This is a genomic window from Thalassotalea coralli (genome assembly GCF_055786205.1).
In genome coordinates this window covers 57,672-173,014 of the sequence record NZ_JBVVBK010000006.1, presented here as the reverse complement: position 1 = coordinate 173,014, position 115,343 = coordinate 57,672, and the positions used below count along the sequence as shown (strand labels likewise).

The window sequence follows — 115,343 nt, the reverse complement described above, 5'->3', positions numbered from 1 at the left end:
ATCGCCTAAGCTAACGCCAAAAGTTTTCACCATCTCTCTATCTATGACTAAGTTGAGCATAGGAATATCTGACGATAAAGTGGTATTAACAGCTTCTAATTCTGGTAATTTGTTGGCTTCAACGACAAAGTTTTTTACAACTTCTCTGAGCCCTAAGCTATTGTTACCAGAGCGATCTTGAATCTCCAAAGAAAAACCACTTTTTTCACCCATGCCCGGTAATGATGGGGGCTGAAATACGCGAGAGACAATTTCTGGATGAGTGACCAAAATATCTCTAATGTCGTCTCGGACTTGGTCAATAGTAAAGTCAGGTCGTAATTCATAATCCTTCAACATAAATTGAAAGTAGGCATTTTCTTCGCCCGAGCCTGAAGACAAATTTTCCCCTGTTAAGGTAATAATTTGATCTATGGCAGGGTGCTCCATTAAATCTCGTTCAATACGCTTTACGACGTCAAAGGTTCGGTTAACTGATGTGCCAGGCTGTAGCTGTATATCAGCATAGAGCATGCCTTGATCTTCTTGAGGAATGAATCCGCTGGGTAAGTTTTTTAAGATACCGTAACCAAGTAAACAAATGGCAGCGAATATTGTTAAGCTGCGACCGCTGCGTTTTATTGAACTAGAAACATAAATACCGTATCGGTTAGTGATCTTGTCTATGAAGTTATTGAATTTAGTAAAAAATGAGTTGAGCTTCTTTTCTGGCCTCATTAATAAAGCACACAAAGCAGGGCTTAATGTTAGTGCCACAAACGTTGAAATCAGAACCGCAACGGTTAGTGCAATAGCAAACTCGCGATAAAGCTTACCTGAAATACCGCCTAAAAATGCCACAGGCAAAAATACCGCCGCCAGTACTAATGAAGTTGCCACTAACGCACCTGTTAGCTCATGCATCGCTTTTGCGGTTGCCATTGGCGCATTCACTTTCTCTTCTTCCATGATCCGCTCAACGTTTTCAACGACGACTATGGCATCGTCAACCACAAGACCTATGGCAAGCACCATAGCTAACAAGCTAATGGTATTAATGGAAAAACCAAACAGTGATAAGAAAATAAAAGTACCAATAATCGAAACAGGGGCGGCAACAATAGGAATTGTCGCTGAGCGCCAATCTTGTAGAAATAAGTACACAACAATAGAGACTAAAATGAGGGCTTCAATTAACGTCACCACCACTTCATTGATGGATTGCTCAATAAATGTAGAAGCATCAAAAGCAACTTCATAAGTAATGCCCGATGGGAATTGTTTGGACAATTCAGTCATTGTCGTTTTTACTTCGCTGGCAACTTTGAGCGCGTTTGAACCTGGCAGTAACATAATGCCGGCGATAGCCGCACTTTGACCATTATGCTGAGATTGAAGTTTGTAAGCGCTCGCTCCTAACTCTATACGAGCTAAGTCTTTTAACCTTATTAACGCACCGTTGTCGGTTGCTTGTACGATAATTTCGCCAAATGACTCTGCATCATCTAATTTACCCGATGCATTAATGGTTAAAGATAGGTTGATGTCATCATCGTTCGGTTGAGTACCTACAGAGCCAGCAGCTGCATTGGCATTTTGCTCTTTAATCGCACTAATAACATCTGATGGGGTTAGTTTGTATGCTGCTAGTGCTTGTGGGTCTAACCACACCCGCATTGAATACGTTCTAGCGCCCATATTTCTTACTTTAGCAACACCTGGTATCCGCTTTAACGCTTGTTGAATTTGCAAAGTAACGAAATTACTTAGGTATAAATCGTCATATTTTGGGTCATCTGACCGCAAAACGATGTTCATCAATAAGATAGAAGAGGTTTTCTCTACTGAAACACCATCAGTAATAACGTCTGCTGGTAGGTCGCCGGTAGCGCTATCTACTTTATTAGAGACATCAATGGCGGCAAAGTCTGGGTTGGTGCCTACTTCAAAAGTAATTTTTACTTTCGAACTACCGCCATTATTACTGCTAGACGACAAGTACAGCATATTAGGCACACCATTAATTTTTTGCTCTAACGGAATAGTGACAGATTCAGATGTAACACTCGCTGTCGCTCCACCATAGGAGCCTGAAACGGTAACGGTTGGCGGTGCTAGATCTGGATATTGATCAATAGGCATGTTGATAATAGAGATAAAGCCTATCAATACTATTAGAATTGAAAGAACAGATGCAAAGACTGGTCGTTTGATACAAAACTGAGAAATCATGAACTTTGCTCCTCCTCGGTTTTGGCTTGCTCAGTTTCTTTAATTTTTTCTGTTTCTTTTATTTTTTCTTTGTCTTTTTGCTTCTGTTTTTCTTGGTGTTCTTGTTCTGAAAGGGCGTTAACGAGGTAGCCGTGTTGTAACTTATGAGTACCAGAGACAACGACTTTTTCACCATCAGATAAACCGCGTTCAACCAGGAAATCACCATTGATATTACGACCAAGTACAACAAATCTTCTTTCGGCAATGTTACTTGGCAAAACGACATAAACATAAGAGCCGCTTTGTTCAAACATCACTGCTTCTTCAGGTAACAATAGCGCATTATTGATTTCATCAAGCTCTATTTTGGCGCGCGTGTATTGCCCTGGTAGTAGTTCTCTTTCAGGGTTTATTACTTCGGCGCGAGCGGTGAAAGTACCAGTATCTGAATTAATTCTAGGCTCGGTAAACTTAACTTGTGCAGGGTACTTATATGGCGTGCCATCAGGGAGGGTAATGCTCACTAAGCCTTCAACTGATTTGCCTTCGGCATCTGCTTTGGATTTTTCATAGTAGCTTTTTAGACGACGGCGCGACTGCAGGTAATCTAATGTCGTCATTTGAAATTCAACAAATATAGGGTTTACCTGTTGAATATTGGTTAACAGGGAGGTGCCTCCATCTCCCACATAAGCACCAATGTCAACGGACGAATCACCTGCCACTCCTGAAATTGGTGCGGTAATGTGCGTGTAACTTAAATTAAGTTCGGCAGTTTGCAGTGCCGCTTCGGCGGCTTTTAAATCGGCTTTTGCACTGTCTAAGGCAGCATATGCGTTGTCTAAATCAAGCTGACTCGCTGCATCTGCTTCAAATAGTGGCTCTAGGCGCTTAATGTCTCTTTCTGATTTTTTTAATGCGTTTTGAGCCTTGATATGGGTTGCTTCAGCACTTGCAAGGGCTGCTTTGTAAGGCGCTGAATCTACTGTATAAAGCAGTTGTCCTTTGTTGACAAAGCTACCATCTGGGAAATGTTGCTCTTCTAAATAACCACTTACTCTCGCTCTTACTTCAACGTCTAAAGAAGCCTGTGTTCTTGCAATATAACTGCCATAAATCGGCAGATTTTTGCTGGTGATATCTGTTGCAATCACTTCTACCGTTGGCAAAGTTTTTGGTTTTGGCTCCTCACAAGAAGAAATGAGAAAAATTAGTACCAATGAACAAAAAGTAGCTTTAAGAAAATCCATGACTTTATCATTTTGACGTCGTTAAATTATTATATTAATAGAGTGTATATCAAGATGTTAATTTTTCATGAAAATTTTAAAAAAAATTAGAATAAACAAAAATTTGCTTGATCTAGATAAAGGTTTTTTAAGTGGGGTTGATTCAGGGAAAATTGGGGTTAGGAAGCATATAACTTGTCCGTCCATTATTGCTTTGGAAATAAAAAAGCCTCTAGTTTTGTAGAGGCTTTTCGCAATACATTTTATGCCAAGATAAATGGTTATTTGGTTGCTACGGTAATTTTCTTAGCTAAAGACATCGCCAAGTTATTATCATAGTACGCGGCTTCGTTAATAAAATGTGGGTAAGCCTCGTAGTCACCTTGGTACGTAATTTCACTACCATCAAATAGTTTAAAGATTGGATCGCCTTTTACTAGCGGCTTAAAATCATTGTCTTGAACATTTTTGTGAACCATACCTATTCGCTCTCCGTTGTCATCGAGAGGCAAACTAAGAGTTTCTTCATAGGCATATGCTTCATAAGATTCAGGCAAACTAGGCACATTATCGTTGTTGTATAAAACAACAAAATCGAGAATGGCTTGTGTCATAGTTTCCATCCAATCGAGTACATCTTGACGAATAACTGACTGTGGTTGTGGGCCGATTTCGACGATAACGCCTTGCTCGGCAATAGATGCCAGAAAATAATGCTCTTCCATCGAGGTTTGATCTTCAAAAACAACGACAGCGTCTGGCATGACAGACAAAACGTAAGCGCCCATTTTTCGGTTAAAGTCGTCAGATTTTAATAAGATTAACGTAGGGCCCATGTTACTGGTGGTGTTATGCAAATCGATAATAAAGTCAGTTTTAGCGTCACCTTTAGGGCCTAACTGAGCATTTATCGCTTTAGCTCGAGACTGTTCATAGTTCGCTAGTTCATTATTAGCTAAATCGCCAAGACTAAATTGACGATTTAAGTCACAATCAAGGTAGCGTTTGTTTTCTTCAAAGCCTCTTGGGTTAGCAAATACTGTTTCAATGGTTAATCCATCTCTTGCGAGAAGTTGCTTATCCTTTTGCCACTTTTTAAGTAAATAAATTCCGCTGAATTCATTTCCATGAGTACCACCAACTACGGCAACCTTGTTAATTTTATTCATTGATAGACGTGTCTCTAATCCAGATAGTTAATGCCATTTATCTTACTTGAGTGAAATAAAAATAGCATGGGTTGATTTGTTATTGTTTTCTGTAAGTCAAATGTTTCTGTTTTACTCGGACAAAGGTTCACAATTACCCAGCCAAGTGCAATTTTGTATTTTTCGTAATTTTGCAAGCCATTGAGTGCGTTGAGTTTCACTTTCTAATAGCTTGGTAAAAACGGTAATTGAAAACATACTGTCGTTGTAATCAGGAAGCCAACCAGAAGCCAGTAGTTGCTCTAATTGCTGGTAAGCGGCAGCCGAATTTTCATTTAATGCTGCCCAGAAAATTTCTTGCTGAATGGGAAACTGTTCAACTTCACCTTTATAAAACAATAGCTTTTCATGGGCTTGTTCAAATTGCTTGGTTTCCCCATTCTTCTTATATAGTGCAGCTAATAATAGATACTGTCCTAAATCTTGATCTGTTACTTGCTCAAGTGATACCAGATGTGGAAAGTGCTGCTTAAATAAATTCAGGGCTTGTTTAGCTTTGTCAGTATGTAGCAGTGCAATTAAATAAGGCACAACATAGTGATTTTTCTCAGGCGCAATTTGATATCTTTGCTTTAATAGTGTTTGTGCTTTGGCCTGTTGGCCTTTGTGCCAAGCAAGCGCTGCTTGCGTGTACAATAAGAAATGGTGGTTTTCGTTATCAAAACCCGCAACGGCATCAAACTCTTGTTGTGCTAATTCAGTTTGGTTAAGGCTAAGTAAAAGAATGACATAGCTTAATCGATGCAGTGGGTTTTTCTTTGAGTAACTTTCTTGGTATTTGTCACGCCATTGAAGAAAGTTTTGCGCTCTTTCTTGTGTTAGCGGGTAAAAATCGAGCGCATAAAGCGGATTGTTTCTAACATTAGGCGCAATTAACACACTGCGTTCAAAGTATTTTCGCGCATTGCTTAAGTCACGGTTATTTAAATGAGCATAGGCAAGGCCACGCAATATTTTGGGATCATTAGGCGCAAGTTTGAACGCTGCTTGATGTGCACTTAACGCTGCATCAATTTGATTTTGCATACGCTTTAACTGTCCGAACCAATGCCAAATAGTTGCGTCTCCATGGGTAATATTTAATGCTTTTGCGAACAGCTTTTCGGCTTCGTCTATTTTTCCAAACTCAAATGACTGCTTTGCCATAGAGGCTAATACTCGTGGATTGGTCGGGTCTAGTTCCAGTGCTTTTTCGAGTAATGGCTGGCAGAGAGAATCTCTTTCGAGTTCTGTTAGAGTGCCATAGATAGAAAGCAATCTATAGCTGGCACATAGGCCTCTTAGAGCTTCGACATTTTCACTATCTTGCTTGAGTACTTCTAAATAAAGTTGCTTAGCTTGTTCTATATTCTCTGCACTACTTTGTTTCACCAAATGGCTTGCTAACGATAATTGCTCGAAATAGGGATCTTCAACTGTGCTTGCAAGATTGTCAGCGTCTTTTAACCATATAAAGTAAACGACTATTGCGACAAGAAAAGCTGACGCGATGAAGGTTACCGCTTTTCTGGGGTGTTGCTCAGCTTGGTTGCTAACGTTGTGGTTACTAACACTGTGGTTACTTGCAGTCTGGGTATTTATCGCTTGAGTTGTATTTTCTGTGTTGTGTCCAGCGCTGCTTTCCAATTCTTGATAAGAGCAGCTAAGAGAGTCAGTTTTAAATTCAGATACAACAACTGCTGGTGCGATACGGTAGCCTTGCCCCGAAATACGCTCAATATAAACATCATGTGTATTATCTTGTCCTAGAACTTTTCTCAATTGCGCAATCGCTTGATAAACTGAACTATCGGCAACGACACGTCCAGACCAAACTGAATTGATAAGTTGCTCAACACTTAAAGGTGATGTTCGATTGTTTGCCAAGGTTAATAAAAGCTGCATTAACTTAGGGGTAATCGTTACCTTCTTTTCATCTGTGGTTAAGGTAAGCTGGTTCAATTTTGGAAAAACTTGCCAGTTACCTAGTTGAAAATGTTCCATGTTTTACTTTTATTAACTACCTGATAATTATTGTTTTAATCGTAATTTTAGAAAAATTTTAGATTAATATTATAGAGAATTCAGGAAGATAAATCTTTCCTTTATTACTGTGTGAGCTTTTAAAGGAGTGAGCAATGAAATCAAATCTATTTTCCCAACAAATAAGTACAGCCAGGTTACTACTGGCAGTATCATTAACGACATTAGTTTCTTGGCAATCGTTTGCCAAACAGCCGGTTCAAGCTCCGGTGGAATTACTGATAAAAAATACCACAGTATTGTCGGCGTTAGACAAGTATCAAGTGGGCATCAGGGCCAATCATTGGGTAGCAATAAATGAAGGGCGAATTGTCGAAGTTAGTAACAATGCCGATATGCCAAACGCTAAGCAGGTGGTAGATGGTACAGGGAAGTTCCTGATGCCCGGCTTGATGGATAGCCATACTCATTTAACAAAAATGCCAGGAATTAATCGTCGAGATAAAGATGCGGATAAAATGCAAAAAGCCTTTTTAGAAAGGCAAGGCAGAAACTACCTATACTACGGCGTAACGCAAATCGTAGATGCAGCTAATGGTCCTGATTTTATTAATTGGTTTAATGCCGATGAATTTAGTCCTAAAGCTTTCTTTTGTGGCGGTATGAATATTTATCAAGGCTATGGCATGCGTGGTATCCCTTATCACAAATTGCATGAAAGAAGGCCTTACTATATCGCCTTGCCCTCAGATCCAGATGCTTCCGATGCAATTAAGTCAGCCCATCAAATTGATAATGTTGTTAGAAGAATGGCCGACGATGGTGCTACGTGTGCGAAGCTATTTATCGAAGATGGCTTTGATACGCAAAGCCATTGGCCCATATTAAGTACGGAAAACTTTCTCAAAATATCTGAGTTGTCAAAAGGGGCTGGCCTACCGGTAATGGCACACGCTAATGCAACCGACATGTATGAAATCGCGATTGACGCCAAGGTATCAATTTTGGCTCATGGCCTTTGGAATTGGTTAGAGGAACAAAATATTGCTGATGAAAAGCAACTACCACCCAACGTGATAAAAGTATTAGATAAGGTGGTGGCAAATGATATCGCTTATCAGCCGACACTCAATGTTATTCGTTCTCTTAAAGAATTGATGATCAAAGAAACGCTGCACCAAGAAGAATACAAAACAATACTCCCGCAATGGCAAATAGAGTGGTATTTATCAGAAAGGGGGCAATGGTTCGCCAAGGAAATGCAAAAGGATTGGGATAACGCCAGCGTCGAGTTTATTGTTAATCGTTTCGCGCAGAAGGAAGTTAATGGTCAACGTGTGCTGAACTATCTATACAAAAAGGGAGCGACAGTGTTGCTTGCCTCTGACACTCCGCCAGCACTAACATTTGCGTCACAGCCTGGGGTAGCGACGTTTAATGAGTTAAAAACCATGCATAAGGCTGGAGTAGATTTACCTGGATTGTTCGCTGCGGCTACCTTAAACAATGTCAAAGCGTATAAGCTAGACAATGACTATGGCACTGTCTCTAAGGGGAAAATCGCGAACCTATTGCTACTAGAGTCTAATCCTTTAATGACGGTTGAAGCTTACAATCATATTCATTCGGTTATTCTCAATGGACAGGCAATAGAGCGCCCAATGCTACATATCGATAGGCTCGATAACAACTAATCTGTACACACTTTGTTTATTGAGCCAAGAGTATCAATTATGCCAAGTACATCATATTGATCTGCATCCGACAATCGAACGGCGATTGCACCGCTTGGAAAGATACCGACCAAGTTGCCGCCGTTTCCTTTCATAAAGGGGACATAGACATCGCAGTTATCCTTGATAAAAGGAGTGCCCCAGTATGAGCGGTGATATTTTCCACCACCAAACTCACTATCAGCTGAATGTGCTGGCAAGCCAACATCGCTTTGGCGAAATAGCATGTTGTCAGTAAACATGGCGTTAAGGATTTGCTGTCCTTGGTAACGACCATGATTATGTAAAAGTATCGAAATTTTAACGATTTCATCTACCGTTGGGTAAAGGCCAATACCGAAAACAGGAACGCCAGTAGAGCCGTCACTTTCCGTGGTATGCATCATAGGTAAATGTGCGATGCCTATCGGATGAAAAACCTCTTCTAACATAAGTTGCCAAAGGCCTTTATTGTCATTTTGACGAGCGATTTGATCCATCATTGCAGCCGCTAAGAAGGTGTGAGTTGTGTTGTAGCGAAAAACTTCTCCTGGCTGCCATGGATAATTACCATATTGTTGAATAGCGATTCGAGTTTTACTTTTCGCCGATTTAGCTCTGGTCCAGTCGCCCATGGGCGGCGCACTTTCATCGGGTTGATTGTTAGGTGAATCTGGATTGTCATCGTTATTTCCGATACCTGCCGCCATATTCAGCAAGTCAATAAGTGTTACGTCGTTCCAGCCTTCATGGGTAACCTCAGTATCTAGAACATCTAGCAATTGTGATGCAGACACACCTTCGCCATATTTCTCTACAATAAATGCTAAGGCGACAGACGCAGCAGCTGATTTAGTCGCCGAATAAATACCGTGCCTCATAAATTGGCAGTAGGGATAATCACCAAACTTAGTTGCGCACGCTTGCTGGTAAATGACACCGTCTAGATAAATTGCTCCAGCACTGACATCTTGTTGAGCAAGGCCACTGTTAAATTGCGAAAAGTCACCGTCTGGGAAAGATTCTGTTAGTGTTTGCCACGATTTAACTGGAATTAAATTAGCAAGCTCGGTATCAAAAGAGTGTGAAATTTCATCTTTGTTAGTGATAGGCGTGTTGTCATAACTAGCATTTAATAGTGCTGCTCCTTCATGGATAAATCCTGAAGAGGTGTGCTGGACGATTTGAATTCGTATTTTAGATATTTGGTTATCGTCGTAAACAAAGGTCGCAAGGCCGTTGAGCGCATTGTTCCAAGAACGTTCTACTAAGGTGAATGGAAAAGAGCCACGGGAAAAACCATTGTCGCTAGACTCTGACCAAACCTTGCCTGGAGAAAATATTATTCGCCATTGTTTGTCATTGTTACTGTTGACGTCTGTGGAGAGAAGAATGTCTCTTTCAGCAGGCACTAAGTACCCATGATGAGAAATAAAGTCGATAGAAACAGCTGGAAACTTGTTCGCGTTGAAGTTGTCGTCAAATTGGCTCGGAAAACCTGCAATAGTTCCTTCTTCAATGGAAATTGTACCGTTAAGTGTGTGTAAGGCTTGATCCACTTCACCTAAAGGCGAAAAGTAGCCATTGTGATAGGGAGAGCTGTTGGGTGTCGTTGTGCCCTGTAATTCATCTACCGTTAGCCATTTCCGTTCTGCGTTCGCATTTGGAGAGGTCAAGTAGCTGGTATCAATAATAGGATCAGAAGCAGTACTTTTACTGGTACTGCTTCCACCACCTCCTCCACAAGATACCAAAAGCACTAGGCATAATGTGAGCAGTAAAAACAGGCTAAAGCTTTGAAAATATGATTTAGACATGACACCTCCCTGTAAACGTTTTTTAGTTTAATACATTAATAATGTGCTGTTCAAATATTGAACGTTCGTTTGGGTAAACTCAGCAAGAATTATGAAAATAATAAGGAATCTAATCTCGATAGATTCCTGTTGTATTAAAATGACGTTATGATGTGACCTATACCAATCTAATTTATGCTGAGTAAGGAATACGCAGCCCTTTTGGGGACCTTATGACAGACACGCAAAAAGTGCTTATTGTCGAAGACGACAACGACATTGCCGAAAGCCTCGTACTCTTTTTTCGTCACCATCAATTTGATACCAAACTGGTCAGTGATGGGGCTGAAGTAATCGAACGGGTACGCCAATACCAGCCAGATTTAATTATTCTAGATGTGATGATCCCCAATAAAACAGGGGTAGAGTGCTGTCAGGAAATTCGTAGTTTTAGTAATGTGCCTATCATTATGTTAACTGCCAAGGTGGAACAAACCGATAAATATGTTGGTTTAGAGGCTGGGGCAGACGATTATGTGTGTAAGCCCTTCGACGTTAATGAGCTTATTTTACGGGCCAAAGGTTTGTTAAAGCGTACCCAAGGGAGTGTTAGCTTTTCCGAGTTAAACGTTTCTAAGGAACAAGCAAAGCTTGAATACAAAGGCGTTAATATTGATTTGTCAGTGCTTGAATTTAACTTGTTTTATCTACTGTATTCGAGTCCAGACAGAATTTACTCTCGTGAACAAATTCTCCATTTAGCTTACCCAGAATATCGTTATATTACTGATAGGACGATAGATAGCCACGTTAAAAAAATTCGCAACAAATTTAAAGACGCAGGCATTAAAAACAACCCCATAGAATCTGTTTATGGTGCAGGTTATCGCTTTGGCCTTAATTAGTAAGCTGATGCTCAATTTTTCTGCTCTTTTTCTCATCTTCTTTTTAGGAGGAAGTCACGCTGTTTCTGCGTCTCAAAATGCTGAAGCAGAAACAGTTAAGGTACAAACTACAGCAGAACAAAGCACAGAAAAAACAAGTGAAAAGGCGCAAACGGTCGCAGCCCAACTAAAAGCCATTCGAACTGCCTCTAAAGAAGATGAAAATAAGGTAAAAACCATCTTAGCTAGCGCATCAGGTGACGATGTCGTGCGCGCACAAATTAAGTTAATCAGTATTTACCGGCGCAGTGGTCAATCAGATCTAGCTAAATCTCTGTTAGATCAAATCTTGCTTAAGCGAGAACAATATCAAGGGAAGTTGAAGCTAGAGGTAGTGGTCAGTTGGGCGCTATATGAACGAAGCTTAAACAACTACGGGCAAGCCGCCAACATTATGGAGCAATACGGTTTACCGGCTGCTCAAGACAATAAAAAGTCTATAGCGCGAGTCCATAATTTTCTGGGATCTTTTCATCGTTTAGATAAAAAATTAGATGTCGCTGAACATCACTATATGACGGCGCTAGGGATACTGCGTGAGCTTGGCGATGAAGAAGGCGAAGCGAAAATGTACGGTAGTCTCGGCGTTTTATATGAGTCGTTAGACAATTTAGTGCTTGCCGCTGAATATCAAATTAAGGCAATGAAGTATTTTGAAAAGTCTAATGATATCGGCGAGTTAGCGGGAAATTATTTTAATTTAGGCGAGTTGTATTATCGCTCAAAAGATTATGACAAATCGCTCACATTCTATTTTAAAGCGCTTGAATACGATAAAAAGTTAAACTCCATCGAATTTATCGGTTACGACTATCATCGCATCGGCACCCTTTATTTAGCGAAAAATCAATTGGTAAAAGCGTTTGATTACACCCAAAAAGCCATCGATATTTTCAAAAACGGCAACTATTTTCAGGTGTTGGCACGTTCTTATGTGCAGCAGGCTGAAATCGATCAAGCCATGCAGAACGAAGAAGCGCGAATTGAGCACTTGTTACTGGCCGAAGAAGCCGCTGTAACAGCAAACGTTGATCACCAATTACGAGCTGTTTGGCATGCACTAGGGGTTTATTATCGCGATCATGGTGACTTTTTAACGGCAAAACAATATGTTGAAAAATCATTGTTAATATCTAATAGGCTAGGTTTACTCTTGCAAAGACTAAGTGATAACAAGCTGCTAAGTGAGCTGCACCTTGAGTTAGGTGAACATAAGCCGGCACTAGATTATTTGCAGATTGCTTTTGAACTAAATGAGCAACTCAACGATGAGCAACGCATTAAAGAAGTAGAAAAGCACAAAAGAGATATCAACCTGCTAGAAGAGCAAGTGAAAGTGGCTAAGTTAGAGGAGGCCAGTAAAGAAGCTCAGTTAGAGGTTGTCGCGCATAAAGAAGTGACTGAAAGAGTTGTGTTGGCAATTATCGCACTTGCCATTGTTTCATTGTTTGTATTTTACGTGCTTTATCAACGTAGAAAAATTGCGGTCATTTCGGCTAACTTGTACGAAGACGCCTTAAAGCAAAAGAATCAGCTGCTGGCAGACGTGTCGCACGAACTAAGAACGCCACTTACCGCACTTAAATTGCAAGTTGATGCCTTGCGTTACCAGTTGGTAGAAGATGTCGACCTGAGTTATCAAAAGCTCAGTAGTAAGATAACCGATTTAAGTAACTTAATTGGCGATATATACGAGTTGGCAGTGTCTGATGTTTATGGTCTTTCATTTAACGCCAAACAAACTAATCTCATTCCGTTACTGGATACTTGGTGTAAAGAGTTCGAGCTTTATACGGGTAATGAAGGCTTTGACTGGCGACATAAACTTTACATTGAACAAGCCAATGTTGATATCGACACTGACCGAATTAAGCAAGTACTTGCTAACCTTGTATCAAACAGCGTTAAGTACACAGATAAACCGGGTCGAATTGAATTCATTGCTAAGCTAAATCACAATAAGCTCATTATGCGCGTTCAAGATACGTCTCCAAGTGTACCAGAGCAGGAGTTAGATAAAATATTTGAACGCTTGTATCGCGTCGAAAAATCTAGAAATAGAAATACCGGCGGCTCTGGGCTCGGGCTCGCTATTTGTCAAAATATTATCCACGCCCACCAAGGTGAAATATACGCAAAGCCGAGCTCTATCGGTGGTATCGCTATTTATATTGAATTGCCTCTAATACCAACCTAATGCAATTGGTATTTACCTAATGCCACGGCAGAACAAAAATCACTCAATCGATTAGATTAAAAAGAAATTCTCTTATTCTCACTCAAATTTGGTGTTATTTTAGCTTTGCCTTAGCCCCGAGTATCCATTGACATGTTGTATGAGTTTTTTGTCAAAGCAATTTCTTTATCGAGTGACGAGCAAGAAAAATTTCTCCAAGAAGTAAAAGTTAATCATGCCGACATTTACCAAGAGTTGTTGGAAATGTTAACTGATGACCAAACCTCAAACGAGCAAGCAACCCAATATTGGGGAGAGCTGATATCTGAGCACAGTTCGCAAGTGTTAAATCCAGAACGGAGTTTGGTGGGCGAAACTTTTGGGGTATTCACGCTTACTGAGCTTATCGCAAATGGTGGAATGGGTAGCGTTTACAAAGCTAACCGAACTGACGGTCAGTTTGAACAAGTCGTTGCAATTAAGGTGATTTATTCAGCTTTGGAAGAGGTTATCGGCGAGCAAGCGCTAATTCGTGAAGCGGGTTTTATGGCGAAACTCACCCACCCAAATATTGGTAAAGTATTTGATGCTGGTCTTAGCGAACAAGGTATGCGTTTTATTGTCATGGAATTCATTGAAGGCGTGACAATTGATCAGTATTTCCAAGATAAACAGATTAGCTTAAAGAAAAAATTAGCATTATTTACAGATATTTGTGACGCGATAAATCACGCTCATCAATTACAAGTTGTGCACGCCGATTTAAAGCCGTCAAATATCCTTGTCGACAAAGAAAGCCAAGTAAAAATTCTCGATTTTGGTATTGCGAGAATGTTTAATACGAGAGAGAGCGACAACACCTCTATTTATGCAACCTATCTAAATGCGATGACCGCTGATTATGCTAGCCCAGAGTTGCTAGCTGGAGAGCGTCCTTCCATGTATAGCGATATTTTTGCTTTAGGGAAAATATTGGCTGGTTTGGTTGAACAAGCGGGCGCACCTTCACTATATAGGGCTGAGCTTGAAAGTGTTGCTGCCAAGGCTACCGCTGAAGCCAATACAGCTCGTTATCCTTCGGTCTTAGACTTAAAACGAGAAGTGGAAAGGTTTATCCATAAGAAAGTGGTCGAGGCTTACTCTGCAACGCCATGGTATCGTTTGCGAAAATTTGTGTTACTTCGTCACCCCATTGCTTCGATTAGCGCAATGGCTACATCCACTGTAATTGGTGCACTTCTGTTAAGTTTAATGTGGCAAAACGATAACCTGTTAGTGGCAAATGAACAGTCTGATTTAATGACAAAAAAATTAACGCAGGTGCTGGAGCTAATCGATCGTAGAAAAAACAATGGGGCTGAAGTAACGACAGATTTATTGCTATCGGAGAGTTCGAAAATTCTTGATGACAAAGCCTTGAGCCCTGACTCCGTTGCTAAGCTAAAATTAACGATTGCCGCGAACTACAGTAGTAGCGGTTATACGGCAGAAGCGAGAGTCTTATATAAATCGATAATTGACTCTTTTTCGGCTCTTGGAGATAAAGGCAGTGCTTTTCTCGCTGGTACTTACTTAGCAAAAATGCATACCGGTCAATACGATTTAGACCTTATTCACCCCGATACAGAACTGTTATTAAATAACCTTTCTTTTGATAAAAGTAATCCATCTCTGCCAAATACTAAAGAGCAGGCTGTGTTTTATCATAGATATCTAGACGGTGTTAAATACATTAAAAAAGATCGACAATCTAGAGTGGATGTCGCTGAAAAACACGCTGCACTACTCAGAGCCATTATCGAAAACTACTGGCAAGAGTTAACCCTTGCTGAACAAGCCGAAGTTACCGGGTTTCTCGGGAGAGGGTTAATGACTCATAATAGTTTCGTGACTAATTCAATCTATCCTTTTGAGCAAGTCGCCACCGAAGAGTTTATTGAGATTCACCAACCTAGGCTTTTAGAATCGATTGCCCTCGTTAATCAGTCAATTGAGTTACATTATCAAAATGGTGGTTTAGATGATGTTGCCAGAGGTGAGCTTATTTTGGCGAAGGATAAAAATGTCTTAAACCCAGCTGAAGCCTCCTATGTTAATGCTGAAAAAGGATTGGCTTTAAGTACACAGGTATTAGGCACTGGTCATCCTCATTTAATTAACCGTTATGGTGAATTATCAAAGTCATTTTTATATTCAGACCCACTAAAAAGCGTAGAGTTGGGATTGAAAAGTGTTGAATTAAGCAATGGTTTTAAAGGTATAAGCAGCTCACAGTATTTGTTAACACGTGACACATTACTTGATGCATTATTTTTTTCTGGAGATTTCCAACAGTATCAAGAAATTGCTCAAGAATACTTCGAGTATTACTTGTCGCTAGATAGATCAAATCAGCAGCAGGTGGCCAACTTAGTCGTGAACGCGATCAAAGAATACTATAAGAGCTTTGGCATACTTCCGAGCAATTACCAAACGCTTCTACATTCACTAGAAAAGGATGCAAAAGAGCTTCTTAGCGATAATATTGGTAGCAACGTGGAATATGGAACGCTTGCGTCTTCAGGCTTACTTGAAGACTTACAGACCATTGCAGATTCACCATTAATAGGAAGTGCTTCGGCTACTTACCTCAGCGCGTTTAAACAAGATTACCAAGATAAGTCAGCGCTATATGTTACACGTGAAAAAATTGATTCAATTTGGCGCAGGTATTTGTTTGAAAAAAATGTGTCAACTGACGATGTAATCGCTTTAATGAAATCGATTACTTGGCATCAATATGAGTTGGAGCTATCGGCATATAAAGTTGAATCCAATGTAAAGTTAGGTGTGATTTTAGCTGAGAACAACGAACTTGAGTTAGCGAATAACTTACTTATCGAAGCCGAATCGATATTAAAGACTAACAACTTTAGTACAAATAACGCGTGGCAAGTTAAGACTAGATTGCTGGAAGCCTTTATTGCCATTCAAAGTAAAGAGTACAACACCGCGTCACAATTATTGGCGCAGATTAGCGCTCCTCTTAGTCAACATTTTCCACAAAATGCTGTGTTTCAGCAGTTATTTGAATCGTTAAATAAAAAAGTATTAATCTATAATGTGGAAAAAAGTTAGTTTTACGTAAATGGTGTAAAACCCCAGTTTTAATGTACGTTGAATGTCTTTCAATTAAAAATAGAGCTAGATATGTTATTGGAAAAGGTTAAACCTCATATTGTGCTTGAGCCAAATAAAGAAGGAAGGGACTTTTTCGTCGGTGACATTCACGGCAACAAGAAAGAACTCATCGAGCATTTAGTATTAATGGAGTTTGACTTTTTACGAGATAGATTGATCTGTGCTGGCGATATTATCGATCGTGGACAAGAGTCGGAAGCTTGCATAGAAATGCTGATGGAGCCTTGGTTCTATAGCACTTTGGGTAATCATGAAGCGATGTTTTTGCTTGGTTTCAATAATGCTGATTATTGGGGGCTACTGGTTCACAACGGTGGCGCTTGGCTCGAAAAACTGAAACATGACCCTAAAAAACTCTATGCCTTAGGCCAACTCATTCGCATTAAAATGCCCATCGCTTTTTCCGTTAATAGCTCAGGCGGCACAATTGGTGTTATTCATGCCAATGCACCGTCAAACTGGCTCACATTGCACTCTTTTGAGGTTAATGAAACGTCTATTTATCCCTACCTTTGGCAACGGGTGTCGTTAGATAGTAACAAGATGCAAGCAATTGAAAATGTAGATGCCGTGGTGCATGGCCACATAACCTTGAGTGATTATAGGCAGGTTAATAATCAGTTTTGGATAGATACTAAAAGGAAGTCGGGAGCATTTACCGTCATTGAAGATAAAGAATTATTAGACCGAGTAAACAAAGACCGAGTAAACAAAGACCGAGTAAACAAGAAGAATTAAGAGTAATAAACGCGTGAGTGAATTAGAAGTACTAAAGCTAATAAAGGGCTGGCAATCAGGCGAGGCAAAGGCTACCCAATTGTTGATGAATTTTGCGTACCTAAAAATTAAAGAATACGCCCAAAGCAACCAAGAGAAGTTACCTGAGGATGCCAATACCGCGATCATGGCCATGTCGGCAACGGATATTGCGCACGATGCTTATATCAAGCTCTCACAGGCAGAATCTCAAATTTCCATAGAAACGCAACGACAATTCTATAGCTATGTAAATTCAGCGGTGAGAAATGTGTTTATCGATCACTACCGAAAACAAGTAAAGTCTCAGGCTCGAAATCCTGACAAAACACGTTTAACGTCTGCAAGCGCACTAAACAAAGCAGCCGACGACACGTTGCAAAACACCGCTATTATCGCTATGAGCAATGAAATTGAATTGTTAAGTAAAGAGTTTCCTCGCCAAGCGGAAGTACTCGAACTTAGATATTTTGCTCAGCGAAGTAATAAAGAAATTGCTCGACTACTCAATGTGTCCGTTCGCACAATTGAAAACGATCTCAGATTTGCTAAGGCTTGGTTAAGAAATAAATTAAAAGATTGAATAAACAAATTAGAGTGCTGGCCGAGAATAAGCCAGCCCCAAACCTCTTCCTGCCAAAAAGATAAAAATCATTGTGGTTTTTTGCCGTTAATACGTCTCTCAATATCTTAAGTGCTTGAAGATAACCTTGAGACTGAATTTAATCAGTTTCAAGGTTGTAATATGAATCGACGATTGAAAAAGCTTTGTTTAACTCAGTTTGTTTTGCTGTCACTGGTGGCATGTGGTGGTGGCGAAGACGAAGGCAATAATGCTGAAAATTTTATCCCCCCTATTAATATCGTAGTAAATGGAAAAATTCAGCATTCAGCGGATACTGGAAAATATTTTTCTTACGGCGATGACCATTTTGGTGGGTATGGCCACAATGCTTATCACTGTGCTGAAAATTACAATGATTATTATTATGAAACTGATAATTTCATGATTTTTGGTAACCCAGCTCTACCTCTAAGTGATTTTGAAAGTGCAGCTAAGTGGGTTGAAAGTAATCTCTCAAGCGCGTTGACCTCGTTCGGTATGAGTCAATCTGGTTACTTTGACGCGAGAGGGCGAGCTAGAATTAGCGCATTAAATCATATCCGTTTCGGCTTAGAGAGCCAGTATTATTCAAATGTCGAATACCCCGCTGATTTTGACAACATGAGCTACGAAGACCAAGTAATGTGGGCGACGACGAAAACAAAACAATTGAGTGATGAAGAAGTACTCACTTTGGTTCGTGAATATCCCTATGATGAAAGTAAGCTTGAATCAGAAGTTTTTTTAGAAGAGAAAATATACGTTTGCTTGCATGAAAACCAAGGCGCTTATGGATGGGGTGAAGGCACACCTATGGGGATCACCATAGGCGCGGAGTCGGTGAGCACATTGCCATACAATGTTAACAAAGTTGTCCAACATGAATTGATTCACACCTTTCAACATGCTTTATCTTCTAGTTATGAAGGTTCAAAACTACCTCGCTGGTTTGCTGAAGGACAGGCTGTTTACCTCAGTGGTATGAACATAGCCGAAAAACAGAACTATGGGGATTATCACCCGACTTCGGTTATAGATTTTACTGACGAGTACGGCGATGTAAGTGAAGCATATGAACATTATGGCCTAGCGTATCAATACCTTGCTGAAGCCAATAGCAAATCTGTCATTAATGAAATGCTTAAACACGTTGGCGAGCTTAGCCATAGTTGGATGGTGCAAGGCGATGCTGATTACAAAGAAAATCACAATTATGTTGAAGCCTTTGAACAGCACATTAAGCAACAAAATGGTTCGCCCCTTTCCGTTCACCAGTTTCGCGAAGATTATCAGCAAATAATGAGTGCCTATGCCAACTAATGGCAGGCATTAACGCCTAAATAAAGAAAAGGGGTGATAAAGCCACCACCGTGTTTAGGCGTTATCAAAGGAAATACGATAAGAAAACTAAACAAGTGGAAGCCACGATTATTAAGTGAATCATTAAGTGCCGTTATGAGCGAGTAGCGGGCGTTAAATATTTTCTTTTGATACTGTTTTTATTTCCAGAATTTACAACTTTCCCCCATATTCAGGAAAATGCGCAAGTTGCGCACTTTCATCTTTATCAAAAAGTTAACAACATTTATTTTTAATAGTGATAGCAATGAGTTATCAACTTTGTTAAAAATAACACATTCAGAAAAGTGCGCGATTGCAAATCAGAAATATGCGCGATTTGCGCACTATTAAATTGTTATGCAGCAAGGAGAATTCAGCATGGAGAGCAAGCCTCCAGCTTTAATAGAACAAATAGAGTGGCTTAGAGTAAATTTTTCGAAATACATACTGCATATTGCTTTAGCTGGTTCGTTGTATTTTGGCTTTGTAACTAAGAATGAATTATCCAAGTTAGAAATTTCATCTAAAGAAGAAATAGAAACCTTGAAAAGTAGGCTCATAGATTATCAAGGGTGTAGAACGGTATCTCCTTTTGGAGATAAACCCTTAAAAGTTAAGTTTTTAGATGGGCACATTGCTTACGTAAACAGCTACTCGGCTGCAATGCCATCCGAAAACGCAGACTATAGAAGTCCAGAGTACCTATCTACATATTTCTTAAGGCAGCAGCAATACTTAAATTATCTTCAGTCAATCATTTTTTCTGAGTTGGAAACTATGAACAGTGATTACGTCCGCAGGAATAGAGAATTAGTTTCGGAAAAAATAAAACATGAAGTTAATATTAAAATTGCTCCTTTAGAACTTGAAATGATTCAGTTCGAATTGTTGGAAATTTGTTCTATAGAGTAGTTTTGCTGCATAACAAGGCCATCATGGCAATTGGACGCATAACGCTTGGCTTGCGTTCCTTCGTCACTAAATTTAGCCAAGCATTTATGCGCCTCATATGGCGGCGTTATATTTACAAGCGAGGCTTCGAATATCTCATGGACGACATTTTTAATATTGCCGCAGCTGTTATAGCTTCCATAGGTGTAAGTGCAACTATAATTTTTGCTTTATCATCATGGCTTGGAAAGGTATGGGCAAGTAGAATTCTAGAAGATGAAAAGCATAAATTAGGTGTTCAACTTGAAAAAACAAAGAAAGAATTGGAGATTGTCAAAGAAAAAACACTACGCTTTCAAAATGATAAACTCATAATTTATCGTTCTGTAATAGATATTATTTCTAGCCTATTAGCTTCAATGGATGCTCACCAGATGGGGAAGCTTTCACCTGAAGAAGCGGATATAGCATTTCATTCCTTTAACGAAAAACGAATTCAAGTATATGGCTATTTGGCAATGCTTTCACCTCAAAGTGTTATGGACGCCCAAGACGATCTAATAGATTATTTATTATTAATTACTAGTGGTTCATCTACATACGACTGGAATACAGTAAGAGAAAAAGCATTACATTTATTAAACACTGTACGTAAAGATATTGGAATTGATTCTTCTGAAATATCTTACAACGGTCAACTGTAAATATAACAAGCCATTAAACAAGGACTTAAAACTGTTTGCTGTTTTTCGATCCTCAAATATTTTAGCAAACAATTTTAAGCCCATTAATGGGGCGTTAGCAGTAATACGGAGAGTTGGTGAATAAGCAGGATATTAAGATCTATTTCGGTACTGAAATGGCAAACCTATATGATTTGGGCTACATCACAACAGACTTATACCAAATATTCGCTTTTTCTGACTTGTTAGAGCAAAAAGAATCTGAAAAGGTAGAAAAATATTTTGGTGAAAAATCCAGACCATTCAATCGATATTTAACGGTACTTGATAAGTATAAAAAAGATTCATCAATTGTAGATGTAAAGAAAGGCTCTATTGAGCTTTTGGTAGCAAATGCCCCATTAATCGCGGCAATTGTAATGCCACTGGTCGCTATTAAAGTTCAAGGATACTTCGCTGAAAAAGGTAGACAAATTCAATTTGAATTAAGTCCTACTGACCCAGCCCTTAAAAGAATTATGGATTCTTATGAAGCAGGTGATTTCGGTGATGGACGAGATGGTTTAGAAACGCTTTTTAGTATTTTACAGCAGAGAAATTACTCGGTTAGCTTAACAGGTCAAGATGCTTATAGTATTGAGCATGTTGTAGATAAATATGCTAAAAGAATAGTAAAAACAATTGATAAGCATATGCTCAATTAAATTACTGCTAACAAGCTGTTCAAGCGGGACTGCTAAAGTTTGGCTCGGTTTCGCTTCGCTACACATTTTAGCCAAACATTACCAGCCCCTTAACAGGGCGTTATATGCAATAAGAGAAAAGGAAATGAATCCACTAAAAAAATCAAAAAGGAATCTCAAGCGTAAAATTGCCAAAACAACTCGTATACCAACAACGAAATCAGGCAGAAAACGAAAAGCCAATAAAATTCAAAACCAAGCTATGGGTTGGTTAATACTTATTGGTGTAATACTTTATGTCATTGGTGGCGAGTCAAACGCTGCAAGCATTATTGGTTTAAATTAAAGTGAGCATTTATAAATTTCAGCATATAACAAACTGCTCAATGATCGGCCAAGGGAACCTTGGCCTGGACAGCCACTGCTTCGCAGCGTCTGCCCATTAGCAGGGCGTTAGGGTTACCTGAAGTAAGGAGTTTAATTCATGGGACGAAAAATTTATAAATATATTGGTCCAGATATACTAGATATATCTTTCAGCAGAGAAAACTTCTGTAGTCTCAAGTGCTCTTACCCTAAAGATTATAATGACCCTTATGAGCTATTTTTAACGGTGGATTTTGAAGATGATCCTCAACTTTTAGCTTTTTACAATGATGTAATCATCGAAATACCTCAAAATCCAACTACGTGTTTTTCTAACTCGCCTTGCGTTACACCTATGTGGGCTCACTACGCCCACAATTCAAAAGGGTTTGTTTTAGAAATTGACGAAGAACTTTTACTGCGAGAGCTTGAACCTATTGCCATAGATGACGTTGAGTATAGGGACACCCCAAAACCTGAACTATCGGGAATGTTGCAACAAGCATGTTATATCGGTAAACCTAGATATTCTATGTTCCTCAGAAATGGTGTATTAAAATCTGCATATTTTTCCAAAAACACTTGTTGGAGTTACGAGTTAGAAAGGCGTTTAGTTATTTCTGATGATCTAACTGAGACTATTGATGAAAATATGTTGTTATTTATTCCAACTTCTTGCGTCACATCAATTATTTCAGGACCCAGAGTAAAAGAAGAGTTTAAGCTAAAAGCTAAAGAACTTAGCATTAATATCGGTGCCAATTACTTTGATACTGTAATTGGAAAAACCACATCCAATCCATATTTTATTGGGAGTGATTCAAAAACCTATTTATACGAATCAAACCAAATTGAATTAGCTGAAAATTCATGTGTAAGCTGTAAAGAAGTTTTATCCTCAAATAAAGAAAAATGCTCATGGTGCAGCATTACTGAGCAAGACCAAGAAAATGCAGCAATGACCAATCCACTTCGTATATTCCATGAAGCAGGAATACTAGGACAGTATATTGATTCATTTAACAGTATAGGTAAAAAGTAACCCCAACAAACTGTTCAAGTGGGACTGCTAAAGTTTGGCTCGGTTCCGCTTCGCTTCACAAGTTTAGCCAAGCGTTTATCAGCCCCTTATTGGGGCGTTATGTTTAAAGGCATGATTCGATATTTAATTCTAAGTTTAGGTTTATTTGTTTCTGGTTGTTCTCTATTCATCATTGGAGATAATGTAGCGATTGCAACAGGTGAAGTTGATGGTAAATGTACTCTTACGTTTGAACCAGTAAACCTAGTTAAACCTCAAGATTATTATTATCGTGAAGTTAATGGCAATTTTTCAGAAAGTTTTACTATTTCACCTAAAGCAGAAAAATACAATTTATCCGTAACCTGTCAGGGTAAATTAATTCTATCAACTTTGGTTAAATATCCTGAAGAAGCTGGTAAGCTCCAATTAGGTAAGTTAGTAATTTAAACATAACAAGCCAATTAAGTGCGGGACTGCTAAAGCTTGGCTCAGTTCCGCTTCGCTACACAAGTTTAGCCAAGCTTTATCCGCCCCATAACAGGGCGTTATGTTTCAATGTTATGAATTTTAGAATTGTGAGTTTATCAACTATATTAATTTCTTTTTCGTCATTAACATGTGACAAAGAAGCGGCTTTTAATATAGGTTTTGAAAAAATACATAGTAAATATTCTGAGTTTAAGAATAAGCGAAATATATTCACAATTGAGAATCGAGGAGACATTTGGTTAGTGTTACGCAAAGACGAAATGTTTGTTAATAAGCCTGGCGAGTATCCAAGAGTAAGTATTAAAAAAACAACATGTAAGGCTAGTTCTGTATTTTGGTCAAAATAGAAACATAACAAGCCAATTAAGTGCGGGACTGCTAAAGCTTGGCTCGGTTCCGCTTCGCTACACAGTTTAGCCAAGCATTTACCAGCCCCTTATTGGGGCGTTATGTTTACCTCTATGACGGATAGAACTGAGTTAATAAAAGGAATAGCTCAAATTGGAGCTAATTACATCGACTATAAGAACGAAATTCAGCAATATCCTTGGGATTGCGATTCTGAATTGTATTTTCTTACTAAACAAGATTTGATGTCTGTTTTTAGACGCTTCTTATCTGGTGAGTTAGATAGTACCGCCATTGATGATTGGGCAAACTTTCTAGAGTGTAGAGATGATCTTGGTTATCAATTTGAATACGAAGAAGAATTGAAGGAAATGATTTTTCTTTTAGCCAATTCAGAAATCAATTTCAGCATTGATACCGATTTGATTACTCGACTTTTATGGCAGGTTCAAGCATTGTAAACATAACAAGCCAATAAAGTGCGGGACTGCTAAAGCTTGGCTCAGTTCCGCTCCGCTTCACAGTTTAGCCAAGCATTATCAGCCCCTTATTGGGGCGTTATGTTTACAGGAGGTAGCTTTGGCATTTGACATGTATTCAGGTACGAAAAATGAATCAATTGCTCACTATGAAGAATTCATCTTTTCTTATGTAAATCAATCTAATGAATTTCCTGAATTAAAATTGATATGTGAAAGTTATTATCGTGATCCTAAATTAACTCCGGCGCAATCAAATAAAATCGTACACGAGTTAATCCATTTAAAGACGCTATTACAAAATAATCAAGAACAGAAAGTAGTTGATCGTTTATTACTGTTCTTTAGTTATTCATACCTTCATAATGAAAATGTTCGTTGTGAGAGTGACTAGTAAACATAACAAGCTGTTTAAGGCATGGACGTCAAACGCATGGCTGATGTTCGTTCCTCACAATTATAGCCATGCATTTTCGGCCCCTTAACAGGGCGTTAGGCAAAAAGCGTAATGAACCAATGATTATTACTGAACAAGATATTCACGCTGTAGAAAATGTTCTAGAAGAAATTGAAGAACATCGAAAATTAGATGACGATGAAAGTGATGAACACCCTGTGCCACAGGACCCTGTGCTTTTCGCAGAGCGACCTCATTTACTAATGGCTTCTGGTTACGATGAATTTAGGGCGTTTAATATTGATGCAATAGATTTGATGGAGCGCAATAATTTTTCGCAATCAATAGAAAATCAGTACGGCTTTACAAACTTTCATGCAGCATATGATCTTGAAAGTATTTATAGAGACGGACAGAGTGGAGCTTGGTATTGGTATGAGGGAATTATGGAAAAGGGGCTTCATCTTGTGGGGCCCGAAAATGATAAGCACAGATATATTTCAATAGATCAATGGCTTAAGAATCTAAAGAAGTTAAAAGAAAATCCAGATTCAAACGGAAGGTCTCTATGGCTTCCTGAAATATGGACCCCAAGTAACCAGCTTAAACAAAAAGATGCGCTTGATTTAACTACGAGAAGTTTGGTCCATGAGATTCATCGTCAAGAAAAAGACCTTCGGGATATTCATTGGAGGCAACTTGAGGAGCTAGTTGCTGAGTTGCTTAAATCGAAGGGCCTTGAAATCCATGTGACACCAAGGTCTTCAGATGGAGGTAGAGATATTATTGCCCGTGGAGAACTTATTCCTGGTGAACCTACAGTTCTTGCTGTTGAAGTTAAGCAAAAACCTGTTGTTGGGCTATCAGATGTTCAGCGTGCCCTCCGAGCAAATGAGGACTTTCCGCTCATAATGATGGCAACAGCAGGTCGATTTTCTGCAGGCGTAGTCAAAGAGCGCAATCGAAATAGGAATCAAATGCGCCTTTTCTTAAAAGACGGGGTGGCATTAACTCAATGGATTGAATCTTACATGAGGGGAATTGCCTAACAAGCAAAGGCAACGGATGCTGCGCACCGCTGCTTTGGGCGTTAGCTATAGGGAGTAATAATGAGAGTTTTGCTCTACTTTATATTGATTTGTCTGATATCGTGTAGCGAAAATTATCAAATGACTACTGTAAGTTATGAGAACTTAACAAAGCATCAAAATTTTATATTAGCGAGCAAATGTGGAGATCAAGTTGTAGCTATAAAGATAGAAGGCTATGGAAACTCTGCGGGATCATCGGTTGTACATCTGATGCTAAACGATGAAGAGTATAAATCTGAAACCCTAGATGGTGAGTTTGATTTTAAATGGTCTGGCGACTGGTACAGTGAACAGGCTATTATTAAATACACAGGAAATTCTGATAGCGTAACTAATTTAACTTTGAGCTACAGAATGGAGTGTATATAACTAACAAGCCAATTAAGTCCGGGACTGCTAAAGCTTGGCTCAGTTCCACTGCGTTACACAATTCAGCTAACTATTAAAAGCCTGAATGGGGCTTGTCGTTTGTATTTGTGAGTTAACATGGTTTATATGTTTTCTACTAACGTCTTGCTCAAAGCCAAACTAACTAAGATAGATTTAGTTCCGCCAACAGAAATTGATTAAATAACTGCAATCTTTTAGGCAGTAATTGATCAGCTGGCCTAAGTGAGTACAAGTTTAACTCTTTAGTAGAATATTCAGGCAATAAGGGGGTTAGCTCCCCAGCTTCTATATGTTGTCCGACAACAAAGTCTGGAACAACAGCGATACCAACATGCGACAACAAAGTGTCTTTTAATAGCATACTGTTGTTAGATTTAAGGTGCGCATTAACATGGACGTTAGTCGTTTTGCTATTCTTTGAAAATATCCATTGGGTACTACCACCATCTTGAGAAAAAACTAGGCATTTATGGTTAATTAAATCTTCAGGAGTTTTTGGTACTGAATGAGCTTCGAGATAGGTGGGGGACGCACAAACGACAAATCTGTAACTTTTTAATTTCTTGCATAAAAGGGAGCTATCTTCAAGTCGACTTGCTAACCGTAATACCAAATCATATTCACCTTCAAAGACATTCACATACTCATCGGTCATATGAACATTAAGTGTAATATCAGGGTATTGGCTCATAAACTTCGCTGAGATCGCGGAAAAAACACCTAACCCCCAGCTCATAGGTACGCCTATTTTAATATTACCTTGCGCCTTAAACTGAGCATCGGTTACTTCATCTGATAACAATTCCCATTGCTCTAGCATTTTCAGCGCATACTGATAGCATCGTTTTCCGTTATCTGTTACTTGTAAATGCCTTGTGCTTCTTACAAATAGTTTTGTTTTTAATTCTGTCTCTAAACGGTCAATTGATTTCGATACTCTGGCAACAGATAAATTGAGTTGCTTAGCGGCGGCAGTAAAGTTACCAAACTCAACAACCTTCTTTAAAACTCTTAGGCTTTCTAGCTGATTAATTTTGCTCAAAATAGTGGTTACGCTGATTAAGTGATTTACCTTTTATAATTAACAAAAAGTTAATAATCATTCAATTTAAATGGCTATTATCCTCGCCAATGCTTTGTGAAAAAATGCCGTTGTATTCAACTTAATGAGGTTTTTATGATGAAAAACGATACATCAGCGCTATTTACATCGTTAAACATTGGCAACTTAGCGCTAAAAAATAGGTTAGTAGTCGCACCGATGACTCGCGTTAGTGGTAACGAAAATGGAACGGTTGGCTCCCTAATGAAAGATTACTATCAGTCATTTGCCACAGGAGGATTTTCACTAATCATCACTGAAGGGATATACACTGACAAATACTATAGTCAGGCCTATAAATACCAACCTGGCTTAACTGACGAAGCTCAAATGAATAGCTGGAAAGAGTTAACAGCTGCTGTTCATGGCAAAGGTGGCAAGATTGTTGCCCAGTTAATGCACGCTGGTGCATTGTCACAACACAATAAATATACAGGCGAAAGCGCGGGCCCTTCAGCGGTAAAGCCCCTAGGTGAAGAAATGACCTTTTATTACGGAAAAGGTGAATATAAAACACCGAAAGAAATGCGCCAAGAAGATATTGAAAACGTAATTAGTGGCTACGTGCAAGCTGCTTTATATGCGAAACAAGCAGGGTTTGATGGCGTGGAAATTCATGGCGCAAACGGTTATTTACTAGACCAGTTTTTAACTAGCTATACTAATAAAAGAAATGATAGGTTTGGCGGTAATCTTGCCAACAGGTTAAACATTTATAAAGAAATTATCACATCTGTTCGTCATGCGGTAGGTTCAGAATTTGTGGTTGGTGTTCGCTTTTCTCAAGGCAAAGTTAACGACTTTGAATATAAGTGGCCAGAAAAATCAAAAGATGCCCAGTATACCTTTGAATATATTAGTGGCTTGGGCATAGATTATATCCATACTACGGAATTTGTCGCGAGTGCCCCTGCATTCAATGAAGGGTTATCTCTTTCAGAATTCGCAAAAAAATATGGAAATGTACCAGTCATTGCTAATGGGGGTATAAATAATGAAAAAGATGGTGTTGAGTTATTATGTTCAAATAAAGCCGACCTCGTGTCTATTGGCAAGGCAGCTCTTGCTAATCCAAGCTGGCCAGTTTTAGTTGCAAGTAACCAACCACTAAAGGCGTTTAGTTTTGAGATGTTTAATCCAATTGCCGACTTAAAGACAGCAAGTGACTATTTTAAAAGTAGCGCTGTTTAAAGTATTGCTCTATTAACTTCAAATGTCTGCCATGGTACATAACTGTCAGGTTTTAATGAGTTCTAATCATCGATCCTGACAGTTCAAGTTAACGCTGATCCTCTTGCACACATATTTCGATAACTCTACGTGAAATTAGCCTTATTCAATTCGTTTATCCCTTTCTCTGAAAGTCACTAAAATCTCAATTTATCCATAATTCTTCCTTATTCAATTGTTAATTTTGTCCGCATAAAGAAATCTATACGGAAAATTTCAATGTCTTTACTTGTCACCGGAATAATCATCGCTTTGGTTATTGTTGCGTTAGCTTTACCTTTTTGTCGCGGCGTTGGCAGAAAGAGCAAGGCGTCGTCGTTTGGCCGACCTTCATCGGCAAATGCCCACAGTAAAGAGAAGTTGCTTAACGCAACCCTTGAAAACACATTAGAAAATCGAGTGGCAAGAGAAGTGACTCAGGAACTGATTAAAATCAATAAATATCGCGGTGAAAAAAAAGCAAATTACAGCAAGATATTAAATGGTGAAATCACTAAGGTTTCTCAGCTATACAACCAATTGCAAATTTGCCAGGGGATTGGCGATCAGTTTATTCCTGATGCTGTTATCGACAAAATGCTAAATATAGCTGTGGGCGATCACAGTACAAACAGTACTGAAGTGCTCTTTATATTTGAATACTTGCACGAACGTATCTTACCTAAGCATATTCGCTATTTAAAACAGCTGTTTATTCGCCATGGCTCTAATAACAACTTGTTTGATGTTGAGCTTTATAAAATAGTACTGGCTTGCGCTAATTGCCAAGAAAGAGATGACTTCCTCACGCTAATTCAATCGGTGAGTTTTTTCACGCCAGATTTAATCTCGTTAAAGTTAGAGAGTGACGCAAACCAAGCAAACAAAGCGCAGCGACCACCTGCAATGGCAAAAGCTGAGTAGGTATTTCTGATGATGACGAATCTCGCTTTGCTCACATGGATAAAGGTATTAACTAAGTTTTTACCTAATTACGCCTATACATTATTAAAAAGACACTTATTTTCCGCTCCTTCGTGTCAAGAAAATAGATGGCCGAGAACCACGAAACGCATTTCGTATAAAACTAAATACGGTAAAGCACGCGTTTATACGGTTGGTGCAGGAGAGTGCGTTTGGATAGTCTGTGGTAGAGAAAACGCGCATCATTCAAAATCATTGGTAGAAAAATTAGTGAATTACGGCTATTCATGTCAAGTGATTGAGTTTGTACATCAGGAAAGCCCAGAAAATAAAAGTAACAGGCGAGAGTTTTCTTATAAAGACAGATTTATTTCTCTCCCGCAATGGACCAATGTTTTTGATGTGCTCGTAAATCATATAGAAGAGCCAAGCCATGTTATCACGGTAGGCATTGGTAGCTCTGTGATAGGCAACAGCCGCTGGATTGCCAAATACACCAAAGACTTAACCTTAGTGTCTCCTATCTTAGATTTATACGCAGGACTTGAACACTTCTTTAGGCAACACACCTTGCCCATTTATTTATTAAAACGGCTCGCTCACGAAGTCTACTTTACTGATAAAGTTCACTTAAGAAGCTTAAAAGTCACCGAGGTTTTTGAACAGTTTAAAGGGAGCCTAGCCGTTTACTATAGCCGCAAAGACAGTACGTCATCAGTAAAAGCTATTGAGTCACTGACGCAAAACAACAATCGAAAAGTGGTGGAGTTTAAAGGCGCGTCGATAGAAAAAATTATTAGCAGTCGTTCGTTATTTCATGTTGTGCAACGCAACAATGCCACCCTAGATGTTGCGGTGTAAAACATAGAGCCATTACTAAGACCAATTTACTGTCATTGGTGTAACACTCCAACAAGAATATTTGCAATTCACGCATAGGCGTGCTTAACATAGTGGACTAATTGTCTAGGGAAGGGTGTAGAAAAAACGTGGAAGAAAAACCTAAACTTTCCGACATATTTTTAAGCTATAGTAAGCAGATTCGACAAATTATCGGGCGTATTGTTAAGCGTGATGATATTGATGACATTGTTCAAGAAACCTACTTGAAAACATATCAGGCTGATCTTAAACAAGAAATCAAATATGTTCGCAGCTATATGTTAACGACAGCTAAGAACTTAGCATTAAACCACAGCGCCAAGTGGGATAATAAATTTAATGATTCCTTAGAGGATTTTACTCAGCTACCTGTCGAATTAAATAGCCAGTCATTTGAAGATCAGTTTGAGAGCAAAGAACGTTTTTTATTGTTTTGTCAGGCGATTGAGCAATTGCCGAGTTCTGTTAGAAAGTGCTTCGTGTTAAAGAAAGTGTATGGCTTAAGTCAAAAAGAAATAGCACAATACATGCAGTTAAGTGAAAGCACTGTTGAAAAGCATGTTGCGAAAGGCTTGTTGAAAAGCGCGCAATTTATGGAGAAAGTTGAGCGTGCAGGTACTCAAGTTTCAATTAGCGAAGAAAAAGTCGCACCCAAAACCAGAAACAGTCTAAATAAGAAAAGAGTTTAAAGTTTAATGAGTAATGTCAGTCAGTTTTACAGTAAAGAAGACATTCAAGATCAAGCGTGCTTATGGATCAGCCGCATCGATCGCGGCTTAAACTCGCAAGAAAAACAAGACTTGGCTGTTTGGTGCCAATTGAGTAAAGCTCATCATAACACCTTGTTAGAGATGGCATCTTTTTGGGATGAATTGTCTGTAGTAAAAGAGCTTAGTGGTATTTTTCCATTAGAAAGTACAAAAGCGTCTGTTAGGTTTGATAGTGTAGCTGCAGTAGCAAAAGCTGCATGTTTTGCCTTTGTTTCACTGTTGAGTTTGAACACCTTACTGGATGAATCTTTTATTCCTAATGTGCCTTCTTATCATGAGTGGCAGCTCACACAAACTCAACATTTTCACACCGATATTGGTGAGCAAAGGCGTGTAACCTTGCCCGATGGCAGTGAAGTTTCGCTGAATACAAATAGCAAAATTGAGTTGGTTTTTAATCCGAAACAACGGCATATTCGGTTACTCCAAGGTGAAGCGCAGTTTGACGTTGCCAAAGATCCCGAGCGTCCGTTTACAGTGGAGGCGGGCACTAAGTCATTTACGGCATTAGGTACCATCTTTAATATTCAAAAGAATGATTCACAGTCACTTGAGTTAGTGGTTACCGAAGGTAGAGTCCTAATCGCGAAAGCTGACGAAGAATTAGGCGCGATAAAAGCGGCGTTTAATCAAGAATCAAATACGCTTCTGTCTGGCGTAATTGTTACAGCGGGTCAAAAGGCTGATGTTATTTCGCAACATTTAGCTTCTATTCATTCGGTGTCGGAAGAAGAGGTACAACGCGCTCTTGCCTGGCAAAACGGCATGTTAATTTTTGATGGTGAATCATTAAAGTACGTTTTAGGCGATATCAGTCGCTATACCGAAAGTGAATTTGAAATTGTTGACGAACACATTGCCGATGTAAAAGTCGCCGGTTTTTTCAAAGCGGGCGATATCGAAGGGCTTCTTGCTTCTTTAGAAGCGAACTTTAATATTGTTGCCACCCAATCAAAAGAAAACCATTTTTCTTTGTCTTCAAACGGCAATACACCCTAATTTTCTTTCCTAACCATAGTTAATTTTTTAATTATTCGCTCCGTTTTTGCGCATGTTAGAAGCAATGTCTTGATTTAGATGTTGTTTCCTTGTGCAAAAAAAATGAAAAAAAATAGCGGAAAAATGATTTTCGTTTGTTTATTAGTATTGCACGGTTAATTCTGAGCGTTTTGTTAACTTGTTAATTAGGGGTGTTATTAACAAGCAAGTTATTGGCGTTTAGTTAAATTAAATGACTAAGAGATGGAAATCATCAGGTTGTACTTAGCATTGTTTTCGTTAGCTGTGTAAATAAAAAATACATAAAACGAGAGTCTAACAACCATGAAACACAAAACATTAAAAGCGGCATTAGTACCTATGGTGCCTATGCTATTAGGTAGTGCTAGTTATACTGCAATGGCGCAGGAAGTAGCGAAAGAGGAAGAAGTTGAAAAAATTTCAGTTGTAGGTAGTCGTGTATCAGGCCGCTCGGCTGAAGATATGCCAGTACCTGTAGACATTCTATCGGCAGAAGCACTTGCAGCAACAGGGCAAACAGAAGTTGGCCGTATGCTACAGGCTGTAGCACCTTCATTTAACTTCTCAAGTTCCTCCATTAGTGATGGTACAGATGCTTTAAGACCAGCGACGTTACGTGGCTTAGGCCCAGACCAAACCTTGGTTCTAGTCAATGGTAAGCGTCGCCACCAAGCGAGTTTAATTCACATTAATACGTCAGTAGGCCGTGGTACGGCAGGCACCGACATGAACGCGATTCCTGCGGCGTCGATAAAACGAATCGAAGTATTACGTGATGGCGCGGCGGCACAATATGGCTCTGATGCGATTGCAGGTGTTATTAACATTGTGCTCAACGACGCTGGCGACGGCGGTAAAGTTGGTGTTTCTTACGGTGAATACTCTGAAGGTGACGGTGAAACGGTTAACTTCGATTTATCGAAAGGCTTTTTGTTAGGCGATAATGGTTATTTAAATACCACGTTAAATTTTAGGGATCGTGGTGCAACAAATCGCGCAGGTTTACACGGCTCATGTCAATTTCCTGGCTGTACTGAATTAGATAATGGTAACTACTTAGCGGGTGATCCGAGAGAGCTTACTGCACCTAGAACAACTTTTAGAATTGGTGATGCTGACTCTGAGCAAATGGCGTTAACCATTAACACTGGTTATCAATTGGGAGACGGCGAGCTATACGGTTTTATTACCTACTCTAAGCGAGATAACGAATCTGCAGCTTTTTTCCGCCACAATGGTAACTCAGGTGGTAATGCGCCACTACAAGATGGTGATGCGACGATTCCTGCGGGTTTCTTACCAAAAATTAATTCAGATATTAAAGATGTCTCTTATAACTTTGGCTATGAAGTAGAGTTCTCAAATAGCGCTACGTTAGATTTATCATACACTTATGGTGAAAACACCATAGATTACGTGACTAGCGATACTATTAACTCTTCTTACGCTAACTCATTGCAATACACCACGGATATGACGGCTGATGAAATTCGTCAGTCAGTACCACGTGAAGCTGCTGCCTATGGTTTAGAGCTAACCCTGCAAACTATTAATCTAGATTACACTCAAGAGTTTGATTTGTTCTCATTGGCTATGGGTGCAGAGTTGCGAACTGACGAGTATAGAGTAACGCCAGGCGACGTATATTCTTACTCTGATTACGATACGCTTAATGGTGAAAGCTTATTTGCTACAGATAGAAGTGCTGGCACCCAAGGTTTTGGTGGTATTAGCCCTGTTTCTGCGGTAGATGAAAGCCGTGACGTCATGTCGTTTTATGTTGATGTAGAAACTGAGCTAAATGAAGATTTTATCATTAGTGCTGCGGCTCGTTACGATGATTACGATGGTTTTGGTGATAGCACTAACTTCAAGTTAGCTGCTAACTGGTCAATTACCGATGAATTTGCTTTACGTGGTGCGATGAGTACTGGTTTTAGAGCACCGTCAATGCAGCAACTTTATTTTAATAACATCAGTACGCAGTTTATTACAAACCCGGATGATCCAACGGGTGACCAAATTGCTGTTCAAGTAGGTACCTTTAGAAACGATAGTGAGTTGGCACAAGCCATTGGTATTCCGCAATTAAAAGAGGAAGAAGCGACTAACTTCAGTTTAGGTGCGGTATTTACTTTAGCGGAAGATATTAACATTACTATTGATTGGTACTCGATTGATATTGACGACCGTATTGTGATCAGTAACAAGCTTGGTAATGGTTTATCACCAGCGTTAGATGCTGCGTTGAAAGCAGCTGGTGCTGGCGCCGGTCAATTCTTCTTAAATGGTGCTGACACTGAAACTTCTGGTATCGATGTTATCGCAACGTGGAATACGAGTTTTGCAGGTGGCGATTTAGATTTAACCTTTGCTGCGAACTTTACTGAAACAGATGTGGTTGATCTATTTACACCAAAAGACAGTGGTTTAGGAGATATCCCGCCAGAAGAGATTTTCTCTGAGCAAGATATTTCTATTATCGAAGAGTGGCAACCGCAAGATCGCATTAGCTTGAGCGGTTTATATCGTATTGATGATTTTACCATTAACTTGGCATTCAACCGTTACGGCGAGTACACCATTACCGATGGTGGCACACAAACTATGGGTGCTGAGGTGTTAACTGACTTACGTGTTAATTACCAATTGAACGACAACTTATCTTTTAACATCGGTAGCAATAATTTGTTTGATGTTTACCCAGATAAGAATGAAATTGGTAACTCACGTACGGGCACAATTGTTGATGCAAACGGTAATGTAGTGGTTAGCAGCCCAGGTGTATTTACTTATTCTCGCCGCTCAGCGCCATTTGGCTTTAATGGTGCGTATTACTACGCAGGTATGGAATATAAGTTCTAAGGCCACATAAGCGCGTATTGAGCTAAGTGGTTAGTACGCGCCTAAATGAATAATGCTCACAGGCAATTGGCTTTAATTAGTCAGCGGAGATGTTAGTTTTATTGTTGCCGTAAAGTTGTTAAGTATATGGGAGAGCGCTGGAGCGATAGGGGCGAGGCGTTAATATACTTAACAAGCTAACATCTCTTTTTTATTCGTTTTATTCTTTAGATTAATAGTTAACTCAGTTTATCTAACAACGACGGATTCGACAGGTGTTTATAAACATCAAACGGATCACACTTACCGCCATCTTCATTGAAATCGATTGGGCCTATTTTTTTAGCTAAAGCAGCAGCCTGCTTATTTAGTGCCTTATTGCGCTTTCCTATTCCTAATAATGCGCCACCCATTGATAAACGCACATTTTTCGCTTCGTTTGGCATAAAAACACGCTGCTCTATGTAGTCAATCACCGAAAAGAAATATTCGTCGGTAAGTGCTTTGTTACGTTTGTTTTTAGACAGTTCGTAGATTAACCCTAGTGCACAGCGACGACGAACATCATCATCATTTTTTAGCCACTTATTCGCTGTATCAAAGGCGATGGGGGACTTCGCTAGCGTTGCGTCACAGGAGCTAAAAACATGTACTAACATACCACCACTGAGTTGCTCTACTTGCTGCTCCGCTTGTTGTTCTGTAATTTGCTTAGGGTCGTCGATGAGTAGCGCGATAACTTTAGCATCGTAAATAGAGGTGAGCCAAAGTTGCTGTGACAAATCACGATTTCGGCCGATAATTTTTGCTAACTTTCGTAATTGCGTTAAACCAATACCATAAGAGCTAAGCCCACCTTGATTTTTAAGCTTTTGCCAATTGGCAATGCCTCTTTCGTTCTGGTGTTCTTCAAGTAAGTTATTTACATCTTCAACAGTAAAAATGGTTTGTTGTTTGGCCATTGGTATAGCTCACCTTTTTATTGAGTCGCTAACGCTTATTATTCATTATAGAAGTTTCGCCATGTAAACCGACGATTATTTCATTCGTTTTCTTACTTTGCTTGAATGCCACGCAGATGGCACAACGACAAAGATGAAAATGACGGCCAGAATCCACTCAAGATAATGACTGATAAAGGCAAAGTGAACCGCTTCTGCGGCTACTTCATTATTTACGTGCTCGGCAAGTGCGATAGTGCCAACCGCTGCTTCTTTGGCAATAGCAAACCCGCCACTGCCTGCACTTTCCCAACCTAAAGCAGACAAACCACCATACGCTTTGTAAGCAATTGCGGAACTGCCAAAACCAATTATTCCGATAGCGACTGTACCCATTGAAAACAAACCTACACCAACAGCGCCAATAGTAATCACCCCTACCGATAATATGCCGACACTAATTGGCGCAACGGCAACTGCGCCCCACGCAAATAACAAGCCTCGTGCTCGGTTACCGCCAGCTATCCAACCAAAAGCAGCTGCATCATCTTGTTCGTAAGTGCCAAACTGAATATGAACTAGTGGCACGCCTGCTAGGGTCAGTTTACTTTTGTATTCTCGCTGCTTTGCATTTGGCTTATCGACTTCGCGTTGAAAAGCATCTGGATTAAATATCCGCTCTTGAATACGGGTTTCACGCATGACTTTTGCCATACGAAATACCAGAAACAAAAAAATGAAAACAAACGCAAATACGATAACTTGTGAGATAACGGCATAACTAGCAGCACTTTCTGGCGAAGCAATAGCAAGTTGTCGTAAAGCAAAAACCCCCCCAACATATAAAACTGCCACGGTAATAAATCTAGCAGCGACTTGTATCGCAAGCTTTCGCTCTCGCTCAGTTCTTGATTGATCTAAGCTGGCGCGAATACCAAAAAAAGAGCTGATCAAACCAGAAATGGAGGCCAAAAAAGCAAATACCGCGGTACTTCCAACAACGGAGCTTGTTTTAGCAGCACTAGCACCTATAGTTGCTGCTTTGGCGGCAGGAGGCGCGATACTGCTAATCAGGGTCATCACTCCAGCTGTAAAGGCAACGCCTGGCTTAGTGGAGGTTAGCGCCTCTTCGACAAATGAAGACATTGCCTGTTGAAGAAGCTTTCTACCACGTGATAAGCGCTGTTTTACTGTGTCTTTACTTAAGTCTAATTCTTCAGCAACGCGCTCAATGGATTGTTGTTCTCGATAAAAAAGGATGAGAGGTTCTCGATAAGTGTCGTCAATTTGATCGAGCACTTTCCATAATAAGGCTTGGTGTTGTTCGTCGATAGCTTTCGCTTCAGTATTCGTATGCTCTTCAGGTAATAGCTCAGAGCTGTCAATGTCTTGTGCACTTTGAATAGGCTGAGTTTTTTCTTTGCGACGAAAGTGGCTAATTTTGAATTTAAGAATACCGCATAGCCAAGCTTTTAGTTTTTCTGGATCTTGCAGTGTATCTAATTTTTTCCATGCTTCTACAAAAGTATCTTGGGCAATATCTTCACTGTACTTAATATCGCCTACCGACGAATAGGCCAAGGAACATAATAAGTTTTGATATCGAGTGACTATCTGGCAAAAAGCATCTCTGTCACCACCTAATGAATACATCACTAAGTTAGAGTCAGTTGCATTTAATAGTGGTACACGCTTTTTAAATAGGTTCATTTTATCTGCTTATTAAGAGGCTTTGATACTAAGTGCCTCGCTTTTATAAAAGGTGACAAAATTTTAGTAAGAAAAAAAGTTTACACTTTTTTTGTCACCTTTTTTTTCCTCAAGGTACTTATTGGTAAACCTTCAGTCATTGTGGCGTTAAACACGCCGTATGACAACTTATTCAATTATTAGGCTTTAGGAGAGTAATGATGAACTTAAACAATACAAAAACTTCAACAAATAAATTTTTATCAACCCTTATTGGTGTTTCTGCAATCGCATTTTCTGCGCTAGCGATGAGCGCTTCTTTAGACAAAAAGGTGGATGATTTTAGCCATGAAAAAACCAATAGCTTAGGTATCGACAGAATCTTCTTAAGTGATACAACAGCAGGCGGTAAAACTTCAGCAGATCTTAGCGTTAAAGACGGCGTGTTAACGGTAAAAGGAAAGATCGTACCACCACGTGGTCAACCTGGCTGGGCAAGTTCGGTACTTCCGCTAGGGCCAATGAATCAGCCACAAGATGCCAGTAAATATCAAGGGGTTAAGTTATTGGTTAAAGTAAATAGTGGTATGTTATCTGTCTCAGCTAACAGCACCAAAGTGGTTAATTTTGACTATCATGCAGCCCCTATTATGGTGGCAGCCGATGGTAAGTTTCACGAAGTTAAAGTGCCATTTAACTCAATGAAACGCGCATGGTCTGAGCAAACGAAATTGGACCCTGCAACCTTAGCCAGCTTAAGTATTGTCGCTTTTGATTTAAAGCCAAGTGAGTTTAGCTATGAAATTGACGAAGTAAGTTTCTACTAAATTTCAACACTTAGTTTCCAACACTCAGTTTTTACATTCACTTTTCAATAGAGAGTGAAGGGCTATCCCTTCACTCACATCATATTCCTATGCAGGAGCCACATTATGTCCTCATCAGCAGCCAGTAGATTAGATTATTTAGATGCAGTTCGCGCGTTCGCCTTGATACTCGGTATTATTTTTCATGCGAGCTTATCCTTTGTGCCTATTTTTATTGGCTGGGCAGTGATGGATGTCACCACCAGTGAAGCAGTGTTACCGTTTATCACGGTAAGTCACTCTTTTCGAATGGAACTCTTCTTCCTGATCGCAGGCTTTTTTAGTCATATGGTATTTCACCAAAAAGGTGCTCAAGCCTTTGTTAAGTCGCGCTTTATTCGCATTGTTATTCCATTTGTTATCGGTTGGATTATTCTGCGTCCACTCGTCGTTTCCGGTTGGATAATGGGCGCAGAGAGTATGCAGGGCGATGTGAATATATTCGCCGGAATTGTAGCGGGTATTGTCAGTCTAGCTGAACTACCAAAAGATTTATTGGTGGGAACACACTTATGGTTCCTGTATTACTTAGTTATTATTTCCGCTACCGTACTTGTGATTCGCAGTATTATTGGTATCAATGATTCGATGAGTCAGCGCTTATTAAAACTGAGCGATAGCGTTATCTCATGGTGCAGTCGCTCTTCTTTAGCCATATTGCTATTGGCGGTGCCTGCGGCTGTTTGTATGTGGTACATGAGTCGTTGGGGAGTAGATACACCAGATAAGTCATTAGTGCCTATGCTACCTGTTTATCTTTTATATACTGGCTTTTTTACTTTTGGCTGGCTTTTACATAGAAACAGTGAATGGATGGATAATTTTGCCAACCTGAGCAAGGTAAAAGTATGCCTTGGTGTAGTATCTGTCGTAGCAACCATAGTCTTATCGGGTTATGAATCGCAATATAACCATTCAAACTATACGCAGTTTAAAGGTGCTTATGCATTCAGCTACGCTGTGATGATGTGGTCGTTAGTGGTATTAACTCTGGGGTTGTTTAAGCGTTTTGCCAATGGTTCTAACAAGATAACGCGCTACATTGCAGATTCTTCATACTGGTTATATCTGGTTCATTTACCGCTAGTTATATGGCTGCAAATTGCTTTTGCTGAACTAGGCTTACCTTGGCTTGTTAAGCTTACTCTGATCGTGGTTGCTACTTTAGTCATTGCAATCTTGATGTACGATTTATTTGTCCGCTCAACCATTATCGGCCAAGTACTCAATGGTAAAAAACAAACTAGATGTATTTTTACCCGCTTAGGCTCTCTTCATTCCGTAAAAGAATCGTAATTACCTTTCTTCTTTCTTGCCTCCCTGTTGTGTTGGTATCGACACACTTAAAAAAATAAGGTGTGTCGATATCGGCACACCCTAACACGTTCCAAAACTTTAGCTGTTCTTGAAATCTAAAAATAGTAAATAAATTCAATGGATTAGTCTTTATCTTTTTGTTGGCACTAATCTTGGTATATATCCCATAGTGAATTATTTTCGCGAGTCGAATTTATTGAGGTTTCTATGGATATTAAAAGACAAGTTCAACAAAAGGCAGCATGGCGTAAATGGCTATTGGCATTACCGTTAGCGGCAGTGGCTATGGGCGCTTACTCGTTTAAAGAATACTTTGGAGAGGCATCGTATTTTATTGAGCGTGAAAAGTTGGTGATTGCCAAAGTGGAGCGCGGCAGCTTTCAAGTCAATGTTAGAGCGACTGGGTTATTAAAGCCTGCAGAAATTCGCTGGGTTGCTGCGCAAGTAGCTGGCCGTGTTGAGCAAGTGCTTGTCAAGCCTGGAGCTCATGTTGAGCAAGGGCAGTTACTTTTAGAGCTTTCAAACCCTGAATTGTTGCGCGAATTAGAAAAAGCAAAATGGGAACTGGCAGCGAGCAAAGCTGATAACCACGCTGCTTATGTCAGTATGGAATCGCAATTAGTAGATTTAGAAAACTTGGTTTTGGCGGCTGAATATGATTACCAATCTGCGAAGTTGAAACTAGATGCAGAAACCCAGCTAGTTAAACAAGGTAACGCGACCGTCTCGCAATTAGATTATCAAAAAAGCCAATTGGCAGTGAAGCAACAGTTGCAGTTTTGGCGAGGCCAACAGAAAAAGCTTGAACAAATGCAATCGAAACTTGCTGCAACGAAAACTGCGCAACAAGCAAGAATAGGCTTATTAGAAAATAATTATCAACGTATCCAAGAGCAAGTGGATTTGTTAAACGTTAGAGCGTTACAAACGGGCGTTGTCCAGCAAGTGTCACTAGAGTTAGGCGAACAGGCTTCAATTGGGGCGAGTGTTGCGTTAATAGCAGATCAGCGCAAACTTTTCGCAGAATTGCAGGTTCCTGAAGTGCGTATACAAGACATAGTACTAGGTCAAAAGGTGACTTTAGATACGCGCAATAATGAAATAACAGGAGAGATTTCTCGCATTGATCCTGCTGTTGTTGCTGGCATGGTGAAAGTGGATGTAAAACTAGCCAACAATTTACCATCAGATGCTCGTCCGGAATTAACTGTTGATGCGCTTATTGAAATTAGCCATATCGAAGAGACCTTGTATGTTAAGCGTCCTATGTTTGCTCCTAAGCACTCCACTGCAGGCTTATACAAGATAGATGAGCAAGGAAGCCTAGCTAAGCGCACGTCAGTGAAATTAGGGCAAAGCTCAGTAAACCAAATTCAAGTGAAGTCAGGGCTTAATCAAGGTGACGAAATCATTATTTCCGACACCAGCAATTGGCAAGATCACGACACGATTTTAATCAACTAACCAAGTCATTTTATCTAACGAAAACATTAAATTAAGTATGGCTTATCGATGTGGGTTTAAGTCATACTAAAAAAAGGAATCAATCATGAAGTCACTAATTAAATTAAACAATATCGGTAAAAGCTTTTTAACGGAAGAAATTGAAACGCGAGCGCTACAACAAATTAATTTAGATATTTATCAAGGGGAATATTTGTCGCTAACGGGGCAATCAGGTTGTGGTAAGTCAACGTTATTGTCGATTTTAGGTTTGCTTGATTCTCCAAGTGAAGGGCAGTATGTACTTGATGGACATGATGTTTCAACGCTTTCTCGAAATGAACGTGCTGCCATTCGAAGCAAACAAATTGGTTTTGTCTTTCAGTCCTTTAACTTAATTTCAGACCTGACCGTTGCTGAAAATGTGATGCTGCCGCTGACCTACCAATCGGGTTTATCTAAAAAATATATCGAAGATAAGGTGACAGAAGTACTATCTAAAGTAGAAATGGCTCACCGTATGAGTCATTATCCATCTCAGTTATCAGGTGGTCAGCAACAGCGTGTCGCTGTGGCAAGAGCGCTGGTTAATAACCCTGCCATTATCTTAGCTGATGAACCAACAGGTAATTTAGACTCTAAAAATGCAGAAGCGGTGATGACTTTGTTTGACACGCTTCATAGAGACGGCGCCACTATTTGTATGGTAACGCACGATCCAGCATCGGCAAAAAGAGCACAGCGCAGTGTTGAAATGTTTGATGGACAATTAGTTGGAGACAGTAAAGTGTCGAACCAAGAAAATGTTGCTCCAGTAGTTAGTGCAGTGGTGGGAGAATAGTCATGTTAATGTTTATTGATATTAAACAGGCTGTCAGGCAGCTTTTTAAAGCGCCGAAGTTTACTGCGATGACATTAGCAGTGCTTATTGGTGGCTTATCTATTAGTTTGTTCACCTTCTCATTTTTCTATTCAACTGTGTATAAACCATTGCCTTTACCAGAAGGACAAACGGCTAAAATTGTATCGCTTTGGGAAAACGGTGAATATGAGCGCTTGACCGCTTACGACGTTAAAGAAATGGAAAAAGTGCTGGATTCGGTTGACGAGTTTGGCGTGTTTAATGAAGACACTACTCGTTTAAGTATTGAGCAGGCGGGTAAGAGTTTTAACAGTGCCCAAGTACGTGCTGGCTTTTTTGAATTTGGTCGAATCAAACCTATTAAAGGACGAGGTATAAGAGCTGAAGATACCATTGTCGGGGCAACACCTGTCGCTTTAGTGAGTGAAGGTATCTGGCGTAATGAGCTTAATGCTATCGATGATGTTATCGGCAGTACCGTGATGCTTGATGGTGTAAAAACTGAAATTATTGGTGTTATGCCTGAAGGTTACCGTTTCCCAAACATTGCTAGGATTTGGAAACCTTTACCTGACGAAGTATTCAAAGCGCAAGCGGATCAAAGCCCTACTTTTCGAACTTATACGCGATTAAAAGAAGGCGTTTCTATCGGTGAAGCAGAACAAGAAATGACACAAGCCGTTCGTCAGCTACACCAAGAAAAAGTGGCGCTATATCACATAGAGCCCGCTGATTTACAAATTAAGTTATTAACTTTTCAAATGGCTCAAACTGGTGGTGAAGGTGGAGTGATCTTTGCTTTTATTAACGGTGTGACTTGGGTCATATTAATGTTGGCTTGTATCAATGTTGGTAACTTACTGTTGTCTCGAATTTTAGAAAAGCAAAAAGAAACGTCTATTCGCTCAGCACTTGGTGCGCCTACTCGTCGTTTGATCAGTCAGTTAATGTGGGAAGGGGTCATTATCTCCGTTGTGGGTGGCTTGCTTGCATTATTATTAGTTGGTGGTGCGCTTGACTACACCAATAAGCTTTTACAGTCATGGATACCAAGTGGTGGCTCTTTTTGGTGGCGCTATGGTATGGACACCGAAACAGTTGTTATGGCGATTGTTTATACAATCGTAACCATTGTTTTCTCGACTTTTATTCCTGCTTGGCGCAGTGTTAACCAAGATATTAACTCTACGCTTAGAGATGGTACACGTGGTGCACAAGGTAAAAAAGCCGGTCGCTTATCTCGCATATTAGTAACGACTCAGGTGTTTTTAGTAGCGCTACTGATGTTAATTGGTTCAATATCTGCTTTTATCGCTCATAGTTTTATCAATATGGAGCTTGGTGATGATTATTCAAATGTAGTTTCAGCTCGATTCCAAATCCCAGAAGACAAATACCCTGAAGATAATCAGCTACTTAACTTAACTATGAATTTGATGGCAGAAGTAAATCAGCACCCTAACGTTGAAGGTGTGGTAATTAACAACTGGTGGAGACCACAGTCGTTCTACTTAAATGGCGTTGAATATCACAATGAGAACGAAGTGCCGAGTGCCGATGTGATAAGTGCGATTGGTCCACTAAGCACTATTGGTATCAACCTTAAAGCGGGACGAGAATTTACGCAAAGTGATACGCTTAATACCCGTAAAGTGGTGGTTATCAGTGAATCAATGGCTAAGCGCTATTGGCCAAATGAATCGCCGTTAGAAAAGTCTTTTAGCTTGAAAGTTGAAGATAAAAAGCACCAGGTGTTTGTGGTTGGTGTTGTTTCTAATCGCATGAACCCAAGCAGTTTGTTTGGTAGTTTAGACAGTGCGGATGAAATTTATGTATCGGGAACTCAATTTATTCATAGCTATCAACTGTTTTATTATCGTATAAGACCAAACACGGAAAACGCGGATGAAATTTTTTATCGCGCGATGTTTAATACCGACCGCAATATTGAATTAACTTATGCTGTAGAGCCTGCTGAGAAAAACCGTAACAAGATGCGCGAATCTATGGGAGTATTGTCTGATGTTACTTTTGGTACAGGCTTTTTTGCCTTGCTTTTAGCATTGGTGGGTATTTATGGCTTAACAGCCAATGCCGTTACTCAGCGTACGCACGAAGTAGGTATTCGCCGAGCTGTTGGAGCGACAGATCGCAGTATTACTTTCATGTTTATGAAACAAGGCGGCAAACAGCTAGCGATTGGCTTAGGATTATCGCTAGTATTATTTGCGATATTGGCTGTTGGTTTTCACCGCTTTACCGAAGAACTATTTCCAGTAATGTCTTACTATGTATTAGCCATAGCTGTTACTTTAGGTTTGAGTGTCGTAGTGCTGTTCGCTATTTATATTCCAACTAAACGCGCCATTGCCATGGAGCCAAGTACTGCACTACGTTATGAATAGTGAGTAAACAGATAAGAGAAGGGAAACCTTCTCTTATCACGTTGAATATTTGATTTTAAAAGTTGGTATAAATAGCGTGATTTATCGCTAAATCAGCCGTTTGATTAGAGAATTAGATGACCAATAAAAAACGAATACTGGTAGCCGATGATGACGTTAGTATTGTCGCTAGCTTGCAGTTTATTTTAGAAGATGAAGGCTTTGACGTTGTTTGCGTTACCACACCTGATGCTGCCCGAGCACAGGTTTCAGAAAACGCCTTAGATTGCGTGTTGCTCGACATGAATTTTACGCAAGATACCACTTCAGGTGCAGAAGGCGTGGCTTTAGTTGAGCAAATAAAACACTTAGACGCAAGCCTGCCCATTATTGTCATGACAGGCTGGGCAACAATAGATATCGCCGTTGAAGCCATGCAAGCAGGCGCTAAAGACTTCATCCAAAAGCCGTGGGCAAATGAGCGCTTACTGAGTGCCATTAAGTTGCAATTAGCGCTAGCAACAACCAGTAAACAAGCGAAAAGTTTAAGTGAGCAAAACAAGCTGTTGTTAAAAGCTGAGCATCCATCATCTCGCCAGGGCATTATTGCCCAATCCCCTGCCATGGTAGAGTTATTGTCTACGTTGGAAGATTTGGCCAAAAGCGACATGAGCATATTGCTTACTGGTGATAACGGCACTGGAAAAAGCATGCTTGCCGCTTATGTGCATCAAGTGTCGGCACGTGCTAAACAATCTTTTGTACCGGTGAATATGGGCGCGATTCCTGAGTCCCTGTTTGAAAGCGAAATGTTCGGCCACATCAAGGGGGCGTTTACAGACGCTAAAGAAACGCGAATTGGACGTTTTGAAATGGCAGAAGGCGGCACTTTGTTCATGGACGAACTGGCTAATATTCCTATCGCTCAACAAGCTAAGTTATTAAGAGTACTTGAAGAGCGTAAATTCGAAGCTGTGGGAAGCAGCAAGTCGCAACATGCTGATATACGTGTTATTTCTGCCACAAACAGTGATTTAGAAAAAGATATCGCTGAAGGGCGTTTTCGCCAAGATTTGTTTTATCGACTAAATACTATTGAATTACGCATCCCATCGTTAAAAGAGCGAGTTGAAGATATTCCATTGCTTGCCGAGTTTTTTCTCAATAAATTTGGACAAAAATATCAGCGCCAAGTGCCAAGTCTTTCGCAAGAGGCGGTTGATAGCCTAGTGAGTTACGATTGGCCGGGAAATATTCGAGAACTTAGTCATTTAATGGAACGCTTGATATTTACCTGCAAAAATGAACAAATTACTGCACAGGACTTATCGCTTAGAATATCAGAGCCGATAGATTCTACACTCGAAAATCCCAATTTGACCTTGGAAGAAATTGAGCAACTGGTTATGACTAAACGTCTCAAATACCATAAAGGTAATGCGAGCGATACCGCAAAGTCTTTAGGGCTTAGCCGCAGTGGGTATTATCGACGAGTCACGAAATATGAGACGGATAGTTAGCTTGGCGTCGTTTGCTTGGAAACAATAATTTGAATATTAAAACACTTCTGAAAAAGGCTTTGTCGTATTTAGATAAGCAACAAAAGTTGATTTTGGCTTTTGGTATCCCTTGTGTTTTCTTGATCTATTTTAGCTTACAACTTACTGAAATATCCGGATACTTCGTTGCGTTTATAACATTGGTTATGAGCTTATGGTTGGTGTTTGTTGTGTGCGCTTGTCGTGCTGAAACGCAATATCAAATTAATACGCTGTCAAATCTACTTAGTGCCATGATTGAAGGCGACTACAGTATGCGAAGTCGCTTGCAGGACAACCAAGTGCTAAACGATGTTTCTAGGTTGCTTAATGAATTGGCGGAAACTTTGTCAAAGCACAAAATGGTGGCAAAGGAATCTCGACTTTTACTTGAGCGAATGATTGAACAAATGGATGCCATGATTGTCGCTACCGATGAACAAGGGCAAATTGTTTTAGCAAATAAATCGGCGCAACAATTCATGGGCTTATCAGAAGACAGTGTTATTGCTGTGCACTTTCCCTCTCTTGCCATAGGACAAGCTATAATAGAATGTGATGGCGAAATATTATCGTTAGAACATGACGGAGTCATTGGGCAGTTTTTGTTGTTAAAAGAAACATTTTTTAGTCGTGGAAAGGCCCATCAACTGTATGTGATTCGCGATGCTAATCGGTTATTGATGCAGAAAGAACGAAAGGCATGGCAAGGATTGGTTCGCGTATTAAGTCACGAAATGAACAATTCGTTAACGCCGATAATTGCCATTTCGCAACAAGTTCAAAAGAAGTTAGATGGCCCTGAACCAGAAAACTCCATCGCAAGTTTACATAAAGGGATTGGTATCATCTCTGAACGAGCAAGTTCATTGAGTAGTTTTATTTCCGCATACGGCGAACTTACGCACTTACCCGAACCGCAAAAGTCACTTTGCTCAATTAAACAACTTATTCTGGATACTTTGCAGCTGTATTCCGCCTTTGACTATTCATTAGATATAGATGAAAACTTGCAGCTTCATGTGGATAAAAAGCAAATAGAACAGGTGTTTGTCAATGTGATTAAAAATGCTCAAGAGGCGATGGAACACAGCGACATTAAAAAGCTCACCATATTGGCAGTAAAAGAGCGTAACGGAATTAAAATACGTTTTATCGATACGGGCGCAGGTATCGGTAATAGTGACAACCTTTTTGTTCCTTTCTACAGCACTAAGCCACAAGGCAGTGGTATAGGCTTAGCCTTGTGTCGTCAAATATTATTTAACCACGATGGCACGATAAATCTGCAAAGCAATGACTCTGGTAATGGAGCCTGTGTTGAAATCGTGTTTAATGGACAACTAGGGTAGGGCGATAGAGTTTTGTTGCACCTTTATGCAACCACTTGTCGCAACTGACTGTTTATCCACCGATAAAGCTCGATATTAATTTGATAAATGTTACATTATAACAGTCAATAAAAATAACATGAGGAAGCCCATGAGAGCCTTAACGTCTTGTCTGGTGGTACTGAGTCTAGTGTTTGCTAGTGTAAGTGCTACAGCGGCTGAGAAAAAAGCCAACCCTCGCGCCGATTACATTCGCGCAAATTACACTAAATACGAATATCAAATTCCAATGCGTGATGGCATTAAGCTATTCACGTCTGTATATGTGCCAAATGATACATCGAAGGCTTACCCTATGATGTTTCAACGCACACCATATCGAGTCGCCCCTTATGGCGCGAGCAAGTATAAAACCCGCTTAGGGCCAAGTGCGTCATTTGAAAAAGACGGTTTTATTTTTGTTTTCCAAGATGTGCGCGGTAAGTTTATGTCAGAAGGCGAATTCGTCAACATGCGCCCGCAAGACGCCTATAAAAGAGGAAAAAATGCCACTGACGATGCAACCGATACTTATGACACTATCGATTGGTTAGTAAAAAACATTCCTAACAATAATGGCAAAGTAGGTATGTGGGGTACGTCTTACCCTGGTTATTACACTTCGGTTGCTGCGATTAATAGTCATCCAGCGTTAAAAGCTATTTCACCACAAGCGCCTATTGCTGACTGGTTCTTTGATGACTTTCATCGTAACGGGGCTTTCGTGACACCTATGGCGTTTATCTTCTTTGATACATTCGATAAGCAGCGCAAAGATGTACACGCTCACTGGCCAAAAGGCATGGATTCTGTCACCCCAGATGGTTATCAATTTTTCAAAGAGCTAGGTCCTTTATCTAATGTGAACAAAAACTACTTTCACGGTGAACGACCTTTCTGGAATGAGTTAACAGAACACCCAAATTACGATGACTACTGGAAAGCACGCGATGTTCTTCAACATCTAGGTGATACTAAGCCTGCAACTCTAGTTGTTGGCGGCTGGTACGATACAGAAGATTTATATGGTCCGTTATACACCTACAAAACGATGTCAGACAGCAATAAAAAAGAGCACATCAAAATGGTGATGGGGCCTTGGTCGCATGGTCAATGGAATAGCTCAGCTGGCGGTAAGAAATTAGGTGAAGCACAATTTGGTTTTGATACTAGTAAGTGGTTTCAAAATGAAATTCAATTGCCTTTCTTTAAGCAGCACCTAAAAGATGGTAGCGACGCAAAATTAGCGACGGCGACTATGTTCGAAACAGGTGCTAATCGTTGGAGAACTTTTGATACGTGGCCACCGAAAAAAGGCACAGAACAGACGTGGTACTTAACCAGTAAAGAAGCGTTTAGTGAGAAGAAGGTTAACACTGGCGCTAGTGAATATATCAGCGACCCTAATAAACCAGTGCCACATTCAGCTAAAGTAAGCCGTGGTTGGGATAAGCCTTATATGGTGGAAGATCAACGCTTTGCCGCGCGCCGCCCTGATGTGTTGATTTTTGAAACAGACCCTCTCGAGCATGACCTAACGGTTGCTGGCGCGATTGATTTAGATCTTTGGTTCTCAACTAGCCAAACTGCAGCAGACATTGTTGTTAAACTAGTGGATGTTTTCCCTGGAAAAGATGTAAACAACGACAAAGTTGACCGTGCTACAGGTAACCGCCATGAATTAGTGCGTTGGAGTGTTATCCGTGGTCGTTTCCGTGACAGCATGAGTGAGCCTAAGCCGTTTGTTGCTAATAAGCCAACTCAGGTTAAGTTTGATTTATATGACGTGCTACATACGTTTAAGAAAGGTCATAAACTTCAAATTCAAATTCAAAGTTCAATGTTCCCGTTTATCGACATTAACCCGCAAAAATATGTTGATAATATATTTGAAGCAAAAGAAGAAGACTTTGTGCGTGCATTCCATAAAATTCACCACAGTAGTAAACACCCAAGTAGCATTCGTTTTAAAACGATTAACTAGATTTTTTCTGGGTTAAAAAAACAAAAGCCAGCAATTACGCTGGCTTTTTATTGTCAGCTTTAAACCTCCTCCTATGGAGGTGGTGATCGTTCAGCCGGGGCTATGCCCGTAAAGGGCCTAACTCCAAAAGAAATCCTTAAAGTTCTGGGAAGAGCCAGTTTATTTCTTCTCAATTGGTATGACGAATACCTGTTCCCGTTGAAGCGATAACAGCAAATATTTTTTAAGACCGTCATGCCTGTCAGCCATGGATGGCTGACACTGACGCGCGGTTGGACGAGCATTCGTCAGGTAGGCATGACGGTTAAAATATTTGCTGTTTGATTTCGCTGAGTCGGGCGATGAGGGCGCCTACATGGACGTAGGTGGTAGAGCAACGCAGGAGCAGTTGCCGAAAAGTTAGAGGGAAACAATCAATTTTTCCCTCTAACGTGCTGTCGGCACACCGACAATATAGTGTGAAGTTAAAAAGAAGCTTCAAAGAATTTTACTTTGAGACGAATCAATGCTCGAAGGAAAGTAGCTCCCTTCTAGGAGCCTTGTCAAAGCCACCTGCTTTGCAAGTGGATTCTTTACATCCTTAAAATAGAAGATTTATTTGCTAAGCTCCTTTCCTCGGGAGTAAACAGCTAAAATATCCAGTGTGGCTTTGTCTAATAGCACCAGATCTGCATCGAGATTTTGCCCTATTCTGCCTTTGGTTGTTAGCCCTAAGATATTAGCTGGTGATTTGGTGATACTGGTTAATGCCTCAACAAGCGGCACTGAAAACTCTTGAACAGCTTCTTTCATGGCGGCATGTAAGCTTTTGACTTCGCCAACTTGTAAATCAATCAATTTTCCAGCTTCATCAAATACAGGTAAGCTGGCATTACCGTCAGAACTCATGGTTAATTGACTAATGTTAATCCCTTGGTCGAGTGCATTTGCTAAGGCTTGAGCGGCCTTTACTTCGCCAGAGGATAAAATTTGTTCATTGGTACTGGTGGTAAAGTCTATGTATCCGCCACACTTTGCAAACTCGATTCCTTGTTCAAAGAGCTGTGTTGACCTATTGATATGGGTTGGATAAAACTGCGTAATGGGAATATCGGTTTGCTCGGCAACATCATGCAAAATTTTCAAACCGCTTGGCGAGTCTCCAACGTGAATACTGACAATACCTGATTTGCCCGATAACATACCGCCAACACGCGATTCAGAGGCTAACCTTGCCAGTTCTTGTACAGTAATTTGTGATCCTCGATGATCGGCGATTGCTACTTCGCCGACACCAATGAATTTTTCAATTAACATAATGTCTTTAGTGACATTTCCGGTAACGGTTACAGCAGGCAGATGATAAGAGCCTGTATAGCAAAATACATTCAGTCCTTGCTCAACAAGTTCACAGCTTTTTGCTAGTAAATTCTCTAGGCTACGGGTGATCGCATCTGTACCTAATACGCCCATTACTGTGGTAACGCCACCAGATACTGCATTTTCGAACGTCATCTCAGGAGTTCGCGTGGCGAAACCGCCTTCACCACCGCCTCCGGTAATGTGCACGAGTGAGTCGACAAAGCCAGGAACTAATAACTTCCCTGAAGCATCTATTTGCTTTACGCCATCGATTGAAAACCGCGATAAGTCTGGTGCTATTGCAATGACCATATCGCCTGCAATGAGGACATCATTAACGCCCAAATACTCAGGCGAGTATACTTCTGCCTGTTTAAATAATTTCATAAAATTTCCTATATGAGGGGGTTAACTGAAGTTAATAAGTACGGCAATCATAATGAAGAATGCAGCAACAAACATCATTAATAGCATGAATTTACTTATAAATTTCGCCCAAACTAGCCAATCGATCCGAGCAACACCCAAGCAACCGATTAACGATGCAGAAGTTGGGATGATGATGTTAGTTAAGCCATCTCCCAACTGAAATGCCAACACTGCAATTTGTCTACTTACCCCTACTAAATCTGCTAATGGTGCCATTAACGGCATAGTCAATGCCGCTTGCCCTGACCCCGAGGCTATAAAAAAGTTAAACACTGATTGAAAGACAAACATAAGCTGAGCTGACAACACAGTGGGAAGATCACCAATAACATTGCTAGCGCCAAACAAAATCGTATTTAGCACTGATGGTTGTTCAGCTTGATCGCCACCTAAAATGATCACGATACCTTTTGCCATGCCGACAATCATGGCTGCAGGAAGTAGCTCTTTAGCGCCATGCTTAAAAGCGTCAGCTGCTTGATTGACCGTCAAGCGTTTGAAAAAAACAGCGATTACGCCAATGAAAACGCCCATAGTGAAAAACTGACTAGCGATTTCGGGAATATAATACCCTCTGGCAATTACCCCCCAGATAACCCAAACAATCGCCGCGAAAAAGCTAAGTAAAATAGCGATATCTGCCTTGTCGAAGGTGTTATTGATTGCGGTGGTTAAGCTATTTCTATCAACCTTTTCAACATGATAGTTTGGCGATTTTTGCGGTTGCTCTTTGATCATGGAGGCATAACGCATAGTGAAAATCACACCAATTAAGGTGAAAATACACCACATACCAATACGAAACTCCATACCTGACATCAGGGGGACATCTGCAATGCCTTGAGCAATAGCAACACTAAAAGGATTCATCCAAGAAGCGGCGAAACCAATTTGCGTGGCGACATATGTGACTAATACAGTCGTTATACCGTCATAACCTATTGCGAGCATTAATGGTAAGAGAACGATACAAAAAGCAATTGCCTCTTCACCCATGCCAAATATCGCACCACCGAGAGAGAATAGTGTGAATAAAATAGGGATGAAGAGGGCTTCGAGTTTTTGTGTTTTTGCGATAAGCGCTAAAACACCGTTGTCCACAGCGCCAGTTTTCATGACAATGCCAAAAGCACCACCGGTTAGGATGATGAACATCATAACCCCGATGGCTGAGCCCCACTTATCGCCTGATACCATGCCTTCAAAAGCAAAGTTTAAGAAGCCTATATTGCCGCCTTCTGCGAAAATGGGCACGCCTTGGTAGTTTTCGACTTGTTGATAACTATCAGAGACTAATACTGTCTTTCCTGTTTGGTCATCCACTTTCGTTTCAAATTTACCGGCCGGGATAATATGTGTTGCAATGGCAGCAACTAAAACAACGAAAAAGAGAATAATAAAAGCATCGGGCATAGATTTTGCCGAGCTATTTTGATTCAAATTCGACATGTTACTTACTCTATTAATGAGAATTTGTTGAAATGCTAATCTTGAGTGTAAGCATTTCAACAAAAAGTGGCTAAGGCAAATGCAAAATAGCGTCAGCCTTAGTTTTTAGTTCTTACTTAAAGAAGTAAGTAAACGACACTTTGTAATTAGCACCAAGTGCATTGTGGTTAATTGAGTCAAACCCGCGCGATGAGCCGTAAGCCACAGGTGGTTCTTCGTCTAACAAGTTATTAATGGTGAGATTAATATTCATGTTGTCAAAATCGTAACCTAAATTGGCTCTAATCGTTGTCCAAGAATCAACGTCTCTTAACTCGTTTTCATCTAATACGCCAAGATCATTCATTTCATTAACAAAGTGATCGTCGAGTCCTTCAACATCATCTTGATAGCTATCGGTATAGTTTGCCGTTAAGCTTGCGTAAAAATTATCTTGAGACCAGGCAACACGCAGACTAGCAATGTTTTCTGGGTAACGCCAAGTACCAGCGAGCTCTTCAATTTCATCAGAGCCAGGCTTATTACGATTAAATTCTTGATAGTGAGTGGCATCAAGAGCGATATCTAAATTACCTGCTGAAAATTCAAAGCGATGGTCAAAGGCTAAATCAAATCCTTTGATAGTTTGCTCACCAGTATTTTGCAATTGAATAATATGGTCACGATAAAGCGGTAGTTCTTGGTATCTAGGATTATCAAAAGCAATCCAAGCATCAAGTATCTCGGTTAAGTTTGCGCCAGACTCTTCAACAGTTAAACCGTTATTGTCAGTAACTAAACACAAATCTTCTAGATAAGAGATACCTGTAGAGCCTTCAGGCACTAAACCACAATGGCGAAGCGTGTTATCGGTAATCGCGGCATCAAGTACAGCTGTCATATCGGTATCGACAAGGTCTTGATGGTCAAATTGCCAATAGTCTAGTGTTAATGTGGTATTTCTAGTTGGACTAAAAGCAAAACCAACACTTACAGATTCAGATTCTTCAGCTAACAAGTCCTTGTTGCCTAGCTCAAGTACTTTAGGGTTGCGCTCAATACCTTGACCTTCACAGTATAAATCTGCAACTGCTTGATTTGCTCCGCAGTCATATCTAGCGGTTGTTGTTCTTAACTTGACACCAGCTTGTGTCAAAGAAGGTGCTCGAAAAGAGGTTGACCAAGAACCTCGAACAATCAGGCTATCCATTGGGCGATAACTAAAACCTATTTTTGGATTAAATGTATCGCCAAAGTCGTCGTAGTTGTCGTAACGACCTGCCACTTGAAATTCAAGTTGCTCGGAAACTGGAATATAAAGCTCGGCGAAGGCACCAAACTGGGTTCTATCGGCTTCAGATAAACTTGAGCCAAAGCCAAAAACATCCACTAAATAGTCATTTTCAGCTCTAGCTCGAGAATTCAGTGACGGTGTATCTGTAATCTCTTCTTTTCGAACCTCTATACCAAAAGCTGCGCTAATCGTGTTGTCAGCAAACTCCATTAGTTCACCCGAAATTCTTGCATCCCAACCGTACACGGTACTAACACCGTCGCGGGTTGGCATTTCTTTACTCTTGGCTAACAAAGCTTCGTTGTTATGGTCGTTTTGTAAAAAAGGGTTGTAGGTGCCAACTAAATTGCCTTGTGCACAGCTAAGTTCACTACCATCAAAGTTTGCAACTGAACCATCACTACAAAGTTCACCAGTGAGTAATGCGTGGTATTTGTAGCGATTATAAATTCCAGCAATTGCAGTTTGTTCTGATTCTGAACGAGAGAGGGTGATAGCTGTTTCCCAATCCCAGTCATTAAATTCACCACTAAGCCCAGACACTAATCTAAAAGCATTGGTTTCAACTTCAACAGTACGCGGATCATTAAAGCGTGCATCGAATCTAAATCCTTCATCAATAATACGACCACTTTGTGTTTCAAAGTCTTCAATCCACATATCATAAAGAAGTGCATCGCGGGTATCGTCATCGAATACATTGAGAGCTTCAACGGGGACAAACGGGCCCTCATCATCGTTGACTTGATCGATAGGTGATGGTGAAGAAACAGCTACCGACGTGGTGCGGCTATAGAAAAAATCAGTATTCCAGTTAACATCGCCAATATCACGATTGAACATAAAGCCTGCTGATGTGCTGTCTAAGCGGCTAATAAGTTCATCATCTTCATTAGGGTAGTAAGCACAAATTTCCTCACCATACTTTGTGGTAACTAGATCAGTTTTACAGTTCGGTGCGCCGATTTCATCGTAGCCAGAGTATGAAGATTTGTAATAAATATTTGGGGTGCCCTTTGGCAGATAAGAGTAACCGCTAACTAGAATAGGCTCTTTGGTAAAATCCCTGTCTTGGGCAGTAAAACGATTTCTATCGTAATGGTCGGCAAATAAGGTAAGTTGCCCCCCCAGCGCTTCGGTTCCCCAAACAAGGTTTATGTTGTATTTACCTTCGTCAGACTCTTCAAAACTGTTTCCATAAGAAAGGTTGAGCTCTGCACCTTGATAATCAGTTTTTAAAATATAGTTGATAACACCTGCTACGGCATCAGCACCGTAAATAGCGGATGCGCCGGATGCTAAAACTTCGATGCGCTCAATGGCAGCAAGCGGAATACTGTTAATATCAACAAAGTTTTGGGTACCCGCTGCAAATGAGCTAGCGGCGATTCGTCTGCCGTTGATTAGAGTCAATGTTGAACTTGGACCTAAGCCTCTAAGTGATGCTGCTGCCTGACCGGCAGGTGTTGATGTTGAAGTGGCACCACTTTCTGATGTGGTAAAGGAACCTGTTCCACCTCGTGTTTGATTTACCTGACTCATTAACTCTGAAATGGTTGACGCTCCAGAGTTTTTAATATCTTCTGCTGACAGTACAACCATAGGTTGCATTCCTTCCAGATCTACCCCTTTGATCTGACTACCTGTTACTGTGATTTTTTCAATTGCGCGCTCAGTTGTTTGCTCTTGTTGAGCCGCTACAGATGTTGTTAAACACAAGCCAGCAAGCGCAAGTGTGATCGAGTTTTTCTTGAATAGTGCCATGTTATCTACCCTTCTAGATATTATTTCAGGCGCACGAATTATAATTATGGTGTGCGCTCAGAATTCAAAATGTATTTTTAAGGATGGAAAGCGTTGACGTGCAAAGCCTCCGAAACGAAATCGTTTCAGGGTTTATTCGTCAAACCACTCCGAAAGGTAGTAGTTTTGATAAGAATATGTTGATAGAGCGAAAGCTTTCTTGTACATATAAAAAGTATCTTATCTCAAACTAAGGGTTGTCGAAGACATTGCCCTTGGGGTTGATAGAGTGCTTGTTGGCGCAAGCAGTTTTTTTGTTCTCTTTTTAAAGAAATACTCTGGTTGAAATTGGTTGTCAACACCCAATTGTTGGTAATTTCACCATAACCTTGTTTTCAAAAGGAAAAAAAATGCTGTTAAAATTCTCAATTGCGCTGCTAACTTTATCGATATCACTAACAAGTGCAGCAAAAGAAAAAAATGATCAAAGTAAGTTATTTTTAGTTGGGGGAGGACTAAAAACTTGCTCATCTATGTCTCAAAAAAACTGTAAAACGAGTCAACGGTTTAGCGAAAACGATAAATCAAAAGCACTTTATCAGTTATCTCAAAAAAATATCGAACTGCTTTTTCAACATTGGCCTCAAAGTCATCTTTCAAAACAGCGAAAGGCACTAGAGAAGTTGCTACATCGAATGCATAAAAGTGAAAATGCGCCTCAGACCAAGTCTCAACTTAGAGCGTTGTGGAAGAAATCTGGCGGAACTTCTTTGGTAAACCAACTAGCAGATAAAGAGTTTTATTTGATGCTTGATGCCTTAGAAGTTGCACAAATGTCATCCCAAGGGAAAAGAGTCACTGAACGAGTTTCTCTAGAACAAACAAAAAATCCATTTTCAAAAGAAATCTTTAACAAATTTAGTGAGTTGGCGGGTAGCAAGGCAATAGTAAAGGGCAAAAATAAAGCAAGTATTTTGGTGGTGACGGCGTCTGCAAGAGATCCCTATGAAGCTCTAGATTTTTATCTCAATGTATTTGCCGAAACGGGCGCTGACGTAACTTGGTTGCCTGTTGATGCTGCACTTAGTGCTTTGTGGCAGCTAGAAGGTCATTCTCAGCAAGCCTGTGAGAAGCTTGGAGCTTATCAATCAACTGTTTTATCTACCATTAAGCGCTCTGCAGTTTACCCAGATTATTTTCATGCTCAGCAAACACTTTGTCAGCAACCTGAGCAGTTTGTCCGACTTATTGAACAAGCAGATGGCTTGTTTATTAACGGTGGCGATCAATCGCTAACACGACAAGCATTTAAACAATTTGATGGTAGTGATAACACGCTATTAACTGCTATACGAAAGCAAGTTGAACGCAATGACTTAATAGTAGGTGGCACCAGCGCTGGTACTGCGGTTATGTCAGGCGGTAGCTTTCAAGACAAGTCGATTGCGATGATCACAAATGGTCGCAGTGAAGCAGCGCTAGTGCGAGGTGCGAAAAAAGATGTATTACCTAATGCTGGTTGCCATAAAACAAACCAGTGCGGACAAGATGTACTTAACGATGATTTAACTTACCAAAGTGCTGGTGGTTTAGGGCTGTTTTCTTGGGGGATTATGGATACCCATTTTTCAGAACGCGGCAGACAAGGGCGCTTAGTAAAGCTAACCCTAGATACTAAAATTAACTATGCATTTGGTGTCGACGAGGCGACTGCGCTGCAAGTTAGTTGGCAAGGTAATAGCTTACCTGAGATGAGAGTTGTTGGTCAGTCAGGGGTGTTTGTTGTAGATAATCACAATCACGTGCGTCAAAAGGAAGATAAGCAAGCTGTTACGCATTTTTTGACACGAGGCGATCATATGAAACTCACCGAAAATGGCCTTTCTATCAGTTTTGCTGCTTGGAAGCATAAGATTGAAGCTGGGACGTCTAAAGTAAAGCCAATGTCAGACATCTTTGTCGGTAGTAACTATGTTGAAGCGGTAAAAGCACTCTGCCTATCAAAGCAAACGAATGCTAAGTTTATGTACCAATGGCAAGGGGATGAACGTGAAATTACTGTTGTTAAAAAAGATAATTGGAGCGCAACTTATGGCGCAGTAAGTAATGGTGAGACAGCTAAAGATTATTGTAGTTATACAAACTTACTCTTCAGCTTTTAGTCAGTTCTCACGGGTTTGAGTATTCATTATCATTTTGACAAATAGGGCCTGTGAGTCAGGTTGTTAAACCGGACTTATTGGTTGAAAAGTGGGAGTGCTAATGTCAGTCATGGTGATATTATTCTTAGCAATAGCGATTACTTTAACTAGGTTATTATTTTGAAAATACGTTCTTTTTTATTAGCAACTTTGCTTGCAATATCGAGTGCATTTGTCCATGCAGAAGTGTCCTCCACTAAGTTCACTATAGGTAAGCAGGCGTTTGTCATTGAAAGTGAAGCGAGCAGCTTTCAAGCTTCGATATCTGGCATTAAAAATGTCGATGGTGTTATTTCAGTTACGGTGCATCAAAAGGCTAAAGGTGGTGCACCTAATACGCCGCCTAAGTTTTCAGTGAAATGGCAGACACCATCACACGATATTGCTGGTGTTTGGAATCCTATTTTCAATAATGACCATGTTATTCCTGCAGATTGGAGCAGTAAAAAGTTAGATTCGATGCTTACCCGAAATGCGCCAGTTTATACGCTTTTCGGCCATGATGATGTTAATCGTTATACGGTTGCCGTGAGCGATGCGGTAAATTTGGTGAATTTGTCAGCACGGGTGCGAGAAGAAGATTCGATGATTTATCATCAACTGGAGTTTCTTTCTGAAAAGCACAAGGCGGTCAAAGAGTATTCGGTGCAAATTCGAATTGATACACGCCAAGTGCCTTTTTATACCTCTTTGTCGGATGTCGCCGCTTGGTGGGCAGAAATGGCAGAGTATGCACCAACGCATGTGCCTGAAGTTGCTACTGAACCCATGTATTCAACTTGGTATAGCTACCATCAGAGTATCAAGCATGAAGAGCTTGTTGCTGAAGCAAAAATCGCTGCTTCTTTGGGTTATAAAGCCATTATCGTCGATGATGGCTGGCAAACGAATGACAGTAATCGTGGTTATGCCTATACAGGCGACTGGAAGCCGGAGCGTTTAACCAATATTGAGCAATTCGTTAAAGATATTCATGCTCTAGGTATGAAGGCACTACTCTGGTATTCGATTCCATTTGTTGGAGAAAAAGCAGAGGTTGCTGAGCGCTTTCAAGGCAAGTATTTAAGTCATAGTAAAGGGCTTGAAACTTACGTATTAGATCCGCGTTACCCAGAGGTACGCCAATACCTTATAGAGCATTATGTCCAGGCGATTGATGTATGGAAGTGGGATGGTTTAAAACTTGATTTTATCGATCAGTTTAGAACCAATAAAGATACCGTCTTATCAGTTTCTAACGGCAGAGATTATGCATCTGTGTATGAAGCGGTTGATCGCTTGATGACTGATTTGATTGTAACGTTAAAGCAGATTAACCCTGAGGTAATGATCGAATTTCGTCAGCGCTATATTGGCCCTGCTATGCGTAAATACGGCAATATGTTCCGTGCTACCGATATTCCAAATGGCGCTAAAACCAATAGACGTCGCATTGTAGATTTACGACTACTAAGTGGTGACACTGCCATCCACTCAGATATGTTGATGTGGCATTATGATGAGCCTGTTGAGATCGCAGCCCTTCAATTACTTAATGTCTTTCACTCAGTACCACAAATGTCTGTGCGTTTAGCTGACTTGCCTAAGTCTCACCTAAACATGGTGACTTACTACACGCAATACTGGAAAGACAATAAAGATGTTCTACTAAACGGTACTTTTGAGCCGAGCGGTATTTTCGAAAATTATCCGCTCATTGATAGCAGGAAAGGTAATAAGCAAATAGTCGCTGTATATGATGATTTATATGTCGAAATTGGCGCAGGAGAGTTAACCAAAGCTGACATTATTAACGCGAAGAAATCTGAATCTGTGATTGTAAAGTTTGCGCCGTCTTGGAAAAAAATTAACGTGACGATAACTGATAGTCAGGGCAGACAAATAAGCTCGAAAACAGTTTCTTTATCTAGCGCTCTTTTTGAAATTAATGTGCCTGTCTCAGGTGTCATTTCACTGACTAAAATCTAATAATATTAATCAAGCCTATTACATAAAAGCGCCAAACTATGCGAGCAGTGAGGTGCTTTTTAATACACATTTATACCAATCTACTGTAATTGGTATTTATTTATTCAAAAATTTTTCAATATTCGTTTGTTATATAAAAGTAAATAAATTGTTAATGATAAGTTGGTTGTGTAGTTTGGTTTTTGTAGGTCATGCCTACAAAGGTGCGGCAGGTTGTTGCACCCAATCAATAATATTTCAAAGGAAAAAGGATAATAAAAATGAAATTGAAAAAGGCACTTTTAGCATTATCAGTAGCTGCTTTACCATTAACTTTCGCTAGTGCAAATGGCGGGAGTAACGGTTCACCAGGTTATGTGCCATGTAACGGAAATCCACAGGGTTGTTATAATGAAGAAGAGTATCAACAATGGGTAGCTTGGGCACGAGAAAATGAACGACTAAATGAAGTATGTCGTCGCTCGTATAATTCTGCGTACAACCCTAATACAGGTCTTTGCTATAACGGTGCGCGTCCTTAACTGGACTTATTAGAGATATTTAAAAGCTGCTTACTAAGTGAGTAGCTTTTTACTTAATTTATACCGCTTATTTCACTATAAAATTGCTTATCAGCTAACCTTAACGTATCCTTGCCGCCTTTTTGAAGCAGCCAGATGCGAGAAACGATGAGCTTTGCCGACTTAAATTTATGCCCTCAAATATTATCTGCCCTTGAAAATAAGGGGTATAGCAAGCCGTCGCCTATTCAAGAAAAAGCAATTCCTGCGGTATTAACGGGTAAAGATGTTATGGCTGCCGCACAAACAGGAACAGGGAAAACCGCCGGTTTTGTGCTACCTATCTTGCAGCAGCTCGCAACAAACAAAAAGCGTATTGGCGCAAACAAGTGCTTTACGCTAATCCTTACGCCAACACGAGAGCTTGCCGCGCAAATAGAAACGAACATTCAAGCCTATAGCCAAGAGTTAAACTTAAATCATGCTGTTGTCTTTGGTGGGGTAAAAATTAACCCTCAAATGATGAAGCTACGTGGTGGTGTTGATATCCTTGTGGCAACGCCAGGTCGTTTGTTGGACTTATATCAACAAAATGCGATTAAATTTAATGCGCTAGAAACCTTAGTACTTGATGAAGCGGATCGCATGTTAGACATGGGCTTTATTCGCGATATCAAAAAGATCATTGCGTTACTTCCTCAGAAACGTCAAAACTTATTGTTTTCAGCAACGTTCTCGCCTGATATTCGAGAGCTTGCTAAAACCATTACCAATAATCCTATTGAGATTTCGGTCACGCCAGAAAACACGACAGCAGCGACTGTTAAACATTGGTTAGTGGCAACGGACAAAAAGAAGAAAGCAGCGCTATTAAACCACCTTATAAACGAAGAAAACTGGCAGCAAGTGTTAGTATTTTGTCGTACAAAACATGGTGCTAATAGACTAACCCGTTACTTAGAGGCGGAAGGACATACTGCGGCTGCTATTCATGGCAATAAGAGTCAAGGGGCTAGAACAAAAGCGCTCGCTCAGTTTAAAGATAAAACCATTAAAGTCTTAGTGGCGACAGATATTGCTGCTCGTGGCATAGACATTAGCCAACTTCCGCAAGTGGTGAACTTCGACTTGCCCAATGTGCAAGAAGATTATGTTCACCGTATCGGCAGAACAGGGCGTGCAGGCGCTGACGGACAAGCTATTTCACTTGTTTGTGCAGACGAACATAAGCAACTTGAAGATATCGAGTACATCATTCAACAGCATATTCCTCGCAAGGAAATTCAAGGGTTTGCCGCTAACAACCCATTGCCTGACTCTAGGTCAATTAAGCCGTTAAAGGCCAAGAAACCGAAAAAGCCTAAGAAGCCAAAGAAAATAGATTTAAACGCGAACCCGAAAAAAGCTGAACATAAAGACGGGCAGAGATCGGGAAGTAAAAATCATGTGGCGTCAAAAAGGCCGCAAAAAAAGCGACCTAGTAATAATCAATCTAAAGCAAATGGAAATAGGCGCCCGTCATCGTCTAACTCTAAACCTAATTCAAAGCCTAGTGCAAAACGTAATCCTAGGCCTAAATCGAGATAGCTAAAGCCACTATTCGGCGCTAGAGTGCTGATTTAACTTGCTACGCTGGGCTTGTTGCTGTTGCCATGCCCAAATGGGTGGTTTAATGAGTAAATTAAATCGATAACCCCAGCTTGGTGCATGGTAGAGTTCTTTACATAACTTGATATAGCCACTAAAAAACACTTTTAGTGGGTTCACGCTATTAATTCTTGGGTAAACGCCGTAGGTGACTTTCTCTTCTTCCTTGGCAAACGTGCCAAACATGCGGTCCCAAATAATAAATATACCCGCGTAGTTTTTATCTAGGTACTGCTTGTTGGTCGCATGGTGCACCCTATGGTGCGAAGGTGTATTGAATATCGCTTCTATTGGACGCGGCAACTTTTTTACGGTTTCCGTATGAAGTAACGTTTGATAGACCTGTACGATAACTTCACTTAAGAAAATGACGAAGGGGTTAAAACCTATTAACGCTAACGGTAAGTGAAAAAATAGCGGAAACAACCAATCTAATGGGCCGTGTCGGTAGGCAACAGAAATATTAAAGTGTGGCGAACTGTGATGCACAGTATGTGTCGCCCATGCAAAGCCATTTTTGTGTAAAAACCTGTGCTCCCAATAGTAAGCCAAGTCAGCTAATACGATACAGCAAAGAATTGTCCAAGGTGTTAGGGCAAAATCAAATAGTCGGAAATTTTCATAGACGTAAAAGAAAATACCCGCGTAAGCAACAGCAACTAAGGCAACGATGGTAATAAAAGCACCCAAGGTGAGAAAGTTGGTCACACTATCGCCTAATAAGTTTTTGGTGAATTGTTTTTTTAGTGCGTAGCAGATCATCTCAACGACAAACAGGGCCAGCGCAAGTAGCATAAACCAATCATCGATAAAAACTTCTATCCACCAAATATCGTCTGTGGTCATCGGCATAGAAAGTAAATCCATAGTAAACCTCTTAATACTGCTATAGGTGGAGATTATTGCTGGTAGGCAATAAACACTTGTGAAGACATGACATCGCCGCTTTTGGATAATTGATGAACTTCAACTAGGGCATGAATGTTGCGACGAAAATCGATGTTCTCCCACATCGCATAAAGCTCTTTGTCGCTATACTTTCTTGGCTTTAATAAGGTTTGATATTCACCTTTCGGTAACGCCACTTTACCAGCAGGAATGTCGAACATATCGGCTGGATAGCCAACTGTTATATTTGCGGTGCCGTAGTCTGACGAAAAATCTCGATAATAAACATAGACTCTTTCTGGGTAATTTTTCAGTTGTTTATGCAGTGATTCTTTTTTCTCAAAAGCCAGCCATAAATCATCTAACTTATTCAATGAAACTCGTTTGCTAATGCCAATAATAGCCTTGTCTTTAAAAGGCAAGGCGCTAGGCTTATTCGCTATTGCCCCGTTTTTGCTTTCAAGAGTAGCAACAGGTGAAGCGCCTGACTCAACATTCAGCTTACCAGAGTATGAATCAATGTTTGCATAACTTGGTTGAAACAAAGCTATTGCAGAAAACAACGCAACAACAAAACAGCTAGTGATAACAGCATTAGTCAAACTCATATTTATACCTATTTATCAATTGTCGTCTAAATTATAGTCGATAAAGATACGCAAGAAATAGTAAATTGTCAATGTGAAAATTTATGTGGTGCAGTAATGATATTAAATCGTTGTTGTAGCGGGTTGAATGAATTTAGGAAAGCGTACTGATTAACAACTTAGTACTGAGTTTTAACTGATGTATTTGATCAACAAGTTTTAAAGGTAGTAAAGACTCTGCCATTAGGTAGTTTGCGTAAACACCTACAGAAACTAGTTCGATTTTTTCACTTGGCTGATCGGGAAATTGCGCAGATAATGCTTCACTGATGTGGTGAATAAACTCCGCCATTATTTGCTCTTGATCTTCTTTGATTGGTGCTAAACGTTTGGCTTCTGAAAAGATAGCTTCGCCAATAATAGTCGCTTCTATTCTGTCTTGTGAGCTTACAGTAAACAGAGAGTCTATAAGGGTTTCCGCTTTGTCTTTACTGGGAAGCCAAGCTAATATTTGTTGCCATTGTTCACTATATTTGATGCGCCAGCGAGCACTGAGGGCACAGATAATATCATCTCTATTGCCTATATAGTGTCTTAATATAGTGCGTTTAACGCCGGCGGATTCTGCAATATTTTCTAATGACGTGGTTTGAATTCCTTGGGAGAGAATACATGCTTCTAAGGCATCTAATATTTCTTCTCTACGTTGATTGGCCATACTGGGTCGAGCCATGAACACACTCCATTATTTAGTTTTTCACAATATAACAAAGTGTTTTTAAATTGTCATGTTGACAATTTATCTAGAATTGATCTAACTTATAAATTGTCAGCATGAAAATCTATTTCGTTTTTAGCAAAAAATTGCGTTAGCCACATGTTTGGAAGATAGAAAACGAGATCGATTGCTAAATACATTTGTAGGGGGATGTATGAAAAAAATAAAACAGGTAGCTATGTTAGCGATTGTTGCTGCGGTTACTTTGGGCTGCGGAGGTTCGAATAATAATACTGAACAAACGATACCACCTTCAGGAGGTGATGGCGGCACTGGTGGTGGAGGAAATGGTAATGGCCAGATAACACCACCAGAGGCAAAAGCTGATTATATTGGTTTTGAATCGGCACCGGTTCGCCCGATTGCTATGTCTGATAGTGGCGAGCATGTCTATGTCACCAACACGTCTAATAATAGTTTGGAAATTTTTAGAGTTGCTGAGTCGGGAGAATTAACGTGGCAAGAAAGAGTGAGTGTTGGTTTAGAGCCTGTGTCAGTTGGTGTTTATCAAGAAAAAGCTTGGGTAGTAAACCATCTGTCAGACTCTATTTCTATTGTCGACTTGGCTCAATCTCCCGCGAGAGTTGTGCGAACCTTGTTAGTAGGTGATGAACCTCGAGATATAGTCTTTGCAAATAAAAAAGCTTTTATCTCCACTGCACATCGTGGTCAACAAAGACTAAATCCAAGCTTATCTGGTGTTAAAGGGGCAGGGGATGCACAGTTGCATACACCTGGCATCGGTCGCGGTGATATTTGGATTTTCGATACAGAAAACTTAGGTACAAACCTTGGCGGTAAACCTGTAGAGATAGCTTCCATGTTTGGTGATACTTTGCGAGGTCTTGCTGTTTCTCCTGATGGAAGTACCGTCTATGGCGCTGTTTTAAATTCAGGTAACCAAACTGCAGCGGTACATGAAGCGGTTATTTGTTACGGTTTTGAAGACGATGAATATGGCGCTTATCCATGTAAGGTACTTGATGAAATAACCTCGCCAAATGGGTTAGCTGATGGCTATTTACCTGGAGGTAGAACCGCTCCAGGTGTTAATGCTGAGGGTGAATATCAGCCGTGGACGAGTATGATAGTAAAGTATGATCGTGAGTCAGGTCAGTGGCTTGATACCAAGGGTCGTAACTTTTCTAATGGCATTCGCTTTAACTTACCTGATCACGACGTATTTGCTATCGATGCTAATACTCATAAAGTTAAAGCTAACTACGATCACGTAGGTACAACCTTATTTAATGTTGCTGTTAGTCCGGTAACAGGTGAACTTTTCGTTACCAATACTGATGCAAATAATGCAACGCGCTTTGAAGGAAGTGGCGAGTTTACTGGGTCAACGGTACAGGGAAACATTGCAAAGAGTCAGATAACGGTCATTAACCCGCAAACTAATCAAGTAAGCCCAAGACACTTAAACAGACATATCAATTATCAGAACTTAAAAGGAAATGGTGGCGTTAAGCAACATACCTTGTCTACGCCATTGCAGGCGGAAATTTCCAACGATGGTAAATGGTTGTACACGGTAGCAATCGGTTCAAATAAAATCGGTGTGTTAGCAACAGATCAACTCTCTGACAACAAGTTTTGGGACAGTGAAGGAGATGAATTCAATCCTCTGTCAGCGAGCCAACAATACATCAATGTTGAAGGTGGACCTTCTGGTTTGTTGTTAAACGAAAGTAAGCAATTACTTTATGCTTTTACCCGTTTTGATAACAGTATCGTAAGTATTAATTTAACCAACCACGCCGAGTTACAACGCGTTTCGATGCCAACACCAGAGCCAGACGATTTTATCGCGGGTCGCTTTATGCTTTACGATGCCAATCGCTCCTCTTCAAACGGTGAGTCTTCATGTGCTAGCTGTCATGTGTTTGGTGATACCGACCATTTAAGTTGGAATTTAGGAAACCCTGATGCAAGTAATGGCGCTAACCCACAACCTTTCCCAACTCAAAATTTATCTGAATTAGGGTGTTTGTTAGTCGGCCCTAATGAATCGAGTTGCCAGTTACTAGAAATCATTAATGGTAATGGCGATGAAAGAGCCTTTGCTTCAATGAAAGGTCCGATGGCAACCCAGACAATGCGAGGTATGCAAAACCATGGGCATATGCATTGGCGTGGAGATCGTTCTATCGGTTATTTCGGCGATGATATAGAGCAAACTTTAAATGAGCGAACCTCTTTTAAGAACTTTATTGTCGCTTTTGAAGGCTTGCTTGGCTTAGATATTGAACTTCCACAAACCAGCGATTCATCTGCTAAAAGCGATGAAGTTGTCGCTTTAGAGCGAGACATTGATAAGTTTGCTGACTTTATGTTGAAAGTGGCTTTACCGCCAAATCCAATTAGAGGCTTAGATAACTCACTATCTGCTTCAGCACAAATTGGCGAAGACTTTTTTCATGGCGACAGGCGTTCAGATGGTGCGGCACAAGATACTAGCCTAAATGGCGATAGTGCCGACGGAGTTAATTGTCAGGGTTGCCACGGTGTTGATCACGCGCAAGGCTTTTACGGAACCCGCGGCGAAATCGCACATGGCGGTGAAATTCAAATCCTAAAAGTGCCACAACTAAGAAACTTATATACACGTGTTGGCATGTTTGGCTTACCAGATCGCGAAGGTTTCTTGCCATCACATACTCGTGAACATCAAGGCGACCAAATTCGGGGGTTTGGTTTTTTACACGATGGTGCAAGCGACCAGTTACTAAACTTCTTAAAAGGTGGCGTTTTCGATAATGGTGAAGCTGGTTGCCCAGAAGGAGCGGATGAAAGATACGGTTGCCATTTTAATGCGGGTGAAATTGGCATACCTAACGATGAGACTCGTCAAGGTCTAGTGGATTATATGATGGAATTTGATAACGACTTAGCACCTATTGTAGGGCAACAAATAACGGTAAATGTTGACACTAAAGCAGTGGCTATTGAGCGCGTGAACTTAATGGTATCGCGCAGTAATACGCCATTTGTATCTAAACTTTTAGGTGGGGAGGTCACTGAATGTGAATTAATCGCTCTAGGAGTGGTGGACAACAAAACGCGTGGCTACTTATTACTACCGGAAGAAAACAAGTTCCGCCCTGATAGTGCTAGTGAAGAATTACTAAGCTTAGATAGCTTACTCGCTAAGGCTTATCAGCCAGGGAATAGTTTAACCTTTACTTGTACTGTGCCTGGTAAGGGCTGGCAGTCAGCACTAGATAGTGACCTAAACGGTACGTTAAATGCCGATGAGATTTAACCAGAGGAGATACGAATATGTGGATGAATTTACCTTGGAGCTATTGGCTAGGCTTCGCCCTAATTTTATGGTTGTTATTCGATTTGATTCGAGGAACCGCTTATATCTGGCACCCCTACAGTCGAAAAACAGAGCCCGGCATGTATTGGTTAACTATGCTGATTTGGGCATTAGTAGCAGCGTCTTGTTTTATTTATCCATATTGGACTTTTTAAGGTCTTCCACATTGAAATATGGGGTATTCCGCTATGATAAAGAATGTATTTAACGCTTCAGACTATACCTGTAGCTCAATATTTGCCGATGAAATGAGAAACATATTCTCAGATTGTTGGTATTTTGCGGGGCTGGTTGAAGATCTGAAAGATAGAAGCCGATTTCTAACGGTACAAGCTGGCAATAACAATTTGGTTGTTACTCGAAATGAAAAAGGGGAGTTAAATGCTTTTCACAACATATGCCGTCATCGCGGGATGCAAATATTTGAAGGAAATGGCGAATTGCAACGCACGGTAACTTGCCCTTATCACGATTGGACTTACAACCAGCGTGGCGAACTTAAATCATTGCCCAAGGCAAAACAAGAATTTAGCGGTTTAGATAAATCGTGTTTGTCGCTAAAAAAGGCGAGCGTTGGTATTTGGCGCGGAATGATTTGGGTTCACCCAGATTGTAATGCAACACCTGTGGCCTCTTATTTTGCCAAAATGGATGCTCATATCGCACCTTATGAGGTCGAGAGTTTAGTGGAGGCGAAAGACTATATTTACGAGGCGACGGTTCAGGCAAATTGGAAACTTGTCGTTGAAAACTATGTTGACCACTATCACTTAGCGCAATTGCACTCAGGCACATTGGCAATGTATCAGCACGATAAAGCTGAATTTGGTTTCGTTGATGAACATTTTCATTTCTGGGAACCACTTACTGATGCGTATGCTGCTGATCTTGCCAATAATGCGCCTTATCCTTTAATCATTGAAAATCAAGATATCAATACTCAAACATCAAACGAAGGTAAAATGCTTGGTGCTTGGGTTCCTTTGCTGTTTCCAAATACCGGTCTAGTGGAAACAGAATCAAGTTGGTCGGTGTTTCATATTATTCCGCTAGCTGTTGATAAAACTAAAGTTGTGGTTCGCTCTAAAACGAAAAACTGTGGTGCAATGCAATATCTTGCTCAGGCGTCTCGTTCTTATAGTTTTTGGCAGCAGCAAACTAAGAGTAAAAATAAAAAAGCTGAAAAAACGCACCCTTTGGGTAGCGCAGACTTTATGGCAGAAGATATATACGTGTGTGAACAACTTCAAAAGTCACTGACAAGTCCATACTTTGAATTTGGCCCTTCTGCCATTAATGGCGAGTCCGGCATTCGAGGAATTCAGCAAAGAATAAAAGCGCGAATGAGTAGCGGCTAACGGATCTAGTTATTTTTATTGGAGTTGTCATTTACGTTTTATCTTGGTTGGCTAATCTTAAAGTGATTTTTGCGTACGGTTAATCTTTTTGAACTATTACTAGCGTATAGCAGGGATATATAAATTAAAAATCTAAACGGGACACGCTAATGAAATACTCTTTACTTGCACTATTTATGCTTTCAACTTATTCGCTTGCAAATGAGCAAGCCGAGCCTATTAGTGAAACAACAAATCGAGCAAATCAACAACGCGGTGAAGCCAGAGAAGTAGTGGAGCCCTACGGGTTTCTCTATGGCTTTGGTTTAGGGCTCAGCCGAGAAATTTATCAAGGCTTTGATCGCCGTGTGATCCCTTTACCCATTCTTGGCTATCGCAGCGAAAAGCTAGAAGTCTATGGTCCTTTCGTGAGCTATGATGTATTTGAAGCAAAAGCGGTAGAGTTTTCGGTAAAGCTTGCTCCACGTTTTCAAGGAACTGATGAAGATGACAGTGATGTATTCATTGGTATGGATGAACGCAAGTTTTCAATGGATCTTGGGGTTGGCGTCAGTTATCAAAAGCAAAATTGGAAAACGACCGCATCCGCTATGTTTGATGTTTTAGGGCGTTCTGATGGCTATGAGTTGGAGTTTCAAGTGGGGAGAGTCTTTGGCTATGGTCCAGTATTCGTAGAGCCTTCAATTTCTGTCAGCTACCTCGATGACAAGCACGTAGATTATTACTATGGAGTTCGTGAATATGAAGTCACTGAAAGTCGTGGCTTTTATCAGGGGAAATCTGCGGTTAATACAGCGGTAGGTATCTCTGTGTCTACTCCCATCTTTTTTGGTGGCTTTACTCAACTAGCGATTGACTATACTTGGTATGATTCATCGATCACCGACAGCCCCATTGTTGAAGACGATACTAATTTGAGCCTTCGTTTCTTGTTTAGCAAAATGTTTTAATGAGTTGGATTTGTTGAAAAAAAAGTACAAAGCTTGGTCTTCACTTTGTACTTTTTGGCCTGGTTTTTAACGTATTTGGTGCAACGCGAGCATTTACATTGGTTGACTGCTAATTGCTAGCGGCTAAAAACTAGCAGTAGAAACAGTGTGTTGTTTTTCTGTAGGCAGAATAACGTTATCAATAACATGAATGACGCCGTTTGACGCTTTAATATCTGTTTTGATCACGTAGGCATTATCAACTTTCACTTTTCCGTTACTTGCTGAAATATCGATAGTGCCGCCTTGTACAGATTTCGCTGAATCAATATTAACGACCTGGCTAGCATAGACCTTTCCTGGAACGACATGGTAAGTCAAAATAGCGATTAGCTTGTCTTTGTTTTCTGGTTTTAGCAGGCTTTCAACGGTACCAGCTGGCAACTTGGCAAAGGCTTCGTTTGTAGGTGCAAATACAGTGAATGGACCTTTACCTTTCAAAGTATCTACTAACCCTGCTGCTTGAACCGCAGCTACTAGTGTTGAGAATTGGTTGTTTGATGCTGCAACATCAACAATATCTTTCTTTTTGTATCCACCAGCACTAACAGATATTGAAACAATCACCAACAGTGGCGTTACTACACGCATGAGCATTTTTTGAAAAACTTTCATTATTAAATCCTAATTTTACAATTCATCTATTTAATTAAATGCTCATTCAAACGACTGATGAGCAGTAAACTCGGCTTAATGTCTTTCCTAGACGAGAAACCGAATAACCGCGGTGATCAAGTTTACGAAGCCAATTTTAAAATGGATTAAAATATATTCAGTTTTTATCGGGTTTATTAGTAGGTTATTGAAAATATTGGTTATTAATTTGTATTTCTTATTTTTGATAGCTGCGATGTGATCAATACATGGTCAATATCCGTATTTATTTTTACTAATTTTTATCTGATACTCGAAACAAAAATACATGGCAACCCTCACCATATTCGTTGATTCTCACTGTCCGTTGTGCGTTAAAGAAATGCGCCACCTGATGGAAGCCGATTGGCAAGGCCAGCTTGCACTGGAAGATATTCATCAACAAGATTTTATCTATCGTTTTCCCGATATAGACCCAGAGAAAGCCAATCAAGTTTTACATGGCAAGTTAGACACAGGTGAAGTCTTGACAGGATTGGATGTGACTTACTTAGCCTGGACACTTGTTGGCAAAGGACGATGGGTTAAACCGCTAAAGTGGCGTTGGCTCAGAGCCGTGCTAGATAAAGCCTATGTACTATTTGCTAAAAATCGTTATGCCATTTCGTATTTTTTAACTGGACAAAGACGCTGTAAAGGCCAATGCGAAATTATTTTTTCTGAGAGCAAAGAGCAAGCTAATAGCCAAAAAAGTAATGTCATCGCCTTTACAAGAAAAGATCAAAACAAAAATAAGAGCGCTTAATCATGGCGAGTGAAAATTCCAATATGTTTAGTGAAGATTCAGTGAGCCTTTCCTCGAACGTAAGTGACGTGTTAATCGTTGGTGGAAACAGTGGCATTGCCAAAGCGCTGATCACTCAATTAACTCAAAGCCAAGACGTGCAGCGTATATTCGTTGTGTCTCGCACGGCTCCGACGTTTCATGAAAATCCGGTGGTAGATGGGTCAAGTGAAAAAATCATTTACGTCGCGAGTGATAGCTCTGAGCAGGCAATCGTTAAGGCGTCGCAAAAAATCCTTAACTACCGAGCCAATATCAGCAAGGTTTATATATTTACGGGAATGTTGCACAAAGAAAATATTCAGCCTGAAAAGAAAATGTCTGACTTTTCAGTAGATAGCTTTTTACAAATTGTACAGGTAAATACAATATTACCTTTGCTATGGTTAGGGCAGCTGGAACACTTGGTTCAAGGCAAGCAGCTAACGGTAACTGTCCTTAGTGCGAGAGTGGCAAGCATCGGCGATAACCATTTGGGCGGTTGGTATAGTTATAGAGGCTCGAAGGCTGCGTTAAACATGATGGTTAAAACGGCTGCAATCGAATTGAAGCGAAAGCATAAACAGTGGCAGTTTCTGCTTTTTCACCCTGGAACAACAGACACGGCTTTGTCCAAACCTTTTCAACGCAATGTTCCAGAGCACAAGCTGTTTACGCCTGAATTTACCGCTCAGTGCTTATTAACGGTGGAAAAATCATTGTCGCCAAGTGAAACAATCCACTACCTTGATTGGCAAGGTGAGCAAATACCTTGGTGAGTGTCAAAGGGTAAACTAGTTTGAAGTCTTGGCAATGTAGTCTAACTTTTTGGTAAAGCGCTCTAAAGCCGCGTTATCAGGTCCGTCTATCTGATATTTATTGTGAAAGAATATCGATAACTGTGTGGTTTTATCAGTGAGCATGACGGTGTAACCATCGAAGTCAGTTTGTGCGTAAATTCCCTCGTAAAAGTAGCCTGAGTCTGTTTTCTCACCGAGTTTGGTAATCGTATTAAAAGTGTTTAGTGCTTTGGTAACGTCTAACTGATTTTTCATGACTATAACCTTTCGATGTTAAGTAAGTAATATTCTGCTTGAGTGACAACGGCTTGTCTGGCTTCTTCATCTTGCTTATCCCAGTTTTTAAACACTAAACTTGTTCGTGGGTTTTTAGCAAGCGTTTCTCTGTGCTTAACCATGAATAACCAATACAAACTGTTAAAGGGACAAGCTCTCTCACCAACTTTTTCTTTGACGCTATAATGGCATTTACTGCAGTAATCACTCATTTTGTTAATGTAATTACCACTTGCCGCATAAGGCTTGCTTGCCAAAAGGCCACCATCTGCAAATTGACTCATTCCCCGTGTATTTGGCATTTCAACCCATTCTATAGCGTCGATGTAAATGCCTAAGTACCAGTCGTCTACTTCATCTGGGTTGATACCCGTTAGCAAGCAGAAGTTGCCTGTTACCATTAGACGCTGAATATGATGGGCATAGGCGTAATCAAGAGATTGATTGATACATTCACTCATACATTTCATTTTGGTCTGGCCTGTCCAGAAATAACCTGGTAAATCTTGCTGAGCGTTTAAACTATTAAGCTGGCTGTAATTCGGCATATTTGCCCAATAAATGCCCCTTACAAATTCTCGCCATCCTAATATTTGTCTGACAAACCCTTCTATTTGCGCCAATGATATGTGATCTTTTCCTTGCTGAAAGTATTCGAGAGCTGTAGAGACTACAAGGTGCGGAGACAGCATTTTTGTGTTCAACGCGAACGACAACCTTGAATGATACAAGCTCCACTTTGATGCCGAATTCGCCGTCATAGCGTCTTGATATTTTCCAAAGTTTGGCAACAAATAACGGCAAAAATAATGCAGTAACTCTTTAGCTTGAATTCTTGATACTGGCCAAAGTAGGGTGTCTTCCGTGTTACCTATTGTTATGACCTGATGTCGCTTCAAACGTTCGATAATATCGCCAACATCGGTTTGAAACATTAACGGCTCAGGAATGCTTCTAAGTTCAGACGGCTTTATTTTATTGCGGTTATCCTTGTCAAAATTCCATTTATCGCCGAGTGGTTTATCTTTGTTCATCAAAATCGAAAAGCGTTTACGCATCTTGCGATAAAACATTTCCATACGGCTGCCTGTGCCCGAAGAAAAGTAGGTTGCTAGCTCATGATGCTCGAGATAAAAGTGCTCTGTTGAAGCACAATGTGTGTTAATTGATAAATCGTGGCAAAAGTCTTGAAGCTGTGAGGCAAGTCGATACTCATCTGGTTGCTGATAGTGAAATGAGGTGATGCCTAATCGCGTAATAACATCATGTAAAAGATCCGTTAGGCTCCTAAATTGACAAGTATCATCAAGTGTCAAATAGACGACTTGATGACCGGCAGATTTTAGCGCTAGGGCAAAATTGCCCATCGAGGCAAAGAAAGCGGCAACTTTTTGAATGTGATGTTTGGCGTAGTCGGTTTCTTGTTTGAGTTCAGCGATGAGAAAAATAGTTTGCAGATCATTTTCTTGAAACCATGAATGTTGCGCGTTTAATTGATCACCCAAAATTAATTTTAGTGTGTTAAAACGCCTACTGGGCCATTGTGATAGGTAATCCACTGCTACTGGTTCTCGCTGATTGTCTTGAGTAAATAATCTTTTCTTCTTAACTGTTTTACGAAATATTTAGCTAAATTGATCAAGGCAGCATTGAATAAGCCAAGGCGAGATGAGTTTGACCCATTTATATATGACTTCTACAATGACTCGCTGTTAAGAGAAGAAAAACACAAAACAAAAAAGGTAGTAGTAGCAGACATGGCGTCAAAAATTCGTTGGACAATTTCTAAGAAAGTGGGTGGAACTGTATTCATCCTATTGAGTTTTATCTTAGCTTTGTTGTTGCATTCTGTGGTGTCGTTGCAGCAAATAGGCAAAGAATTGCGTGAAATTGCCGAAGTAGATGTACCTCTTTCGGAACATGCTAGCGAAATTGAAATTGCCCAGCTAGAACAACGTATTTTGTTTGACGAATTGTTAAGAAAGCAATTACTTGGCAATACTGATTTCAGCGAAGAAAAGAAAAATATGCACCAGTGGAATAAGCGTATTTATCAAGAATTTTCACTGGCACTAGAAACGCTTGATAAAGGTATTAATACCGAAGATGCAGCAACCTTTATGGAATTAAAGCAGTCACTTATTCAATTGAAATCCCACCATAAAGAAATGGAAAAACACTTTGTACTCTTGTTAGAGCAAGGATTTGAAAAAGACAAAGTAGCGCAGTTAATTGAATTAGATGAACAATTTGATCACGGTGCTATTGCTCTTCTGCATGCGATAGAAAAGGTTACTCAGCAAAAAGCCAATCTGGCGCTAGAGCATGAGCGACAATTTGAGCTCATTAATTATTCGCTAAGCATGATTGCCCTTATCATTGGTGTCGCATTGGCAGCCGTTATCGTTATCAGCATAAAATCTAGTATCGGTAAAATGTCTCGTAACATAGAGAGAGTTACCACCGCTATTCAATCTAAAGAAGGCATTCCTCTTGAAGACGTTGAACATGTCAAATCAAGTGATGAGTTAAGTGCTTTATCGGCAAATTTGTCTGACATGATTTCAACAGTTTCGTCAGATATTGAGGAACGAGAGAGCACGTCGAAAAAGTTAACAGAACAAGTGACTAAAGATCACCTAACCGGCTGTTTTAATCGTTTAAAGTGGGATATAGAAAGAGAAGCTGCAATTCAGAAAAGCTTAGCTGATGATACGCCTCTTTCGTTGATATTCTTCGATATCGATCACTTTAAGCGTGTTAATGACAACTTTGGTCACGATGTTGGTGATAGTACGCTAATCGATGTAGTTAAAATCTGTCAGCACGCCTTACGAAGAAATGACACGCTTTATCGTACTGGCGGCGAAGAGTTTTCTATTTTGCTGCCTGACACAGAATTACCGCATGCACAATTGTTAGCAGAGCGTTTAAGAGAAAAAGTTGAAGAGTTTACCTTTGATAAAGTGGAGCGAGTGACCATTAGCTTAGGGGTCACTCACTTTTTAGGTGAACATGACACCAGTGGTGACTTCTCTAAACGTGCAGATGAAGCGTTATATGCCTCGAAAAACAACGGAAGAAACCAGGTGAACATACAGTTGGCCTAGCAATTAACTAACTTTTAAGTAGCATAGAAAACCACAAATGCCGCAGGGATCACAAAGCCTGCGGCAACTAACAGCCCTCTTGGGCCTATAACCCCTTTCTTGCCTTTAATCATAAACAGTGCCGAAAGCGCTAAATAAATGAGTAAAGCAGCATAAAAATCAGAAAAATACGTCCAAGCTTTTCTGGCTTCATTTAGATGAAGAAAATTCAAACTTCTCAATAAAGGACGAGCTTTTACCTGTTCAATAATGACTTGGTTAGTTTTCTTGTTAATGAGAATAGTATGCTCATCTGTTGAAAAGAGTTTAAGTTTGATTGGTGACTGCTTAAAGCGCGCTTTAATTTTGGTATCGAGGGCGAGTTCTTTTAACAGCCATGGTTCAAAGTCATCTTTATCCAATCGAGCGCTTAATTCGGCAATATGGACAGTCTCTTGCGAGACTTGATAATTGGGGTTCCAATCTTCCACATGGTTAAGTGCGATGCCCGATATCGCAAATATTAGTGTCATTCCAATACAAAAATAACCAATATCACGATGAAGACTTCTATTTAGCTTAAACCAATTAATGTCTAACTTCATTACTGCTTAATCTTCAATAGTAACGCCTGAAGGAGATACTTGATAGATAGTAATTGGCTCTGTCACCGTTGCAGGGTCAAATTCCTCATCTATTTCCTTGGCTTGGTAAGCTAGGTATCTTTTTGAAGCTTCTAAATCTAACGGAATAGCTTTTAATTTACCTGTTGCGTAGGCTGTTTTTCCCATTGCTGTCATAGGAAAAACCATATCGCCATCCCTGACTTTAATGCGCAATGTTTTGTACTGCTTGTCTGATGCTAACTCCATCCAACAACCTCGTTTTTTGCACACTTTGACGATAGCACCCTCGACGGTAACTTGCTGATCAACATATTGCTCTGGGCTAGCCAGTATAGTAGATATCTTTGTTAATAGGCTTTTATCAGTGCCTGTACCAAAAGATTGGTCTGCGAATGCGACAGTAGATGTTATTGCCAAAAAAGCTGCAGTAAATAATGTGAACAATGTTTTGTGGGTATTCATATTCTTTCTCAATGTGTCCGTATTATTGAAAAACAAATCACAACTTTCTGTTTAAAAGTCGTTTCGACTGATATTATCTAAAGCTGTTAATTTGCATCTTTATCCCCCGCGAGTTTTATAACATCTTTGCTTCGGCATTTCGATATACTCGACGCTATTAAACGTCAGACTCTGCGAATTTTACGATGAAAAACAATAATCTTTGATATTGAATAAGCTGATGGTAGATAAAACAAAAAACCGCATTGTTAGAATAAAGAATTCCTCTGTTGAACATGCGTTTAATAAAGAAACTCAGTTAATTAAACAAATGCAGTCTGGCGAGTTAGAGCAGTGTTTAATGCTCTGGCAAAGCCAACAGCCAACGTTGGTGTTACCTGCGAGTAATAAGTGGCAAACATCAACTGACTTTGAAAAACAATTAAATGCCAATGGATGGCAGCTTTTGTCTAGGCGAACGGGTGGTGCGCCGGTGCCACAAACAGCAGGGGTTATTAATTTATCTCATTTGTACGTGTGGCCTAAAGCAGTGCCTTATTCTATCACCCAAGCTTACAAAAATTTATGTGAAGTTCTTACGCAATTTTTTGCTAATCAAGGGGTTAAAACCCATGTACATGCGACCCCTTATTCTTATTGTGATGGTGATTACAATGTGAATATAAATGATAAGAAAATTGTCGGTACTGCTCAGCGAGTTATTTTAAAATCTGGTGGCGATAAAATTGTATTGGCGCAAGCATGTATTTTAATTGATGCAGATATGACCCAGTTAGTGTCACCAGTGAACCAATGCTATCAAGACTGTGGTCATGAAGAGCGTGTGAAAGCTGATGTGCATACTTGCTTGTTTGAACACTTAACTGAAAAACCCAGCATCGACGAGCTTTATCAAGCACTCACGCAAGCATTTATCGACAGTAAGCTTTACCGCTAGTTTTTACCGTGGCGTACTATTGTTTTAATCTGTGCAGCCACACTTGCCTGTTTTTGTTTGGCTTTTTGTATTATTTGCTTTAACTTCAAAATTTGGGGGGTATTTTGTTGTATAAGTTTTTGAAGCTGAGGGTCTTGCTCAATGAGCCAAAATTGAGTAAATCCGCCGATAATTGCGCTTTGCAGAGCAATTATCGCTTGTGGATATTCACTATTGTAAGTCGCAATCAAGGCTTGGCCATAATTCAAGCCCGACCATAAATCACCTTGCTCTATTCTATGCTGAATTTCATTGCTAACTTTACGCAGTAGAACCTTGTCTTGCCTTAAGATCGCTAGTCTGAGATCTGCCATGATTTTACTACTAAATTCTGTTTCCTCTGTAGCTGTTGTAAACGATTGTTTCGCAAGGATAGGTTTATTCTGAATCAGGTGGAGTAGCCCTTGTAAATACAAGGCATCTTTATTATTTGGGTAGCTCGAAAATATTGAGTCCAACATGGATTGTGCTGACGAATAATTATTTACGCTTATCCAGAAATTAACCATATGTAGTTGAGCAAATAAGTAATCAGGCTTTAAAGATAAGCAGTATTGGTAGGCTTCTTGTGCTTTTTCATTTAGCGACAGTGCTTGATAAATCACCCCTAGTTGAGCGTACGGGATAGGGTCTTTAACATCGAGGGCTATGGCTTGTTGGATCAACTGATAGGCCGCAACTTGATTGCCCAACTCTGATTGCAGCTCTGCACTGTTGTTAATTGGTGCAGCCCACTTAGGATCAATAATAGATGCTTGTTGATTTGCTTCTAGCGCTAAAGGGTATTTGCCCTGTGCAAGATACGCTAAGCCAAGGGCTTTAAATGCACCCGCATTGTTACTATCAATTTCAGTTGCTTTCTTCGCATACTCTACAGCGAGTTGTGATTTTGAGTAGCTTCCACCAAATTGCAAATATGATTGAGAGTAAACATTAGCAAGACCCGCAAGAGCGTCAGCATTATTTGGTTCGAGTAGTAACGCTTTATCAAAAAAGCGCTGTGCGATAACGTTATCCTTTGCTAAGTATCTGCGGTAATAAACAATCGCAGTATTAATGTGATCTTGTGCGGTTATCTCTTGATTGTTAGGCGCAGGGCTTTCTTGGTTGCTGAGCATTAAAACGCCCAATGCACATATAGCTAAGACAAGTACTAGAGGAATTGTACGGGTATATAAATGTTGCGCGGTTATCGATTTCCGGTTGTTTTTGGGTGCAGACACTTCATTAGTGCTGGCAACAAGTCGGTAACCTTCACCTCTAATACTGGCGATATACTGTGGAGCATTATGGTCATCTTGGAGTAGTGTACGTAGGCGAGAAATTCGCTGTTTCAACGTTTCTTCTGACACCACTCGACCACGCCATACTTTTTCGATTAAAGCATCTTTACTCACTGTTTCAGGCGCACTTTCAACAAGAGCCATGAGTAATCTAAAACTCAAATCGGTTAGATTAAGTGATTCTGTACCTTTATAAACTTGTCGTGATTCACTATCGATTAATAGGTCTTCACCAAGCTGAATTTTCACCTTAATTGTATCCGCGCCATTGAGTAAAAGAGTCTCTGAAAGAGTAACATTTAAAACCTACGTAAACAATGAAAGTGTCTGAATTACAAGGGGTAAGAGCATATTGTCACCCTGTGTCACCAAAATTAACTATACGTCACTGTTAGAAAAAACTCCTTGATAATAAGCTTGCTGGCAACAGTTATTATTCAATAGAAGTTGTCGTAGATCTTATGGTTAAAAATATCGTGTTATTGCTTTTACTCACGCCCGTTTTTTGTGCGGATGCTAAATCGGTCGCCAGTATGCTGGCTGTAAAAAAACTCGTTGAAACTGCGCAAAAGGAATCAGGTTTTAATGGTTCTGTTCTTGTGGGCACAGTGCAACAAGTCGTCTTTTATCAGCAGTTCGGTTACGCAGACAAGGAAAGGAATATTCCTTTAACAGAAAATCATGCCTTTAATGCTGGTTCAATCGCCAAAGAGCTAACCACTATTGCAATTCTGCAGTTGGTTGAACGAGGTAAGCTTAAGTTAACAGGTTCTGTATATAAGCACTTGCCTTTTTTGGGAGCGTGGGCGAAAGATGTCACTGTTGAACATTTAATGACACATACTTCTGGGTTAGAGCGCATTGACTGGATAGATAACGTTGAAACCTCTCATATTATTACGCAATTAAATGCAATTACCCAACTGAAGTTTCCACCTGGAAGCGACTTTTATTATGGCAATTTAAATATTGTTCTACGTGCGCTCATAGTAGAGAAAGTGGCAAAAACCGATTTTGACGCTTACTTACAGCAATATATATTTATTCCTGCAGGCATGCGAGACTCGGTTAATCCAAGTGCAATGCCTTTACACCAACCAAACTTTGTCGCCAAACAAGATCCAAACGCTATTCTTGGTATGACTATGTTTACCACGCCTTATGACCTCTACTTGTTGGAGAAAGCCCTCTCTAGTGGGCAGCTATTAAGCAAAGAAAGTGTTCAGTTAGGGTTAAATGGAGATGAGCTATCAGGGCAAAAACAAAGAGCACGATTCGACTTTGGCCGCTATCAAAAAGGTGACAATAATCAACTGTTGTGGTGGGAACACGATGGCAGCTCACATCCAGATCATCATGCGATTAAATATCATGATTTTGCCAATAATATCATTATTGTTTTGATGTCGAGTGATGGCGATAAGTCGACGTTGTTTACTCTCAAGCGAAAGATTGCGGAGCTGTTAAATAACAGCCAAGCGTTATAGAGGGGAAGAGTCTATGAAAGCTTTGGTCATTACCGTTTTATTGTTAGTGACTTCCCTGTCTAGTCACTCAGTAGTTATTAGACATGATGTCGAAAAAGAGCGCTATCTTGTCCAAAAGTCGCCTGAATATTTAATTGATATGCCAGGGGAAGGTCACGGTGTATTGATTAAGCCGAAATGGATAGTGACAGTCGCTCACCTTATATTTGCCGACTATCGTGGCAAAACGATAGTCGTTAAGGGGCAACCTTATGAAGTAGAGCAAGTGATTATTCACCACAATGCACGAAAGCCTGACAATTCACTATTTAAAGGTGACGCACAGCCTTTGATGACTTTTATGAAATCAACCAGTGATATCGCGCTTATTAAATTAAAAGATCCTGTTAAACAAGTGACACCGTTAAAGCTGTATAGGAAAAGCGACGAGTTAGGCATTGAAATTACCGCTTACGGTAAAGGAGCTACCGGTAACGGTAAAAAGGGCTCTATTTTAGAATCTAAGCGAGAAAAAATACTTCGAAAAATGACCAACAAAATTGAGCTCGCAGAAGGTGATTGGTTATCTATTACGTTAGATCAAGGAATAAATAGCACGCCATTAGAAGGTATTGACGGCTCCGGCGATAGTGGTGGTCCGTTGATATTCCGAAACGGTAACCAAGATTATCTCGTCGGTCTTTTTAGTTGGGATTTTGTTTCAGGCGACCTCAAAGACTTTAAGCATGGCCTTTATGGAGGAAGGTCTTATCAAGTGCGAATATCGGCCTACGTCGATTGGATTGAAAGTCATACGGCTCGGTAGCCTGAGACAAAAAGTGCCTGAGCAAAAACTATTTATGCAATGCACTGAAATGTTGAAGGTGGCATGCTCAGCTGTTTCACTGAACATGCCGCTTAAACCTTGTTGTATTAACTTTCTTTGATAAATGTAATTGGGTAGCTTTGCAGATAAATGCGAAAGCTCTCGATATCACCTTGATTATTTGCATCGAAGGAAAGCTGATACCTTGGGTCAAAAAAGCGAGGGAAATTTTCCACCGCCATCATCTCGAAGATATTGTCTTTTTGATGTTTAAGGCCAAATGTGTGTACTGGGAATTTAATGGTGAGGTTATTTCCTGTATTTTCTATTTTCACCGTGCCGTAGCCTTTAGCAGAGTAACTTCCCGCATAGCTTGTTAGATTACCATGAGGAAGCTTGCTTTCCTGAATGTCTGGTAATTTATCTTCGAGTTCATACACATCAGTGATAACAACTGGGTAGTGCTCAACTGGAGTTTTAGGTAGTTCCAACATGTGGTTTGTTAGAATGTCCACAGCAAGGTATGGCAGCACTGATAGCGTTTGGTTGGTCAACGCAATAATACCTAGCTTGCTGTTAGGGAACATGACTAATTGCGCACTAAAGCCAGAAGTGTTGCCCCCGTGATGCACTTTATAATGACCTTTGTGTGAGTTGACCTTCCAGCCATAACCTACGCCAAATAGGTAAACTTCTGCATCGGCACCACCTTGCGGTGTAATATTTTGAATTTGTGTGGCTGCCTCGACGTAGTTGCCAGGAATGACTTGTACGTCGTTAAATTTACCCTTATTAAGCCATGCCATCATCCAGTGACTCATGTCTTTGACATTACTGCTAATAGCACCGCCAGGCTCGTTCGCATGAAACTGTTCAAAGGGGACTTCAATCATACCATTACTTGTTTTTCCGTAGCCTAGAGAAAGGTTTTCTACATCGGATAAGGCTGCTACGCTGCTATAAGTGCTATCCATCTTAAGTGGTGATAACAATGAAGATTGCAATAATGCTTGCCAAGAAAGACCAGAAGCGGCTTCCATAACCGCACCCGTTAATGCGTAACTTACATTACTATATATCCAGCTATCGTTTACTGCGCCTTCTGGCTGCAAGTACTTAAGCCGTTTTGCGATGAGACTTTTGTCAGTTTCTGGGAAAAGTACAATGCTGCCGTCTAAATTGCCTAAACCGCTGCCGTGACGAAGTAGGTCTTTAATTTTGACCTGTTGATTCATTAACTCTGTATTGAAGGACAAGTATGGCAAATGTTTTATAGGGCTATCTTGAAGAGATAATTTGTTTTGTTCCGCTAAAACGCCGGTCATTGCTCCCGTAAAAGATTTAGCAATCGAGCCAATAGAAAATACAGTTTCATCATTTACCGGTAATTTTTTAGCTAAATCGCGGTAACCAAAGCCTTGCGTGTAAACTATTTTATTATCCTTTACCACTGCAATCGCCATACCCGGCGCATCGTATTTCTTTCTCAGCTGTTCAAGTTCTTGTTCAACATCGGTAAAAGACTTGTCATTGCTAGAAGCGTTGACTGACAGAGGTAATATTAACAAGGCTATTAGCAAGCTTGATATTCGACGTTTAATCATAGAGGTTGTTGTTTTTATTGTTGATAAAGCCGTTAAATTACTGAGTTGTAACGAAAGTGTAAATAGGGAAACGAAAGTTTCACATTTCGTCCACATTGTGAGCGTTCAGATAAGTTTACTTGCCTTTAAGGTTACAGCTGCCAATCGAGTTTACATAACTTATCGATGAACCACTCAAAGGCTTTACCTTGCTGATTCTTGTGCCAAGCTAGGTAAAGGTTTTGATTTGGCCTAGGAATTGCGCACGCTTTTTGCACTAACTCACCTGAATCTAGATAGGGTTGCGCTAAATGGAGTGGCAAAAAGCCAACGCCAACACCTGCTAGTTGAGCGTTAACTTTAGTACTCATATTGTTAACGCGAATGACTTGTTTACTGGTAAATAGCCCACTATCACGGCTTGGCAGAAATTGAGAACTATCGGCGACGACAACAGCAGGAAAGTCGCGTAAATGTTCAGCTTCAATTTGTTGTTTGCATTTAGCTAAGGGGTGCTTAGGCGGTACAACGAAAACAAACCTAATTTCTCCCATGATATGTGTATGAAACATGCCTTTAGGTAGTTCTCCAGAAGCACCGATAACGATATCAGCTCGCTGGCTGTGAAGTGCATCCCAACCACCACCTAGCGCTTCGACGCTCAGTGAAATATCAACGTTATGCTCTAAGGACGAAAATTCTTTAATTAGTGGCAGCAGTTTGTTGCTTGGAATAACTGTATCGCGGGCGATACGTATTTCGCGTTCCCATCCAGATTCTAACTGCTCAACAGCATCGCGCATTTTTTGCGTCGCAATCAAAATTTCTCTGCCTTGCTCTAATACCAACTTACCAGCAGGGGTTAGCACGGCTCGTTGTTTGGAACGATCAAATAGCTCAGTGTTTAAGTCTTGTTCTAATTTTTTGATGGTATAGGTTAGCGCCGAAGGAACTTTATATAGACTTTGAGCTGCGGCCGCAAAGCTTCCTGTTTTATCAATGGCATCTAGTGCGCGCAGGGCGTCGATATTAAGAGTCTGTGTCATAAAAAGTAAAACTACCTATTATTATTCTTTTATTCAAAATATTTGAATTGATAGGTTAAAATGTTTCGATTTTTTACTGATTTTAGACTGTTTATACTCAATTTCAATAAGTGATACAGCTTGTTTAACAAATTTAATCTAAATTGAAAATTATTGAGGATATGACAATGAAAGCAATGTTACGAAAGTTTCTAGAAAGTGATGCAGGAATTTCAACCTTAGCGGTACGTGTACCTGTAGGTATTATTTTTATGGCACATGGTGCACAAAAACTCTTTGGTTGGTTTGGCGGGTACGGATTAGAAGGCACGGGTGGCTGGATGGAATCAATTGGTTTAGCGCCTGGTTTTTTAATGGCGTTGTTAGCTGGCAGCGCAGAGTTTTTTGGTGGCTTGTTTATTCTACTAGGCCTGTTAACTCGTCCAGCAGCAATAGCACTTTCATTTACTATGGTGGTGGCGATTTTCTCAGTGCACTTTAGTAATGGTCTATTTATGTCGAATAATGGTTATGAATTTGGCTTGGCGTTACTTGCCGTGAGTGTGTCTTTAGCTTTATCTGGTGGCGGTAAGTTTGCTGTTGATAACGCGTTAGCGAAGAAGTTAGCGTAATTGCTAATTTCTTCACTTACACAAAATCTTCCATATAGATGATTACTCTGAGGAGAAAAGCATGATTTCTATTAGGAAAGCCCAAGAACGAGGAAAGGCTAACTTTGGTTGGTTGGAGAGTAAGCATAGCTTTTCCTTTGGGCGTTATTACGATCCAAAGCACATGGGGTTTTCTGTTCTTCGTGTTATCAATGACGATATCGTCGCACCGAGTGCAGGCTTTGAAACTCATGGTCACCGAGATATGGAGATTATTAGCTATGTTTTGGACGGGGTTATTAAACACAAAGATAGTCAAGGGCATGAGCAGGTATTGCCAGCAGGTGAGTTTCAGTTAATGTCGGCAGGAAAAGGAATTTTTCACAGTGAATTTAATGGTTCAAACCATCAAGACTTAAGGTTTTTACAAATTTGGATTGAGCCTAACGTTTTTGGAGAGCAGCCGAGTTATCAGCAAAAAGACTTTGGTAATCAGCAAGGCTTAACAACTATTGTGACACCTACTGGTGAAGGCGGCACATTGAAAATTAGGCAAAATGCCAAATTACATCAGCTGATCCTTAACTCAGAAGAGCAAATAAATTTTAACCCTTCAATTGGTAGTAACGTTTATATTCACGTCGTTAGTGGAACTCTCATGATAAATGAAACGTTAGCGCAAGCTGGCGATGGCGTAAAAATTAATCACGAAGCCGAAGTAACCTTGTTAAATCAAGAGGAAGATCAAGTCACGGCATTGATATTTGATTTACCTTAATGGCAATTCAAAAGCTGGTTAACAGTATATCGATAACAATTAGCGTAAGAGGCAGGACATGGGATTATTAGTAGACGGTGTTTGGCATGACACTTGGTATGACACCAAAAAAAGCCAAGGTAAATTTAAACGTGAGCAAGCTCAACTTAGACATTGGGTTACTGCTAACGGAGAAGCTGGGCCTTCTGGAGATTCAGGTTTTAAAGCTGAAAGTGGGCGCTATCATTTATATGTTTCATTGGCGTGCCCGTGGGCCCACCGCACGTTGATTTTTCGAAAGCTAAAGGGTTTGGAAGAGCATATTAGTGTCTCTATAGTTAGCCCTGACATGTTAGAACATGGTTGGACATTTGATACAGAAACCGGCAGCTCTGGTGATGATTTGTTTTCATTCCGCTACATGCATGAAATATATACCCGTAATGATGCAAGGTATTCTGGTCGAGTAACAGTGCCCGTACTGTGGGATAAAAAACTACAACGCATTGTTAGTAATGAATCTGCTGAAATTATTCGCATGTTTAATACCGCGTTTAACGATATTACAGGCAACACCTTGAACCTCTATCCAAATGCCTTGCAAAACGAAATAGATGAAATCAACGAATTTATCTATCACAACATCAATAATGGCGTTTATAAAGCGGGCTTTGCAACGACACAGCAAGCTTATGAAGAGGCGGTCGAACAGCTTTTTAATGGATTAGATAAGGTTGAAAGTATTTTAGCAAGTAAGCGCTACCTAACTGGAGGCGACATTACTGAAGCTGACTGGCGTTTGTTTACCACGCTTATTCGCTTTGACTCTGTCTATGTTGGCCATTTTAAATGTAATATAAAAACCATCGAACAATATCAAAACTTATCGAATTACTTGAGGGAGTTGTACCAAGTAGAAGGCATTGCTGATACTGTCGATTTTTACCATATCAAACGTCATTACTATTATAGCCATGGCGGAATAAACCCAACACGTGTTGTGCCGTTAGGGCCTGACATCGATTATTTTTCTTCCCATCGCCGAGAGTTGTTGTAAAAATGCTTGCTAATAATATGAAATACAGGCATTTATTTGATAGTCATAGGGAATAACTAGAGCAATTAGTTGACCATGTTTTTGAAATAAATGTCAATTAAAACAATGTGAAAGGAGTGTTGTCGGGTAACTGTCGCTACTTTGCCGTAGTGCTTGCTATAAGAAAAGCACTACATTCAGCTCTGCTAACCCACTTAGGGTATTTACAACATAAGCTGAGGAAATGAGCATGGCAGAGCTAGACAAAAAGAATACATTGAAATCAAATCGTTTATTGGCAGCGAGTGTCGCTTTAACGGTTGGAGTAGGGGTTGCGATTGGTGGTAGTATTGGTAGCTACTTAATTGGTATTCTAATATGCATTCCTTTGGGAGTCGCGCTACTAAAAAGCAGCGCAAAAGCGAAATAATGAACGAAAAGTAAAGGAATATTGAAATGAAAATAGATGCTGCACTTGTTGTTGAGCTAAGAAAAGAGCGTTCTTGGTCTCAAGAGGAGTTATCAGTTGCTTCAGGGTTAAATTTGAGAACAGTGCAACGGATAGAGCGAGAAGGTAGCATCTCACTTCAGTCCAAAAAAGCGATAGCGTCGGCCTTTGATATAGAAGCAACAGCGCTAGATTATATTGAGCCAAATGTTGTAACTCATTATGAATACAAAACGGTTGTATTAAAAAGTGATGCAACATGGATTTCAGGCTGGGGCAAGAAAAAACTCAATGACGGGCCTTTCGAAATAGATAATGCGATTAACGAATACGCTTCAAAAGGATGGCGAGTGCATACCATTAGCTATGGCAACAGTGTTCACGGCGGAGCAGGGCAAGCGATAGTGGTATTTGAAAGAGAGTATATGGCAGAGCCAAAAATATAATGAATGTATCTTTACGGCAGCTAACACTTAGTGATGCACCTTATTTAGTTCGCAACTTAAACCTAGCCTCCGTTACTCAATATTTATCCGCTAATATTCCTCAACCTTACACCGAACAGGATGCAAATTGGTGGCTGTCTATTGGTTCTAAGGCTGATGCTATAAATTACGCGATAGAACTAAATAAAGAGTTTGTCGGCGTAGTAGGTATTTACTTACAACCTCAAGGTGCTTCCCAAAGTGCCGAAATTGGCTATTGGCTCGCACCTGAAAATTGGTCGCAGGGTGTTATGACGCAAGCGGTTAGTTTGTTTTGTGAAAAAATATTTAATAACACTGAAATCATTAAACTATTTAACCCTGTATCTGAGCCTAATATTGCTTCATCTCGAGTAATGGAAAAATCTGGATTTCACTGCGAAAAAATACTCCTAAACTCTGTTAAACATCAAGGTGAAGAAGTTAATGAGCGGCTTTTTGTTTTACTAAAGTCATAGTGACAACGTTAAGTCTTATTTTATATCAAGGTCCATTACAATAATTCTTGATTGATTGCCTATTCCTACCTACCTTTAAATGAATAAAAAAAGCTTTTATGATGTGTAAAAAATAAAATAATGTCATAAAGTTATCATATGTTTAAAAGTCTACTTAACCTATTAAAGGGGACATGTTAGGAAATGCGTGTGCGTTCAAAATTTAACTTTATATTCCTCTTAGTTACGTGTTTTGTTTTATTAAGTTCTTTAAGCATCAGCGCGCAATCTAATATCGAAGATAAGCACAAGATCAGTGTTGCTGAAGTGCAATCAATTGCGTCAGAGCTTAAATATATCGACGAAGTATTAACCTCATCGGTGCTGAGTTATGCCTTTTCTGGCGATGAAAAGTGGTTAATTCGTTATGAAGAATTCGAGCCTAAATTAAGTAGTCTTATCCATATACTTTTGGCAAACCAGTCGGCTGACGACGCTAAGATCATTGGCGAATTGGAAATTATCAATAACCGACTCGTGGCTATTGAGAATAAAGCAATTGCCGCAGTAAAAGGTGGTGATCGGCAAGGAGCCATGTCGCTTATTAATAGCGACGAATATCTTGAAATTAAAGGTCAGTATTTAGTTACTGTAATGACTTTTATTGCCAGCATAGAGACGCGTGTAAGAGAAACTGAAGCAAAGCCTAATGTCGCCCAAGGATTAAAACTAACACCTGAAGAAAGGAAGTGGATAGCAAATAACAAAGTAAAAGTAGGGGTAGAGCATTGGCCACCTATCCTCTACATGAAAGGACAAAACAATGTATCTGGATTAACTGGCGCGATTATCAATCAAATTGTTGAAAAAACGGGATTACAATTAGAGTATGTGCCAGGAAGTTGGTCAGAGTTGTTAGCGCAATTTGAACGCGGTGAATTAGATTTGCTGCCAGATAGCTACTTGATTGAAGAGCGCAAGGCTTATGGTTATTTCTCTACGCCGTTTTTTTTAGTTCGAGAGCTGTTTTTTGTTCAGAGCTCCAATGTGAGTTATAAGTCGGTAAAAGATTTGGCTCATGCGAAGGTCGCAGTTTCTGATGGCTATACCACAATTGACAAAGTTACCGCCTTGTATCCGAATATTACCGTCATTCGCACGTCAGGATTACGGGAGTCCATTGATATGGTGCTTAATGGTGAAGTCGACGCTGTGCTTGATGCCGAAGTTGCAATTGATGATTGGCTGTTACGTAATCAAATAAATGACATTCGAAAAATTGATGAAGATGTAATTTTGCCGACTTCCCTTCATTTATTTACTCATATTGACCACCCTGTTTTACATGAAATTCTACAAAAGTCTCTTAATTCTCTTCGTTTAAGTGACATCATGTTGACCAATAATGATTGGTTAAAATCCACTCCTGAAGTATTAGAGCAGCAGCAGGAAGAGCGCTTTAATTATTTTGTGTGGTTAACGTTAGGGGCGATTGTTTTATTAGTGCTTTTAGGATCGGGTATCAGCTCTTTGGTGCTAAGGTCCAGTGATGAGCAGCTGGCCACGAAATTTGGTTCAAAGAGTTTTCGCTATAGTTTAATGACCGGGCTAATTGTTTTATCTTCGATGTTGATGATTGCCGCTTACGTAGTAACTAAATATGCTGAAAACGAACAATTTGAGGCGATGAAGTATAACCTCGAAGCTATATTGAACTCGACGGAAAATCGTTTAACTTCTTGGGTAGATTACGAGACTAAAAATTTAGAAAACCTCGCGAAAAATAAAGAGCTGCTTGAGTTAGTAGAAGGTATTTTGGCCGTACCAGAAAATAAACAAGCCCTTGTTCAAGCACCAGTTCAATCTCAAATTAGGCAATTCTTTAAGCAGCGTGAATCAAGCATAGGAAAATACGGCTTTTTTATTATATCGCCAACGCGGGTCAGTATTGCTTCTAGTCGAGATATCAACATTGGCTCTAAAAATATAATCGAAAAAAACGTTCCGCATATTTTGGAAAGAGTGTTCAATGGCAAAGCGGCTTTTATTCCACCTATTAGAGCTGAAATAAACTTAACGCAATCTAATAATGGTGAAAGCGAGCTAGCGATCCCTACCATGTTTATTGCAGCACCTATTAGAAATGCTGAAAACCAAGTTATTGCCGTGCTGACCAAGCGATTAAATTTTCAAAAAGAATTCACAACTATTCTTTCTGCTGGCGTGATCGGCAAGTCAGGCGAAATTTATGCCGTTAGCCCCTCAGGGCTGATGTTATCAAGTTCAAGGTTTGATCAGGAACTTTATAACATGGGCTTGTTGGAAGAAGGGGAAGATTCGTCATTAAACCTTCGTGTTGCCGATCCTGGCGTTAATCTTAGAAAGCAAAGTATTGAAACTGAACCTAGTAAGGATTGGCCGTTAACGACAATGGCGGCGAGTATTGCCAATCGCACCTCTGGCTCTAACTATAACGGATACAGAGACTACCGCGGTATTGAAGTAATTGGTAGTTGGATCTGGGATGACAGTTTTGGTTTTGGATTGGCGGCAGAAGTTGATGCAGATGAATCTCTTGCTGTCGTTAGAGTGTTTGAGTACACCATAGTCTCTGTATTACTTATTTCATTGTTCTTACTTTTTGGTGGCACCTTGTTTACCTTGCGCGTGGGAACCAGAGCGACGCGTGCCCTTGAGCACTCTCAAGTTCAACTAGAGGAGCTAGTTAAGGAGCGTACAGAAAAATTAGAAGTTACCATGCAGCGTACTCGAAGTATTATCGACAATGCGTCTGATGGCATCATAGTGATTAATGAGCGAGGTAAAATACTCGAATATAGCCCAGCTGCTGCTGCGATTTTTGGCTATCAGTCAAGTGATATTGTTGGCGACGATATTAGCAGACTGATGAATAAGGCCTTTCATATCGAGTTTCGCAACGCTAAATCTAATGGTAATGCAGATAATAGCGTGTATGAACTCATCGGATATACCCAAGAGCAAGACTTAGTCAATATAGAAGTGGCAGTAAGTGAGGCTTTTGTTGATAAAGAGCATTTATATACAGGGATTGTCCGCGATACAACATTGCGAAAAAGAGCGGAAGAAGAGCTAAAAAGTGCCATGCAAAAGGCAGAGGAAGCGACACAAGCGAAGAGTGATTTCTTGGCTAATATGAGCCATGAAATTCGAACACCAATGAACGCCATTATTGGCATGAGTTATTTGGCGCTGCAAACGGAATTAACCAGAAAGCAAAAAGATTATGTCAATAAAATTCATCGCTCTGCTGAGTCTCTGCTAGGCATTATTAATGACATATTAGACTTTTCAAAAATTGAAGCGGGCAAGATGGAGCTTGAGCATGAAAGGTTTAATATCAACGACGCTATTGATCACGTTATTCAAATAATATCTCATCGAAGCCAGCAGAAGAAGTTAGAGCTACTTATCGATATCGATCCAAGTATTCCTGAATACATTGTTGGTGACTCATTGCGCTTAGGGCAAATTTTAATAAACCTAGCGAATAACTCCATTAAGTTTACTGAAAGTGGCGAGATTATTTTAAGCGCTCGTTTGTTGTCAGCCACTTCGGAGCGCGTCGAAATCCAGTTTTCTGTAAAAGATACTGGTATAGGCATGACCGAAGAGCAGCAAAGTCGATTATTCCAGTCCTTTTCTCAAGCTGATGCGTCGACGACGCGAAAATATGGCGGCACGGGTTTAGGCTTAACTATTAGCAAAACCCTCACTGAAATGATGAAGGGTAACATTTGGGTTGAAAGCCAGTACGGCGAAGGCAGCACTTTCTACTTTACTGCAAGTTTCGATACCACAGACCAACAAGTTACTTCGGTTAATGCGTCAGTGAACAGTTTACGTGATTTATCCGTATTAGTTGTCGATGATAGTTTAGCCGCTTGTGAAATTCTCCACAGCATGTGTGAGTCGATGGGCTTTAAGGCCAAAGTAGCGCAATCTGGTGTTAAAGCGCTTGAAATTCTGGCAGGAGCGGAAGCCGAGGGTAAGCCATTTAAGCTTGTCCTGGCCGATTGGAAAATGCCAAATATGGACGGTGTACAACTTGGCGCTGAAATTCAAAAAGAAGGCTTCCTTTCGGAGAAGCCTATTTTTGTCATTGTGACTGCATACGACAGAGATGAAATGTTAGCACAAGCAAACAAAATTAATCTTGCAGCATCGTTAACTAAGCCCGTTAACGCTTCGACACTATTAGACACTATTTGTACTGTCTTAGGGCAAGAAGTTGAGTCGGGAGTGCGAGATAGTAAATCAGGTGAACTCGATACCAGCGCTACGCTAGAAATAGTAGGAGCGAATATATTACTAGTTGAAGATAACGAAATTAATCAACAGATAGCGATTGAGCTATTAACTATGGCGGGCTTAAATGTCGAGGCTGCATGGAATGGGCAAGAAGCGATAGAAAAAATAGACGCTGGAGACTATGACGCCATCTTAATGGACCTACAAATGCCAGTAATGGATGGCTTTACGGCAACTAAAAATATTCGTTCGAATGAACAGTTTAGCGATTTACCCATCATTGCAATGACTGCGAACGCTATGAGTGGCGATAGAGAGAAATGTTTAGAGGTTGGCATGAATGACCACATCCCTAAACCAATTGATCCGAATCTTTTATTTAAAACGCTTGCTCAATGGATAGAGCCAACAGGAAAGTCCATAGATGAGTTTAAGCAAAAGTCGACGTCTAACGAGGAAGCGTTTGAGTTACCTGACTTTGATATTGCGCTTGCTGTCGAACGTATGGGCGGTAGTTATAAAGCCTTGAGAAAAACGTTAGGTAATGTCGTTAAGACAGAAGCTGATGCAATTGAGAGAATTCAGTCGGCAATTGGCCAACAAAATATGCAGGCAGCCGTTATTGCTATTCACTCGCTCAAAGGCGTTGCTGGAAACATAGGTGCAAATTTCTTAGTACCAACAGCTCAGTCACTAGAAAATGCACTGACAGAGCAGATAGAAAAGAACGGTGGCTTCGCTACACAGGAAATTGAGCAGCTTATAGAGCAATGTGCTCCGTTATTGGAAAAAATGATTTCGACAATCAAATCATTGCAAACACCGGAAAGCGCGGGGGCTAGCTCTTCAGCAGTAGATGTAACAGCACTACTTTCTTGCATCGATGAGTTAGCTGAGCAACTTGAAGGCTATGATGGTAGTGCGCCAGATACTGTAGATAAAATGGTGGAACTTGTCGGTGATATTTCACGTTTGCCTGCATTGCTTGCGATTGAGAGTGAACTCGCGGGCTACGATTTTGAGGAAGCAGCTAAGCATATCGTATCGCTAAGAGAAGAGCTTGAAGGTTTTCAATCTGAAGCTGGGCCAACGGAAGTGCCGGCGGAAAAAATGCTAGAGATGATTGTAAGAATAGAGCAGGAAATTGAAATGTATGAAGCAACTGCCGTTGATAGTGTTGACGAATTACTTGACTTAAACATTAATCAAAACTTTGTCGACGAGATGGAAAGTTTACGTGATAGTGTTAGCGGTTATGATTTTGATAGCGCCAGTGAAAAAATAAAATCAATTAAGACTAGAATTGAAGCACAGCAGTTGTAGTAAGGATTCGCTGTGAACTAAAAATACAGAGGAGAAGTAAAATGTCTGAAGACGGTAAATCTACGATATTAGCAGTAGATGATACCTTAGCTAATATTGAAGTGGTGAAAGGGGTATTGTCGCCACATTATGTCGTGCAAGTAGCTCTAAAAGGAGAAATTGCGTTAAAAATTGTTGAAAAGCGCAAGCCTGATTTAATTCTTCTCGATATCATGATGCCAGAAATGGACGGTTACGAAGTTTGCCGACGTTTGAAAGCTGACGAAGACACTAAGAATATCCCGATTATTTTTCTTACTGCTAAAGTTCAAGAAGAGGATGAAACCAAAGGTTTATCCCTTGGCGCGGTGGACTATATAACCAAGCCAATAAGTCCTGCTATTTTAAAAGAGCGTGTTAAAAATCACTTGATGTTAAAAGAGTCTCGTGAATTATTAGAGCGTCAAAATGAAATACTTGAAGAGCGCGTAATAGAGAGAACGGTGCAGTTAGCTGAGCTGCAAGATGTTGCTATGGTAGCAATGGGCGCTTTGGCTGAATCGCGAGATCCAGAAACAGGGAACCATATTCGCCGAACTCAGCATTATGTAAAGTTGCTAGCCACAGAACTTGCTAAATTAGACAAATATAAAGATTATCTGCAACCTAATGTGATCACATCACTCTTTAAGTCTGCGCCTCTTCACGATATTGGTAAGGTTGGGGTAGAAGACAGTATTCTGTTAAAGCCAGGTAAATTAACCGACGAAGAATTTGCCATTATGAAAAGGCACCCAGAGTTTGGGCGAGATGCAATTGCTGCGGCTGAAACTCACATGGATAGTGCTGATAATTTCCTTGTCTTTGCGAAAGAAATTGCGTATTCACATCATGAAAAATGGGATGGCTCTGGCTACCCAGAAGGGCTTGCTGGAGAGGATATTCCGCTATCAGCTAGGTTAATGGCTATTGCCGATGTTTATGATGCCCTGATAAGTAAACGCGTCTACAAGCCAGCTTTTTCTCATGAGAAAGCTGTAGGCATTATTTTGGAAGGCAAAGGAAGTCACTTTGATCCTGAGATGATCGATTGCTTTGAGGCTATTACAGACCAATTTGACCATGTTGCTAATAAATTTAAAGATAGTGATGACGAGATTCAATAAGCCGTCGCTTTTCATTTAATCTAAAACCTACAATACACAAGCCAAGTTAGTGAATAAAAACTGATTTGGCTTTTTTTATTTCTTGACATGCAAATGATAACGATTATCATTAAGGTTATGTTTTGGCGATATTCATGTTAAGAAAGGACTAGCCATGAAAGTACGAATGATCGCAACTTTCCTATTTAGTACATTTTGTTTAATTAGCTGTACCGTGGCTCTTGCAAAAAACCATCAAGTAAAGCTTTTAACCACCAGTGAAAATGGTCAAACCATGGTGATGTCGCCAGGATTTTTGAAAATTTCACAAGGTGACTCAGTCACATTTATCCCTTCTGATGTTACTCACAATGTTGAATCGCTTGCTATACCCGAGGGCGCAGAATCATTTAATAGCGCCCAGGGTAAAGAAGTCACAATCACTTTTACCAAACAAGGTGTTTATCTCTATAAATGCACACCGCATTTTGCTTTGGGGATGCTGGGCGTTATTCAGGTAGGTGAGCCCGTTAATTTAGCAAAAGTAGAAAAAGAATGGTCGACGATTGGTGCAGGCGTTGTGTTAAACAAAGAACGTGTTACCAAGTATTTATCAGAGGTGAAATAGATGGAACATAATCAATGGCAATCTCTACTTAACATGGGCAATCAAAGCTTTCATGCCGAGCACTGGTCGCAAGCAGAGTTTTTTTACAGTGAGGCTTATGATTTGCTTGCTTACGCATATCGTGACAACCCGCTGTGTGCTGAAACCTTAATGGCATGGATTTGCACTTGCCACAACTTGTCTTCACTTTATGAAGCAACTGACAATCTGAGTTTGGCATTAAGGTTTTTAATGGTGCCGCATGACTACCTTAAAGAAATCACAGAAGCAGATGGGCATAACGAAGATATCAAACTAATGGCGTTAAAAGGTCTTTCATTAACACTTTCACCAATTTTGACCTTTGCACAAAAGCACCCGATTTGTGACACCTGTAAAACGGAGTTAATTGCCATGCAGGAAAAAATCGAGCGCGAGTCGCCTGTAACTCACTAGGACGAAATGGAGAAAAAAATGCGAAATTATGTTGTTTTAATTTTATTAACAGTCTTAAGTTCATTTTCTATGGCTCATGAAGGCCATGATCATAGCTCACCTGAAGCGGGCATCATTCATCTTTTGTGGATCTTACCTTTTATTATTGCCGCTGGTATTAGTTATAGCCTGTTTAAAACTAAACAAGATAACGAGGAGTAGTGAAGTGATATATGAACTGCTTAGCGTTTTAGATAAAAAGTTTTGCTTTGACGAAGCGTCGGCTCATTGCGATATTCCATGCAAGATTTATGACCCTATTACCGCCCAACTTGCAGTGCTGACCATGGTCCGTATGGTGGATTTATTATTAGAACTTGAGCAGCAAGGGGATTTATCTTTTGGTCAGCAAGCGACCTTTAATCGACTGGTCGCAGAAAAAGAAGCGCATGGCAATAAAGTGAAGGAAGAAATCCGCGTTATTTGGGGCGATTATTTTAAACAGCCGCAAATCGATTCTCATCCAAAAGTACACCAACTTGTTCACGAAATTATGTTAGCAACCTCATTTGCTAAGCAGCACATTGACCGCAAAGCGACATTAACGCTATTGGAAAAAGTGAACCAGTTCGCTGATATATTCTGGCAAACTAAAAATGTTGCTACCTTTCAGGCCACTTGCCCATATCCGCCTGAAGAATCCCTAATTTATCCTGAATTGAAACCGTGACCATGTTGGGCTTTCACATTCGAAAAGTGTCAGGACACAGTATGGCGCCCATTATCCCCCAAGGGTGCTTTATACTGATCACAAGCCTGCTCAGGTTTTTTTCGGTAAAACCTGGGCAGCGCTTGCTGATAAAACACCCTGAATACGGTGTGATTGTTAAGACGGTGGCTTATGTTGATCACAATGGCTTAATTTGGAGCCGAGGTGAAAATGCAGGCAGCGTTTCAGTTGAGCAAATCGGCCCAATTTCTAAAGATCAAATTTTGGGTCGAGTGATCCGAATTTTCAAACCTCGTGAATCAGTATCTCAGTCTTTCTAATGTCTAGTTTTTTATATCAGCAAGTTAAAAATATATCGCTTTCAAGCTTTATCCCCCGTTATCGGCGAATGTTTGTCCCATTACTGGTTGCTATTTGTCTTTTAAATATAACAACTCGAGAAATTGCATTATCTGTGCTTGCCGATGCATTCTGGCAGGTTTCTGTTTTTGTTGCAGCGACTTTGGCTGTTTACCACTTATTTGCTAGTAGGTTGTTGTCGTTTTCTAAACTTGCAGGGGTGAACAAAGGTTCTTTTGGGGAAGTGACTTTTGCTTGTTTACTTGGCTGTATACCCGGTTGTGGTGGCGCCATTATTGTTATCACCAGGTTTATAAATGGTTCGGTAAGCTTTGGCGCTGTTGTTGCAGTACTTACATCGACAATGGGAGATGCGGCTTTTTTATTATTGGTGAGAGAACCGACAACAGCGTTAGGCGTTATTGCTCTGTGTTTAGTGGTCGGTGTGTTAACCGGTACTTTTGTTAATAAAATTCACCCTGCTGAATTTCTAAAATCAAATCATCCGAGCAATTGTGTAAGAGCACATAAGTGCTGCCCAACGGCGGAAAAAACCGAAATCCCTAAACGTGTTGAGTGGCAAGGTCGGTTATGGAGTTTTTTTATTTTACCTGGCGTTGTTGTCGCTTTTGCGATAGCAGCACAAGTTGATATTCCTAAATTAACGGGTATTTCTGAACAATGGCTAACCAATCTTGGAGCATTAATTGGTTTTAGCTTTATTTGTCTCTGGGCGATGACTAGAGAGGTCACAAATTTTGAGTCTGTTGTTGCTGAAGATAACAAAGCAAAGCTTAACAAAGCCTTTCAAAAAGTCGCGTTAGATACCAATTTTGTTACCAGCTGGGTGGTAGTGGCTTTTTTACTTTTTGAATTAGTTATGCTTTACAGCCAGCTAGATGTAGCTATGGTTTTTAATCGTTTTCACGGCTTTACGCCTTTTATTGCTGTGCTCATTGGTATGATACCTGGTTGCGGTCCGCAAATTATCACTACCACGTTGTATTTATCAGGTGCCATTCCCTTATCTGCCCAAATAGGCAACGCCATAAGTAATGACGGCGATGCGCTATTTCCTGCTATTGCACTTTCACCAAAAGTCGCACTTGTCGCTACGCTTTACTCAACTATTCCTGCACTAATTTGTGCCTACGGATATTTTTGGATTTTTGAACAAAACTGATTGATAATCTAGTTGAGAATCATTATCATTATCGCGAATTTTGGGCTCAAATAATATTCAGAGCCCACCGATGGAATTTCAAATCTTAGAATTTCGCTGTTCTGGTTTTGAATTATCTAGCAAAGGATGCGTTAGCGTTAATTAATAATAAAAAGTGAAACTCAATGAAATTTAACAAAGTTACTAAATGCCTCGCTTGGGCTTTTGGTTTAATTGCCTACGGTGTGCATTCCTTTGAAGTGACCACTGATGAAATCGAAAAAATTGTCGTCACGGGTCAAAAAATCGATAGAACTATTCAAGAAACTCCTATTAGTGTTGCGGTTTTAACAAGTAAAGATATCGAGCAACATAACGTGCAAAACGTAGCGGATCTATACAACTACGCGCCAAATATTTCAGGAAATTTTGGTCAAGGATTTAGTATTCGCGGTATAAACGCGTTTAATGTTTCAGGCGGTGGAAATAGTTACCTGACTAGTATGTACCTAGATGGTGCGCCTTTGCCTTATCGGGTGATTCGAAGTGGTGCTGTATCTGTTTGGGATTTATCGCAAGTCGAGATTTTTCGCGGTCCTCAGTCTACATTGCAAGGTCGCAATGCCTTAGCTGGCGCTATCATGTTGCGCACGCAAGATCCAAGTTATGAGTGGAGTGGTAAAGGCCGTGTTGTTATTGGTGAATATGGTCAACAAGAATTAGCGGTTGCGGCGGGCGGTGCAATTATTGATAACCACCTTGCATTTCGTCTATCAGCAGAAGATAAAAACTACGATGGCGATATTTACAACACCACGCGCAATGAAGAATCAAATTACGAAGACAGTAAAACATATCGAGCCAAGTTATTATTTGAGCCAAATGATGATATTCGCGCATTACTTACCGTTTCAACGGCAGAATCAGAAGTCGGCCCACAGTGGTCGTTATTTAAAAATGACAGCTCGCCATATGATCGTGAAACTAATTATAACTCGCATATTTGGACACGTACCGATACCGATATTTATAACTTAGAAGTGTCTTGGGCGCTTTCTGATGATTTGTCATTGGACTTAGTGAGTACCTATAGCGACTCTGATTATGGCTATAACTGGGATGGTGATATGCAACCAGAGCAGATTACCGCTGATAACGAGTATCGTCGAAATGATAAGACAACTAGTCATGAAATTCGCTTAACTTATGATACCGATGAGTTGCAGCTTGTTGGTGGTGTCTACTGGTCTGCGTTAGAAGTTGAGGATCTATCCTCTGGCGAAAGACTATTGCCCTTTAGTGATATGGGATTGCCGCCACTACCTGCTTTATTAATGGCTCCTCAAGAAGTGGGGGGATTTGGCTTATCTCAAGAAGTCGCTGCCATGATTATTCCGCTATACCCTGATATTGATCCGGTTAAATTAGGTATGTCAGCGGCACTTGAACAAGAAGTAGATACCTCTGCGATATACCTTGATGCAACTTGGGCTATTTCCGATAAATGGGATTTACTAGCTGGTCTGCGATACGACAAAGAAGAGCAAACTAACGCTTCTGTAAGTAACTACACCATTAATAATGAAATGCCAGATCCGGCGTTGATTCCTGCACCGCTTAACCAAGTTGTCGCGATTATCAATGGCACACTAAACGGTCTTGCTGCAAACGCCTCTGGCGAAGAGCCAGCCTCGAAAGCAGACTTTGATGCATGGCTACCTAAGCTAGGTTTGAGTTATCACATCAATGAAGATATGAGCACTAGTGTTATCTATCAAAAGGGATATCGCTCAGGTGGAGTAGGTGCCAATATTGGGCAATCTCGTATCTATACATATGACCCCGAATATACTGATAACTATGAGATTTCCTTTCGCTCAGTTTGGCAACAAGGCCAGTTAGTATTTAATGCTAATGCTTTTTATACCGATTGGACAGATCAACAAATTTCAATGCAATTATCTACAGCCAACTTTGATATTGAAACCGTTAACGCGGGTGAATCAAATATTAAAGGCTTTGAGCTGGAACTGTTTTATTACCCGAGCGAGCAACTGTCGATTGTCGCTGGTTTAGGCCTAGCTAAATCTGAATTTACCAAATTTGAATATGTGATTCAGTCGAACGGTGAACTAAAAGATTTATCGGGACGTCCTTTTGCTGACTCTCCAGAATGGACGGCAAATATGGCTGCAAATTATGACTTTGGCAATGGCTTAACTGCCGGCGCAAGTGTTAATTACATGGGGTCAAGTGTCGCATATCTAGATCCTGTAATCACGTTGGAAGCGGCAAAGTATGCTATCGATTCAGATCCTAAGAATGATGCAAGAACGCTGGTTAATGCACACTTAGCATATAACTGGGAACAGTTTACTGTGCGATTAGATGCCCGCAACCTGTTCGACGAAGAGTACATCTCAACCTACTTCTTTGAATCTGATGATTTAAATCGAGTTGATAGCTATGGGCAACAGCAAATTGGTCGCCCGAGACAAGTGAGCCTGTCGCTACTCGCAGAATTTTAATAACAAACAATAACTTTTAACGCACTATCCAAAGAGTGAAGAAAAGCGCTTTGCTTTCCTTCACTTTAAACAAGGGAATAACAATGAAGAAACTAACACTGTCTGCAATTGCGGTAGCAGTTGCTTTGTCAAACCAAGCTTTCGCTAATGACGACATCGAAGACAAAAAAGACGATATTGAAACTATTGAAGTTCGCGGTAGTTACTTACAGGGATACAATGCTCACAATGCAAGCGGCGCATCTCGCTTAGAATTAGCCATTATTGATATACCACAGTCAATTTCTGTAATTACTGATAGCCAATTGAAAGACTTTCAATTAACGGATATTGATTCCGCGCTAGACACGGCAACGGGCGTAAATGTAGAACGGATCGAAACTGACCGAACTTATTACACGGCCCGTGGTTTTGATATTACTAATTTTCAGATTGATGGTGTTGGTTTGCCACTAACATCAGGTAACAACCATGCGGATGAAGATACTGCCATTTATGATCGTATTGAAGTTATCCGTGGCGCAAACGGTTTGATGACTGGGGTGGGTAACCCTTCTGCCACGATTAACTTTATTCGCAAACGTCCTACTGCACAAAATGAGCTCAGTATTGCGGGTAGTCTTGGCAGTTGGAATAACGGCCGTATTGAACTAGATGGCACCTATAACTTTACTGAAGATACAGCAATGCGAGCTGTGTTTGTTCGCCAAGAATCTGATTCGTATCTTGATCGTTACTCTACCGAGAAAAATGTTTACTACGTGTTTTTGAAACACCAATTAACAGACAATACGACGCTTTCGTTAAGCCATGCAGTCAATGACAGTAAAGCCAAAGGCAACAACTGGGGGGCGAATCCGTTATTTTATATTGACGGTTCGCCTACAGACTACGATGTTTCAACCAATACTTCAGCAGACTGGTCTAACTGGGATGTTAAAAAAGAAAATACTGTATTAGAGCTTACTCATGCGTTTGATAATGGCTTAGAACTCCGTGGTACTTATTCCCGTAAGACAACGGATGAAGACACCGAATTATTCTATGTATACGGCTTGCCAGACAAAGCAACTGAGTTAGGTTTACAAGGGTATGCAAGTGAATATGACAACGATGATGAGCACGATTTATTAGACCTATATTTGACAGGTGATTTTGATTTATTTGGTCGTACCCATGAATTTGTTGTTGGCGCTAATCGCTCTACTGTCGAGGGTGTAGAAACATCCCTTTATGATTACACTACGGGTGCAGGCTTTCCTGCTCTTCCGCCATTTAATGAGTGGGATGGAAAAACACCGAAGCCTGTATTTGCAGATGGTGCTACTGGTTCTGATACCGAAAGGAAGCAAAGTGCCTACTACTTTACCGCACGTTTAAGCTTAACCGATGAGTTTCACTTAACGTTAGGTGGCCGATACAACGACTGGGAAGTAAAAGGTGTTTCTTACGACAAGGTACAAGATGCTAGTGATAAAGAGTTCATTCCTTACATTGGCGGCGTTTATCAATTTACCGATAATACAGTGGCATATGCCAGCTATACCGAAACCTTTGTTTCTCAAACAGAGTTAGACATCAACAACAATGTGTTAGCCCCTATTACCGGTAAGAGCCAAGAAGCAGGTATTAAAACAAGTTTGTTTGACGATAAGTTTGTTGCAACTTTTGCTTACTTTGAAACTAAGCAAGTAAATGTCGCGACGCCTGACCCTGCAACTGCTGGCTTACCACCTGAAGAAGCAAGATATATCGGCTCTAATGGTATTGAATCATCAGGTTATGAGTTTGATTTAGCTGGTGAGATATTACCGGGCCTTCAAACCAGTATTGGCTATACCAACTTTGATATTAAAGGTGACCAAGCGGTTAAAGACTACACGCCTGAGTCTATGTTTAAATTAGCAGCAAGCTACACCATTCCTAGTATTGAAAAGCTGTCGGTTGGCGTTAATTTACGTTGGCAAGATGATATCTCTCGTACAGATGTTATCGCTGCGCCGTATCCAACGGCAGGTATGTCAGTTGTTACTAAGCAAGATGCATATTCTGTTGTTGGGCTAATGGCTAATTACGAAGTTAACGATAATGTGAATATTCGCATCAACGCTAATAACGTTACAGATGAGAAATACTTCAATAGTTTATATTGGGCGCAGGCATTCTATGCGGCACCGGCTAACTATTCGATGACCTTAACTTGGTCCATGTAAACGTGGTCAATCTGAGAATAAAAGTTATCTAATAATTAACAAAACACTGCAAAAGCGGTGTTTTGTTGTTTTATAACTTATTGATTTTTATTCAAGGAAGTGGAGTTTTAACGATGAGAAAAAAACTATTTAAATGGCACTCCATTAGCGCTTTGGTTGCCTTGATCCCGTTAATACTGATTTCGGTAACTGGCAGTATTTTAGTGTTTAAAACTGAAATCGATCGACTATTAATGCCAGAACACGTCTCTATTGTTGCTCAGCCTGACCAGCAAAGGCTGAGCTTAAATACCTTGGTGGAAAAAATAGCAACGGCTAATCCAAATCACATTTTGGGGAGCTGGGAGATCTTTGACGATAAAGCGAGAGCAGAAACCGCTTATATTGTTAGTAAGGAAACAGGTTATTGGTATAAGCAGTATCTCAATCAGTATACAGGTGAAATACTTTCGTCTCCTGTTCTTTTAACACAAGATATTACCGATTGGTTAGTATCGCTGCATTATACATTTTTACTCGACTTTACGGGAACGGTATTAGGCTCTATCTTCGCCATAATCCTATTATTTTTGGCTGTTAGTGGTGTTGTTTTGCATCGCCAATTTTGGAAAAAGCTGTTCACGTTGAGGTTCTCTGCAGCTAAGCGTATCTTTTATAGCGATGTGCACAAAATGATAGGCATATTCTCAGCACCTGTCTTGTTAATACTCGCTTTTACTGGTGGCTATTACAACATTGCTGCGGTTGTGCATGAGGTTGAAGAGCATATAGAACCTCACCCAATTTTGAAGGAGCCTTTGTATGCTGAAACCATTGATTTTCAATCGTTACTAGAGCAAACAAGTAAAGACATTAACGGTTATCGAGCGACTTACTTTACCTTTCCTTTCGAGCCTGAATTACACATTAGTTTTTACGGTGAGGTGCCTAGCAAGAACCCGTTGGCAAGCGAATATGCCAGTATCATTACTTATGATAGGCAAACAGGCAAACTAATGTCTGCTTACGATATTCGCAGTGCGAATAGTGTCAACAAAACAATAGATAGCTTTAGAAAACTTCACTTTGGCTATTTTGGCGGCTTAACCAGCAAGATTCTTTGGTGCGTTCTAGGCTTGGCACCTTTATGGTTGGCCCTTACAGGCTTGTATTTCTATTGGTTTAGAAAAAGTAAAAGAAAAACAGGGCAGCGAGAGCTAGCTGTTGCTTAAAATGCGTAGGGTAGAAAAGCAAAAAGGCGAGCTAAGCTCGCCTTTTATGACAAATCCTGATTAGGTTTAGATGCCTGCGGCTTTTTTCACTTGAGCAAAGTGTTCGATCACTTCTTCCAATTCATGACCAATTTGCTTGCGCGTTTCTTTACTATCCATTTGAGTTTTAGCAAGTACAACCATAGTCGCAGGGTGCACTAGCAAGTCTTTTGCATGGTAGCAAGAAGCCGATTTAACTGGTGGTAATTTACCGTCTGAGTGGTAATCGCTTTCGATAGCGTCTAATGAAAGGGATGTCATGCTATCAGCAGCAGCAAGCGCAGCGGTTAAATACTCAGAGCAAATAGGGTGCTTTTTAATAAAAGCAGGTAACAATTTAGTAGAAAGCTTGGTTAGCGCTAAGCTATCTGCCGACAACTCACTCATTGGCGCTTTATCAATGCTGCTTGCGATTTTTGTCGCAAGTGTTTGATACTCATTCCACTTTCTTACGTCTCCTGCTGATGCTGACGTAGCGATAAGGCTGGCTACTGTAAGAGTAGCTAAAGCGAATTGCTTCATATGAATTCCTTGATATATCAATAGACAAAATTAATGGATAAGACTATACCTGTTTTTATTGTTAATGAAAACAATTATTATTTGTAATAAGTTTGCGATAAAGTTAATATTCGGTAATTGAAGGGTTAGTAAATAAACCAACATAGATATCAAAGAATTAAGCAAATGGAACAGAGCAAACAAACGGTTAAAACGAGTGTTTTTACGTCGTTGAAAAGCCGAAATATCGCTGGCGTATTGATGGCATTTATCACCTGCACCATCATGATTCCCGGCATGACAACCTACTTACCTTTAGCTGCGGCTGATCAAATAGCAATACCAATACTACTGTTTCCGTTTATATGGACGGGATTGTGTCTCTATTGCTACATGGCCGAAAAAGCTTGGCACCCGTGGGCTTTAATGCTGACGTTAATAGCCTCTCATGCAGGGCTATCGTATATGGCCTTAGTTGGATAAGACGGAGTAGGGTAAAAATGAAAAGTAAAACGATTAAAAAGCTCTACACGCTGCATAGCTGGGTAGGCATAATTACTGGTGTTCTGTTATTTGTTATCGCCTTTACAGGTGCTATTTCAGTATTTGGCCGTCCTGAAATAAAAGTTTGGGCTAACCCTGAAATTAGGGCGTTAAAGCCAGTTGATAGTCAGAAGGTTGAGCAGTTAGTTTCTCAATACGCAAAAGAAGTTCCTGAACATTACAAAGAAGAGGTAATGATATTTCTTCCTGGTAATCGCGGTTTTCAATATTTAACTATAGTCTTTGAAGCACACAGTGGTGAGCCTGCTGAAGGGGAGCATACGGAAGGGGAAGAGGAGCATCACGGTCCAGCAATGGGCATTCTCTATGACTTTCACCCTCAAACACTTGCACTAGTGAAAAGGCAGCAAGGGACTATAGAAGAAATTTTTGCATCTCGTGAATATGACATGTCGGAGTTTATTGTCGGATTTCACGCAGACTTGCACCTAGGTCGGCCGATTGGTTTGTTAACGACAGGTGTGTTGGGGTTAACCATGATGCTATCGATTATTACTGGGATATTCATTCATCGGAAAATACTTGCGCAGTTTTTTACCTTTAGGCCGCGAAAAAGTAGGACATTGCTGTTAAATGATGGCCATAAGGCAATTGGTGTATGGGGGCTATTATTTAACTCTGTGATTGCATTTACAGGCGCGTTCTTAGGGCTCGCGGTCGTTGTATTATTACCAGCGGCAGCGTTTGTTAGTTTTGGTGGCGATCAAGATAAACTCATCGAAACCTTTATTGCTGTGCCAGAGCCAGTGATTCAACATATTCATGAGCCTACTCAAATTGGCAATATCATTGATGCCAGTTTAACCCTCGACGATGATTTGAGCATCAGTGGTATTACGGTCATGGGCTACAACGATGCTAGTGCCGTTGTTTACGTTAATGTGTTTGGTGGCAAGGCAATGTCTTCTCAGACCGCTGTTTTTAAAGGGGATGGTGAGTTTGTAGAAGTCAATGGTATCTACGGAAAGCTCGATGGCTTTACTGGCGAGGTGCTAGATGTGTTATTCCCACTTCATTTCGGTAACTTTGGTGGCATTTTCGTTAAATTTATTTGGGCGGTATTGGGCTTAGGAACGGCATTGTTACCCTTAACAGGCTTGATGTTATGGATGGAGCGTGGCGTTAATGCGGCAAACCCTAAATACTCAATGAAAACCTACCAACGATTTAACCGATTTATCGTTGGCGGATGTGGCGGTATCGTCGTATGTACCTTGGCATTATTCCCCGCCCAACTTTATATTAATCATGTCATGAATATTACTAATGCAGGTCCGCTGCTAAAATACCCATTTTATGGAATTTGGCTAGCTGTTTTAGCTTACGCCGCAGTGGTGAAATGTGAGAAAAAAGCCGCCAAACAAATCGCTTATTTAAGTGCAGGTTTATTAATTGCCATTATGCCACTTAATATTATTACTTCTGGTAGTCATCTATTTAACGTGTTTAGTAATGAGCACTTTGTAAGCGTTGGTATTGATTTGACCGCGTTAATCTCCGGTATCTATCTAATTCGCGCAACACAAAAGTACAGTCAAAATAAACACACTCAAGAGCATGAGGAAAACCTTGCAGTGAGTGATATGCAACAGGAGGTGTTAAAGTGATTTTCGTAGCAACGCTTTTGTTACTGTTAGCGAGTATTTTGTTAAACGACAAAGGACGGTTTACTTCTCATATCCCGAGTATTTTCGCTAGCTTACTCGCGCTAATTATTAGTGGTGTATTCTTGAGTCTAGAATTCGGTCTATTGCGGGGTATCTTTACATTAATTGGCTTGTTTAGCTTAATAGGAACTATTTATACCCTGTTAGAATATAAGCTAAAATTTAAACAAAACTAACGTTATTAATACGTTGAGGTATCTCGGTTAAAGTGACCCACTACTACTTCACTGGGATACCTAAAACCTGTTTCCAAATCGATTGTTTATTTTTTTGTTTGTATAGCCCAAACCTTGTCACTTTCTCGCCTTTACTTGCGATCCAGCTGTTAAACAATCTATCCCACAACGCGAGTGTTGCACCAAAATTTTTATCTAAATGGCGCCTAGCTGAGCTATGATGAATTTGATGTTGCGCGGGGCTGATAAACCAGCTTTCAAATCTACCAAACCCCAACCATACATGAGAATGCCTCAAATTAGCCCCTGCTAAATTAAAAAGTAAGCTAAACAAACTTACGCCCAGCACCTCATAAATACCAATCTTACCGACAAATAAATACATGAAAATACCACTGACTGTTCCTGTTACCGACAATGAACGAAGTGTATTTATAGCGTATTCGACGAAATGAATTCGATATAAGGTAAAGGGCGTCATCACCTTTGCACTGTGATGAATTGCGTGGAAGCGCCATAGCCAAGGAACCTTGTGGTAGCAGAAGTGAACAAAAAAACGTGAGAAATCTTCGGTGATAAAGATGGCAAGAGAGAATAAAACCATCACAGTTGAGGATGACCATTGAAAGAAATCACCTGCGCCAAACAAACCCGTTAACCAACGATAGACACTAATTGCCCACGTAAGTTGGCCGCCTAATAAAGGGATAAGAAAAAGAACAGCAAGCACTTGATTTGTAAATATCCATTGATAATCAACTTTTGTACTCGCATTTAACCAATACTTTCTACTCGTAATGTTATTGAAAAATCGGCGTAATTTATTGCGCTTTAGCACGAGAACACTAAGTAAAACTGACGCTAGGAGGTAAAGCCAATAGATACGCTTATTGGTGGAAAAGAGATAGTAAATAGGCTCAATGAAGGAAATCAGTAAAGAATATATTTCTGAGCTTTGTATGGTCATCGGATGTTCAAATTAATTGTTGTTAATGTTAATGATAACAGTTACCATTTGTAACTGTATTCTCATATTAATTTAACACAAGGACCTGCAATGGTTAACAAAAAAATGGCGCTTGCCACGTTATGTGGCACGGCTATTCTTATCTCTGCTTGTAATAGCGATAGTAGCTCTTCAAATGAACCTGTAGTTACAACACCACCAGTAACAGTTGAAGAAGTAACAACTGAAACGGTTAAGGCAAATTATGTTGCTATGGCTTATGCTGCTTACACAGATTCATTGACGACGGCTATCGCCTTAAAAACTGCTGTAGACGCGTTCATTGCTTTGCCTTCAGAAGCGACATTAGATGTTGCTAAGGCAGCATACAAGGAAGCTCGTAAACCTTATCAAGAATCTGAAATTATGCGTTGGGATACATCAATTACAATTGATAAAGGCCTAGATGCTGAAGGCGGTCTTGCGAGTGTTGATGAGTGGGAAGGTCAAGTGAATGCGTGGCCTTTAGACGAGAATCATATTGATAGTATTATCAATGGCGAGGAAACTATTAATACAGAATTATTACTTGCGCAAAATGGTGCAAACGATAATGAAGCGAACGTGACTACTGGTGTTCATGCTATCGAATACATGCTTTGGGGGCCTGACACTCATGGTACAGAAGCTGGTGCAGGTGAACGCCCAGCTAGTGACTTTGATGTGGCGAATTGCTTTGATATGTATTGCGAGCGTCGAGTGCAATACCTCCAAACAGCGACAGATCTACTTGTAGATGATTTAACTGCAATGCAAGCGGAGTGGTCTGAAAGTGCAGCGACTACAGAAGGCACATTAGCTCATAACTTCTTAAATAGTGAATTAGCTCTGGATTACATTATTGGTTCAATCCACGCCATGGCAACTGATGAATTAGCTGGCGCGCGCATGAATTCAGGCCTATTAACAGGTGATGTGGAAGAAGAACACGATTGTTTTAGTGATCTAAGCCATATCGCTATCTATCATAATTTTCAGGGTGTTAAAAACGCATTTTATGGTAACTATGGTGAAATTGAAGGCGATGGTATTGGCGACTTAATCAAAGATCTTGATGAAACAACATACAACGATATTGATGAAGCGTTAACAAGCATTGAAACGCATATGGCGGCAATCATGGAATTTGGCGAACGTGACGAAAATCCTGTTAAGTTCGACCAAATAATTGGCCAGCTTTCTACAGATACGGAACGTAACGTAGCTGAGCAAGCAGTGAACGAGCTATTTTTACTTGATGAAAAAATTAGAACTGCGGTTGAAGTGTTATCACTAAACCCAATTGACACTAGCGGTGGCGGTGACAGCGACTAGTTATACTTCTAGAAAATTCAGATCAAAATATTTTTAGGCGTACTATGTTAGTGCGCCTTTCCCGGTTAAGAGCAAATGAAACTAAAATTAATATCTATCACCCTAGTCAGTTGTTTATCAGCGTGTGGTGGTGGCTCAGGTAATTCTGAATCAAACGCAGTTACGCCTCCTGTCGAAACAAAGCCTCCTTATCAAATCGAAGGAGAGCATTTATCTGGTGGTGAAACGTCTACTACGGATAATACGGCTGATGCTTTTTCTGATCGGTCAATTAATATGACTGATGTTTCTCGTATTGGACTTTTTGAATTAGGAGACGACTTTTTCCAAAACCCTTGGGTCGCGGGTAGTGCCAGTACGTCATCTCGCGATGGTTTAGGTGGCCTTTTTAACAATAATGCCTGTCAAGATTGCCATATACGAGACGGCAGAGGGCATGCGCCAGACGAAGGAAGTAAGGACTTTAACAGTATTTTGTTTCGAGCAACGAGAAGCGACATTTCGATAGCTCAGCAATCACAAATGTTAGAAGGAATGTTAGGAAACGTTGCAGATACTTTTGTTGGTGGTCAAATACAGCATCAAGCAATTGCTAACGTTATAGCAGAAGCAGAGTTAACGGTTACTTATCAAACGCATATTGAAACCTTTAGTGACGGTCATCAAGTGGAGCTAAGAACACCAGTATGGGGATTTACTAAAGTAAATCATGATGAAATTGAATTTGATGAGGATACTTTTTTGTCTGCCCGAGTTGCACCTCCGATGATAGGCTTAGGTTTATTGTCTTTAATAGATGAACAACTCATTATTTCAAGGGAAGATATAAACGATACTAATAACGATGGTATATCAGGAAAAGTAAACCGAGTTTGGAGTTTAGATCAAGAGCACACAAATATAGGACGCTTTGGCTGGAAAGCTGGTCAACCAAGTTTACTTGAACAGTCGGCAGGTGCGTTTGTTAATGATATGGGATTAACTAACAAGCTTCACCAAACTGAGAACTGTTTATTACATCAAGAGGATTGTTTGGCGGCACCAAATGGCAACGGCGACAGCACTAATGACTACCCTTATGAAGTTTCAGACAAAATTTTAGAAGCGATCGATTTTTACTCTCATCACCTTTCGGTTCCTCAACGAAAAAATGCCTACGATGATGATGTCCAGCGCGGAAAAACTGTTTTTATGGAGTTAGGTTGCCAAGGTTGTCATGTAGAGCGTTATACAACCCAATATTCTGCTGAACACCCTGAGTTGTCTGAGCAGAAAATCTTTCCTTATACTGACTTACTTCTTCATGATATGGGAGAGGCACTTGCTGATTTTACTCAATCGGGAGAGCCTGTTGTAGAAGAAGTGTTAGCTGAATTCCAGGCTACGGCTAGAGAATGGAGAACACCGCCATTATGGGGTTTAGGCAGAGCAAAAACTGTAGACCCTGAAGCGACTTTTTTGCATGACGGTCGAGCAAGAACAATCATGGAAGCGGTTTTATGGCATGGAGGAGAAGCTGAACAAATAAAACAGAAAGTACTAGAGCTAACGGCACAAGAGAGAGACGACTTATTGGCGTTTTTAAACGATTTGTAGCGCTCATATAGATATAAAACTCAATGGGGTAGAGTGATATGCCCCATAAAATTACAAAATAATGGCGAAGGTGTGCTAATGTATTGTCTTTAAAAGAGTAAATTTCAAATCTTAGCCTAGCGTTGAGTACTACAATGATTAAATTTTTATACGTTTTTTTTATAGTTTTCCTGTTACCTTTGAGTGCTCACTCCTCACCGAAAAGCTCTCTATCTCAAGAAATAAAGCCCCAACTAACAAAGGAAATCTCCTTTTCTTTTGATGATTCGCCACGCTTTGCTGTGGGGTATTACGATGGCCCTACGCGAGCAAAGTTATTAATCGAAGAATTAAAGCGTCATCACATTGAGCAAGTGGCGTTTTTTGCTGTTGCCGGCAATATGGATGAAGAAGGAAAGAGAAGACTGCAGCAATATAATGATGCAGGTCATTTGATCGCAAACCACACCTTAACTCACCCTAATTTCAACAAAACCAGTCTTGAAGACTATAGAACTAATGTTCAGCAAAACCATGAATTATTGAAAGGTTATAGTAATTTTGTTCCATGGTTTCGCTTTCCTTATTTGCGCGAGGGCGATACGGTAGAAAAACGCGATGGTATGCGTAAGTACCTTAAGGACAGTGGTTATTTTAATGCTTATATAACTCTAGATAATTATGACTGGTATATAGAGAGTCTTTTTCAACGTGCAGTACGTGACAAAAAAGACATTGATTTTGACAAGTTAAAAGACTTTTATGTCAATACCATCGTAGCGGCAATCGAACATTATGATAATGTCGCTGTAGACGTGTTAGGACGTTCACCCAAACATGTATTGCTACTGCATGAAATGGATATAACAGCGATGTTTGTGGGTGATCTTGCTGACGCCCTCAGAGAAAAAGGATGGAAAATCATTTCACCCGAAGAGTCTTATAATGACGACATCGCTACTTTTAAACTCGATACTGCACTACCATACAATCCTGGAAGAGTCGGGGAAATAGCCATTAGCAAAGGAAAGCGCAAAGGACTGAGACACCCTAGTTTGGATGAGAAATACTTGGAAAAAGCGTTCGAAGAACAAGTGTTAAATTAAGTCATAGCCCAGTGTGTTAATAGTAATGGTGTTAAAAATAAGAGTGTGCTTCTGAAAAATGTCACTTTTTATGTCACCTTTTTAAACAGCAAGGCACTTTGTTCTAAAGTTGTCATGATAGAAGAGCATTAAATGTTAAAGAAGCGTGCAGGAATGAAATTAGTGTTAGCTACCGTATTAACTACGGTGAGTATTTATTTGTTTGCGCCTTGGGAGTTTGCATTATTTTATTTGCGACCTTTGCCTGGCACGCTATCGGAACAACTAGAACAAGCAGTCGCTACAGATATTGAAGGCATGGTGTTATATGTTGATAGAAAGGGACATGAGCCTATTTCGCTAGCGCAAGGGTGGCATGATAGAGATAAGCAGATCCCTGCAAAAAAAGACGCATTGTTCAAGATTGGCAGTATTTCAAAACTTTATACCAATGTGTTGCTGACTAAATTGCATGTTGACGGGGTGATTTCCTTAGACAAAACATTAGCCGATTATTTGCCTGCTATCGGACAACGGTTTGAGTTTGCAGATCAAATAACGCTCAAGATGATGATCAAGCACCGCAGTGGTTTGCCTAATTATACTGATAATCCTAATTTTGATTGGAGTCGAGCGTATAGTGAAGAAGAGGTGATTCAGTTAGCCTCGGAAATGTCTCATAGCTTTGACCCTAATAGTGATTATCAATATTCCAACACCAATTACTTCTTGTTAAGAAAAATAATGTCAGACCAGCTAGGGCATGATTATATCCAGTTGATAGGTCCAAAAATTTTAGCGCCACTAAATTTGAATAATACTTTCTATTCGGTAAAAGATGTTGATATCAATGATGTTATGGGCGCTTATCATATTGGCTATGAACAGGACTTTAAGGCACTTGATCAAGGTATAGTCGCCACCGCACATGACGTAGCAAAGTTTATTCGCGCGCTAAATGAAGGTGCCATTTTTACACCTGAGGAAGATGCGCTATATAGCGAGCTTTATGGTAGAGAGCATACGGGTTGGGTATTAGGGCACAGCAGCATTGCTCGATATGATGAAGTTCGAGATACCGTGATTGTTCAATTTACCAATACCACAGGTAACGATACTGTATTATTAACACAAATCGTTTACGCTAGGGTTGCAAGGTTACTTAATCAATAAGCTTATTAACGCTCTTCGTCGTCAAGGCTAAACACACCAAACCAAAAAGATATTTCGAACATTGCGCCAAGCACCACTAACGTAAAAATACCGTCTGAAAAGCCATGGAGATAAGAGGCGAATGCCCCTATTAGTAACGCAAGTAATATGCTCCATTTTGTTATGCTGCTCATAAGCGCCCCTATTTACTTAGTTGTTTTAATAAAAAAGTGTGAGTCTTTTCTTCTAGTCTTTTTTACATTGCAAAATTGAGTTGCTGTCGTTTTGAGGTATGCTCTGAGCATTTGCTAGTTTAAACTTGCTCCAGCCTTTTGGGCAACTTTGTGCATCTAGGCTTATTATCATTCCTTTAGGTAGCTTTAATTGCTTTTTAACTTTTTTAAGCTTTTTCTCAAGCTTTTCTACTTTATCCTGAAGACACTTTACTGACTTTTTACTGTCGTTATAAAGAGAGCAATCGTTTGCATTGGCACCCGGACTTGATAAAGAAAGTACAGTAGTGATTAAAAGTGTGCTTAGTGTTGCTTGTTTCATGTTGTCTTCCTTAATATTCAGTATTCCTTCTTCACTATAGGCGTAAATAGATAGGTTTAGAAAGCGTATAAATGTAACCTGATATTGCGATGAAAAAGGCTAACTTATTGTTATTTGGTTGAAATGGACTAATTATGTTCGAACTCTTTGCTATTTTTCTATCGGTCCTGAACAAGTCGGTATTGAAAGCTAGTTACCTTAGCCGATATCACTAGAGGAACCACTAAACCATCTTAATTTTCGGTTTATTTAGCTAAGTCTGCGCGCCCAGTTACCGTCGTGTTGCTTTGTGCATTCTTCTTCCGTGTCATAGTTAATGTGCTTGTTTAGGTTTTTAAGCCTAATTGTTAAACGGTTAAACTCTTTGGAAATTAAGTTGTGTAAATAGTCTTTATTTTCAGATCGTAAATATTGATTTAAGTTTTCATTGTTATCAAAGATACAGACGACATTTAGGCTATTAGGGAAGTTATTGTAATCAACTATGTGTGTTAACCACTGAAAGCCATCAATAGTTTTTAACGCTGTCTCACAAACGTCGGTAAGTACGGTTCTTATTTGGTTATCTATTTTTTTATCTGTCTTGCGCATAGTTACTCAGGGAAAACCTGTTTTGCTATTGTAATCTTGTTTGAGTACTAGTCAGCTGTCTATTGTAAAAATTACAACATAGTTAAAAAACAATGAGCGGTTTTAGTGTTATAGCAATGATTAGACAATATTCCCGCCTGTGTCCATTACGGTGTCCTTCGGACATTGTTGGACATTCATCGTGTCCGATCGGACATTGATAAATTTCACTATTATGAAATGTTGTTTTATTTCAATGGTTTATGCATTTGATAAAGTTGGCATCTCTTTCGCTTTCTTAGTAATAGGTTTACAAAGTTGTTACCGAAGCAGCGATAAAAGGTCGCAGGGTAACAAATTCATAATGCAAAGCGCTGATAGAAGGAAAGATGCCGATGATTGAAGGTACCCAAGGTCAAGATCAAGTGATTGAAAAGCCAAAAGCTAAATTACCAATCAAATTGATTGTTTCGTTATTAGCGATCGTTACCTTGGCGGTATTTGCCATGCCGACTCTTAAACTCTGGTACGACTCTACGCCCAAAATTGATATTGAAAAGCTACGTACTGCACAAGTTAAAAGAGGTGACTTAATCCGTGATGTTGCTGTAAGTGGTAAAATTGTTGCAGCAAATGCACCGCAATTATATAGCACTGAACCTGGGCAGGTAACTATGTTAGTTAAGCCAGGCTCTGCTGTTGAGCTTGGTCAGCCGGTAGCAACTATAGAAAGCCCAGAGCTAAAGGCGGAAATCAAACAACAAGAATCAACTCTCGAACAGTTGAAAATTGAGGCGATGCGCGGTGAATGGTCTAACAAAGAAGCCTTATTAGATTTAGAAACCCAACTCAATAGCGCTCAAATTCGTCTAAATGTCGCTAAGCGAGAGAAGCGACGTGCGGACGATTCTTTTGAGCGTCAAGTGATGCGTGAAAAAGATTGGGCCGAGAGCCAAGATGCCTTATTAGATGCCGAAATGATGCTAAAGCATGCTAAAAAGCGTGTTGAACTGGCGAAGGAGCGCTTGGAATTTGAAACCAAGAATCGCCAATACAATGTGCAAAAGCAACAGTTGGTTTTAGATGAGCTAGTAAGGCGTCAGCAAGCACTAACTATTGCTGCACCTGTATCAGGGATAGTGGGTAATTGGTTAGTGGCACAAAAAGATAAAGTGTCCGCTAGTACGCCAATTATGACAGTGGTTGACTTGTCAGAATACGAGGCGGAGCTGAACGTACCTGAATTTTATGCTGATGATTTGGGTATAGGGCTAACAGTATCTATGACAATTGCTGGTCAAGAGGTTACTGGTGAAATTATCGCTATTTCACCTGAAATCAAAGGTAACCAAGTACAAGTTCGCACTAACGTCCATACACCGAAAAACACAGCCTCATTAAAGCTTAGACAAAACCAACGTTTAAATGCTCGCATAGAATTTGAACGCAAAGGCGATGTCCTGATGGTGAAGCGAGGCCAGTTCTTAGGGTCAATGAGCGACAGTAAAGCCTACCGTGTCATTTCAGAAGATATCGCTGAAGCTGTAGCAATTGGCACCGGCATCGCCAGTGTTGATTACATTGAGCTTACTTCTGGCGTTAAAGAAGGCGACACCCTAATTATTTCAGACTATGAAGATTTTCGCGCAGCAGAGCGTATCAGTATTACTCAATAAATTCAGAACCATAAGGAAATATAACTATGTTAACTATGAACAACATTTCACGCATTTATCGCAGTGATACCATTCAAACACATGCCTTACGAGACTTCTCATTGAATGTTGCAGCAGGTGAGTTCGTCGCTGTAACTGGTCCATCTGGTTCTGGTAAATCAACATTTTTGAATGTCGCAGGACTGCTAGATAGCTTTGATCAAGGTGAGTATCAGCTTGATGGTATTAATGTACAAGGCCTTAACGATAACGAACTATCACGCCTTCGTAATGAAAAAATTGGCTTTATTTTTCAAAACTATAACCTAATTCCCGATTACAGTATTTTTGAT

General features: G+C 40.2%; 96 protein-coding genes (2 of these 96 cut by a window edge). 69 read left to right on the top strand and 27 right to left on the bottom strand.

Translation table 11 applies throughout. The features are described 5' to 3' along the window. The 4 genes from ACOB80_RS15690 to ACOB80_RS15675 all read right to left on the bottom strand — a co-directional run. Positions 1 to 2,211: the 5' portion of an efflux RND transporter permease subunit gene (locus ACOB80_RS15690; protein ID WP_473166802.1), read on the bottom strand. 930 nt of this gene lie to the left of the window's left edge; 2,211 of the gene's 3,141 nt are visible here — the first part of the coding sequence; it begins with the start codon at positions 2,209 to 2,211; the stop codon falls past the left edge of the window. Continuing rightward, entirely contained in the window at positions 2,208 to 3,443 is a 1,236-nt protein-coding gene (locus ACOB80_RS15685; RefSeq protein ID WP_473166801.1) for an efflux RND transporter periplasmic adaptor subunit, read from the bottom strand. The genes ACOB80_RS15690 and ACOB80_RS15685 overlap by 4 nt, the downstream gene beginning before the upstream one ends. Before the next feature lie 260 nt (positions 3,444 to 3,703). Then, positions 3,704 to 4,591 (bottom strand): aspartoacylase, encoded by an 888-nt coding sequence (locus ACOB80_RS15680; protein WP_473166800.1) that lies wholly within the window; start codon positions 4,589 to 4,591, stop codon positions 3,704 to 3,706. Between the two features lie 111 nt (positions 4,592 to 4,702). Continuing rightward, positions 4,703 to 6,613, bottom strand: a complete 1,911-nt coding sequence (locus ACOB80_RS15675; protein WP_473166799.1) for a winged helix-turn-helix domain-containing protein — start codon at positions 6,611 to 6,613, stop codon at positions 4,703 to 4,705. 134 nt (positions 6,614 to 6,747) lie between these two features. Here ACOB80_RS15675 and ACOB80_RS15670 point away from each other — a divergent pair, with 134 nt between their 5' ends. Then, a complete protein-coding gene (locus tag ACOB80_RS15670; protein WP_473166798.1) occupies positions 6,748 to 8,286 on the top strand; it encodes an amidohydrolase family protein in 1,539 nt (512 codons plus the stop codon). Here ACOB80_RS15670 and ACOB80_RS15665 read toward each other — a convergent pair. Next, the gene (locus ACOB80_RS15665; RefSeq protein ID WP_473166797.1) at positions 8,283 to 10,121 is read right to left on the bottom strand and encodes a serine hydrolase; all 1,839 of its coding nucleotides are present in this window, start codon (positions 10,119 to 10,121) and stop codon (positions 8,283 to 8,285) included. The two genes, ACOB80_RS15670 and ACOB80_RS15665, sit on opposite strands and share 4 nt — an antisense overlap. Before the next feature lie 212 nt (positions 10,122 to 10,333). Between ACOB80_RS15665 and ACOB80_RS15660 the strand changes: the two genes are divergently transcribed. From ACOB80_RS15660 to ACOB80_RS15590, 15 genes are all read left to right on the top strand, one after another. Beyond that, on the top strand, positions 10,334 to 11,005 hold the full coding sequence (locus ACOB80_RS15660; RefSeq protein ID WP_473166796.1) for a response regulator: 672 nt from the start codon (positions 10,334 to 10,336) through the stop codon (positions 11,003 to 11,005). Further along, positions 10,974 to 13,241, top strand: coding sequence for an ATP-binding protein (locus ACOB80_RS15655; protein ID WP_473166795.1), 2,268 nt, complete (start codon positions 10,974 to 10,976; stop codon positions 13,239 to 13,241). The genes ACOB80_RS15660 and ACOB80_RS15655 overlap by 32 nt, the downstream gene beginning before the upstream one ends. Before the next feature lie 132 nt (positions 13,242 to 13,373). Beyond that, positions 13,374 to 16,337, top strand: coding sequence for a serine/threonine-protein kinase (locus tag ACOB80_RS15650; RefSeq protein ID WP_473166794.1), 2,964 nt, complete (start codon positions 13,374 to 13,376; stop codon positions 16,335 to 16,337). 72 nt (positions 16,338 to 16,409) lie between these two features. Continuing rightward, positions 16,410 to 17,138: a metallophosphoesterase gene (locus ACOB80_RS15645; RefSeq protein WP_473166793.1), complete on the top strand. Its 729-nt coding sequence runs from the start codon at positions 16,410 to 16,412 to the stop codon at positions 17,136 to 17,138. Between the two features lie 13 nt (positions 17,139 to 17,151). Further along, positions 17,152 to 17,739 (top strand): ECF-type sigma factor, encoded by a 588-nt coding sequence (locus tag ACOB80_RS15640; RefSeq protein ID WP_473166792.1) that lies wholly within the window; start codon positions 17,152 to 17,154, stop codon positions 17,737 to 17,739. 162 nt (positions 17,740 to 17,901) lie between these two features. Then, a complete protein-coding gene (locus ACOB80_RS15635) occupies positions 17,902 to 19,080 on the top strand; it encodes a hypothetical protein (protein WP_473166791.1) in 1,179 nt (392 codons plus the stop codon). Positions 19,081 to 19,479: 399 nt separating this feature from the next. Further along, positions 19,480 to 20,013 carry a hypothetical protein gene (locus ACOB80_RS15630; RefSeq protein ID WP_473166790.1) on the top strand — a complete coding sequence of 178 codons (534 nt, stop codon included), beginning with the start codon at positions 19,480 to 19,482 and terminating at the stop codon, positions 20,011 to 20,013. 23 nt (positions 20,014 to 20,036) lie between these two features. Further along, entirely contained in the window at positions 20,037 to 20,696 is a 660-nt protein-coding gene (locus ACOB80_RS15625; RefSeq protein WP_473166789.1) for a hypothetical protein, read from the top strand. A 116-nt stretch (positions 20,697 to 20,812) separates the two neighbouring features. Continuing rightward, entirely contained in the window at positions 20,813 to 21,379 is a 567-nt protein-coding gene (locus tag ACOB80_RS15620) for a hypothetical protein (protein WP_473166788.1), read from the top strand. A gap of 124 nt (positions 21,380 to 21,503) precedes the next feature. Further along, positions 21,504 to 21,704, top strand: coding sequence for a hypothetical protein (locus ACOB80_RS15615; RefSeq protein ID WP_473166787.1), 201 nt, complete (start codon positions 21,504 to 21,506; stop codon positions 21,702 to 21,704). A gap of 138 nt (positions 21,705 to 21,842) precedes the next feature. After that, a complete protein-coding gene (locus ACOB80_RS15610; protein ID WP_473166786.1) occupies positions 21,843 to 22,766 on the top strand; it encodes a DUF2971 domain-containing protein in 924 nt (307 codons plus the stop codon). Between the two features lie 18 nt (positions 22,767 to 22,784). Continuing rightward, complete coding sequence (locus ACOB80_RS15605; RefSeq protein ID WP_473166785.1) at positions 22,785 to 23,195, top strand: hypothetical protein; 411 nt, start codon at positions 22,785 to 22,787, stop codon at positions 23,193 to 23,195. A gap of 491 nt (positions 23,196 to 23,686) precedes the next feature. Next, positions 23,687 to 24,046 carry a hypothetical protein gene (locus ACOB80_RS15600; RefSeq protein WP_473166784.1) on the top strand — a complete coding sequence of 120 codons (360 nt, stop codon included), beginning with the start codon at positions 23,687 to 23,689 and terminating at the stop codon, positions 24,044 to 24,046. A gap of 483 nt (positions 24,047 to 24,529) precedes the next feature. Further along, the gene (locus ACOB80_RS15595; protein ID WP_473166783.1) at positions 24,530 to 25,510 is read left to right on the top strand and encodes a restriction endonuclease; all 981 of its coding nucleotides are present in this window, start codon (positions 24,530 to 24,532) and stop codon (positions 25,508 to 25,510) included. A 120-nt stretch (positions 25,511 to 25,630) separates the two neighbouring features. Further along, positions 25,631 to 25,921, top strand: a complete 291-nt coding sequence (locus tag ACOB80_RS15590) for a hypothetical protein (RefSeq protein ID WP_473166782.1) — start codon at positions 25,631 to 25,633, stop codon at positions 25,919 to 25,921. 163 nt (positions 25,922 to 26,084) lie between these two features. Here ACOB80_RS15590 and ACOB80_RS15585 read toward each other — a convergent pair whose 3' ends face one another. Beyond that, positions 26,085 to 26,984: a LysR family transcriptional regulator gene (locus ACOB80_RS15585; RefSeq protein ID WP_473166781.1), complete on the bottom strand. Its 900-nt coding sequence runs from the start codon at positions 26,982 to 26,984 to the stop codon at positions 26,085 to 26,087. A gap of 135 nt (positions 26,985 to 27,119) precedes the next feature. Between ACOB80_RS15585 and ACOB80_RS15580 the strand changes: the two genes are divergently transcribed. The 6 genes from ACOB80_RS15580 (at position 27,120) to ACOB80_RS15555 (ending at position 34,714) form a co-directional block, all read left to right on the top strand. Further along, positions 27,120 to 28,235, top strand: coding sequence for an NADH:flavin oxidoreductase (locus tag ACOB80_RS15580; RefSeq protein WP_473166780.1), 1,116 nt, complete (start codon positions 27,120 to 27,122; stop codon positions 28,233 to 28,235). Positions 28,236 to 28,493: 258 nt separating this feature from the next. Then, positions 28,494 to 29,177, top strand: a complete 684-nt coding sequence (locus ACOB80_RS15575) for a hypothetical protein (protein ID WP_473166779.1) — start codon at positions 28,494 to 28,496, stop codon at positions 29,175 to 29,177. A gap of 9 nt (positions 29,178 to 29,186) precedes the next feature. Continuing rightward, positions 29,187 to 30,038, top strand: a complete 852-nt coding sequence (locus ACOB80_RS15570; protein ID WP_473166778.1) for a hypothetical protein — start codon at positions 29,187 to 29,189, stop codon at positions 30,036 to 30,038. A 128-nt stretch (positions 30,039 to 30,166) separates the two neighbouring features. After that, on the top strand, positions 30,167 to 30,748 hold the full coding sequence (locus tag ACOB80_RS15565) for an RNA polymerase sigma factor (protein WP_473166777.1): 582 nt from the start codon (positions 30,167 to 30,169) through the stop codon (positions 30,746 to 30,748). 6 nt (positions 30,749 to 30,754) lie between these two features. Then, complete coding sequence (locus ACOB80_RS15560) at positions 30,755 to 31,828, top strand: FecR family protein (protein WP_473166776.1); 1,074 nt, start codon at positions 30,755 to 30,757, stop codon at positions 31,826 to 31,828. 324 nt (positions 31,829 to 32,152) lie between these two features. After that, positions 32,153 to 34,714: a TonB-dependent receptor plug domain-containing protein gene (locus tag ACOB80_RS15555; protein ID WP_473166775.1), complete on the top strand. Its 2,562-nt coding sequence runs from the start codon at positions 32,153 to 32,155 to the stop codon at positions 34,712 to 34,714. Between the two features lie 218 nt (positions 34,715 to 34,932). On the opposite strand, the gene ACOB80_RS15550 is transcribed toward ACOB80_RS15555, so the two are convergent. Both ACOB80_RS15550 and ACOB80_RS15545 read right to left on the bottom strand, forming a co-directional pair. After that, positions 34,933 to 35,655 (bottom strand): DNA alkylation repair protein, encoded by a 723-nt coding sequence (locus ACOB80_RS15550; RefSeq protein WP_473166774.1) that lies wholly within the window; start codon positions 35,653 to 35,655, stop codon positions 34,933 to 34,935. Positions 35,656 to 35,730: 75 nt separating this feature from the next. Further along, positions 35,731 to 37,344, bottom strand: coding sequence for an RNA polymerase sigma factor (locus ACOB80_RS15545; protein WP_473166773.1), 1,614 nt, complete (start codon positions 37,342 to 37,344; stop codon positions 35,731 to 35,733). 197 nt (positions 37,345 to 37,541) lie between these two features. Here ACOB80_RS15545 and ACOB80_RS15540 point away from each other — a divergent pair, with 197 nt between their 5' ends. The 8 genes from ACOB80_RS15540 to ACOB80_RS15505 all read left to right on the top strand — a co-directional run bounded on the left by ACOB80_RS15540 (position 37,542) and on the right by ACOB80_RS15505 (position 49,087). After that, entirely contained in the window at positions 37,542 to 38,150 is a 609-nt protein-coding gene (locus ACOB80_RS15540) for a CIA30 family protein (protein WP_473166772.1), read from the top strand. A 105-nt stretch (positions 38,151 to 38,255) separates the two neighbouring features. Further along, on the top strand, positions 38,256 to 39,485 hold the full coding sequence (locus tag ACOB80_RS15535; protein ID WP_473166771.1) for an acyltransferase family protein: 1,230 nt from the start codon (positions 38,256 to 38,258) through the stop codon (positions 39,483 to 39,485). Positions 39,486 to 39,713: 228 nt separating this feature from the next. Continuing rightward, positions 39,714 to 40,970 (top strand): efflux RND transporter periplasmic adaptor subunit, encoded by a 1,257-nt coding sequence (locus ACOB80_RS15530; RefSeq protein ID WP_473166770.1) that lies wholly within the window; start codon positions 39,714 to 39,716, stop codon positions 40,968 to 40,970. Between the two features lie 85 nt (positions 40,971 to 41,055). After that, positions 41,056 to 41,790, top strand: coding sequence for an ABC transporter ATP-binding protein (locus ACOB80_RS15525; RefSeq protein ID WP_473166769.1), 735 nt, complete (start codon positions 41,056 to 41,058; stop codon positions 41,788 to 41,790). A 2-nt stretch (positions 41,791 to 41,792) separates the two neighbouring features. After that, positions 41,793 to 44,216, top strand: a complete 2,424-nt coding sequence (locus ACOB80_RS15520) for an ABC transporter permease (protein ID WP_473166768.1) — start codon at positions 41,793 to 41,795, stop codon at positions 44,214 to 44,216. Positions 44,217 to 44,332: 116 nt separating this feature from the next. After that, positions 44,333 to 45,715, top strand: a complete 1,383-nt coding sequence (locus tag ACOB80_RS15515; protein ID WP_473166767.1) for a sigma-54-dependent transcriptional regulator — start codon at positions 44,333 to 44,335, stop codon at positions 45,713 to 45,715. Positions 45,716 to 45,744: 29 nt separating this feature from the next. Further along, positions 45,745 to 47,085, top strand: a complete 1,341-nt coding sequence (locus tag ACOB80_RS15510) for a sensor histidine kinase (RefSeq protein WP_473166766.1) — start codon at positions 45,745 to 45,747, stop codon at positions 47,083 to 47,085. 130 nt (positions 47,086 to 47,215) lie between these two features. Then, complete coding sequence (locus ACOB80_RS15505; protein ID WP_473166765.1) at positions 47,216 to 49,087, top strand: CocE/NonD family hydrolase; 1,872 nt, start codon at positions 47,216 to 47,218, stop codon at positions 49,085 to 49,087. A 594-nt stretch (positions 49,088 to 49,681) separates the two neighbouring features. Here the strand turns inward: ACOB80_RS15505 and iadA are convergent. The 3 genes from iadA to ACOB80_RS15490 form a co-directional block, all read right to left on the bottom strand. After that, positions 49,682 to 50,815, bottom strand: a complete 1,134-nt coding sequence (gene iadA / locus ACOB80_RS15500) for a beta-aspartyl-peptidase (RefSeq protein ID WP_473166764.1) — start codon at positions 50,813 to 50,815, stop codon at positions 49,682 to 49,684. Between the two features lie 21 nt (positions 50,816 to 50,836). Continuing rightward, positions 50,837 to 52,306 (bottom strand): putative basic amino acid antiporter YfcC, encoded by a 1,470-nt coding sequence (yfcC, locus tag ACOB80_RS15495; protein ID WP_473166763.1) that lies wholly within the window; start codon positions 52,304 to 52,306, stop codon positions 50,837 to 50,839. Between the two features lie 112 nt (positions 52,307 to 52,418). Continuing rightward, positions 52,419 to 55,343: a TonB-dependent receptor domain-containing protein gene (locus tag ACOB80_RS15490; protein ID WP_473166762.1), complete on the bottom strand. Its 2,925-nt coding sequence runs from the start codon at positions 55,341 to 55,343 to the stop codon at positions 52,419 to 52,421. A 389-nt stretch (positions 55,344 to 55,732) separates the two neighbouring features. On the opposite strand from ACOB80_RS15490, the gene ACOB80_RS15485 reads away from it, so the two are divergent. From ACOB80_RS15485 to ACOB80_RS15470, 4 genes are all read left to right on the top strand, one after another. Continuing rightward, positions 55,733 to 57,484: a cyanophycinase gene (locus tag ACOB80_RS15485; RefSeq protein WP_473166761.1), complete on the top strand. Its 1,752-nt coding sequence runs from the start codon at positions 55,733 to 55,735 to the stop codon at positions 57,482 to 57,484. Between the two features lie 159 nt (positions 57,485 to 57,643). Further along, positions 57,644 to 59,491 (top strand): glycoside hydrolase family 36 protein, encoded by a 1,848-nt coding sequence (locus tag ACOB80_RS15480; protein WP_473166760.1) that lies wholly within the window; start codon positions 57,644 to 57,646, stop codon positions 59,489 to 59,491. Positions 59,492 to 59,751: 260 nt separating this feature from the next. After that, the gene (locus tag ACOB80_RS15475; RefSeq protein ID WP_473166759.1) at positions 59,752 to 60,012 is read left to right on the top strand and encodes a hypothetical protein; all 261 of its coding nucleotides are present in this window, start codon (positions 59,752 to 59,754) and stop codon (positions 60,010 to 60,012) included. A 147-nt stretch (positions 60,013 to 60,159) separates the two neighbouring features. Further along, positions 60,160 to 61,578, top strand: coding sequence for a DEAD/DEAH box helicase (locus tag ACOB80_RS15470; protein ID WP_473166973.1), 1,419 nt, complete (start codon positions 60,160 to 60,162; stop codon positions 61,576 to 61,578). Between the two features lie 9 nt (positions 61,579 to 61,587). Here the strand turns inward: ACOB80_RS15470 and ACOB80_RS15465 are convergent, their stop codons facing one another. The 3 genes from ACOB80_RS15465 to ACOB80_RS15455 form a co-directional block, all read right to left on the bottom strand. Then, positions 61,588 to 62,505: a sterol desaturase family protein gene (locus ACOB80_RS15465; protein ID WP_473166758.1), complete on the bottom strand. Its 918-nt coding sequence runs from the start codon at positions 62,503 to 62,505 to the stop codon at positions 61,588 to 61,590. Positions 62,506 to 62,537: 32 nt separating this feature from the next. After that, positions 62,538 to 63,134, bottom strand: a complete 597-nt coding sequence (locus ACOB80_RS15460) for a hypothetical protein (RefSeq protein ID WP_473166757.1) — start codon at positions 63,132 to 63,134, stop codon at positions 62,538 to 62,540. A 133-nt stretch (positions 63,135 to 63,267) separates the two neighbouring features. Further along, entirely contained in the window at positions 63,268 to 63,846 is a 579-nt protein-coding gene (locus tag ACOB80_RS15455; RefSeq protein WP_473166756.1) for a TetR/AcrR family transcriptional regulator, read from the bottom strand. Between the two features lie 199 nt (positions 63,847 to 64,045). On the opposite strand from ACOB80_RS15455, the gene ACOB80_RS15450 reads away from it, so the two are divergent. From ACOB80_RS15450 to ACOB80_RS15435, 4 genes are all read left to right on the top strand, one after another. Next, positions 64,046 to 67,159 (top strand): YncE family protein, encoded by a 3,114-nt coding sequence (locus tag ACOB80_RS15450; protein ID WP_473166755.1) that lies wholly within the window; start codon positions 64,046 to 64,048, stop codon positions 67,157 to 67,159. A 17-nt stretch (positions 67,160 to 67,176) separates the two neighbouring features. Continuing rightward, entirely contained in the window at positions 67,177 to 67,374 is a 198-nt protein-coding gene (locus ACOB80_RS15445) for a hypothetical protein (RefSeq protein ID WP_473166754.1), read from the top strand. A 33-nt stretch (positions 67,375 to 67,407) separates the two neighbouring features. Next, positions 67,408 to 68,577: an aromatic ring-hydroxylating oxygenase subunit alpha gene (locus ACOB80_RS15440; protein WP_473166753.1), complete on the top strand. Its 1,170-nt coding sequence runs from the start codon at positions 67,408 to 67,410 to the stop codon at positions 68,575 to 68,577. 149 nt (positions 68,578 to 68,726) lie between these two features. Beyond that, positions 68,727 to 69,527, top strand: coding sequence for a MipA/OmpV family protein (locus ACOB80_RS15435; RefSeq protein WP_473166752.1), 801 nt, complete (start codon positions 68,727 to 68,729; stop codon positions 69,525 to 69,527). Positions 69,528 to 69,650: 123 nt separating this feature from the next. On the opposite strand, the gene ACOB80_RS15430 is transcribed toward ACOB80_RS15435, so the two are convergent. Continuing rightward, a complete protein-coding gene (locus ACOB80_RS15430) occupies positions 69,651 to 70,181 on the bottom strand; it encodes a fasciclin domain-containing protein (RefSeq protein WP_473166751.1) in 531 nt (176 codons plus the stop codon). Positions 70,182 to 70,488: 307 nt separating this feature from the next. Here ACOB80_RS15430 and ACOB80_RS15425 point away from each other — a divergent pair, with 307 nt between their 5' ends. Next, positions 70,489 to 70,965, top strand: coding sequence for a thiol-disulfide oxidoreductase DCC family protein (locus ACOB80_RS15425; RefSeq protein WP_473166750.1), 477 nt, complete (start codon positions 70,489 to 70,491; stop codon positions 70,963 to 70,965). Between the two features lie 2 nt (positions 70,966 to 70,967). Continuing rightward, a complete protein-coding gene (locus tag ACOB80_RS15420) occupies positions 70,968 to 71,762 on the top strand; it encodes an SDR family NAD(P)-dependent oxidoreductase (protein ID WP_473166749.1) in 795 nt (264 codons plus the stop codon). Positions 71,763 to 71,777: 15 nt separating this feature from the next. On the opposite strand, the gene ACOB80_RS15415 is transcribed toward ACOB80_RS15420, so the two are convergent. Both ACOB80_RS15415 and ACOB80_RS15410 read right to left on the bottom strand, forming a co-directional pair. Next, the gene (locus tag ACOB80_RS15415; protein ID WP_473166748.1) at positions 71,778 to 72,038 is read right to left on the bottom strand and encodes a DUF3081 family protein; all 261 of its coding nucleotides are present in this window, start codon (positions 72,036 to 72,038) and stop codon (positions 71,778 to 71,780) included. A gap of 2 nt (positions 72,039 to 72,040) precedes the next feature. Next, positions 72,041 to 73,564, bottom strand: a complete 1,524-nt coding sequence (locus ACOB80_RS15410) for a cryptochrome/photolyase family protein (protein ID WP_473166747.1) — start codon at positions 73,562 to 73,564, stop codon at positions 72,041 to 72,043. A 144-nt stretch (positions 73,565 to 73,708) separates the two neighbouring features. Here ACOB80_RS15410 and ACOB80_RS15405 point away from each other — a divergent pair, with 144 nt between their 5' ends. Then, entirely contained in the window at positions 73,709 to 75,169 is a 1,461-nt protein-coding gene (locus tag ACOB80_RS15405; RefSeq protein WP_473166746.1) for a GGDEF domain-containing protein, read from the top strand. Positions 75,170 to 75,183: 14 nt separating this feature from the next. Here the strand turns inward: ACOB80_RS15405 and ACOB80_RS15400 are convergent, their stop codons facing one another. Both ACOB80_RS15400 and ACOB80_RS15395 read right to left on the bottom strand, forming a co-directional pair. Continuing rightward, entirely contained in the window at positions 75,184 to 75,753 is a 570-nt protein-coding gene (locus ACOB80_RS15400) for a PepSY-associated TM helix domain-containing protein (protein WP_473166745.1), read from the bottom strand. A 6-nt stretch (positions 75,754 to 75,759) separates the two neighbouring features. Next, entirely contained in the window at positions 75,760 to 76,236 is a 477-nt protein-coding gene (locus tag ACOB80_RS15395) for a DUF4920 domain-containing protein (protein WP_473166744.1), read from the bottom strand. 220 nt (positions 76,237 to 76,456) lie between these two features. Between ACOB80_RS15395 and ACOB80_RS15390 the strand changes: the two genes are divergently transcribed. Continuing rightward, positions 76,457 to 77,173 (top strand): lipoate--protein ligase family protein, encoded by a 717-nt coding sequence (locus tag ACOB80_RS15390; protein ID WP_473166743.1) that lies wholly within the window; start codon positions 76,457 to 76,459, stop codon positions 77,171 to 77,173. Here the strand turns inward: ACOB80_RS15390 and ACOB80_RS15385 are convergent. Beyond that, positions 77,170 to 78,744, bottom strand: a complete 1,575-nt coding sequence (locus ACOB80_RS15385) for a winged helix-turn-helix domain-containing protein (protein ID WP_473166742.1) — start codon at positions 78,742 to 78,744, stop codon at positions 77,170 to 77,172. The genes ACOB80_RS15390 and ACOB80_RS15385 overlap by 4 nt on opposite strands. A gap of 212 nt (positions 78,745 to 78,956) precedes the next feature. Between ACOB80_RS15385 and ACOB80_RS15380 the strand changes: the two genes are divergently transcribed. Further along, entirely contained in the window at positions 78,957 to 79,982 is a 1,026-nt protein-coding gene (locus tag ACOB80_RS15380; protein WP_473166741.1) for a serine hydrolase domain-containing protein, read from the top strand. 13 nt (positions 79,983 to 79,995) lie between these two features. Next, on the top strand, positions 79,996 to 80,787 hold the full coding sequence (locus tag ACOB80_RS15375; protein WP_473166740.1) for a trypsin-like serine protease: 792 nt from the start codon (positions 79,996 to 79,998) through the stop codon (positions 80,785 to 80,787). A 107-nt stretch (positions 80,788 to 80,894) separates the two neighbouring features. Here ACOB80_RS15375 and ACOB80_RS15370 read toward each other — a convergent pair whose 3' ends face one another. Together ACOB80_RS15370 and ACOB80_RS15365 are read right to left on the bottom strand one after the other, a co-directional pair. After that, on the bottom strand, positions 80,895 to 82,391 hold the full coding sequence (locus ACOB80_RS15370) for a serine hydrolase (RefSeq protein WP_473166739.1): 1,497 nt from the start codon (positions 82,389 to 82,391) through the stop codon (positions 80,895 to 80,897). Positions 82,392 to 82,522: 131 nt separating this feature from the next. Further along, the gene (locus tag ACOB80_RS15365; RefSeq protein ID WP_473166738.1) at positions 82,523 to 83,416 is read right to left on the bottom strand and encodes a LysR family transcriptional regulator; all 894 of its coding nucleotides are present in this window, start codon (positions 83,414 to 83,416) and stop codon (positions 82,523 to 82,525) included. A gap of 167 nt (positions 83,417 to 83,583) precedes the next feature. Here ACOB80_RS15365 and ACOB80_RS15360 point away from each other — a divergent pair, with 167 nt between their 5' ends. The 17 genes from ACOB80_RS15360 (at position 83,584) to ACOB80_RS15280 (ending at position 103,131) form a co-directional block, all read left to right on the top strand. Then, complete coding sequence (locus tag ACOB80_RS15360) at positions 83,584 to 84,027, top strand: DoxX family protein (protein ID WP_473166737.1); 444 nt, start codon at positions 83,584 to 83,586, stop codon at positions 84,025 to 84,027. 61 nt (positions 84,028 to 84,088) lie between these two features. Next, positions 84,089 to 84,784 (top strand): pirin family protein, encoded by a 696-nt coding sequence (locus tag ACOB80_RS15355; protein ID WP_473166736.1) that lies wholly within the window; start codon positions 84,089 to 84,091, stop codon positions 84,782 to 84,784. A 58-nt stretch (positions 84,785 to 84,842) separates the two neighbouring features. Further along, positions 84,843 to 85,820, top strand: coding sequence for a glutathione S-transferase family protein (locus ACOB80_RS15350; RefSeq protein WP_473166735.1), 978 nt, complete (start codon positions 84,843 to 84,845; stop codon positions 85,818 to 85,820). A gap of 229 nt (positions 85,821 to 86,049) precedes the next feature. Continuing rightward, positions 86,050 to 86,229, top strand: coding sequence for a hypothetical protein (locus ACOB80_RS15345; RefSeq protein ID WP_473166734.1), 180 nt, complete (start codon positions 86,050 to 86,052; stop codon positions 86,227 to 86,229). A gap of 26 nt (positions 86,230 to 86,255) precedes the next feature. Then, positions 86,256 to 86,693: a DUF4177 domain-containing protein gene (locus ACOB80_RS15340; protein ID WP_473166733.1), complete on the top strand. Its 438-nt coding sequence runs from the start codon at positions 86,256 to 86,258 to the stop codon at positions 86,691 to 86,693. Further along, positions 86,693 to 87,190 (top strand): GNAT family N-acetyltransferase, encoded by a 498-nt coding sequence (locus tag ACOB80_RS15335; RefSeq protein ID WP_473166732.1) that lies wholly within the window; start codon positions 86,693 to 86,695, stop codon positions 87,188 to 87,190. The genes ACOB80_RS15340 and ACOB80_RS15335 overlap by 1 nt, the downstream gene beginning before the upstream one ends. 189 nt (positions 87,191 to 87,379) lie before the next feature. Further along, complete coding sequence (locus ACOB80_RS15330; protein WP_473166731.1) at positions 87,380 to 92,782, top strand: response regulator; 5,403 nt, start codon at positions 87,380 to 87,382, stop codon at positions 92,780 to 92,782. Positions 92,783 to 92,823: 41 nt separating this feature from the next. Next, positions 92,824 to 93,927, top strand: coding sequence for a response regulator (locus ACOB80_RS15325; RefSeq protein ID WP_473166730.1), 1,104 nt, complete (start codon positions 92,824 to 92,826; stop codon positions 93,925 to 93,927). A 154-nt stretch (positions 93,928 to 94,081) separates the two neighbouring features. Beyond that, complete coding sequence (locus tag ACOB80_RS15320) at positions 94,082 to 94,534, top strand: pseudoazurin (protein WP_473166729.1); 453 nt, start codon at positions 94,082 to 94,084, stop codon at positions 94,532 to 94,534. Then, a complete protein-coding gene (locus ACOB80_RS15315) occupies positions 94,535 to 94,969 on the top strand; it encodes a DUF2753 family protein (protein ID WP_473166728.1) in 435 nt (144 codons plus the stop codon). A gap of 18 nt (positions 94,970 to 94,987) precedes the next feature. After that, positions 94,988 to 95,170, top strand: a complete 183-nt coding sequence (locus ACOB80_RS15310; protein ID WP_473166727.1) for a hypothetical protein — start codon at positions 94,988 to 94,990, stop codon at positions 95,168 to 95,170. Positions 95,171 to 95,174: 4 nt separating this feature from the next. Beyond that, positions 95,175 to 95,678, top strand: a complete 504-nt coding sequence (gene sodN, locus ACOB80_RS15305) for a superoxide dismutase, Ni (RefSeq protein ID WP_473166726.1) — start codon at positions 95,175 to 95,177, stop codon at positions 95,676 to 95,678. Positions 95,679 to 95,680: 2 nt separating this feature from the next. After that, the gene (sodX, locus tag ACOB80_RS15300) at positions 95,681 to 95,998 is read left to right on the top strand and encodes a nickel-type superoxide dismutase maturation protease (protein ID WP_473166725.1); all 318 of its coding nucleotides are present in this window, start codon (positions 95,681 to 95,683) and stop codon (positions 95,996 to 95,998) included. Then, positions 95,998 to 97,200: a putative manganese transporter gene (locus ACOB80_RS15295; RefSeq protein WP_473166724.1), complete on the top strand. Its 1,203-nt coding sequence runs from the start codon at positions 95,998 to 96,000 to the stop codon at positions 97,198 to 97,200. Before sodX ends, ACOB80_RS15295 begins: the two co-directional genes overlap by 1 nt. A gap of 164 nt (positions 97,201 to 97,364) precedes the next feature. Then, positions 97,365 to 99,707 carry a TonB-dependent receptor gene (locus ACOB80_RS15290; protein WP_473166723.1) on the top strand — a complete coding sequence of 781 codons (2,343 nt, stop codon included), beginning with the start codon at positions 97,365 to 97,367 and terminating at the stop codon, positions 99,705 to 99,707. A gap of 83 nt (positions 99,708 to 99,790) precedes the next feature. Next, positions 99,791 to 101,920 carry a TonB-dependent siderophore receptor gene (locus ACOB80_RS15285; protein WP_473166722.1) on the top strand — a complete coding sequence of 710 codons (2,130 nt, stop codon included), beginning with the start codon at positions 99,791 to 99,793 and terminating at the stop codon, positions 101,918 to 101,920. Between the two features lie 113 nt (positions 101,921 to 102,033). After that, on the top strand, positions 102,034 to 103,131 hold the full coding sequence (locus ACOB80_RS15280) for a PepSY-associated TM helix domain-containing protein (RefSeq protein WP_473166721.1): 1,098 nt from the start codon (positions 102,034 to 102,036) through the stop codon (positions 103,129 to 103,131). Positions 103,132 to 103,197: 66 nt separating this feature from the next. On the opposite strand, the gene ACOB80_RS15275 is transcribed toward ACOB80_RS15280, so the two are convergent. Further along, on the bottom strand, positions 103,198 to 103,692 hold the full coding sequence (locus ACOB80_RS15275; RefSeq protein ID WP_473166720.1) for a hypothetical protein: 495 nt from the start codon (positions 103,690 to 103,692) through the stop codon (positions 103,198 to 103,200). 165 nt (positions 103,693 to 103,857) lie between these two features. Here ACOB80_RS15275 and ACOB80_RS15270 point away from each other — a divergent pair, with 165 nt between their 5' ends. Together ACOB80_RS15270 and ACOB80_RS15265 are read left to right on the top strand one after the other, a co-directional pair. After that, positions 103,858 to 104,154 carry a hypothetical protein gene (locus tag ACOB80_RS15270; RefSeq protein ID WP_473166719.1) on the top strand — a complete coding sequence of 99 codons (297 nt, stop codon included), beginning with the start codon at positions 103,858 to 103,860 and terminating at the stop codon, positions 104,152 to 104,154. 17 nt (positions 104,155 to 104,171) lie between these two features. Continuing rightward, a complete protein-coding gene (locus ACOB80_RS15265; protein ID WP_473166718.1) occupies positions 104,172 to 105,842 on the top strand; it encodes a PepSY-associated TM helix domain-containing protein in 1,671 nt (556 codons plus the stop codon). A 279-nt stretch (positions 105,843 to 106,121) separates the two neighbouring features. Here the strand turns inward: ACOB80_RS15265 and ACOB80_RS15260 are convergent, their stop codons facing one another. Then, a complete protein-coding gene (locus tag ACOB80_RS15260; protein ID WP_473166717.1) occupies positions 106,122 to 107,045 on the bottom strand; it encodes a sterol desaturase family protein in 924 nt (307 codons plus the stop codon). Positions 107,046 to 107,135: 90 nt separating this feature from the next. On the opposite strand from ACOB80_RS15260, the gene ACOB80_RS15255 reads away from it, so the two are divergent. The 4 genes from ACOB80_RS15255 to ACOB80_RS15240 all read left to right on the top strand — a co-directional run bounded on the left by ACOB80_RS15255 (position 107,136) and on the right by ACOB80_RS15240 (position 112,231). Further along, positions 107,136 to 108,398, top strand: a complete 1,263-nt coding sequence (locus ACOB80_RS15255; RefSeq protein WP_473166716.1) for an imelysin family protein — start codon at positions 107,136 to 107,138, stop codon at positions 108,396 to 108,398. Positions 108,399 to 108,473: 75 nt separating this feature from the next. Next, positions 108,474 to 109,994: a di-heme oxidoreductase family protein gene (locus ACOB80_RS15250; RefSeq protein ID WP_473166715.1), complete on the top strand. Its 1,521-nt coding sequence runs from the start codon at positions 108,474 to 108,476 to the stop codon at positions 109,992 to 109,994. Between the two features lie 134 nt (positions 109,995 to 110,128). Beyond that, a complete protein-coding gene (locus ACOB80_RS15245; RefSeq protein ID WP_473166714.1) occupies positions 110,129 to 111,079 on the top strand; it encodes a polysaccharide deacetylase family protein in 951 nt (316 codons plus the stop codon). Between the two features lie 132 nt (positions 111,080 to 111,211). Then, the gene (locus tag ACOB80_RS15240; RefSeq protein ID WP_473166713.1) at positions 111,212 to 112,231 is read left to right on the top strand and encodes a serine hydrolase domain-containing protein; all 1,020 of its coding nucleotides are present in this window, start codon (positions 111,212 to 111,214) and stop codon (positions 112,229 to 112,231) included. A gap of 5 nt (positions 112,232 to 112,236) precedes the next feature. Here ACOB80_RS15240 and ACOB80_RS15235 read toward each other — a convergent pair whose 3' ends face one another. From ACOB80_RS15235 to ACOB80_RS15225, 3 genes are all read right to left on the bottom strand, one after another. Further along, complete coding sequence (locus ACOB80_RS15235) at positions 112,237 to 112,404, bottom strand: hypothetical protein (RefSeq protein ID WP_473166712.1); 168 nt, start codon at positions 112,402 to 112,404, stop codon at positions 112,237 to 112,239. Positions 112,405 to 112,456: 52 nt separating this feature from the next. Next, the gene (locus ACOB80_RS15230) at positions 112,457 to 112,765 is read right to left on the bottom strand and encodes a hypothetical protein (protein WP_473166711.1); all 309 of its coding nucleotides are present in this window, start codon (positions 112,763 to 112,765) and stop codon (positions 112,457 to 112,459) included. Between the two features lie 249 nt (positions 112,766 to 113,014). Continuing rightward, positions 113,015 to 113,356 carry a Fis family transcriptional regulator gene (locus ACOB80_RS15225; protein ID WP_473166710.1) on the bottom strand — a complete coding sequence of 114 codons (342 nt, stop codon included), beginning with the start codon at positions 113,354 to 113,356 and terminating at the stop codon, positions 113,015 to 113,017. Between the two features lie 374 nt (positions 113,357 to 113,730). Between ACOB80_RS15225 and ACOB80_RS15220 the strand changes: the two genes are divergently transcribed. Beyond that, the gene (locus ACOB80_RS15220; protein WP_473166709.1) at positions 113,731 to 115,011 is read left to right on the top strand and encodes an efflux RND transporter periplasmic adaptor subunit; all 1,281 of its coding nucleotides are present in this window, start codon (positions 113,731 to 113,733) and stop codon (positions 115,009 to 115,011) included. Positions 115,012 to 115,037: 26 nt separating this feature from the next. Further along, positions 115,038 to 115,343 carry the beginning of an ABC transporter ATP-binding protein gene (locus ACOB80_RS15215; RefSeq protein ID WP_473166708.1) on the top strand. Its footprint extends 432 nt past the window's final position, so only the first 306 of its 738 coding nucleotides appear in the window; its start codon is at positions 115,038 to 115,040; the stop codon falls past the right edge of the window.

Bases quoted from the DNA above. Each gene is read 5' to 3' on its own strand.
- ACOB80_RS15685 (WP_473166801.1), bottom strand. From the start codon at position 3,443: ATGGATTTTCTTAAAGCTACTTTTTGTTCATTGGTACTAATTTTTCTC.
- ACOB80_RS15680 (WP_473166800.1), bottom strand. From the start codon at position 4,591: ATGAATAAAATTAACAAGGTTGCCGTAGTTGGTGGTACTCATGGAAAT.
- ACOB80_RS15675 (WP_473166799.1), bottom strand. From the start codon at position 6,613: ATGGAACATTTTCAACTAGGTAACTGGCAAGTTTTTCCAAAATTGAAC.
- ACOB80_RS15670 (WP_473166798.1), top strand. From the start codon at position 6,748: ATGAAATCAAATCTATTTTCCCAACAAATAAGTACAGCCAGGTTACTA.
- ACOB80_RS15665 (WP_473166797.1), bottom strand. From the start codon at position 10,121: ATGTCTAAATCATATTTTCAAAGCTTTAGCCTGTTTTTACTGCTCACA.
- ACOB80_RS15660 (WP_473166796.1), top strand. From the start codon at position 10,334: ATGACAGACACGCAAAAAGTGCTTATTGTCGAAGACGACAACGACATT.
- ACOB80_RS15655 (WP_473166795.1), top strand. From the start codon at position 10,974: ATGGTGCAGGTTATCGCTTTGGCCTTAATTAGTAAGCTGATGCTCAAT.
- ACOB80_RS15650 (WP_473166794.1), top strand. From the start codon at position 13,374: ATGTTGTATGAGTTTTTTGTCAAAGCAATTTCTTTATCGAGTGACGAG.
- ACOB80_RS15645 (WP_473166793.1), top strand. From the start codon at position 16,410: ATGTTATTGGAAAAGGTTAAACCTCATATTGTGCTTGAGCCAAATAAA.
- ACOB80_RS15635 (WP_473166791.1), top strand. From the start codon at position 17,902: ATGAATCGACGATTGAAAAAGCTTTGTTTAACTCAGTTTGTTTTGCTG.
- ACOB80_RS15630 (WP_473166790.1), top strand. From the start codon at position 19,480: ATGGAGAGCAAGCCTCCAGCTTTAATAGAACAAATAGAGTGGCTTAGA.
- ACOB80_RS15625 (WP_473166789.1), top strand. From the start codon at position 20,037: ATGGCAATTGGACGCATAACGCTTGGCTTGCGTTCCTTCGTCACTAAA.
- ACOB80_RS15615 (WP_473166787.1), top strand. From the start codon at position 21,504: ATGAATCCACTAAAAAAATCAAAAAGGAATCTCAAGCGTAAAATTGCC.
- ACOB80_RS15610 (WP_473166786.1), top strand. From the start codon at position 21,843: ATGGGACGAAAAATTTATAAATATATTGGTCCAGATATACTAGATATA.
- ACOB80_RS15600 (WP_473166784.1), top strand. From the start codon at position 23,687: ATGTTTACCTCTATGACGGATAGAACTGAGTTAATAAAAGGAATAGCT.
- ACOB80_RS15595 (WP_473166783.1), top strand. From the start codon at position 24,530: ATGCATTTTCGGCCCCTTAACAGGGCGTTAGGCAAAAAGCGTAATGAA.
- ACOB80_RS15590 (WP_473166782.1), top strand. From the start codon at position 25,631: ATGACTACTGTAAGTTATGAGAACTTAACAAAGCATCAAAATTTTATA.
- ACOB80_RS15580 (WP_473166780.1), top strand. From the start codon at position 27,120: ATGATGAAAAACGATACATCAGCGCTATTTACATCGTTAAACATTGGC.
- ACOB80_RS15575 (WP_473166779.1), top strand. From the start codon at position 28,494: ATGTCTTTACTTGTCACCGGAATAATCATCGCTTTGGTTATTGTTGCG.
- ACOB80_RS15570 (WP_473166778.1), top strand. From the start codon at position 29,187: ATGATGACGAATCTCGCTTTGCTCACATGGATAAAGGTATTAACTAAG.
- ACOB80_RS15560 (WP_473166776.1), top strand. From the start codon at position 30,755: ATGAGTAATGTCAGTCAGTTTTACAGTAAAGAAGACATTCAAGATCAA.
- ACOB80_RS15555 (WP_473166775.1), top strand. From the start codon at position 32,153: ATGAAACACAAAACATTAAAAGCGGCATTAGTACCTATGGTGCCTATG.
- ACOB80_RS15550 (WP_473166774.1), bottom strand. From the start codon at position 35,655: ATGGCCAAACAACAAACCATTTTTACTGTTGAAGATGTAAATAACTTA.
- ACOB80_RS15545 (WP_473166773.1), bottom strand. From the start codon at position 37,344: ATGAACCTATTTAAAAAGCGTGTACCACTATTAAATGCAACTGACTCT.
- ACOB80_RS15540 (WP_473166772.1), top strand. From the start codon at position 37,542: ATGATGAACTTAAACAATACAAAAACTTCAACAAATAAATTTTTATCA.
- ACOB80_RS15535 (WP_473166771.1), top strand. From the start codon at position 38,256: ATGTCCTCATCAGCAGCCAGTAGATTAGATTATTTAGATGCAGTTCGC.
- ACOB80_RS15530 (WP_473166770.1), top strand. From the start codon at position 39,714: ATGGATATTAAAAGACAAGTTCAACAAAAGGCAGCATGGCGTAAATGG.
- ACOB80_RS15525 (WP_473166769.1), top strand. From the start codon at position 41,056: ATGAAGTCACTAATTAAATTAAACAATATCGGTAAAAGCTTTTTAACG.
- ACOB80_RS15520 (WP_473166768.1), top strand. From the start codon at position 41,793: ATGTTAATGTTTATTGATATTAAACAGGCTGTCAGGCAGCTTTTTAAA.
- ACOB80_RS15515 (WP_473166767.1), top strand. From the start codon at position 44,333: ATGACCAATAAAAAACGAATACTGGTAGCCGATGATGACGTTAGTATT.
- ACOB80_RS15505 (WP_473166765.1), top strand. From the start codon at position 47,216: ATGAGAGCCTTAACGTCTTGTCTGGTGGTACTGAGTCTAGTGTTTGCT.
- iadA (WP_473166764.1), bottom strand. From the start codon at position 50,815: ATGAAATTATTTAAACAGGCAGAAGTATACTCGCCTGAGTATTTGGGC.
- yfcC (WP_473166763.1), bottom strand. From the start codon at position 52,306: ATGTCGAATTTGAATCAAAATAGCTCGGCAAAATCTATGCCCGATGCT.
- ACOB80_RS15490 (WP_473166762.1), bottom strand. From the start codon at position 55,343: ATGGCACTATTCAAGAAAAACTCGATCACACTTGCGCTTGCTGGCTTG.
- ACOB80_RS15485 (WP_473166761.1), top strand. From the start codon at position 55,733: ATGCTGTTAAAATTCTCAATTGCGCTGCTAACTTTATCGATATCACTA.
- ACOB80_RS15475 (WP_473166759.1), top strand. From the start codon at position 59,752: ATGAAATTGAAAAAGGCACTTTTAGCATTATCAGTAGCTGCTTTACCA.
- ACOB80_RS15470 (WP_473166973.1), top strand. From the start codon at position 60,160: ATGAGCTTTGCCGACTTAAATTTATGCCCTCAAATATTATCTGCCCTT.
- ACOB80_RS15465 (WP_473166758.1), bottom strand. From the start codon at position 62,505: ATGGATTTACTTTCTATGCCGATGACCACAGACGATATTTGGTGGATA.
- ACOB80_RS15460 (WP_473166757.1), bottom strand. From the start codon at position 63,134: ATGAGTTTGACTAATGCTGTTATCACTAGCTGTTTTGTTGTTGCGTTG.
- ACOB80_RS15455 (WP_473166756.1), bottom strand. From the start codon at position 63,846: ATGGCTCGACCCAGTATGGCCAATCAACGTAGAGAAGAAATATTAGAT.
- ACOB80_RS15450 (WP_473166755.1), top strand. From the start codon at position 64,046: ATGAAAAAAATAAAACAGGTAGCTATGTTAGCGATTGTTGCTGCGGTT.
- ACOB80_RS15445 (WP_473166754.1), top strand. From the start codon at position 67,177: ATGTGGATGAATTTACCTTGGAGCTATTGGCTAGGCTTCGCCCTAATT.
- ACOB80_RS15440 (WP_473166753.1), top strand. From the start codon at position 67,408: ATGATAAAGAATGTATTTAACGCTTCAGACTATACCTGTAGCTCAATA.
- ACOB80_RS15435 (WP_473166752.1), top strand. From the start codon at position 68,727: ATGAAATACTCTTTACTTGCACTATTTATGCTTTCAACTTATTCGCTT.
- ACOB80_RS15430 (WP_473166751.1), bottom strand. From the start codon at position 70,181: ATGAAAGTTTTTCAAAAAATGCTCATGCGTGTAGTAACGCCACTGTTG.
- ACOB80_RS15425 (WP_473166750.1), top strand. From the start codon at position 70,489: ATGGCAACCCTCACCATATTCGTTGATTCTCACTGTCCGTTGTGCGTT.
- ACOB80_RS15420 (WP_473166749.1), top strand. From the start codon at position 70,968: ATGGCGAGTGAAAATTCCAATATGTTTAGTGAAGATTCAGTGAGCCTT.
- ACOB80_RS15415 (WP_473166748.1), bottom strand. From the start codon at position 72,038: ATGAAAAATCAGTTAGACGTTACCAAAGCACTAAACACTTTTAATACG.
- ACOB80_RS15400 (WP_473166745.1), bottom strand. From the start codon at position 75,753: ATGAAGTTAGACATTAATTGGTTTAAGCTAAATAGAAGTCTTCATCGT.
- ACOB80_RS15395 (WP_473166744.1), bottom strand. From the start codon at position 76,236: ATGAATACCCACAAAACATTGTTCACATTATTTACTGCAGCTTTTTTG.
- ACOB80_RS15390 (WP_473166743.1), top strand. From the start codon at position 76,457: ATGGTAGATAAAACAAAAAACCGCATTGTTAGAATAAAGAATTCCTCT.
- ACOB80_RS15380 (WP_473166741.1), top strand. From the start codon at position 78,957: ATGGTTAAAAATATCGTGTTATTGCTTTTACTCACGCCCGTTTTTTGT.
- ACOB80_RS15375 (WP_473166740.1), top strand. From the start codon at position 79,996: ATGAAAGCTTTGGTCATTACCGTTTTATTGTTAGTGACTTCCCTGTCT.
- ACOB80_RS15370 (WP_473166739.1), bottom strand. From the start codon at position 82,391: ATGATTAAACGTCGAATATCAAGCTTGCTAATAGCCTTGTTAATATTA.
- ACOB80_RS15365 (WP_473166738.1), bottom strand. From the start codon at position 83,416: ATGACACAGACTCTTAATATCGACGCCCTGCGCGCACTAGATGCCATT.
- ACOB80_RS15360 (WP_473166737.1), top strand. From the start codon at position 83,584: ATGAAAGCAATGTTACGAAAGTTTCTAGAAAGTGATGCAGGAATTTCA.
- ACOB80_RS15355 (WP_473166736.1), top strand. From the start codon at position 84,089: ATGATTTCTATTAGGAAAGCCCAAGAACGAGGAAAGGCTAACTTTGGT.
- ACOB80_RS15350 (WP_473166735.1), top strand. From the start codon at position 84,843: ATGGGATTATTAGTAGACGGTGTTTGGCATGACACTTGGTATGACACC.
- ACOB80_RS15345 (WP_473166734.1), top strand. From the start codon at position 86,050: ATGGCAGAGCTAGACAAAAAGAATACATTGAAATCAAATCGTTTATTG.
- ACOB80_RS15340 (WP_473166733.1), top strand. From the start codon at position 86,256: ATGAAAATAGATGCTGCACTTGTTGTTGAGCTAAGAAAAGAGCGTTCT.
- ACOB80_RS15335 (WP_473166732.1), top strand. From the start codon at position 86,693: ATGAATGTATCTTTACGGCAGCTAACACTTAGTGATGCACCTTATTTA.
- ACOB80_RS15325 (WP_473166730.1), top strand. From the start codon at position 92,824: ATGTCTGAAGACGGTAAATCTACGATATTAGCAGTAGATGATACCTTA.
- ACOB80_RS15320 (WP_473166729.1), top strand. From the start codon at position 94,082: ATGAAAGTACGAATGATCGCAACTTTCCTATTTAGTACATTTTGTTTA.
- ACOB80_RS15315 (WP_473166728.1), top strand. From the start codon at position 94,535: ATGGAACATAATCAATGGCAATCTCTACTTAACATGGGCAATCAAAGC.
- ACOB80_RS15310 (WP_473166727.1), top strand. From the start codon at position 94,988: ATGCGAAATTATGTTGTTTTAATTTTATTAACAGTCTTAAGTTCATTT.
- sodX (WP_473166725.1), top strand. From the start codon at position 95,681: ATGTTGGGCTTTCACATTCGAAAAGTGTCAGGACACAGTATGGCGCCC.
- ACOB80_RS15295 (WP_473166724.1), top strand. From the start codon at position 95,998: ATGTCTAGTTTTTTATATCAGCAAGTTAAAAATATATCGCTTTCAAGC.
- ACOB80_RS15290 (WP_473166723.1), top strand. From the start codon at position 97,365: ATGAAATTTAACAAAGTTACTAAATGCCTCGCTTGGGCTTTTGGTTTA.
- ACOB80_RS15285 (WP_473166722.1), top strand. From the start codon at position 99,791: ATGAAGAAACTAACACTGTCTGCAATTGCGGTAGCAGTTGCTTTGTCA.
- ACOB80_RS15280 (WP_473166721.1), top strand. From the start codon at position 102,034: ATGAGAAAAAAACTATTTAAATGGCACTCCATTAGCGCTTTGGTTGCC.
- ACOB80_RS15275 (WP_473166720.1), bottom strand. From the start codon at position 103,692: ATGAAGCAATTCGCTTTAGCTACTCTTACAGTAGCCAGCCTTATCGCT.
- ACOB80_RS15270 (WP_473166719.1), top strand. From the start codon at position 103,858: ATGGAACAGAGCAAACAAACGGTTAAAACGAGTGTTTTTACGTCGTTG.
- ACOB80_RS15265 (WP_473166718.1), top strand. From the start codon at position 104,172: ATGAAAAGTAAAACGATTAAAAAGCTCTACACGCTGCATAGCTGGGTA.
- ACOB80_RS15260 (WP_473166717.1), bottom strand. From the start codon at position 107,045: ATGACCATACAAAGCTCAGAAATATATTCTTTACTGATTTCCTTCATT.
- ACOB80_RS15255 (WP_473166716.1), top strand. From the start codon at position 107,136: ATGGTTAACAAAAAAATGGCGCTTGCCACGTTATGTGGCACGGCTATT.
- ACOB80_RS15250 (WP_473166715.1), top strand. From the start codon at position 108,474: ATGAAACTAAAATTAATATCTATCACCCTAGTCAGTTGTTTATCAGCG.
- ACOB80_RS15245 (WP_473166714.1), top strand. From the start codon at position 110,129: ATGATTAAATTTTTATACGTTTTTTTTATAGTTTTCCTGTTACCTTTG.
- ACOB80_RS15240 (WP_473166713.1), top strand. From the start codon at position 111,212: ATGTTAAAGAAGCGTGCAGGAATGAAATTAGTGTTAGCTACCGTATTA.
- ACOB80_RS15235 (WP_473166712.1), bottom strand. From the start codon at position 112,404: ATGAGCAGCATAACAAAATGGAGCATATTACTTGCGTTACTAATAGGG.
- ACOB80_RS15230 (WP_473166711.1), bottom strand. From the start codon at position 112,765: ATGAAACAAGCAACACTAAGCACACTTTTAATCACTACTGTACTTTCT.
- ACOB80_RS15225 (WP_473166710.1), bottom strand. From the start codon at position 113,356: ATGCGCAAGACAGATAAAAAAATAGATAACCAAATAAGAACCGTACTT.
- ACOB80_RS15220 (WP_473166709.1), top strand. From the start codon at position 113,731: ATGATTGAAGGTACCCAAGGTCAAGATCAAGTGATTGAAAAGCCAAAA.